This is a genomic window from Pandoraea cepalis, from assembly GCF_902459625.1.
Lineage (GTDB): Bacteria > Pseudomonadota > Gammaproteobacteria > Burkholderiales > Burkholderiaceae > Pandoraea > Pandoraea cepalis.
This window is the reverse complement of record NZ_CABPRY010000012.1, coordinates 1-114359: the sequence shown is the minus strand read 5'-3', so window position 1 is coordinate 114359 and position 114359 is coordinate 1. Positions and strand designations below refer to the sequence as shown.

Annotated in this window: 106 protein-coding genes (1 of these 106 running past the window's edge); 51 read left to right on the top strand and 55 right to left on the bottom strand. The window is 64.0% G+C overall.

The window, feature by feature from the left end; translation table 11 throughout:
* A protein-coding gene (locus PCE31107_RS20105; protein ID WP_246181906.1) for an SDR family oxidoreductase crosses the window boundary here: on the bottom strand, positions 1-165 show its 5' portion. The gene continues 654 nt to the left of window position 1, outside the view; only the first 165 of its 819 coding nucleotides appear in the window; it begins with the start codon at positions 163-165; the stop codon falls past the left edge of the window.
* On the opposite strand from PCE31107_RS20105, the gene PCE31107_RS20100 reads away from it, so the two are divergent.
* Positions 164-1126, top strand: a complete 963-nt coding sequence (locus PCE31107_RS20100; protein WP_150610424.1) for a LysR family transcriptional regulator — start codon at positions 164-166, stop codon at positions 1124-1126. The two genes, PCE31107_RS20105 and PCE31107_RS20100, sit on opposite strands and share 2 nt — an antisense overlap.
* Positions 1127-1460: 334 nt before the next feature.
* Here the strand turns inward: PCE31107_RS20100 and PCE31107_RS20095 are convergent, their stop codons facing one another.
* Positions 1461-2366: an NAD(P)/FAD-dependent oxidoreductase gene (locus PCE31107_RS20095; protein WP_150610423.1), complete on the bottom strand. Its 906-nt coding sequence runs from the start codon at positions 2364-2366 to the stop codon at positions 1461-1463.
* A 101-nt stretch (positions 2367-2467) separates the two neighbouring features.
* Here PCE31107_RS20095 and PCE31107_RS20090 point away from each other — a divergent pair, with 101 nt between their 5' ends.
* Positions 2468-2920, top strand: a complete 453-nt coding sequence (locus tag PCE31107_RS20090; protein WP_130026328.1) for an Rrf2 family transcriptional regulator — start codon at positions 2468-2470, stop codon at positions 2918-2920.
* Between the two features lie 328 nt (positions 2921-3248).
* Here the strand turns inward: PCE31107_RS20090 and PCE31107_RS20085 are convergent, their stop codons facing one another.
* Positions 3249-3932: a TetR/AcrR family transcriptional regulator gene (locus PCE31107_RS20085; RefSeq protein ID WP_150610422.1), complete on the bottom strand. Its 684-nt coding sequence runs from the start codon at positions 3930-3932 to the stop codon at positions 3249-3251.
* Between the two features lie 184 nt (positions 3933-4116).
* On the opposite strand from PCE31107_RS20085, the gene PCE31107_RS20080 reads away from it, so the two are divergent.
* The 8 genes from PCE31107_RS20080 to PCE31107_RS20050 all read left to right on the top strand — a co-directional run bounded on the left by PCE31107_RS20080 (position 4117) and on the right by PCE31107_RS20050 (position 12024).
* Positions 4117-5403 carry an alpha/beta fold hydrolase gene (locus PCE31107_RS20080; RefSeq protein ID WP_150610421.1) on the top strand — a complete coding sequence of 429 codons (1287 nt, stop codon included), beginning with the start codon at positions 4117-4119 and terminating at the stop codon, positions 5401-5403.
* 52 nt (positions 5404-5455) lie between these two features.
* A complete protein-coding gene (locus PCE31107_RS20075; RefSeq protein ID WP_343032355.1) occupies positions 5456-6103 on the top strand; it encodes a VOC family protein in 648 nt (215 codons plus the stop codon).
* A complete protein-coding gene (locus PCE31107_RS23875) occupies positions 6100-6378 on the top strand; it encodes a hypothetical protein (RefSeq protein WP_130026331.1) in 279 nt (92 codons plus the stop codon). Before PCE31107_RS20075 ends, PCE31107_RS23875 begins: the two co-directional genes overlap by 4 nt.
* Before the next feature lie 29 nt (positions 6379-6407).
* Positions 6408-8117: an AMP-binding protein gene (locus PCE31107_RS20070; protein WP_150610420.1), complete on the top strand. Its 1710-nt coding sequence runs from the start codon at positions 6408-6410 to the stop codon at positions 8115-8117.
* Entirely contained in the window at positions 8114-8602 is a 489-nt protein-coding gene (locus PCE31107_RS20065) for an acyl-CoA thioesterase (protein ID WP_150610419.1), read from the top strand. The genes PCE31107_RS20070 and PCE31107_RS20065 overlap by 4 nt, the downstream gene beginning before the upstream one ends.
* A complete protein-coding gene (locus PCE31107_RS20060; protein ID WP_150610418.1) occupies positions 8599-9378 on the top strand; it encodes a maleate cis-trans isomerase family protein in 780 nt (259 codons plus the stop codon). The genes PCE31107_RS20065 and PCE31107_RS20060 overlap by 4 nt, the downstream gene beginning before the upstream one ends.
* A 42-nt stretch (positions 9379-9420) precedes the next feature.
* On the top strand, positions 9421-10572 hold the full coding sequence (locus PCE31107_RS20055; RefSeq protein WP_150610417.1) for an FAD-dependent monooxygenase: 1152 nt from the start codon (positions 9421-9423) through the stop codon (positions 10570-10572).
* A 72-nt stretch (positions 10573-10644) separates the two neighbouring features.
* Positions 10645-12024, top strand: coding sequence for an MFS transporter (locus PCE31107_RS20050; RefSeq protein ID WP_150610416.1), 1380 nt, complete (start codon positions 10645-10647; stop codon positions 12022-12024).
* A gap of 200 nt (positions 12025-12224) precedes the next feature.
* Here PCE31107_RS20050 and PCE31107_RS20045 read toward each other — a convergent pair whose 3' ends face one another.
* Positions 12225-13562 carry a DEAD/DEAH box helicase gene (locus PCE31107_RS20045; protein WP_150610452.1) on the bottom strand — a complete coding sequence of 446 codons (1338 nt, stop codon included), beginning with the start codon at positions 13560-13562 and terminating at the stop codon, positions 12225-12227.
* A gap of 209 nt (positions 13563-13771) precedes the next feature.
* Between PCE31107_RS20045 and PCE31107_RS20040 the strand changes: the two genes are divergently transcribed.
* From PCE31107_RS20040 to PCE31107_RS20025, 4 genes are all read left to right on the top strand, one after another.
* Complete coding sequence (locus PCE31107_RS20040) at positions 13772-14599, top strand: AraC family transcriptional regulator (protein WP_150610415.1); 828 nt, start codon at positions 13772-13774, stop codon at positions 14597-14599.
* 77 nt (positions 14600-14676) lie between these two features.
* Positions 14677-15102: a cupin domain-containing protein gene (locus PCE31107_RS20035; RefSeq protein WP_150610414.1), complete on the top strand. Its 426-nt coding sequence runs from the start codon at positions 14677-14679 to the stop codon at positions 15100-15102.
* Positions 15103-15283: 181 nt separating this feature from the next.
* Positions 15284-16021, top strand: a complete 738-nt coding sequence (locus PCE31107_RS20030) for a class I SAM-dependent methyltransferase (protein WP_150610413.1) — start codon at positions 15284-15286, stop codon at positions 16019-16021.
* Positions 16022-16024: 3 nt separating this feature from the next.
* Positions 16025-16399, top strand: coding sequence for a GtrA family protein (locus tag PCE31107_RS20025; RefSeq protein WP_150610412.1), 375 nt, complete (start codon positions 16025-16027; stop codon positions 16397-16399).
* 4 nt (positions 16400-16403) lie between these two features.
* On the opposite strand, the gene PCE31107_RS20020 is transcribed toward PCE31107_RS20025, so the two are convergent.
* The 3 genes from PCE31107_RS20020 to PCE31107_RS20010 are packed head-to-tail and all read right to left on the bottom strand — an operon-like array spanning position 16404 to position 19685.
* Positions 16404-17465 (bottom strand): glycosyltransferase family 2 protein, encoded by a 1062-nt coding sequence (locus PCE31107_RS20020; protein WP_130026351.1) that lies wholly within the window; start codon positions 17463-17465, stop codon positions 16404-16406.
* Entirely contained in the window at positions 17446-18360 is a 915-nt protein-coding gene (locus tag PCE31107_RS20015) for a phosphatase PAP2 family protein (protein ID WP_174966736.1), read from the bottom strand. The genes PCE31107_RS20020 and PCE31107_RS20015 overlap by 20 nt, the downstream gene beginning before the upstream one ends.
* Positions 18361-18389: 29 nt before the next feature.
* A complete protein-coding gene (locus PCE31107_RS20010; protein WP_246181900.1) occupies positions 18390-19685 on the bottom strand; it encodes a glycosyltransferase family 87 protein in 1296 nt (431 codons plus the stop codon).
* A 1214-nt stretch (positions 19686-20899) separates the two neighbouring features.
* Between PCE31107_RS20010 and PCE31107_RS20005 the strand changes: the two genes are divergently transcribed.
* From PCE31107_RS20005 to PCE31107_RS19940, 14 genes are all read left to right on the top strand, one after another.
* A complete protein-coding gene (locus PCE31107_RS20005) occupies positions 20900-21085 on the top strand; it encodes a Flp family type IVb pilin (RefSeq protein ID WP_130026354.1) in 186 nt (61 codons plus the stop codon).
* A 117-nt stretch (positions 21086-21202) separates the two neighbouring features.
* On the top strand, positions 21203-21742 hold the full coding sequence (locus tag PCE31107_RS20000) for an A24 family peptidase (RefSeq protein ID WP_150610409.1): 540 nt from the start codon (positions 21203-21205) through the stop codon (positions 21740-21742).
* 31 nt (positions 21743-21773) lie between these two features.
* Positions 21774-23207, top strand: coding sequence for an ATP-binding protein (locus tag PCE31107_RS19995; RefSeq protein WP_150610408.1), 1434 nt, complete (start codon positions 21774-21776; stop codon positions 23205-23207).
* A 12-nt stretch (positions 23208-23219) separates the two neighbouring features.
* Positions 23220-24059: a Flp pilus assembly protein CpaB gene (gene cpaB, locus PCE31107_RS19990; RefSeq protein WP_150610407.1), complete on the top strand. Its 840-nt coding sequence runs from the start codon at positions 23220-23222 to the stop codon at positions 24057-24059.
* A gap of 82 nt (positions 24060-24141) precedes the next feature.
* Positions 24142-25917 (top strand): type II and III secretion system protein family protein, encoded by a 1776-nt coding sequence (locus tag PCE31107_RS19985; RefSeq protein ID WP_150610406.1) that lies wholly within the window; start codon positions 24142-24144, stop codon positions 25915-25917.
* 24 nt (positions 25918-25941) lie between these two features.
* Positions 25942-26274: a hypothetical protein gene (locus tag PCE31107_RS19980; RefSeq protein WP_246181899.1), complete on the top strand. Its 333-nt coding sequence runs from the start codon at positions 25942-25944 to the stop codon at positions 26272-26274.
* Positions 26275-26419: 145 nt separating this feature from the next.
* The gene (locus tag PCE31107_RS19975) at positions 26420-27652 is read left to right on the top strand and encodes a pilus assembly protein TadG-related protein (protein WP_150610405.1); all 1233 of its coding nucleotides are present in this window, start codon (positions 26420-26422) and stop codon (positions 27650-27652) included.
* Between the two features lie 9 nt (positions 27653-27661).
* Positions 27662-28183, top strand: coding sequence for a TadE/TadG family type IV pilus assembly protein (locus PCE31107_RS19970; protein ID WP_150610404.1), 522 nt, complete (start codon positions 27662-27664; stop codon positions 28181-28183).
* The gene (locus PCE31107_RS19965) at positions 28180-28620 is read left to right on the top strand and encodes a TadE family protein (protein ID WP_130026361.1); all 441 of its coding nucleotides are present in this window, start codon (positions 28180-28182) and stop codon (positions 28618-28620) included. Before PCE31107_RS19970 ends, PCE31107_RS19965 begins: the two co-directional genes overlap by 4 nt.
* A gap of 28 nt (positions 28621-28648) precedes the next feature.
* On the top strand, positions 28649-29857 hold the full coding sequence (locus PCE31107_RS19960; protein WP_150610403.1) for a CpaE/TadZ family protein: 1209 nt from the start codon (positions 28649-28651) through the stop codon (positions 29855-29857).
* 87 nt (positions 29858-29944) lie between these two features.
* Entirely contained in the window at positions 29945-31255 is a 1311-nt protein-coding gene (locus PCE31107_RS19955) for a TadA family conjugal transfer-associated ATPase (RefSeq protein ID WP_240756316.1), read from the top strand.
* Positions 31256-31297: 42 nt separating this feature from the next.
* Positions 31298-32275, top strand: a complete 978-nt coding sequence (locus PCE31107_RS19950; protein WP_150610402.1) for a type II secretion system F family protein — start codon at positions 31298-31300, stop codon at positions 32273-32275.
* Positions 32276-32298: 23 nt separating this feature from the next.
* Positions 32299-33270: a type II secretion system F family protein gene (locus PCE31107_RS19945; protein ID WP_150610401.1), complete on the top strand. Its 972-nt coding sequence runs from the start codon at positions 32299-32301 to the stop codon at positions 33268-33270.
* A gap of 213 nt (positions 33271-33483) precedes the next feature.
* A complete protein-coding gene (locus PCE31107_RS19940) occupies positions 33484-34113 on the top strand; it encodes a methyltransferase family protein (RefSeq protein WP_174966740.1) in 630 nt (209 codons plus the stop codon).
* On the opposite strand, the gene cynR is transcribed toward PCE31107_RS19940, so the two are convergent.
* Positions 34094-35050: a transcriptional regulator CynR gene (cynR, locus tag PCE31107_RS19935; RefSeq protein ID WP_150610400.1), complete on the bottom strand. Its 957-nt coding sequence runs from the start codon at positions 35048-35050 to the stop codon at positions 34094-34096. The two genes, PCE31107_RS19940 and cynR, sit on opposite strands and share 20 nt — an antisense overlap.
* A 155-nt stretch (positions 35051-35205) precedes the next feature.
* Between cynR and PCE31107_RS19930 the strand changes: the two genes are divergently transcribed.
* Positions 35206-36375 carry an HPP family protein gene (locus PCE31107_RS19930; protein ID WP_150610399.1) on the top strand — a complete coding sequence of 390 codons (1170 nt, stop codon included), beginning with the start codon at positions 35206-35208 and terminating at the stop codon, positions 36373-36375.
* Between the two features lie 29 nt (positions 36376-36404).
* Positions 36405-36683, top strand: a complete 279-nt coding sequence (locus PCE31107_RS19925) for a hypothetical protein (protein ID WP_130026366.1) — start codon at positions 36405-36407, stop codon at positions 36681-36683.
* Between the two features lie 140 nt (positions 36684-36823).
* Here PCE31107_RS19925 and PCE31107_RS19920 read toward each other — a convergent pair whose 3' ends face one another.
* Together PCE31107_RS19920 and PCE31107_RS19915 are read right to left on the bottom strand one after the other, a co-directional pair.
* Positions 36824-38326, bottom strand: a complete 1503-nt coding sequence (locus PCE31107_RS19920; RefSeq protein ID WP_246181898.1) for a M81 family metallopeptidase — start codon at positions 38324-38326, stop codon at positions 36824-36826.
* Positions 38327-38390: 64 nt separating this feature from the next.
* Positions 38391-39677: an MFS transporter gene (locus PCE31107_RS19915; RefSeq protein ID WP_150610398.1), complete on the bottom strand. Its 1287-nt coding sequence runs from the start codon at positions 39675-39677 to the stop codon at positions 38391-38393.
* 119 nt (positions 39678-39796) lie between these two features.
* Between PCE31107_RS19915 and PCE31107_RS19910 the strand changes: the two genes are divergently transcribed.
* Positions 39797-40714 (top strand): LysR family transcriptional regulator, encoded by a 918-nt coding sequence (locus PCE31107_RS19910; protein ID WP_150610397.1) that lies wholly within the window; start codon positions 39797-39799, stop codon positions 40712-40714.
* A gap of 94 nt (positions 40715-40808) precedes the next feature.
* Here PCE31107_RS19910 and PCE31107_RS19905 read toward each other — a convergent pair whose 3' ends face one another.
* The 10 genes from PCE31107_RS19905 to PCE31107_RS19860 all read right to left on the bottom strand — a co-directional run bounded on the left by PCE31107_RS19905 (position 40809) and on the right by PCE31107_RS19860 (position 51342).
* Positions 40809-41618, bottom strand: coding sequence for an HpcH/HpaI aldolase/citrate lyase family protein (locus PCE31107_RS19905; protein ID WP_150610396.1), 810 nt, complete (start codon positions 41616-41618; stop codon positions 40809-40811).
* A gap of 46 nt (positions 41619-41664) precedes the next feature.
* Positions 41665-42414 (bottom strand): GntR family transcriptional regulator, encoded by a 750-nt coding sequence (locus PCE31107_RS19900; RefSeq protein ID WP_150610395.1) that lies wholly within the window; start codon positions 42412-42414, stop codon positions 41665-41667.
* Between the two features lie 36 nt (positions 42415-42450).
* Positions 42451-43641, bottom strand: coding sequence for a CaiB/BaiF CoA transferase family protein (locus tag PCE31107_RS19895; protein ID WP_150610394.1), 1191 nt, complete (start codon positions 43639-43641; stop codon positions 42451-42453).
* Positions 43638-44810, bottom strand: coding sequence for an acyl-CoA dehydrogenase family protein (locus PCE31107_RS19890; protein ID WP_150564055.1), 1173 nt, complete (start codon positions 44808-44810; stop codon positions 43638-43640). The genes PCE31107_RS19895 and PCE31107_RS19890 overlap by 4 nt, the downstream gene beginning before the upstream one ends.
* Positions 44811-44839: 29 nt before the next feature.
* The gene (locus PCE31107_RS19885) at positions 44840-46273 is read right to left on the bottom strand and encodes an MmgE/PrpD family protein (protein ID WP_150610393.1); all 1434 of its coding nucleotides are present in this window, start codon (positions 46271-46273) and stop codon (positions 44840-44842) included.
* A gap of 36 nt (positions 46274-46309) precedes the next feature.
* Positions 46310-47707, bottom strand: coding sequence for an MFS transporter (locus PCE31107_RS19880; protein WP_150610392.1), 1398 nt, complete (start codon positions 47705-47707; stop codon positions 46310-46312).
* 105 nt (positions 47708-47812) lie between these two features.
* Complete coding sequence (locus PCE31107_RS19875; protein WP_150610391.1) at positions 47813-49336, bottom strand: amidase; 1524 nt, start codon at positions 49334-49336, stop codon at positions 47813-47815.
* Positions 49317-49640, bottom strand: a complete 324-nt coding sequence (locus PCE31107_RS19870) for a hypothetical protein (protein ID WP_150610390.1) — start codon at positions 49638-49640, stop codon at positions 49317-49319. Before PCE31107_RS19870 ends, PCE31107_RS19875 begins: the two co-directional genes overlap by 20 nt.
* A 112-nt stretch (positions 49641-49752) precedes the next feature.
* Positions 49753-50262, bottom strand: coding sequence for a MaoC family dehydratase (locus PCE31107_RS19865; protein WP_130026376.1), 510 nt, complete (start codon positions 50260-50262; stop codon positions 49753-49755).
* Between the two features lie 186 nt (positions 50263-50448).
* A complete protein-coding gene (locus tag PCE31107_RS19860) occupies positions 50449-51342 on the bottom strand; it encodes a LysR family transcriptional regulator (RefSeq protein ID WP_150610389.1) in 894 nt (297 codons plus the stop codon).
* Positions 51343-51484: 142 nt separating this feature from the next.
* Between PCE31107_RS19860 and PCE31107_RS19855 the strand changes: the two genes are divergently transcribed.
* The 3 genes from PCE31107_RS19855 to PCE31107_RS19845 all read left to right on the top strand — a co-directional run bounded on the left by PCE31107_RS19855 (position 51485) and on the right by PCE31107_RS19845 (position 55836).
* Positions 51485-53239: an acyl-CoA dehydrogenase family protein gene (locus PCE31107_RS19855; protein WP_130026378.1), complete on the top strand. Its 1755-nt coding sequence runs from the start codon at positions 51485-51487 to the stop codon at positions 53237-53239.
* Positions 53236-54426, top strand: a complete 1191-nt coding sequence (locus PCE31107_RS19850; RefSeq protein ID WP_150610388.1) for a CaiB/BaiF CoA transferase family protein — start codon at positions 53236-53238, stop codon at positions 54424-54426. The genes PCE31107_RS19855 and PCE31107_RS19850 overlap by 4 nt, the downstream gene beginning before the upstream one ends.
* 93 nt (positions 54427-54519) lie before the next feature.
* Positions 54520-55836, top strand: a complete 1317-nt coding sequence (locus tag PCE31107_RS19845) for an MFS transporter (RefSeq protein WP_130026379.1) — start codon at positions 54520-54522, stop codon at positions 55834-55836.
* A 65-nt stretch (positions 55837-55901) separates the two neighbouring features.
* Here PCE31107_RS19845 and PCE31107_RS19840 read toward each other — a convergent pair whose 3' ends face one another.
* From PCE31107_RS19840 to PCE31107_RS19810, 7 genes are all read right to left on the bottom strand, one after another.
* The gene (locus PCE31107_RS19840) at positions 55902-57140 is read right to left on the bottom strand and encodes a phenylacetate--CoA ligase family protein (RefSeq protein WP_130026380.1); all 1239 of its coding nucleotides are present in this window, start codon (positions 57138-57140) and stop codon (positions 55902-55904) included.
* A gap of 74 nt (positions 57141-57214) precedes the next feature.
* Positions 57215-58027 (bottom strand): ABC transporter ATP-binding protein, encoded by an 813-nt coding sequence (locus PCE31107_RS19835; RefSeq protein ID WP_150610387.1) that lies wholly within the window; start codon positions 58025-58027, stop codon positions 57215-57217.
* Between the two features lie 80 nt (positions 58028-58107).
* Positions 58108-59400, bottom strand: a complete 1293-nt coding sequence (locus PCE31107_RS19830; protein ID WP_240756317.1) for an ABC transporter substrate-binding protein — start codon at positions 59398-59400, stop codon at positions 58108-58110.
* Positions 59401-59515: 115 nt separating this feature from the next.
* A complete protein-coding gene (locus PCE31107_RS19825) occupies positions 59516-60592 on the bottom strand; it encodes a branched-chain amino acid ABC transporter permease (RefSeq protein ID WP_130026382.1) in 1077 nt (358 codons plus the stop codon).
* A 55-nt stretch (positions 60593-60647) separates the two neighbouring features.
* Positions 60648-61562 (bottom strand): branched-chain amino acid ABC transporter permease, encoded by a 915-nt coding sequence (locus PCE31107_RS19820; RefSeq protein ID WP_130026383.1) that lies wholly within the window; start codon positions 61560-61562, stop codon positions 60648-60650.
* Positions 61563-61614: 52 nt separating this feature from the next.
* Complete coding sequence (locus PCE31107_RS19815) at positions 61615-62421, bottom strand: ABC transporter ATP-binding protein (RefSeq protein ID WP_130026384.1); 807 nt, start codon at positions 62419-62421, stop codon at positions 61615-61617.
* Positions 62422-62487: 66 nt separating this feature from the next.
* Positions 62488-64461, bottom strand: coding sequence for an AMP-dependent synthetase/ligase (locus PCE31107_RS19810; protein WP_150610386.1), 1974 nt, complete (start codon positions 64459-64461; stop codon positions 62488-62490).
* A gap of 334 nt (positions 64462-64795) precedes the next feature.
* Here PCE31107_RS19810 and PCE31107_RS19805 point away from each other — a divergent pair, with 334 nt between their 5' ends.
* On the top strand, positions 64796-65467 hold the full coding sequence (locus PCE31107_RS19805) for a Crp/Fnr family transcriptional regulator (protein ID WP_130026386.1): 672 nt from the start codon (positions 64796-64798) through the stop codon (positions 65465-65467).
* Between the two features lie 107 nt (positions 65468-65574).
* Here the strand turns inward: PCE31107_RS19805 and PCE31107_RS19800 are convergent, their stop codons facing one another.
* From PCE31107_RS19800 to PCE31107_RS19765, 8 genes are read right to left on the bottom strand one after another with little or no spacing between them, the layout of a single operon-like run.
* Positions 65575-65931 (bottom strand): RidA family protein, encoded by a 357-nt coding sequence (locus tag PCE31107_RS19800; RefSeq protein ID WP_017233420.1) that lies wholly within the window; start codon positions 65929-65931, stop codon positions 65575-65577.
* 58 nt (positions 65932-65989) lie between these two features.
* Positions 65990-67423, bottom strand: coding sequence for an FAD/NAD(P)-dependent oxidoreductase (locus PCE31107_RS19795; protein ID WP_150610385.1), 1434 nt, complete (start codon positions 67421-67423; stop codon positions 65990-65992).
* Positions 67420-67728, bottom strand: a complete 309-nt coding sequence (locus tag PCE31107_RS19790) for a (2Fe-2S)-binding protein (RefSeq protein WP_130026388.1) — start codon at positions 67726-67728, stop codon at positions 67420-67422. Before PCE31107_RS19790 ends, PCE31107_RS19795 begins: the two co-directional genes overlap by 4 nt.
* A complete protein-coding gene (locus PCE31107_RS19785; protein WP_425494739.1) occupies positions 67706-68809 on the bottom strand; it encodes an NAD(P)/FAD-dependent oxidoreductase in 1104 nt (367 codons plus the stop codon). The genes PCE31107_RS19790 and PCE31107_RS19785 overlap by 23 nt, the downstream gene beginning before the upstream one ends.
* Positions 68810-69625 (bottom strand): ABC transporter permease, encoded by an 816-nt coding sequence (locus PCE31107_RS19780; protein WP_039830192.1) that lies wholly within the window; start codon positions 69623-69625, stop codon positions 68810-68812.
* Positions 69626-69636: 11 nt separating this feature from the next.
* Positions 69637-70575 (bottom strand): ABC transporter permease, encoded by a 939-nt coding sequence (locus tag PCE31107_RS19775; RefSeq protein ID WP_246181897.1) that lies wholly within the window; start codon positions 70573-70575, stop codon positions 69637-69639.
* Entirely contained in the window at positions 70572-71651 is a 1080-nt protein-coding gene (locus tag PCE31107_RS19770; RefSeq protein ID WP_150610383.1) for an ABC transporter ATP-binding protein, read from the bottom strand. The genes PCE31107_RS19775 and PCE31107_RS19770 overlap by 4 nt, the downstream gene beginning before the upstream one ends.
* 23 nt (positions 71652-71674) lie before the next feature.
* A complete protein-coding gene (locus PCE31107_RS19765; protein ID WP_017233413.1) occupies positions 71675-72742 on the bottom strand; it encodes an ABC transporter substrate-binding protein in 1068 nt (355 codons plus the stop codon).
* 173 nt (positions 72743-72915) lie between these two features.
* On the opposite strand from PCE31107_RS19765, the gene PCE31107_RS19760 reads away from it, so the two are divergent.
* A complete protein-coding gene (locus PCE31107_RS19760) occupies positions 72916-73806 on the top strand; it encodes a LysR substrate-binding domain-containing protein (RefSeq protein WP_150610382.1) in 891 nt (296 codons plus the stop codon).
* Positions 73807-73950: 144 nt separating this feature from the next.
* On the opposite strand, the gene mnmH is transcribed toward PCE31107_RS19760, so the two are convergent.
* From mnmH to PCE31107_RS19740, 4 genes are read right to left on the bottom strand one after another with little or no spacing between them, the layout of a single operon-like run.
* Positions 73951-75006, bottom strand: a complete 1056-nt coding sequence (mnmH, locus tag PCE31107_RS19755; RefSeq protein ID WP_150610381.1) for a tRNA 2-selenouridine(34) synthase MnmH — start codon at positions 75004-75006, stop codon at positions 73951-73953.
* Positions 75003-75647, bottom strand: coding sequence for a tetratricopeptide repeat protein (locus PCE31107_RS19750; protein ID WP_150610380.1), 645 nt, complete (start codon positions 75645-75647; stop codon positions 75003-75005). The genes mnmH and PCE31107_RS19750 overlap by 4 nt, the downstream gene beginning before the upstream one ends.
* Positions 75648-75670: 23 nt before the next feature.
* Positions 75671-77176 (bottom strand): glycosyltransferase family 2 protein, encoded by a 1506-nt coding sequence (locus PCE31107_RS19745; RefSeq protein ID WP_174966735.1) that lies wholly within the window; start codon positions 77174-77176, stop codon positions 75671-75673.
* Positions 77173-77805 (bottom strand): cytochrome b, encoded by a 633-nt coding sequence (locus PCE31107_RS19740; RefSeq protein ID WP_150610379.1) that lies wholly within the window; start codon positions 77803-77805, stop codon positions 77173-77175. Before PCE31107_RS19740 ends, PCE31107_RS19745 begins: the two co-directional genes overlap by 4 nt.
* Positions 77806-78060: 255 nt before the next feature.
* Between PCE31107_RS19740 and PCE31107_RS19735 the strand changes: the two genes are divergently transcribed.
* Positions 78061-78885 (top strand): isocitrate lyase/PEP mutase family protein, encoded by an 825-nt coding sequence (locus PCE31107_RS19735; protein ID WP_130026393.1) that lies wholly within the window; start codon positions 78061-78063, stop codon positions 78883-78885.
* 166 nt (positions 78886-79051) lie between these two features.
* Here the strand turns inward: PCE31107_RS19735 and PCE31107_RS19730 are convergent, their stop codons facing one another.
* Positions 79052-80440: an MFS transporter gene (locus tag PCE31107_RS19730; RefSeq protein WP_150610378.1), complete on the bottom strand. Its 1389-nt coding sequence runs from the start codon at positions 80438-80440 to the stop codon at positions 79052-79054.
* A 471-nt stretch (positions 80441-80911) separates the two neighbouring features.
* Here PCE31107_RS19730 and PCE31107_RS19725 point away from each other — a divergent pair, with 471 nt between their 5' ends.
* The 5 genes from PCE31107_RS19725 to PCE31107_RS19705 all read left to right on the top strand — a co-directional run bounded on the left by PCE31107_RS19725 (position 80912) and on the right by PCE31107_RS19705 (position 85057).
* The gene (locus tag PCE31107_RS19725) at positions 80912-81583 is read left to right on the top strand and encodes a DUF1345 domain-containing protein (RefSeq protein ID WP_130026395.1); all 672 of its coding nucleotides are present in this window, start codon (positions 80912-80914) and stop codon (positions 81581-81583) included.
* 230 nt (positions 81584-81813) lie between these two features.
* A complete protein-coding gene (locus PCE31107_RS19720; protein WP_150610377.1) occupies positions 81814-83259 on the top strand; it encodes a cytochrome ubiquinol oxidase subunit I in 1446 nt (481 codons plus the stop codon).
* Positions 83260-83299: 40 nt separating this feature from the next.
* Positions 83300-84298: a cytochrome d ubiquinol oxidase subunit II gene (gene cydB / locus PCE31107_RS19715; RefSeq protein WP_130026397.1), complete on the top strand. Its 999-nt coding sequence runs from the start codon at positions 83300-83302 to the stop codon at positions 84296-84298.
* Complete coding sequence (locus PCE31107_RS19710) at positions 84282-84467, top strand: hypothetical protein (protein ID WP_150610376.1); 186 nt, start codon at positions 84282-84284, stop codon at positions 84465-84467. Before cydB ends, PCE31107_RS19710 begins: the two co-directional genes overlap by 17 nt.
* An 11-nt stretch (positions 84468-84478) precedes the next feature.
* Positions 84479-85057 carry a YbhB/YbcL family Raf kinase inhibitor-like protein gene (locus PCE31107_RS19705; RefSeq protein ID WP_246181896.1) on the top strand — a complete coding sequence of 193 codons (579 nt, stop codon included), beginning with the start codon at positions 84479-84481 and terminating at the stop codon, positions 85055-85057.
* 75 nt (positions 85058-85132) lie between these two features.
* Here the strand turns inward: PCE31107_RS19705 and folE are convergent, their stop codons facing one another.
* Positions 85133-85699, bottom strand: coding sequence for a GTP cyclohydrolase I FolE (gene folE, locus PCE31107_RS19700; protein WP_130026399.1), 567 nt, complete (start codon positions 85697-85699; stop codon positions 85133-85135).
* Positions 85700-85881: 182 nt separating this feature from the next.
* Here folE and PCE31107_RS19695 point away from each other — a divergent pair, with 182 nt between their 5' ends.
* Genes PCE31107_RS19695 through PCE31107_RS19680 form a run of 4 tightly spaced genes read left to right on the top strand, consistent with a single transcriptional unit; the run spans position 85882 to position 90482 of the window.
* Positions 85882-86847 carry an HlyD family secretion protein gene (locus PCE31107_RS19695; RefSeq protein ID WP_246181895.1) on the top strand — a complete coding sequence of 322 codons (966 nt, stop codon included), beginning with the start codon at positions 85882-85884 and terminating at the stop codon, positions 86845-86847.
* A complete protein-coding gene (locus PCE31107_RS19690; RefSeq protein WP_150610375.1) occupies positions 86844-87827 on the top strand; it encodes an ABC transporter ATP-binding protein in 984 nt (327 codons plus the stop codon). The genes PCE31107_RS19695 and PCE31107_RS19690 overlap by 4 nt, the downstream gene beginning before the upstream one ends.
* Positions 87824-88966 (top strand): ABC transporter permease, encoded by a 1143-nt coding sequence (locus tag PCE31107_RS19685; protein ID WP_150610374.1) that lies wholly within the window; start codon positions 87824-87826, stop codon positions 88964-88966. The genes PCE31107_RS19690 and PCE31107_RS19685 overlap by 4 nt, the downstream gene beginning before the upstream one ends.
* A 7-nt stretch (positions 88967-88973) precedes the next feature.
* Positions 88974-90482 (top strand): efflux transporter outer membrane subunit, encoded by a 1509-nt coding sequence (locus PCE31107_RS19680; RefSeq protein WP_150610373.1) that lies wholly within the window; start codon positions 88974-88976, stop codon positions 90480-90482.
* On the opposite strand, the gene PCE31107_RS19675 is transcribed toward PCE31107_RS19680, so the two are convergent.
* Positions 90479-91396 (bottom strand): LysR family transcriptional regulator, encoded by a 918-nt coding sequence (locus tag PCE31107_RS19675; protein ID WP_150610372.1) that lies wholly within the window; start codon positions 91394-91396, stop codon positions 90479-90481. The two genes, PCE31107_RS19680 and PCE31107_RS19675, sit on opposite strands and share 4 nt — an antisense overlap.
* Before the next feature lie 179 nt (positions 91397-91575).
* Between PCE31107_RS19675 and PCE31107_RS19670 the strand changes: the two genes are divergently transcribed.
* Together PCE31107_RS19670 and PCE31107_RS19665 are read left to right on the top strand one after the other, a co-directional pair.
* On the top strand, positions 91576-91995 hold the full coding sequence (locus PCE31107_RS19670; protein ID WP_130026404.1) for a VOC family protein: 420 nt from the start codon (positions 91576-91578) through the stop codon (positions 91993-91995).
* A gap of 110 nt (positions 91996-92105) precedes the next feature.
* Positions 92106-92810: a fumarylacetoacetate hydrolase family protein gene (locus tag PCE31107_RS19665; RefSeq protein ID WP_150564027.1), complete on the top strand. Its 705-nt coding sequence runs from the start codon at positions 92106-92108 to the stop codon at positions 92808-92810.
* Between the two features lie 747 nt (positions 92811-93557).
* Here the strand turns inward: PCE31107_RS19665 and glpK are convergent.
* The 4 genes from glpK to PCE31107_RS19645 all read right to left on the bottom strand — a co-directional run bounded on the left by glpK (position 93558) and on the right by PCE31107_RS19645 (position 98282).
* Positions 93558-95069 (bottom strand): glycerol kinase GlpK, encoded by a 1512-nt coding sequence (glpK, locus tag PCE31107_RS19660; RefSeq protein WP_150610371.1) that lies wholly within the window; start codon positions 95067-95069, stop codon positions 93558-93560.
* A gap of 30 nt (positions 95070-95099) precedes the next feature.
* Positions 95100-96638, bottom strand: a complete 1539-nt coding sequence (gene glpD / locus PCE31107_RS19655; RefSeq protein ID WP_150610370.1) for a glycerol-3-phosphate dehydrogenase — start codon at positions 96636-96638, stop codon at positions 95100-95102.
* A gap of 176 nt (positions 96639-96814) precedes the next feature.
* Entirely contained in the window at positions 96815-97639 is an 825-nt protein-coding gene (locus PCE31107_RS19650; protein ID WP_150610369.1) for a DeoR/GlpR family DNA-binding transcription regulator, read from the bottom strand.
* A gap of 130 nt (positions 97640-97769) precedes the next feature.
* Positions 97770-98282, bottom strand: coding sequence for a hypothetical protein (locus PCE31107_RS19645; protein WP_130026407.1), 513 nt, complete (start codon positions 98280-98282; stop codon positions 97770-97772).
* A gap of 536 nt (positions 98283-98818) precedes the next feature.
* Here PCE31107_RS19645 and PCE31107_RS19640 point away from each other — a divergent pair.
* Positions 98819-99970 (top strand): glycerate kinase, encoded by a 1152-nt coding sequence (locus PCE31107_RS19640; protein WP_150610368.1) that lies wholly within the window; start codon positions 98819-98821, stop codon positions 99968-99970.
* Between the two features lie 99 nt (positions 99971-100069).
* On the opposite strand, the gene PCE31107_RS19635 is transcribed toward PCE31107_RS19640, so the two are convergent.
* A complete protein-coding gene (locus PCE31107_RS19635; RefSeq protein ID WP_246181894.1) occupies positions 100070-100957 on the bottom strand; it encodes a LysR family transcriptional regulator in 888 nt (295 codons plus the stop codon).
* Between the two features lie 172 nt (positions 100958-101129).
* Between PCE31107_RS19635 and PCE31107_RS19630 the strand changes: the two genes are divergently transcribed.
* The gene (locus tag PCE31107_RS19630) at positions 101130-102374 is read left to right on the top strand and encodes an MFS transporter (RefSeq protein ID WP_246181893.1); all 1245 of its coding nucleotides are present in this window, start codon (positions 101130-101132) and stop codon (positions 102372-102374) included.
* 49 nt (positions 102375-102423) lie between these two features.
* Here PCE31107_RS19630 and PCE31107_RS19625 read toward each other — a convergent pair whose 3' ends face one another.
* From PCE31107_RS19625 to prpB, 5 genes are all read right to left on the bottom strand, one after another.
* Positions 102424-103872 carry a bifunctional 2-methylcitrate dehydratase/aconitate hydratase gene (locus tag PCE31107_RS19625; RefSeq protein ID WP_150610366.1) on the bottom strand — a complete coding sequence of 483 codons (1449 nt, stop codon included), beginning with the start codon at positions 103870-103872 and terminating at the stop codon, positions 102424-102426.
* A 156-nt stretch (positions 103873-104028) separates the two neighbouring features.
* Positions 104029-105219, bottom strand: coding sequence for a 2-methylaconitate cis-trans isomerase PrpF (gene prpF / locus PCE31107_RS19620; RefSeq protein WP_130026410.1), 1191 nt, complete (start codon positions 105217-105219; stop codon positions 104029-104031).
* 20 nt (positions 105220-105239) lie between these two features.
* Complete coding sequence (gene acnD / locus PCE31107_RS19615) at positions 105240-107849, bottom strand: Fe/S-dependent 2-methylisocitrate dehydratase AcnD (protein WP_150610443.1); 2610 nt, start codon at positions 107847-107849, stop codon at positions 105240-105242.
* Positions 107850-108034: 185 nt separating this feature from the next.
* Positions 108035-109186 (bottom strand): bifunctional 2-methylcitrate synthase/citrate synthase, encoded by a 1152-nt coding sequence (gene prpC, locus PCE31107_RS19610; protein ID WP_150589298.1) that lies wholly within the window; start codon positions 109184-109186, stop codon positions 108035-108037.
* Positions 109187-109214: 28 nt separating this feature from the next.
* The gene (gene prpB / locus PCE31107_RS19605; RefSeq protein WP_130026412.1) at positions 109215-110105 is read right to left on the bottom strand and encodes a methylisocitrate lyase; all 891 of its coding nucleotides are present in this window, start codon (positions 110103-110105) and stop codon (positions 109215-109217) included.
* Between the two features lie 351 nt (positions 110106-110456).
* Here prpB and prpR point away from each other — a divergent pair, with 351 nt between their 5' ends.
* Positions 110457-112592, top strand: a complete 2136-nt coding sequence (gene prpR / locus PCE31107_RS19600) for a propionate catabolism operon regulatory protein PrpR (RefSeq protein ID WP_246181892.1) — start codon at positions 110457-110459, stop codon at positions 112590-112592.
* A 28-nt stretch (positions 112593-112620) separates the two neighbouring features.
* Here the strand turns inward: prpR and PCE31107_RS23450 are convergent, their stop codons facing one another.
* The 3 genes from PCE31107_RS23450 to PCE31107_RS23545 all read right to left on the bottom strand — a co-directional run.
* Positions 112621-112782, bottom strand: coding sequence for a hypothetical protein (locus tag PCE31107_RS23450; protein ID WP_165385323.1), 162 nt, complete (start codon positions 112780-112782; stop codon positions 112621-112623).
* Between the two features lie 122 nt (positions 112783-112904).
* A complete protein-coding gene (locus tag PCE31107_RS19595) occupies positions 112905-113714 on the bottom strand; it encodes a MetQ/NlpA family ABC transporter substrate-binding protein (RefSeq protein WP_150610365.1) in 810 nt (269 codons plus the stop codon).
* A 418-nt stretch (positions 113715-114132) separates the two neighbouring features.
* Positions 114133-114359, bottom strand: a 227-nt coding sequence (locus PCE31107_RS23545; RefSeq protein WP_217425215.1) for a hypothetical protein, incomplete at its 5' end; no start/stop codon positions are given.

Genomic DNA, 114359 nt, shown 5'->3' with positions numbered 1-114359 from the left:
ACCGAGTTGTCGAGCCGTTTCGTAGCCGATGCCCTTGTTAGCGCCTGTGATCAAAACAGTCTTAGTGGTATCCATGTTTTCGTCCTCAAGAATGAGCTTGCGGTCACTATATTTCGTTCGTCTATTTTTGATAATGATGTAAAAATCGAATAGACTGATCGCCATGCCGAACAATAATGATGATGACTCCAATCTGGATCTGCTCGCGGTATTCCTCGCTGTGCTAGATACCGGAGGTTTTCGGGCCGCTGCCCAACGGCTGCGCCTGTCGCCTTCGACAGTAAGCGAGCGGATCGCACAACTTGAGGCGCAATTGGGCGTCCCGTTGCTGATCCGCACCACACGCAGCGTCATGCCCACGGAAACGGGGCGCACACTTGCCACCCGTATTTCGCCGCTAATGGCAGAAACGCGTGCCGCGTTGCGTGACGCCGCCAGTTCGCAGAGCGTCGTACGTGGGCTTCTGAAGATCAATGTGACGGGCGCGGTTATGGTCGATATCCTGCCGCCGATCATCGACCGCTTCATGGAAGCGCATCCGCAAGTTCGCGTTGAAATCATGGTGGATGACCGACTCGTCGATATCGTGGCAGCTGGTTGCGACGCTGGGATCCGATACGGAGAGCATTTGGCACAAGACACCATAGCGGTGCCAATTGGACCGCGTCATCAGCGAATCGCATGGGCCGCTGCACCCGGATACCTCGCTGCGCGCGATATTCCCAAACACCCGAGCGACCTGCTGAATCACGAATGTATCCGGTTGCGTTTTTCGAGCGGTGCTCTCGTCGAGTGGCTATTCGAGCGTGGACAGGAAACAGTCAGGGTCGATCCGCCAGGCCGCCTCATCGTCGGCGTGGATGGTGCTTCGGCAGCAATTAGATTCGCGCGCGACGGACGCGGCGTCATCGGCACCTTCGAAAACTGGCTAACTCCATATCTGGAAAGCGGTGAGCTACTCCCTGTCTTGCATGACTGGTGGCGTGAATTCGAAGGGCCGCAACTGTACTTCTCGAGCCGATTTACGTCCGCTCCACTAAGGGCATTCATCGAACTGATTAAAGAGGAGCAGAACGCTACACGGCGCTGGCCTGTGGCAGCAGAGGACTCCTCGAAAATTGCTTAACGTTCGATACAACTTTGTTCAGCATCCGCCTCACAGCATTCGGGCTCAGTCCTACCATGTAACGGCAATGCGAGCCGCCCCGAATCCTGGAGGTTCTTTTAAACGAAGCGTATCGTTGTTGACTTGCCCAAACCCAGGATGCCCACGACGGCAATTGGCCGAAGGGTTTCCGGCTCAATGGCCTTTACCTGCTCGTGGGAAGAACCAAGGCGTAGGAATGATCGATCGGACTGCCCCGTGGCAACCTCGGACGAATGCGAGCCTCGCGGATAGCCGTTTGATGCACTCGACGCGTTAGAGCCCGCTGCCAGGGCGCGGCCACTTCCACGATCGATTACAAGCCAAAAATGAGCGAGCGATGTGCTGCAACGCCCGCTGCAACGCCGGCCGCCGAGGCGAACGTCGCGTTGGACCATGCGCTCGCCGCATCGCCAGCGGCAAACACTCCCGGAACGGTGGTCTGCTTCCAGTCGTCCACGCGGATAACGGGACCCATCGGACCTTCGTCGAACTCGCATCCGAGCTGCTTTGCGAGCGGACTTGCCATCTGGGTGCGCGACCCCACAAACAGTGCATCGATTTCGATGGCGCGGCCGTCGGCGAGACGCAACCCTGTCATGTTGGGTGCGTCGCCAAGCACTTCCACGACTGGCGCCCGTTCGATCCGCACATTGCGAGCTTCGAGCAACGCAGTCTCTTCGGGCGATGGCTGGACTATTCCTTGCGTAAACCAGGTTGTCGGTCCCCAGTCAGGAACGAGCATTGCCTGATGAATCGATAGTGAATGCGTTGCCAGGACGCCGAGCCGTTTGTCCGCAACTTCGTAACCGTGACAATACGGACAATGCAGCGCGCTGATACCCCACCGTTCATCCAAGCCGGGGAGCGAAGGCAGTTCGTCTCGAACGCCCGTCGCAAGGATCAATCGGTCCGCGCTTGCGTTGCTCCCGCTGCTTTGCGTGACGATGAAGCAATCATCAACACGCTCCGCCGTGCGTGCTTCTCCAGTCGCGACGTGCGCCGTCGGATACGCCGAGAGTTGCGCCGTCGCCTCATCGATAATCTCGCCGGGCGCCTTGCCATCCTGCCCGAGAAAACCATGAGCGTGCGATGCGAATCGATTGCGTGGCCTTCTACTATCGAGCACAAGCACACGCCGTCGCGCGCGCGCCAGCTGCATTGCGGCTGAAAGACCGGCGAAGCTGCCGCCGATCACGATGACATCGTAGTGCTCGTCCATACGTTCCCTCTCCAGATCATCACGTAACATCGTAAGTTGCATGATAGCGCCATGTTAAACTCTTATGCAACTTGAAAAGTTTCTTGAGATGGGCGCCCACGATGAAGACCGATAGCCGCATGTCTCGCGTCTTGCACGCGTTGATTCACATGAAGCATGCGGATGGTCCGCTCACCTCCGAAGCGCTCGGTGAAATGCTGTGCACGAACGCCGTCGTCGTGAGGCGTTTGTTCAGCGGTCTGCGCGATATTGGATACGTCACTTCGGAGAAAGGGCACGGAGGCGGCTGGGTGCTGGCCGAACCCCTCGAAAACATCACGCTACTGGACGTCTACCGTGCGGTCGGTGAACCTTCGCTTTTCTCACATCTTGTTTCGGAGGATCATCCGCAATGTCGTGTCGAACAAGCTGTGAATGCCCATCTTTCGGCGACGCTTCTCGAAGCCGAGGCTGTCCTGCTGAAAAAATTCGAGAGGGTCACCATTGCGATGCTTGCAGGCGACGTTGAAACTTCGGCGTTGCGGTCGAAATCGTCTCGCGCAGGGAATAAATAGCGGTCGTCGTATGCGGCCCGTCCGGTTCCGCGATGCACACGAAGGCGATTGGCAGGTTTGGGATGCGAACCCGCCGTTTAAATGGCAGTTTTGCGGGACGGGCTAGTGACGGCAACTGGCTGTGGATTCAACCGGTCAATCCTCGACCGGTATTGGTGATGACCTCCCCCCGCTTAACCGAGCACATTAGTCTGGAGATTTTCGGGGGGACGTCAGGGACGTCAGTTGGATCGATATCCCGAACCATCGCAACCGTCATTTCGAGGTTCATGAATCGAACCAGTTTCGTGCGGCGACATGACCTATGTGCGCGAGCACTACAACGCGCTCACGGCTTGACATGTCGCTCGAGCAAATCAATATCGTCACGCAACAGCTTCAACACGCCCGCCACACTTTGCTCGCTGAGCTGCCGCCCCGCATCTTGCTCGACCGAGCGCAGCGCCATGTCGGCGATCTGCTCCGCGATCTCGTCAACCTTACGCGGGCCGGACGGCGCGAACCACCAGGCTGTCCAGTTGCACATGCCGATGATCGAAAACGCGGCGACCTTGGCATCCATCATGCGAAACTGACCGCGTTCGATACCCAACTCAATTGCCTGCCGAAACTGTTCAAGCACCGCGCGCCGCGATTGCTCGGCGAGCTTCCTCTGCTTGAGCGGCAGGTTGTCCTCATTGCGCTCCACCACACGAAATTGCAACGGATGTGTGAGGATCAGATGGGCATGCCGCAACACTAGATGCCGCAACATCGCGGCCGGTTGCCGCAAATCCTCCGGTAACGCCTCGGAGGCCAACTCCCCCGCCGCGCGAGTGACTACCGTGGTCAACACTTCGAGAATCGCTTCCTTGCTCTTGAAGTAGTAGTACAGCGCTGGACGACTCACGCCCACGACATCCGCAATGTCGTTGAAGCTCGTCCCGTCGAAACCCCGCTCGATAAATAGCCGCGTCGCGACCTCCAGAATGTTCTCCCGCAACGCGTCGCTCTTTGTCTGTGTTTTGCTCATGACGACCCTCAGTTTCTCTTTTGACGCAGGCGTCAGAAAACCCCAACGATAACCAAATTCCCTTGTAGCGCAAAGCCCCGCAAGCACTTCGTCCCAGACTTTTTTACATCCCCGTCAAATTTTCACACGAATGTTTACTCATTCGTAAAAAACTGGACTAATATGTAAAAAAGGAGGTGAGGAGATGAGTCAACAACTGCAAAGTCGTAACGTCGGTCACGGCGCGACGGCGGGATTTCTCAACACGGACTGGAATCCGCGAGACCTGCCATTGGGCGCGACGACACGTAATGTCGTCCTTCGCACCGCGGACGGCGCGGCAACGAGCGGCGCCCTGTATTCCGCAGGTTCACCCGATACTGTTGTCTGCATCATGCATCCGCGTGAATTCATGGCGTGTCATTACCTGATCCCGGATATCGTGAATGCAGGCTATGCGGCGTGGACACAGGCACCGCGCTCGGTCGGCAACGACATGCGGCTGGAACACGAGTTCGCACTCTATGACGTCGCCGCCGGCATGCGATTCCTGCGCGAGGCGGGGTTCAAACGCGTCATCCTGCTTGGTAACTCGGGCGGCAGTGGCCTCTACGCCCTTTACGCGCAGCAATCCGGGCTGGCCCCGGAAACGCGAATCGAGCGCACCCCGGGCGGACGTCCGACGAAACTGGCCTCGCTCGACATGCCGGCCGTCGACGGTGTGGTCTTCGTCGCCCCGCACCCGGGACAAGGTGCCTTGCTGCAAACCTGCATCGATCCGTCGGTGACCAACGAGCAAGATGCCCTGTCCGTCGACCCGACGCTCGACCCGTTCGACCCAGCCAACGGGTTCTCGCCGCGACCGTCGGGGACCGCCCCCGCGACGCGTTACGACGCCGACTTCGTGGCACGCTATCGTGCCGCTCAAGCCGCTCGTGTGGCGCGTCTCGACGCCATGGCGCGCGATCTGATTGCGGCGCGACAAGGTGCACGCGAGCGCCTCAAACGCGACTCGGACCCGGCCGACGCCCGCCTGCGCCGCATGGCAGCGCACACGCCCGTGATGACCATCTGGCGAACCGATGCCGACCTGCGCTGCTTCGACCTGACCCTGGACCCGTCCGACCGGCGTTACGGCTCACTCTGGGGCAGCGATCCGTTCACCTCGAACTACGGTTCGGTCGGTTTCGGCCGCGTTTGCTCTCCCGAGGCCTGGCTCTCCACATGGTCGGGGTTGTCCTCGAACGCCTTGCTGTCGAAAACCGCACCGGCCATCGTGCAGCCTACGCTGCTCATCGAGTACACGGGCGATCAGGCCTGCTTTCCCAGCGTCGTCGCCGACATCTACGCCAGTCTCGGCTCGACGCAGAAGTCGCACCGGCGTGTACGCGGCGACCACCACGGCCGCGCGCTGGCCGATGGCGAAGAAGCCGGACGCTACATCGCCGGTCGCCTGCTGCAGGACTGGCTGCGCGAGACCTTCCCGCAATGACACGCCCTGCCCTTACCCCCCAAATGCACTACCGAACTTCGGGAGACCCGACATGAAGTTGAATGACATCCCCGCAGCCGATCTCGCCTTGCGTCTGCACGGCGTGGATCACACGGCGCGGCCGACCTGGCGACTGCGGCAAACGGTCGAGTTCTATCGCGACATTCTCGGCCTGCCGCTGATTCACACGATTTCCGCCCGCGGCTGGGGGCCGGCAACACACCCCGACTTCCTGCACTTCTTCTTCGATAGCGGCCACGGCAGCACGATCGCCTTCTTCTACTATCTCGGCAGTGAGGAACCAGTGTCCCTTGCCAATCGTCCTGGCCGGGCACCGTTGCCCGACGACCACGTATTCGACGCCACGCACACCGCATGGTCGGTCGACAGCCCAGCGGCCCTGCGGGCCTGGAAGACCCGGTTAGAAGCGCGGGGCGTCGAAGTCTCGACCGAGACGGCGCACGAGGTAATCGAGTCGATCTATTTTCGCGACCCGAATGGCTACTTCATCGAGATCACCCGCAAGCTGCGCGCGCTGGAAGGCATCGATGCGCGCGACGCGTCGGCCACGCTCGCGGCCGCCATGGAAATCGAAGACGAGGCCCGCGCGGGAGGCGCCCGCTTCACCTGCATCGATACCGTGTGGCAGCGCAAGGCTCAGCGGCTCGGCCAACGGCTTAACGGGGAGCGTCAGTCATGAAAACTCAAACGCCTCAGCCTCGCCAGCCGCTGCGGATTTTCGTCCTTAATGTGCCGGAATTTGCGTCGTTGACCGACGCCGCACGACAGTTGCCGTCGTGCCGCGTCGAAGCCCACGGCGACTACACCGTGATTTCCAGCGACGTACCGATTGCGTTCGAGCGTCGCGCACTGGGCCTGAAGCCGGCGGTCTGGTACGGATTGTTCACGGGTGGCCTAGACGGCCGAATCGAAAGCTATGAACGCGACATCGTGCGGATCGCCCCGCGCGCATAACGTCGCCACCGGAACGTGCAGGAGACACTATGAGCGGTATCTATCACCGTATCGACGGCGTGACGTACTGTCCGCCGGACCTGGCGCAGCGCTATTTTGCGTCGAACGCCTGGGTCGACACCACCCTCGGCGACGCGTTGCGGGCGACCGCCACGCGTGTGCCGGCACGCTCGGCCTACGTCAGTGACGAGGCCACTCTGACTTTCGTCGAGCTCGACTCGCGCAGCGAACGGCTTGGCGCGGCGCTCATCGAACTGGGCCTGCGCCCGGGCGACCGGGCAGTCTTCCAAATGGGCACCACTGTCGACACTGTCGTCGCACTGATGGGGGCCTACAAGGCAGGCGTCGTCCCCGTATGTGCCGTGCCGCAATACCGCGAAGTGGAAGTCAGCCAATTGGTTTCACAGTCCGAGGCGCGCGGCTACTTCGTACAAGCCGATTTCTCTGCGTTCGATCTCGTCGGGTTTGCGCGTCAGATGATGGCGCGGCACGCGTCGCTGGAGCATCTGCTGGTGGCGCGCGGGAAGCAGGATGATCGCGCCGGCACCGGCCATCACGCCATCGAGCGTCTCATCGACGCGATGCCACTCGCGCGCGCGCGCGAGGTGCTGGGTAAACTTCGCATCGGCAGCGAGGACGTGCTGAGCTTCCAACTCTCGGGCGGCACAACCGGCGTGCCGAAGATCATCCCACGCTTTCATGCGGAGTACATCGGTCACTCATTGACATGGATGCGCCATATCGGCATGTCCGAACACAGCCGCATGATCTGGTCACTGCCATTGCTGCACAACGCCGGTCAGCTCTACGCGCTGGCGTCCACCGTGGCAACCGGCATGACGACCGTGCTGATGCCGCGTGTCGACATCGCCCGCATGCTCACACTTATCGAGATGCACCGCGTCACGCATGGCCTCTCCATCGGGCCAGTCGCACCGCAAATGATCGCGTACAAGGATGTTGGCAAACACGATCTTTCGTCGCTGCAACTCTTCGGCACGATGAGTCGTGCCGACTCGCTCGAAGCCCACCTCGGCGTGCCCTGCTTCAACCTCTATGGCACGACCGAAGGCCTGCTCATGGGGGCTGGCGCGCATCTGCCAGCGGCCGTGCGTCACCACACGCAAGGGCTGTCAGGGTGCGAGCACGACGATATTCGTGTGCTGCTTCCGGGCTCGGATTCGCCCGCTGAGGAAGGCTCCGCAGGCGAACTCTGCTTTCGTGGACCGTCGAGCCTGCGCGGCTACTACAAGGCGCACGACGCAACGGCGCAGACGCTGACACCGGACGGCTTCGTGCGCACCGGCGACATGGTCACGGAAAAGGTCATCGACGGCGTGCGCTGCTTCGCCTTCGAAGGGCGTCTGCGTGACAACATCAATCGCGGTGGCGAAAAGATCGGCTGTGAAGAGGTCGAAGCATTCGTCAGCCATCACCCGGCCGTTGCCGACGCCAAGCTGGTCGCCATGCCCGATCCAATTTACGGCGAGCGGGGTTGTGTCTATCTCATCTTGCGCCCCGGGCATGTCACCCCCTCCGTCACCGAACTTGCCGCTTTCCTCGTCGGCCAAGGGTTGGCGAAGTTCAAGTGCCCGGAACGTATCGAGACGATCGACGAATTTCCGGTGACCCGCGTCGGCAAGGTAGACAAGGCATCGCTGCGGGCGGCCATCGCCGAACGCCTTGCCGCCGAAACCGCGCGTACCACTACCGCCCAGACGGCAAAGGCGGACGCATGATCAGCACCGAATACGTGGTGAGCGAGCAGCCCTTTGTTGTGCGCCGTCAGGTGCGTTGGGGCGAGTGCGACCCCGCTGGCGTCGTCTACACCGCAACCTTTTCCGACTATGTCATCTCCATCGCCGAATTGTTCTATGGATCGCTCTTCGGCGGCACACCACAGGCCGTCAAGAACCGACACGGATTCGGCACCCCCACGCGCGCGCTGACATTCGACTTTCGCCGCTCGCTCTGGCCGGACGACGCGTTCGACGTCACCGTGGAAGTCGCCGAAGTTCGCACCAGAACCTTCACCTTGTTGATGACGGCGCGCAAAGCCCACAACGACATCGCCTTCATTGCACGACTCACGCCAATCTGCATCCAGCGCGGCGCGCGCGAGTCGATCGAGATGCCATCGATATTGCGCGCGGCGCTTGAACAATACCGAACTCGCAGCGAGCACGCCGCCGCCCCCTCACTCGCCGGAGATATCACCCTATGACGCCTACCCCATTTCGCATCGGGCAGATCGTGCCCAGCTCCAACACCACGATGGAGACCGAGATTCCCGCCATGCTGCGCGCGCGTGAGCAGGTCCTGCCCGAGCGCTTCACCTTCCATTCGAGTCGCATGCGCATGCATCGCGTGGTCAAGGAAGAACTCGAGGCGATGAACGCCGAGGGCCTGCGCTGTGCCGCCGAACTCGCCGACGCACGCGTGGATGTCATGAGTACCGCTTGCCTCGTTGCCATCATGGCGATGGGCCCGGGCTACCACCGACAGGTCGAGGAAGACCTGCGCCGCGTCGCCCGCGAGAACCACTGCGCAGCCGCCGTCATGACGTCGGCCGGTGCACTCGTCGCGGGGTTGAAGACGCTGGGCGCGCGAAAGATCGCGCTGATGGCACCGTATATGAAGCCGCTGACGCAAGCCGTGGTCGAGTATATCGAGCACGAGGGCATCGAGGTGCTCGACGCCCTGTCGTTCGAAATTCCCGACAACCTCGAGGTCGGACGCCGCGACCCCATGCAGTTGCTCGACGACGTCAAGCGGCTCAATACGGCCAATGCCGACGTCGTAGTGCTTTCCGCCTGCGTGCAGATGCCGTCGCTGCCTGCGATCCAGATCGCGCAGGACCGGCTCGGCTTGCCCGTGACGTCGACCGCCGTGAGCACCGTGCGCCAGATGCTCGATCACCTCAATCTGGCCCCCGTGGTGCCCGACGCCGGCGCCCTGCTGGCCGCACCGAACACACGACCGCTAACACGGTTCGCCTGACGCCCCCGCCATCCTCGCCAGCCAACAATCAAGGAGCCCATCATGAGAATCGCCGTCATCGGTGGCGGGCCTGCCGGCCTGTACTTCTCGCTGTTGATGAAACAACGTCATCCGCAAGACGAGATCGTCGTGCACGAGCGCAACGCCGCCAATGCCACATATGGCTGGGGTGTTGTCTTCTCCAACATTGCACTTGCGTTCCTGAAAGAGGCGGACGAAGCATTCTTCCGCAAGTTCACGGCGCACCATACCCGCTGCGATTACATGGAGATCGTGCATCAAAGTGTGCCGGTCCGCCTGAGCAACAATCACTTTTCGCGCACGGCCCGCATCGATATGCTGCGCGTACTTCAGCAAGCCTGTGCCGAAGCAGGTGTCGATGTTCGCTATCAGAGCCACGTCACCGATCCGGCCCAACTACCGGACGCCGACGTAATAGTCGCCGCCGACGGCGTGAACAGCGAAGTGCGCACCCATCTGGCCGAACACTTCATGCCGAGCTTCGACGAGCGTCGCAACAAGTTCGCGTGGTACGGCACGGCACAACTTTTCCACCCGGTTTCGTTGATCTTCCGTCAGACGCCGCACGGCGTGTTCATGGCGCACGCGTATCAATACAGTCCCGATCGCTCAACGTTCCTCGTGGAGGTCGATCCCGAGACATGGCAGCGCTGCGGCCTCGACACCGCCGCCGAGGACGAGAGCCGCGCGTTCTGCGAGCAGATCTTTGCCGACGACCTGCAAGGTCATTCGCTGCTGACCAACCGGTCGAACTGGTTTCAGGCACGGGTGGTCAGCAATGCGCGCTGGTCGCACGGCAACGTGGTTCTGCTTGGCGACGCCCTGCGCAGTGTGCACTTCTCCCTCGGCTCGGGCACGCGCATGGCCATGCAGGATGCCATCGCCTTGTTCGAGGCGCTCTCGGCCCATCGGAACGACGTGCCGGCAGCGTTCGCTTCGTTCGAGCAAAGCCGCCGCAGTGCCTCGGACCGTTTTCAGGACGCCGCCAGACGGAGCCTCGACTGGTACGAGTCTGTCGGCCAGCGCATGCACCTCGATCCCGTGAGCTTCGCATACGACTACATGCTGCGCACGGGACGCGTCTGTCACGACGACCTTCGTGAGCGAGATCCAGCGTTCATCGCACAAGTGGAGGCCAATGCCGCCGCCCCGTTGCACGGACACGCCGCATAGCCGCCAGTATCATCCAGCGCATCCACATAAAGGGCGACATCGTATCGCCGCATCGAGACAGGAGACACTCTCATGGACAAGCACGCCCCCCGGCACACATCAATCGACGTGCGGGACTTCATCAACGCGAACCCAGTGTCGCGCTTCCAGGTCATGATCAGCGCAATGTGCTTCCTGATCGTGGCGCTGGACGGGTTCGACATCGCGATCATCGGCTTCATCGCCCCCCACATCCGCGCAGAATGGCAGTTGTCGATGGTCTCGCTCGGCCCCCTGTTCAGCGCCGGATTGCTGGGGCTGATGGTGGGTGCGTTCTGTAGTGGGCCGATGGCAGACCGTATCGGACGCCGCCGAGTCTTGATCCTGTCTGTCGCAGGGTTCGGTGCGGCAAGTGTAGGGGCTGCGTTTGCGCCGAACGTCCAATGGCTGATCGCGCTTCGCTTCCTGACCGGCCTCGGATTGGGCGGTGCCATGCCCAACGCCATCACGCTGACATCGGAATTCAGTCCCGAGCGACGTCGCGGCACTCTGCTCACGCTGATGTTTTGCGGCTTCTCCCTCGGCTCGGCGCTCGGCGGCGTAGTGACGGCCTACCTCGTGGCGGGGATCGGCTGGCGCGGCTTGCTCGCCGTTGGCGGCCTGCTGCCGCTGGCGCTCGTGCCGGTGCTGTGGTTCACGCTACCGGAGTCGGTGCGCTATTTGGCAATCCGAGGCGGCACGCAAACGCAGATCGTCTCGATTCTGGCGCGCGTCGCACCGCAACGGGTTGTTGTCGGTCAGGCGTACACCGCGGCCGACGATCGCCTCCCGTCCTCGCCCGTCGTGCAACTTTTCCATCGCGACTACCGGCGCGGTACGCTGCTGCTCTGGCTCGCATTCTTCATGAGCCTGCTGTTGCTGTACCTGCTCATCAACTGGCTGCCGATCCTGGCCGAGCGCAGCGGGCTGACGCTCAAGCAGGCGTCGATGTTTGCCGGACTGTTGCAAGGCGGCGGCGTGCTCGGTGCGCTTGTGCTGGGCGTGCTGATCGACCGGTTCCATCCTTACAAAGTGGTCGCCGCCGCCTATGTCCTGGGTGCGCTCGCGCTGGCCTCTCTGGCGATGGCCGACAATGCGATATGGCTGGCGCTGGGCATCTTCGTGACGGGATTCTGTGTGAGCGGATCGCAGGTCTGCGCGAACGTGATCGCGTCCGCCTATTACCCGACATCCAATCGCGCGACCGGCGTGGCGTGGGCGCTCGGCATCGGCCGCATCGGGGCGGTGGCAGGATCGCTCGGGGGCGCCGTGCTGCTCGCGGCGGGTTGGAGCAATGCCGGACTGTTCATGATTCTCGCGATACCGGCAGTGCTGGCCGCGCTGGGGATTCTGCTCGCGGGTGCAAAGCATACGACGGCGGTGGAACGTGAGGCCATCGCCACGCAGTCGCCTGACTCGTTTTCGAAGATTTGACGATGGCGAACCAGCCGTCGGTGGCGACGGACGCCGTTAGCTTCCTCCTGGGCAGTTTGCGAATACGGGACAACGGGCCGCGCTGAATGTCATGCTCGCGGGGCCGGATATTAGTCCGCCCGCAGGGGCCTGTACCCGCCTCCACTGCCTTTCCACGGCAGTAGTCGCCCCCTGTTAATGGTGTTCCGATGAAGCAGAAATCAGGGCTTGCGTTTGCCGCGACCACCCGCGAGTTTGCCGGTGGGTTTGCGCGAACCCGTAGCAGGTTTGCTGGCGGGCTTGGTGCGCGGCTTTTTGCTGAGCGCCTGCACCGTAACCGGCGCGGCCAACGGCACTTTGGGCTTCTTGGGCTTTTTGGGCTTCTTGATGATCTGGCCCGTCGCACTGGTTTGCGGCACACGGTGTTCGGCTTCAAAACCCGGCGCTTCTTCACGGCGCAGGGTTTGCCGGATCAGTGCTTCAATCGCGGCCAATTGCGGCGCTTCATCGGCACACACGAGGGACACCGCCACGCCGCTCGCGCCCGCGCGACCGGTACGGCCGATACGATGCACGTAGTCTTGCGCAACGATCGGCAGATCGACGTTGATCACCAGCGGCAGGTCGTCGATATCCAGCCCACGTGCCGCCACATCGGTCGCTACCAGCATTTGAACGTCGCCCGTCTTGAAGCGCTCCAGCGCACGCAAGCGCGCGGGTTGGGGTTTGTCACCGTGGATGGTGTCGACCGCATAGCCCGCTTCATCCAGCATGGCCGCCAGATAATCCACCCCATTGCGAGTTTTAACAAACACCAGCGCATGCTCCCAGTGGTTCTCCGCCACAAGATGCATGAAGAGGTCCGGCTTGTTCTTTTTATCCACCGTCACCACCCACTGCTTGATCTTGCTGGCCGTGGCGTTGGGCGGGCTGACGCTGATATTGATCGGGCCGCGCAGAACGCTCGCCGCCATGGCGCGGATGTCATCGGTAAACGTGGCGGAAAACAGCAGTGTCTGGCGCTGAGCGGGCAAGGCCGCAAAGACGGCGTTGAGTTCGCGCGCAAAGCCCAGATCCAGCATGCGATCGGCTTCATCGAGCACCAGCGTTTGTACTTGATCAAGCTGCACCGCGTTCTGGCGATTGAGATCGAGCAAACGGCCAGGCGTGGCGACGAGCACATCGACGCCTTTGCGCAATTTCATCATCTGCGGGTTGAGGCTCACACCGCCATAGGCAGCCAGAAATCGTAAGTCGAGGCCTTTGCCGTAAGCGATGAAGCTTTGCAGCAGTTGCTCAGCCAATTCACGCGTGGGCACCAGAACAAGAACACGCGCACGGTTGCTCGACACCACCGGGCCGTGTTGCACCAGTCGTTGCAACAGCGGCAGCGCAAAAGCAGCGGTTTTGCCAGTGCCGGTCTGTGCTTCAGCCATGACGTCCTTGCCACTGAGTACAGCGGGAATTGCCTTGACCTGCACCGGTGTAGGGGTCTCGTAATGGAGGCCCTGCACATTACGCAGCAGCGGATCGATCAGACCAAGCGAGGCAAAAGACATGGACGTATTCCGGGCTAAAACCGTAATTCTAGCGGTTACCGCGCGGGTTGCATCTCGCAGGTCCGTGGTCATATGGATCGGCGTCGACCATAGCGTGTCGTCGCGCGTGTGCTGTCTCATGCGACAATTCAGGGAGCGGCTGAACACCGTACCGCGCCTGAGCGCCCGCACCGCCTCGCGACACCTCAGGCTATCCAAGGCCATACATCATGAACCGATCATCATCGCGCTCACACCCCGACTGGGTGAGGCGCGCCGAGCCGACAGATGGCGTCGAGCGCATCGAAGCACGGTTTCACGGCAATGCGTATGCCATGCACCGCCACGACACTTATGCGATTGGCCGCACCCTCGCCGGTGTTCAGCGTTTCAACTATCGGCGCGACCAGCGAAACAGCCTGCCCGGCAACACGATGGTGTTGCATCCCGACGAGGCCCACGATGGCCAGGCGGGCACCGACGAAGGATTCCATTACCGGATGATCTACGTCGAGCCTGCGTTCTTTCAGGCCGTACTCGGCGGACGCGCGCTGCCGTTCATCGAAGGCGGCGTGACGACCGATCCGCGCCTTGCTGCGGCAACCACAACGTTGCTGCAGCACGTCGGCGCGACGCTCGAACCGCTCGAACAGAGCGATGCGCTCGCCGAACTGGCACACGCACTTTCCGCCGTTGCGCGCATGCCCGCGCAACGCGTGAAAGGCGACTTCCTCGCAGCGCGGCGCGCACGCGACTACCTGCACACAAACTGCCTGCGCGTCGTCACGCTGGATGAACTCGAAGTGGCGACGGGCCGTGATCGCTGGAGCCTGTCGCACGACTTTCGCGCGTTCTACGGTACGAGCCCTTATCGTTATCTGACAATGCGGCGCCTCGATATGGTGCGCCGCTTGCTGCTTGCCGGCACCTCGCTTGCTCACGCCGCTGTGGCCGCAGGTTTTGCAGACCAGAGCCACATGACGCGACATTTCGCGAAGACGTTCGGGCTCACGCCGGGGCGCTGGCTCCAGATCGCGGGTGGTGTCGTGCACGGTTGACGACATCCACGATCGTTCAATACGGCCGCAAGGAACATGCGTACCCTCGGCGCATTGACCCATGAATGGAGAGAACGATGTCCCAATCTTCGAACCACATCGCCGCGCCCGCCGAGCGCGGCCAGTGCCAGACCATCGACCTGATCGGCAAGATTGCGCAGATCGACGGTCACTGGCAACCGCGCGTCGTCGCTGAAATGAACGACTATCAGTTCAAAGTCGTAAAGGTTGAAGGCGAGTTCCTCTGGCACCGGCATGCCGATACCGACGAAACGTTTATTGTGCTCGAAGGCGAGTTGCGTATCGATTTTCGTACCGGGCCTTCGGGCGACGGTTCGATCGTGCTGCATGCCGGTCAAATGGCGGTGGTGCCCAAAGGCGTCGAGCACAAGCCCAGTGCAAATGCAGAAGTGAAACTGCTGCTGATCGAACCACGAGGTGTGGTGAACACAGGCGAGGGCGCGACGGGCGAGCGTACCGTCGAGAACGATCAATGGATTTAAAGCGGCCTCCGGCGCACTGGTCAGATCAAGAAATTTGAACTTCTGTGCATCAAGCCTGCCGGCATCGACTCAGGATTACCCGATACCGTCTGGCTTCGATCGCGCCGCCTGCCTATACTGAACGCACACTGCCGTCGATCCTGCGGCGCAGTGGTGACTACGGGGGGGGGAGAATAACGCCATGTCGCCTGAAGCCTATCTCGATATGGCCGGCACCGAAGACCATCACTGGTGGTTCCAGGGGCGCAGACGCATTCTCGGCGATGTCATCCGTCGCTTGTCGTTGCCCACGGATGCCGCAATTCTGGAAATCGGTTCCGGCACCGGCGGCAACCTCGACATGCTTGCCGCCCACGGCCGTGTTCATGCCGTCGAGATGGATACCGACGCCTGTGCCATCGCCCGCCAAAAAACCGGCGGACGTTTCGACATTCGACAAGGGCACTGCCCCGACGATATGCCTTTCGACGGCTCCCGCTACGATCTGGTCTGCCTCTTCGACTGTCTGGAACACATCGGACCCGATGTCGCTTCGCTACGCTGTGTTCGCGATCGACTCGCGCCGGGCGGCGCCGTACTGGTGTCCGTGCCGGCGAATGCGTGGATGTGGAGCCAGCACGACGTGATGCTGCACCACCATCGGCGCTATAGCCGGCAGACGTTGACGAAGACCGTCGAGTCCGCCGGGCTCGCCATCGAGCGCCTAACTTACTTCAACACGGCGCTGTTCCCCCTGGCTGTCGTCGCGCGCATGAAAGACCGACTGCTTCACGCATCGGTCGCCTCCGGCACCACCCTCCCCCCATCGTGGCTCAACACCTCGCTCTATCGGATCTTCAGCGCGGAGCGTTGGGTCCTGCCCCATGTCGACCTGCCGTTCGGCGTGTCGCTGCTGGCGGTGCTCCGCGCGAAGCCCTAGCCCATGGCCTCGCGGACGCAGGGACGTTTCGTTCGTTTCGGCGTGTCGGGCGTGGCATCCACCGGCGTGCATGTGGCTGCGGCAACGACGTTGCTGGCGACGACACCGGTCGGACCGACGTTCGCAAACGCCGCCGCGTTTTGCATCGCAACGATCTGCTCCTATTTGCTCAACACCTTGTGGAGCTTCTCATCGCGCATCGATCACGCCAACGTCGTCCGCTTCGCGTTGGTGTCACTGGTCGGGCTGAGCATGACCACGGCGATTGCGCACGCCGTGGCCGCAATGGGGGGGGCCGCATGGCTCGGCATTGCCACGGTCGTCGCGACAGTGCCGCCCGTCACGTACCTGATGCATCGCCACTGGACGTATCGCTAAACGCTCAGTGCGCGCCCCAGTGCCTCGCCGCGACCGTGTGCGACCGATGTTCACGCAAACGTGTCGTCGCTTGGCGAGCGCGCGGCAGCGCCTGCGTGGGAAGCTGACTCACCTTGCCGCTGCCCTGATACCGGTGCCGCACCAGATACACCGGCCGCCCTTTGGATTCGTCGTAAATGCGGCCCACGTATTCGCCCACGACACCGATGCCGATCAGTTGGATGCCGCCCATGAACAGGAGCACGCTCAGTAACGACGCATAGCCTGGCACATCGATACCGAGAATGAACGTGCGAAGGATGATGAACGATCCATACAAAAAGGCGACGAGGGCAATCGAAAGCCCCGCGTAGGTCCAGCTTCGCAGTGGCCAGGTGCTGAAGCTCGTGATGCCCTCAAGCGCGAAGTTCCACAAACGCCATCCGGAAAACTTTGATTGGCCCGCGCTGCGAGGCAGCCGTTCATACTCGATGACGGCAGTGCGATATCCGACCCATGCAAACAATCCCTTCATGAACCGGCGTCGCTCGGGCAAACGTTTGAGCGCGTTCACCACACGACGGTCCATCAAACGATAGTCACCCACGTTCTCCGGCAACTTCACGTCGGAAAGCCAGTTGTGGACACGGTAGTACATGCCCGCCGTGACCCGTTTGAGGTAGGGGTCGCATGCGCGGTTCGCCCGTTTGGCGAGGACCACGTCGGCGCCCTCCCGCCACAACGCCACCATCCGCACCATCAACTCCGGCGGGTCCTGCAGATCGACGTCGATCGGGATGACCGCATCGCCGGTCGCTTCGCTGATGCCCGCGGTGAGCGCGGCTTCCTTGCCGAAGTTTCTCGTCAGGTCGATGACGCGTATCCGAGCGTCGCGTCTACGATAGGCCAGGAGTCGCTCCAGCGTGTCGTCGTGGCTGCCGTCGTTGACGAAAACGATCTCGAACGTAATCGATGTCATGCGCTCCAGAATCGGCACAATGCTTCGGAAGAACGGGTCGATGGCTTCGCTCTCGTTGAAGCACGGCACGACGAGCGATATCCGCTTTTTATCCGTGGATTTGGACATGAGGGACTCCCTGTTCCGAAGAGGCGATGGGCGGCACGGCGCCGCTTGAGCCCGCGAGGACATGACGCGTCGCCATCGTGGTTTCCGGCACGACGCCAAGGAGACGACGCGCGACGAGGATGGCAAGGACAGCGACGCCAATGCCGGCAAGAATATCGACCAGATAGTGACCGCCCTCGCTGATGGCAGACACAATCACCAGCAGGTTCAAGGGCAGGAACACCCGAGCGAGCCGCCGAGATCCACGGGCTGCCTGGATGAGCAGGACCGACAGCACCGCGTGATAGGACGGTATTGAAATCAGCCCCTGAAGTTGCCCGAGATCGACGACCGCGAGTCGATGCTGTCGAAGCGCGTCGAAATGGGTCAGATCGGCGAGCTTCGCCGGGTCCCCGCCGAAATGCACGAAGGCGCCGGCCGCCGGCACAATGCCCGAGACGGCGATCGTTACCAGACAAGACAACACCATGGCCGTCGAGAACACGCGCACCTCGACCAAACGTCCGGTCAGCGACAGGAACACCACCACGAAAGCAATCTGCAGCATGCCGCTGGCATAAGCGAGCGCGAATGCCAGTGACAGCGGCCGATGGGCACGCACAAACGCATGCCAGGTCGGCCAGTCGAAATGCAGCCAGGCATCCATTCTCACGAGGGTGACATCGACAAGCGGGGCATCGGTCGCGACCACTACATAGCTGAGCAGTGCCGCGACATGACTGAAGACAATCAGGAGGATGACCTGGGAACACGCGGTGCGGATCCGTTCGTCCGGGCGATAACGCGTGTAGACAATCCACACGCCGGCAAGCGTGACGCAGGCCAGTGCCGGCATGACAAGGCTAACGGGGGCGATACCGATCCGCAGCACGGCCAATCCGATGGCGGCGGCCAAGGCAATGCCGACGTTGATCCACAGCCAGTTCATGTTGCCGCCTCGCAGATCGGTTGTGTAAGGACTGCGCGTGTTTCGAAACGGATCTTGCGATGGATGCCGACGAGGGTCGTCAATGTGACGAACGGCAGGAACTGGAAGCCGACAAAATCCACCACAACAAGGCCCAGCAAGGGCGTAAGCCAGAGCAGCACCAGCCACTCGCGTTCGCCGGCGCGCCAGCCGCGCGCCACACCATGAACACATAGCCATGCAATCACGAGCCCCAGCCACACCATGTCGTAGTCATAGAGATAGGGACTGATCAGCAGGCTGGCGGTCACGAGCGCGGCGGCGCGCAACGGATAGGCGCACGGCTTGCGCCAGGCGTTCGCGACGACCACAGCCGCCGCTAGCGCCGCCATGGCATGCAAGGCATAAGCGACTAATATCGGCGCATGCATCATGCGGGCCATGATAAAAACAGTAGGCATCCTGAACAAATGCGCTTGGCCCTCGGCAACGGTGCCCTGTGCCGCCTGCGCGCCGTGCAGGAACGCCAGCAGGGTTTCCGGACCGAACGCAACGAGACTGAGCAGCCAGGACGTCAGCGCGGTTGCGAGGCATGCCGCGAGCGCGCGCCAGGCGCGACAGCAAAGAAATGCCAGCGGAAAAAGAATCGCGAGATGTGGCTTCACGAACAGCAGGCCCGCACAGACCCCAGCCCACCCGGCGTGTCTACGCAGCAGCCAGAGCGAAAGCCCGGCGAGCCCGGCGGTGAGACAGGCGGCTTGCCCCGCGACGAGTACCAACGCAATGCCGGGGAACCCGAGGATTGGCCAAATCGCCTGCGGCCATGGCGCGATCATGCGCACGACGCGCACGAACAGCAGCAGCGCGCCAAACGCGAAGACCCCATACGCCACCCAGAATGGCAGCAACGCGAGCGGCAGCACGAACAGCAGCATCGTCGGCGGATACAACCACGGCATGATGCCGTTCAGGTCGCGCATGTACGGCTCGACCAGGATCTCAACCCGCGTCAGTTTGATCACGTCGTAGGCGTCGAGCGCGTGCCCGTTCAGCCCGAGATAGGAAGCACTCCAGAACGGCAGAAAGTCGAGGGCGAGCGGCGGCACCTCCGGTTGGTGCAGGACGGTGCGACGAACAACCCATCCGATCGCCAGGATGACATAACAAATCAGGGCAGCGAGGGGGTACAGCCGCAAGCGTCGTACATCGAGCCAGTGAGGCGGCGCATCGCCGCCGCCACGTGCGGACGTCCGGATGCCGGTCCGCATGAGCGAGCGCGCACGATGAACGTCCGTCCGGCGTCTGGCCTTCATGGTGTATCCCCGAAAGATCACATCAACGCAACGGTTGCGTGAAACCCTTGCCGCCTCAATTTTCATCTGACAGTGCGTCGTCACAGTGCATGTTGTGACGCGTGTCGTTGCTGACGGCTCGGGATATCGTGCGCTTTGTGAAAACCATTGTTTGCGGTTTCCTAACTAAATTTCAAGTCAGTGTTTCTCCTAAACAATCCGGCACTTAGGTCAAACAAAGACCCGACGTTTCAAATTTGCTTCATTTTTCCGTGACTTCTTACCTTCCACATTATTGGCGAAGAAGCGAAGCTCCTCGACATCACACGAATAGCGAATCACAGCATTTAATCAAGATTTTCGCTAAACATTCGATGTGGTGAAGATTGGCTTGCGCATTGGCTTTCGCAGATTTTTTCAGAACTATTCGCTCGGCTCATTAGCATCTTTTTTTGTTAGTGATACCCCTTATCCATGGCACGCATCGGTGAATATATTTAATTGGTTTCCCGATTCGTGATCCCCCTTACTTTTGGGATGCGAACAAAGGGTTTTCACCAGTGAAAAATTAAAAGATGACGTTTCTCCGGGTTAGCGGAAAAGGCGTGACGAGGGCAGGGTTTGCGCTTGCACGTTTCAGTTCTGAAACGTTTTTCGCGAAACATTCCTAGGCTGGCAGCCCGGCGCCAACGCGAGGTGGCCGTGAGAAGGCCGCCCGATCAGCGTTCGGGGGGAAGCTGGCCCGTCTCTTGCACAGTCCCTGGCGTGCCGCTCAATCACGGGGCGGACCGGTTGAAGATCGTAGCCGTACGCGGCAGATCTCGGCGGTCCGAGCGAGATGAGGATCTCGCAGGATGGGGCGGCGCCGGCGAATAGCCGCAGGCGAAGTCATCAAGCCATGCGGTCGCCCGATAGGGGTATAAAAAAATGTGTGGACCAGATCCATGCTTCTCAGCAGATCGCCGAGGGCGCCCGCTCGGGCACGCAAGCCCCGCGCCTTCGGCGAGCCTGCCTTGTTGCGTACGGCGGCATGCGTGCCGCGCCACGCGACCCGCCACGCTCCCAGCTCCCGTCACCCGTCAAGTCACGACGTCGTCCATCGCTCGCATGGGTCGATGCCGTGCCGACACGTACCCCCTTTCGAAGGGCGGCCGCAAAACATCGAGCCGTTCTTCCTCCCCCATCCGTCGTGCCAACGAAGGATATTTCGCCACCTCAAGTGCAAGGAGATTGTCATGAAAACCATCGTCAAGTTTGGCCAACGTTTCATCCAGGACGAAAGCGGTGTCACCGCCGTGGAGTACGGACTCATCGCCGCGTTGATCGCCGTCGTGATCCTCGCTTCGGTGACGATCGTCGGCACGCAGCTCAACTCGACGTTCAGCAAGATCGGTTCCGCGCTGACGTCGGCGAACGGTTGAGCGAACGATGCCAAAGCGGGTGGCCTCAAGGAGCGAACCCCGCTCCCCCCCGGCCACCCGCACTCTCCCCCCGCGAGTGCGAGACGCGAATTCCGAACGATAGGCGAGGTAACGATCATGCATGAAGCAACCATCATGGCACCGAACCTGAGCGCATTCGGCACGGTGACCCTGGTCGTCGCGGCCGCCGCCTGCGACTTGCAATCCCGACGCATTCCCAATCGCCTGGTCGGAAGCGCATGGCTTACCGCGCTGGCGATGCAGATTTGGGTCCACGGTTGGCTTGACGGGAGCGCCGCATGGGCGCTGGGCTGGCTGACCGGTTTGGCGATGTTCCTGCCGTTCTATCTGCTGCGCGGCATGGCCGCCGGCGATGTGAAGCTGATGATGGCCGTCGGCGCATGGATCGGCGCACATCAGGCCTTCGACGTGGCAATCGCCACCTTCATGCTCGGCGGCATCTGGAGCGTCGGTTTGTCGCTCTTGCGCGGAAACGTCGCGCAACTTTTCACCAACACGCGCGCCATCGTCCGCCAATGGGGCCCCCGCATGCATGGTGCGCCCGCCTCTGGCAGCGCTACGGCATCGGTTGGCGCCATTCCTTACGGACTGGCGATCGCGCTGGGCACGATTGGCGTCCTGTTCGCGCAGGCCTGAACTCCACGGAAACAGTCACGGGGTACGCATCATGGATCAACACAGCGTAACCGATTCGACGACGCCGCAAGGCAAAGACGGCATGTCGCCATTGAAGCCATCGCATCTTGCGAACGGCCACGAGGCAGGCGCCAACACAGCGCCAGCGCTCCGGTCGGTGGCGGACACGGGACTCGACATGTCGTTTCTCGTCGATCTCGTCAGCAAATCCTGCTTCGTCAGCGGCAAGACAACGCTGCTGGCACTGATGGACGGTCTCAAGCTACCGCTGAGCGTGCTCGACGAGCTGATCGCCTTCACCGTGCGCGAACATCTGATGGAGATCACCCACCGGGGCGCCCTGGACGCGGACGTCCATGTCCGGCTGACCGATGCGGGACATACGCGAGCGCGCGAAGCGATGAACCTGTGCAGCTATGTCGGACCGGCCCCGGTGACGCTCGACGCCTATGTAACGTCGGTCAAGGCCCACTCCGTGCGCAAGTTGCAGGTCAAGAGAACATTTGTCAAACAAGCTTTCAAGGGCACGACGCTGGATTCTCGCTTGCTCGATGAGATCGCGTCGTCGCTCAACGCCGCACGCCCTCTGATGCTGTTCGGCCCGGCAGGCAGCGGCAAGACCTACCTGGCCGAGCGCCTGGGCACGCTGCTTCAGGGCGCGGCGCCGATCCCCTTCGCCATCTCGGTGTCGGGCGAGGTCATCCAGGTGTTCGATCCGCTCGTGCACGTGCCGGTGGCCGACGCGAGTGTTGCCGGCCAGCCGCACCTGCGGGACCGCCGCTGGCTTTGGTGCGAGCGCCCGCTCGTGATTTCGGGCGGCGAGCTGACGCTCGACATGCTGGAGGTCTGCTACGACGCCTCCACCGGCTTCTATCAAGCGCCCCCGCACATGAAGGCGAATGGCGGCATCTACATCATCGACGACTTCGGCCGTCAGATGGCGCCGCCCCAGGCGCTCGCCAATCGCTGGATCGTGCCGCTGGATCGCAACATCGATGTCCACACGCTCCACACCGGACGCCGCTTCATCGTGCCATTCGACGTATGGCCGGTGTTCTCGTCGAACCTCAATCCGTGGGAGCTTTGCGACGAACCCTTCCTGCGCAGGCTGGGTTGCAAGCTATACGTGGGCGCGATGGAGCCCGACGCCTATCGCCGCATCTTCGATGCCGAATGCCGGCGCCTTGGGCTCGTCGCAGGAGACGACGCCTTCGACTACCTGACGCAAAAGCTTCATGGCATGTCCGCTACGCCGCTGATGGCCTGCTACCCGCGCGACTTGCTGCTGCAGGTCGAAGCTGAGTGTCGCTATATGGAAAGCGCGATGACGGTGACCGCGGACCTGCTCGACGATGCATGGCGCCGTTACTTCGACATGAATCACCGGGGACGTCGAAGTTGGCAGGACGATGGCATGCGCTCGCTTGGCGACGCCCCTTTCGCCACACCGTTCGATCATCACTGAGGAGCAACGATCATGAAAAACCCGAAGGCGTTATCGATGTTGCTGATCGCCATCGTGGCCGGGTTGGCCTCGGTGGTGTTTGCCGCCCAATGGCTGTCGCGTCAGTCCGCGGCTTCGGTGACCTCCGTTGCCGTGGCCGCCGGCGATGTCAGCCTCGGCCAGCCCCTCAATACCGAACTCATCAGGATGACCAACTGGCCCGCCGACAGCATCCCGCAAGGGGCGTTCCACGATCCGAAGCTGCTCGACGGCCGCGTCGCGCGCGTCGGCATGCAGCGCGGCGAGCCGATTCTCGAATCGAAGCTCGCACCGCTGGGGACCAAGGGCGGTCTGTCGGCGGTCATCGGGGAGGGCAAGCGAGCCATCACGGTGAGAGTCAACGACGTGGTCGGCGTGGCCGGCTTCGCGCTGCCCGGCAACTACGTCGACGTCATCGTCAACACCAGCGAGACCGAGCGCAAAGGGCCGACCGATCAGAGCATTTCCAAGATCGTGCTGGAGAAGATCCTGGTGCTCGCCGTGGCGCAGCAAGTCAGCCGCGACGATACCGCGCCGAAGGTGGTCAACGCCGTAACGCTCGAAGTCACGCCCGAGCAAGCCGAAAAGCTCGACCTCGCGCGAAGTGTCGGCACATTGTCGCTGGTACTGCGCAACCAGGTCGACGGCGCGGCATTGGCGACCACAGGCGCGACCAAGATGACGCTGCTGAACGAACCGGCGGCACCGCCCGTCGCCGCCCGTGAGCCCGTGCGTGCCGCGGTGATACGCAAGCCTTCGCGGCCCGCGCCGGCACGCTTGGGCGACTGCGTGGGCGTGCTGTCGGGCGCGCACGGCGGCGTGGAGTGCTTCTAATTACAACAGGCCTGTCAACGCTGTCACGAGTCACACGGCAATGCCGAACTGCGCGCCAAGGCGTGCTACCCCGGGGAACATCATGAAAAACATTCGCAAAACCTGTCAGGCACGCCCCATGGCGATCGCTGCGCTCGCTTGTTGCGCGCTCGTCGCGATGTCGCACGCCGGGGCGCAGACCGCTGCGGAGTACGGTGTCATTGCCAACGGCACTTCGTCGCCGGGCAAACGGGTCGCCGCCGGCGGGCCGGTGCAGATGACGATCAGCATGGCGCCGACTGCCCCGGTACAACCGGCCGTGAACGTGCGCGGCCCCAACTGCACGGGAAATCTGCGGAGCACACGCGACGTCACCGTACCGATCGGGAAGTCGACGATACTTCAGCTCGACGAGCCGGTGCGCAACCGCACGCTCGGCGATCCGACGGTAGTACAGGCCGCGATGGTGGCGCCCAAGACCATGTACCTGCTCGGTCTCGCGGTCGGCACGACCAACATGATCGTGCAGGGACGCAGCGGCGGCTGCGACGTGATCAATGTCGCCGTCAACAGCGATGCCGGCGGCCTGCAGTCGTCGATTTCGCAGTTGATGCCCGACGAACGGAACGTGCGCGTGACAAGCGCGGGCGGTGACCTGGTCCTGGCCGGACGCGTCTCGAGTGCGGCGTCCGCCCAGCAGGTGGTCGAGATCGCACAGGCGTATGCCAAGCGCGGCAAGACGGAAGGGCATGTCCTGAACATGATGGCGGTCGACGCGCCGCAACAGGTCATGCTGGAGGTGAAGGTCGCGGAGGTCTCCAAGACCCTCATCAACCAGATGGGGTCGGCACTGAACCTGCAGGGCGGCTTCGGAAGTTGGACCGGTGGGATCGTGAGCAGCCTGCTCTCGGGCGCGGGGACGCTCCTGTCAGCGTCCAAATCGAACCGGCTCCCGCTGAGTATGCAACTGGATGCCCAGAAGACGGACAACCTCGTGAAGATTCTCGCGGAACCGAATCTGGTGACGCTGTCTGGACAAGAAGCCAGCTTCCTGTCCGGCGGGAAGATTTTCATTCCGGTGCCACAGAGCAGTTCCAACGGCACCACCACGATCACGCTTCAGCAAGAAGAGTTCGGTGTGGCCCTGCGGTTCCTGCCGACCGTGCTTGACGGCGACCGCATCAACCTGAAGGTGGCGCCGGAAGTCTCCGAGCTGTCGCCGACGGGCGTGACGCTCACGTCCACCAATGTCAGCGGCGTGAACATCCTGCCGCTGATCACGACACGCCGCGCATCCACGACCGTGCAGATGCGCGACGGCGAGACATTCGCCATCGGCGGTCTGCTGCAAAACAACGTGAGCGGTGCGCTCAAAGCGTTCCCCGGTCTCGGCGAAGTCCCCGTGCTCGGCGCGCTGATGCGCAGCACGTCGTTCCAGAACGACCTGACCGAACTGGTGTTCATCATCACGCCGCATCTCGTGAAACCCCTGCGCACGGCGGCAACTCCGCCATTGCCGACGGACAGCTTCACCACGCCCAGCGCCATCGACGTCTACGCGACCGGCAATATGGAAGGACGTCGCAAAGTGGCGCCCGTCCAGGCCCCTGCCCCGGCGCAATCCCCGGCACAAGACACGCCCGCCGCACCGCCGCCGCAACCGGGCGTGCCGCCGTCGAGCCTGCAACCGACGCCCGTCACCCGGCCCGCCGATGGCGTCAGTCCGTCGGTGAACGCGGCGCGCGATGCTTCGTTGTCGAGTGTCCCGGCCAAGCCGGCGCCGAACACCGTGCGCAGTGACGTGAGCGTCGCGCCCGAGGCCGGCACGCCCCAACGCACCGCGTCGATCGATCCGATGCGCCAGCTTTACACCCATTGAGACCCGTGATCCTGGGGAACCATCATGAAAACAGTCACCACGATGATGTTGCGCTGCGCCGCCATCGGCGCGAGCACTGCGGTTTGCCTCACGCTTGCCGGCTGCATGAGTTCATCGCCGATATGGGATGCGCATATGGGCGAGTCGGTGAGAAATGTCATGCACGCCCAGATCATTCATCCCGGGCCGCCGACGGATGACGACGTGCGCGGCACAGACGGTCGTGCCGCCGTGGCCGCGATGAAAAACTACGACAAGTCGCTGCGCTCGCCAACGCCGACGGCCAGCCCGTTCGTCATCGGCGTAAGCAGCGGCGGCTCGCCCATGTCGGCGCCGTCCGGGGATACCGGTCAGTAGCGCGTCCGAAACACGTTCCCGACGCACTCGTAACGCTGCGTGTGCGGCGGGCGCGACAGGCGCCCGCCACTCCATCACCCTGACGCTCAAGCGAGGCATGCTCATCATGCGAACCCTCCACACTCGACGCCGTGCCCGAGGTCGGATGCCGCGACGCGAAGGCGGCGCCATCGCGATTGTCGTGGGGCTGATGCTGGCGGTCCTGATCGGTTTCGCCGGTCTCGCGCTTGATCTCGGCAAGCTCTATGTCACGCGCAGCGAACTGCAAAACAGCGCCGATGCCTGCGCGCTGTCGGCCGCGCGAGACCTGACCGGCGCAACCCCGCTGTCAGTATCCGAAGCCGCCGGCATCGCCGCCGGGCATATCAATACCGCCCTGTTCCAGTCGACCCCCGTGACCATGACGGTGGATAGCAGCGTGACGTACAGCACGACGGCGACCGGCGCCTATGTCGACAAGGGCAGCGTGACCGGATCGTTGGCCAGCATCAAATACGTGCAGTGCACCACCGCGATGAGCGGCATCGCCAACTGGCTCATCGAGGTACTCAACGTGCTGCCGGGTGTCAGCATCGGCCCCGGTTCTGTGTCGGCACGCGCGGTGGCGACCACGACCTCGGCGCAGACGACATGTGCGATCCCCGTCTTCGTTTGCGATCCATCGAAATTCTCGCCGGCAAGCAGCTACAGCATCGGCCAATGGCTGGTTGGCAAGGGCGACAGCTCCACGGGGACTTATGCGGGCGGGGATTTCGGATGGGCGAACCTCACCGGCAGCGGCAACAGCGGCACGCCATCGCTTTCGGGCGAGCTCACAGGGTCGGGGCAATGCAACCTGCCCGTTGTAGGCACCACCGTCGGCACGGCGGGCAACAAAGCGTCGCTCGATACCGCCTACAACACGCGCTTCGGCATTTACCCGGGAGGGACACCGCCCAATGACGGCACGTCGATCACGGACTTCACCGGCTTCGCGTATGACGCCACGACATGGAGCGCGCAGGCCAACGCCTACAACGATTTCGTGACGCAGCGCAAAAACAACGCGCCGTATCAGGGCGATACGGCCACGGGCCTGAAGACCAAAGGGACCGCGGCGGCGAAGTCGGTGTATCAGGCGGGGGCGGACCGGCGGCTGCCGATTGCGCCAATGGTCGACTGCTCGAACCCCGGCAAAGGCAGCGGCGGGGCTATCTTCACCCTCACGGGCTGGGTGTGCGTGCTGATGCTCGATCCGATGCAACAGGGCGGCAATATCGATTCGGTTCATCTCGAGTATCGCGGAAAAGCGAGCGATGTCGGCAGCCCGTGCGCGACGCAAGGCACGCCTGGGTCGGTCGGCGCCGTCGGGCCGCTGGTACCGGTCCTCGTGCAATAGGAGGCGACCATGACACCCCTGCGTTATCGTCACGGAAATCAGCGCGGTGTGGTCGCGGTGGAGTTCGGTCTCGTGCTGCCCGTGCTGCTCGGGCTGTTCGGCGGGATGGTCGAGATGGGACACGCCATCTACCAGTACGACACCCTGACGAAATCGGTTCGCAACGCCACGCGCTATCTGTCCGAATTCTCGCCGATAGACCCGAACTACCCCCTCGCAGGGGCCAAATGCCTGGCCGTGTACGGCAATACCGGCTGTACCGGAACGCCGCTGATCGGCAATCTGACGACATCGAACGTGGTGGTCTGCGATCGCAGCAGCACCACCGCGCCAAGCTGCCAGGACCTGACATACGCCAATTACATGGTGTACGACGCCACCAACAACAGCAACGCGGGCACATCGGTCGGCACCATCAATCTGGTGTCGGTCAAAATTTCGGGATATCAGTACTCGCCGATCCAGGCGATCCTGAACTTCTCCGGTCTGACGTTCGGCGATATCAAGACCGTCATGAGGCAAGTGCTATGAAGCCCCCTCGCCTATCCTGTCGGCGCGCCGCCCAGCGCGGCGCGGCCGCCGTCGAATTCGCCATTGTCTCGGCCTTGTTCATTACCTTGCTGATCGGCCTGATGGAGTTTGCGCGCATTCTCTTCTATTGGAATACCGCAGCGGAAGCGGCGCGATTGGGGGCACGCGTAGCGGTCGTCTGCGACGTGGGCGCGAGCGCGGTGCAGAGCAAGATGATCAGCCTCATGCCACAACTCGCCACGGCCAATATCCAGGTGGCGTACACGCCGCCGGGTTGCGACACGAGCAGTTGCTCGCTCGTCACGGTCAGCTACACAGGGCTAACCGTCAACACCTTCATTCCCTTTGTCCCGATTTCGGTCACGTTGCCTCCATTCACCACGACGTTGCCGCGCGAAAGCCTGAGCAGCGCGTCCGGTGGGAACGTATGCAGTTGAACATCGCAAAAAGACAGACGAGGCCATCATGCTGAAAGTATTGCTCGTTTCGCAAGCATCGGACCGTTTGGCGTTGATCGCCCGCCTCGCGCGCGACCGCCCCGAGTACGATTGCTCGACGCTGCTCGCCACGCCGGCCCAATTGCTCACGTCGGCCGCACGGCTGAGCGAACACGATGTCGCGGTGATCGATTTGCCAGGCATGCAACAGGGCGAACTGCACGACATTCAAATGCTCTGCCAGCAGTTGCCGAAACTGATTTGCATCCTCGTGTCGGCCGAATCGTCGCCCGCCTTGCTGATTTCGGCGATGCGCGCCGGCGCCCGCGACGTGCTGCCCTGGCCGGTCGATCAACACGCGCTGACCGACGCCCTCGCCCGGGCGTCGATGCAGCACGGGCACGATGCGCCGCACCCGATGCGCGCCGTCTCGTTCATGTCGTGCAAGGGCGGCGCCGGCACCAGCTTCGTGGCGAGCAATGCGTCCTATCAATTTGCGGTGCAGACCGGCAGCCGCGTGCTGCTGATTGATCTCGCCCAGGAGTTCGGCGACGCGGCGTTCCTGATAAGCGACAAGACGCCGCCAACGACCCTGCCGGACGTTTGCGCGCAAGCCGATCGCATCGACGCCTCGTTCCTCGAAGGGTGCGTGACGCACGTCGACGACGGCTTCGATGTCCTGGCCGGCGCCGGCGATCCGGTCGCCGCGCTCGGTGTGACGGAAGCCAGCCTGAAGCGCATTCTCACGGCAGCCGCAAGCCGCTACGACCTGGTGGTGTTCGACATCGGCCAGATCCTCAACCCGCTCTCCCTCTATGCATTGCAGCGCAGCGATCACATCTACGTAGTCCTGCGGGCGAACATGCCATTCCTGCGGGCGAGTCGTCGGCTGTTCGACGTGCTGCGCCGCCAGGGGGTCGCCATGGACACGGTCCACTACGTGCTCAATCGGGCCGGGCGGCACGACGCTGTCGCGGTCAAGGAGGTGGCGAAGGTCATCGGCAAGCCGGCGTTGGCAGTCTTGCCCGACGAGGACGCGGTCGCTGCCGCCGCCACCAGCCAAGGCGTACCGGTGCTCACGTTGTTCAAGCGCAGTGCCCTGACCCGGGCGCTGGGCGGTCTGGCATCGAGCATGGTGGGCGCCCACGCGAGCGCAGGCATCGCGCCGGCGAACCACGGTTCGTTCATCGGCAAGCTCTTCCGCAAGGCGTCGGCCGGGCGGCCCACCCTCGTTTGATCGTCGAAACTTTGCCTCTGGGAGATCATCATGTCGCCAATCCTCGATGCCCCGTCTTTGCTGAGTCCGGCCACGTCGTCGGAGCGCATGGCTGCACCGCTCCAGGTCGCCTCCGGTATCGGCCCGCATTACGGTGAGCTCAAGCGCAAGATGCACGAGATGGTGCTGGCACGCGTCGAGCTGGAAAAACTCGCACGCCTGTCGGACACGCAAGTCAAACACGAACTCGTACAGTTGATCGATCGTGTCGTGGGCGAGCAGAACGTGCTCGTCAACGACGCGGAGCGCCGGCAGCTCGCCGGCGACATCTACGACGAGATGTTCGGCCTGGGGCCGCTCGAAGCGCTGTTGCGCGATCCGACCATCTCCGACATTCTCGTCAACACGCACAAGCGCACGTATGTCGAGCGCTTCGGCAAGCTCGAATCGACGGCCGTGACGTTCTACGACGACGCGCACCTGATGAAGATCATCGAGAAGATCGTCTCGCGCGTGGGGCGCCGCATCGACGAGTCGAGTCCGATGGTCGATGCCCGCCTGCCGGACGGCTCGCGTATCAACGCCATCATTCCCCCGTCGGCGATTGACGGTCCGCTGCTGTCGATTCGCCGCTTCGGCACCACCGCATTGCAGATGGCCGACCTCGTCCGGCTCGGCACACTCACGGAGCCGATGGCCGAAGTACTGTCCGCGCTGACTCACGCCAAGGTCAACATGCTGATCTCAGGCGGCACGGGCAGCGGCAAGACAACCTTGCTCAATATCCTCTCGAGCTTCATCCCGGACAACGAACGCATCGTGACCATCGAAGATGCCGCGGAACTACAGTTGCACCAGCTGCATGTGCTGCGGCTCGAAACGCGTCCGCCGAACATCGAGGGCAAGGGCGAAATCACGCAGCGCACGCTGGTCCGCAACGCGTTGCGGATGCGCCCCGACCGCATCATCCTTGGCGAAGTGCGCGGCGCGGAAGCGCTCGACATGCTCAATGCCATGAATACCGGTCACGAGGGGTCGCTCGCCACGATCCACGCGAATACCCCGCGCGATGCCCTGACCCGCATGGAAAACATGATCAGCATGTCGGGCCTGCAACTGCCGCCCAAGGCGATGCGTCAGCAGATCGCTTCTGCCATCACCGTGATCGTGCAGACGGCGCGCCTCACGGATGGACGTCGTCGGCTGGTCAGCCTGCAGGAAATCACGGGGATGGAAGGCGACATCATCTCCATGCAGGAGATTTTCACGTTCAAGCGGACCGGGGTCGGCGGCAATGGCGAAGTGAAAGGTCATTTCGTCGCCAGCGGTGTACGTCCGAAGTTCTCCGAGCGCCTTCAGGCATTCGGCGTCGCTTTGCCGGATGCCATCTACGATCCGTCGCGCCGGTTGGAAGTGTGACGATACCCCCGCCCGACGGGCGTCCCGCAGTGGGAGGAAACGATGAGTCCGTACTTCTACATTTTCGCGATTCTGCTCTTCGCGGCCGTGGTACTGGCCATCGAAGCCGTCTATCAGTGGTGGAGCAACCAGCACAGCGCAGCCGCCAAACGGATCGAGTCGCGCATTCGTTCGCTCTCGGCCGGCGGCCATGTCGACCGGGAGCACACGTCGATCCTGAAGACGCGGATGCTGAGCGATTCGCCGAGACTGGAACAGCTTCTGATGCGCATGCCCCGTGTGCACAGCCTCGATCTGTTCATCCTGCAGTCGGGGCTATCGTGGTCGGTGAGCCGCCTGCTGACGTTCATCCTGCTACTGGGCGCCGGGGCAGTGATCCTGGTGCTGATGTTGCCGCTGCCGTGGCGCCTGGCGCTGATCGCAGGGCCGCTGGCGGCATGCTTGCCGGTCCTGTATGTGATGCGTCGTCGCAGACGTCGACTTGCGCAGCTCGAACGCCAGTTGCCGGAAGCGGCCGACATGATCGCCCGCGCGTTGCGCGCAGGGCATGCGTTCACGGGGGCGATCGAGATGGTCGGCGATGAAATGTCGGCCCCTATCGGTGGCGAGTTCCACATCATGTTCGACGAAATCAACTACGGCGTCAGCCTCAACGACGCCCTGCTGAACCTCGCGACACGCGTGCCGGTTGCCGATCTACGCTACTTCATCATTGCGGTGATGATTCAGCGCGAGAGCGGCGGCAATCTCGCCGAGATCATGGGCAACATCGCCGAGCTCACGCGAGAGCGGCTCAAGCTGTATGAAAAGGTCAAGGTGCTGTCGGCCGAAGGACGTCTGTCCGCCAATATTCTGGAGGTGCTGCCGTTCGGCGCCGCCGGCATCATCATGGTGGTCAACCCGGCGTTTCTTGAAATTCTCTGGCACGACCCCGCCGGCATCAAGCTGGCCGTGGTGGCGCTGGTGCTGATGGCGTTGGGAATGGTGTGGATGCGCATGATTATTCGTATCCGCGTGTGAACGGCGACGGCGGGGGAACTGTCATGCCACAACTCAATCAAGGCCAAATGGTCCTGCTGGTCGGCGTCTTCGTGATCTCGTTCAGCATTGCGCTGGTCGCAGCGATCTGGTTCTGGCCCCAGAAAGCGAAAGCGCGCGCTCGCGTGGGGGCCCTCGGCGCCGGCGCGTCGGCGGACGCGCCCGGCGAGCCGACCGGTACACGCGAGTGGATTGAGCGCCTCGCCGAATGGTCGCAACCGATCTCGAAACTCTCGTTGCCCAAAGAGGGATGGGAGCATTCCGTCCTGCGGGTGCAGTTCATGAACGCCGGCTGGCGCGATGCGTCGGCGCCCGCGCTCTACTTTGCGGCCAAGACATTGCTGGCGCTGGTGCTGCCGTTGATCGGCTACTACGTTGCGAGCACGCACTACACGACGATCAACCGCACGCTGCTCCTGAGCGTTCTGTTGTTGCTCGGTGCGATCGGCTACTATTTGCCGAACGGCATTCTGACGCGCCGAATCGCCTGGCGCCAACGCGTGATTTTCGAGGATTTTCCGGACGCACTCGATCTGTTGACCGTGTGTGTCGAAGCGGGGTTGAGCCTCGATGCGGCGCTGGCCCGTGTCGCGAAGGAAATTCACGTTCGCAGCGCGGTGCTCGCGCACGAATTCGACTTGATGTTGCTCGAACTCCGGTCGGGCTATTCCAAGGAGCGTGCCTTGCGCAATCTGAGCCTGCGAACGGGCGTCGAGGATATCGATACGTTCGTGTCGATGCTGATCCAGGCCGAGCGCTTCGGGACCAGCATCGGGGCGTCGTTGCGGGTGTTGTCGGAGACCTTGCGAATGAAGCGGCGGCTGCGAGCCGAGGAGCGCGCGGCCAAAATCGCGCTGAAACTGCTGTTCCCGCTGATCTTCTTCATCTTCCCGACATTGCTGCTGGTGCTGCTTGGCCCGGCGTTCCTTCAGATCTACCGGGTGTTGTTGCCTTCGCTTTCCGGTTCGATCCATTAGCGCCGGCATGGCATTACCACGATGGCGCCTGCGCCGGCACTACACCGGCATCGCTTGACGGCAACACCCGGCGTTGTTCGCGGCGCGGGGACAGAGCAAAAACGACCGGCACGCGAGGTGCCGACGTGACCAGCATCAAGGACCTGGATCATGGAAAGCAAAAACTACGTGGATCTGCCCCTGGACGGTGCGTTGTCCCGTGACGAACCGGGCATGCAGTCTCGACCCCACTGGCGTGAAATGGCGGTGGAGATATCGGTGCGCGTGTGCTCGGCGCTGCTGCTGAGCATCTTTGCGTATTCGGCCATCCTGCAATGGCGCCTGGACCCGGCCCGTCTGACGGTGCTGCTGCTTGCGCTTGCGTCGTCGTTGACCGTCGGTCTGTCGCTGTTTGCCCGCATTCCCGAGAAGCGCGACTGGCGACCGCTGAGCATTGCGCTGTCGGTCGGCGGCACGTTCTACTTCCTGGCTATCGAGCTGGCGCCAGGGATCCGGCTTATCCCGGAGCAGGTGGGTGCAACCCTGTGTTGTGCGGGCATTCTGTGGCAACTGCTCGCCAAGGCGTCGTTGCGCCGGTCGTTCGGCATCTTGCCGGCAAACCGGGGCATCGTGACCCGCGGCGCCTATCGTCTTGTCCGGCATCCGATCTATCTCGGCTACTTCATCACGGACATGGGCTTTCTGTCGACGAACTTCGGTTGGCGCAATCTCCTCGTCTATGCCGGCTTGTACGTCCTTCAGATTGGACGTCTGCTTCGGGAAGAACGGCTCTTGTCCCACGACCCGGAATATCGCGCTTATCGAGCCAACGTGCGTTACCGCGTCATCCCCGGGGTGTTCTGACGACAGTGCCGTCGGGCCGACGAAGGTCGTCGTCGATGAATGACGACGCAAGCCCAAGCTGACGCGTCGACGACATCACGATGTTCGCAAAGGCCTTTGCGGCGGCGGTTCGGTGGACCCGCTGCCGCTCGAGAATGGCCACGGTACGGCTCGTGATGGGCTCCGGCAAATCGAGATGCGAGAGCCCTGTCGGCACGTCCCCGCTGACCTGGGGCAATACGGTGGCCATCCCCCCAAGCTGGACAATTCTCAGTACCGCGCTGATCGAGTTGGCCTCGATCTCGATGTTCGGCGCGATTTTGTGCGCTCGGAAGTACGCATCCGCATACGTCCTAGCGGCAAAACCTTCGACGAGCATCACAAGCGGCAGGCTCGCAAATTGCGCCGATGTGATGGCACCCCCCGCGCAGCGCAGTGGATGCGCCGAACTGACGACAAGCGTTGCCCGCTCCTCGAATAGGGGCGTCACCTGGATGCCTTCGGTTCGAACATCGGTGAATCCAACGCCAATGTCGCTTTCATCCGCGCACAACGCGTCTTCGATGGCGTCGAGCGACATTTCCGACAAATACACGTGGACGTTCGGATAGTGCTCGTGAAACGAGTGCACCCATTTCGGCATCAGCGATTCGGTAAATGAAGGCGTACACGCCACGCGAAGCACCCCGCGCGACAAATCCTCCACCTCCTGCAACGCTCGCCACCCGGCTTCAAGCTCGAACAGCGCCTTGCGCGCATGCGCAACGTATGTCTCACCGGCATCGGTGAGTCGGATCGACCGTCCGGATCGATCAAACAACGTCGTGCCGAGGTAGTCCTCGAGCTGCTTGATCTGCTGCGACAACCCAGGCTGGGAAACACCTAACGCGTCGGCAGCACGCGTGAAGTTCTTGTGCTCTGCAACAGCGAGCAAATATCGAATCTGACGTGGAACCACGGCGCGGCTCTCCATAACTTGAACTTATCGGGACCATTGCAACCACGTCTTGGACTCAATCGACGCGCAGAGGCAGAATCATGGACGGCCCGCCGATCAAAGTCACTCGTGCGGCGAGTCGCTTTTTCTTTTACACCATAACAATTCGAAAGGTTATGTTGACTCAAAAGCAGTTGCAAGCGTGGTTAGGCGCGTTCCTGCCGAACGCCACAGGCCTGCGTACACGGGAACGCCTGCGTTCTGGCCTGGGCGCAGCAACAGCGCTGACGATCGCCGGACTGATCATCCATCGACTCCCCGGGTTCTCCAGCCGCTTTCCGTTGCTGATCGCCCCGATGGGAGCCTCTTCGGTGCTGCTCTTTGCCGTACCCGCGAGCCCACTCGCTCAACCGTGGTCGGTGATTGGCGGCAACGTCATCGCCGCCATCGTCGGCGTCACGTGCGGCATCGTCATTACGAATGTGCCGATTGCCGGCGCGATCGCCGTTTCCGTGGCCATTCTGGCGATGTTTGCGGCGCGTTGCGTGCATCCGCCCGCCGGTGCCGTGGCACTGACCGCCGTGTTCGGCGGGGCCGGCATCCATGAAATGGGCTATGCCTTCGCCATTGCCCCCGTTGCCCTGCAGTCGACGGTGCTGGTGTCGCTCGCCATCATTTATCACTCGCTCACGGGGCACCGCTATCCGCATCGCGTGGTAAAGGTCAAGGCGACGGAGTCGGCGGATGCTTCGATACAAGCCGGCGGCGGATTCACGCGTAAAGATCTGGAAGCCGTGCTGGCGCGCCGAAATGAATTCATCGACGTGGACATCGACGACCTGGAGGCGCTCCTGCGAGAAACCCAGCTCGCCGCCTGCCGCCGAACATTTCACGGCCTGACGTGCGAGGACATCATGACGAAGTCGCCATTGACGGTGCTCAAGGAGACGGATTGCTCGGTGGCGCTCAAGTTGCTGGAGCGTCACGCCATCAAGGCCCTTCCGGTACGCGACGCCGATCATCAGATCGTCGGCATCGTGACGCGGTATGACATCCATCGCGAGCTTGGACGTGCGGCAGGACCGCAAAGCATTGGCAACGCGCTCGGTTGGCTTCTCCCCGGGAAGGACAACACCCGATCGGTCGGCTCGGTGATGACGACCAAGGTGTGCACCGCAAAGGGCTCAGATTCCATTCTCGACCTGCTGCCCACGTTCTCCGCGACCGGGCACCACCATATTCCAGTGGTTGATGACGGCAATCGTGTCATCGGAATGATTACGGAGAGCGACTTGATTGCGGGACTTCACGCGGGAACGCAACTTCACCAGCTCGAAGCCGCGTAGATCTTCCCGGCATTTACCAGGAGGGGGGCATGAACCTGAGAACCATCGAAACCTATCGGTCCGTCCACATCGAGGCTGCGCTCGAGCTTGAGCATCACGGGTACATCGCGTGGATACGCTATCGCGATAGGCGCAGGATGATTGCCCACCGGCAAGTGGCTCCCTCGGTCGGAAAATGCTTTGAGGCGGTAGATGTCCTCGTCAGGCAGTTGCGCGCCGAGATTGACGAGATGATTCGGCGCGGCGACGCCACCGAAGATCCAAGACGGGTTCACTGGGCGCCGGGGCCGTCGCCCCGGATGCCGTAGGGCGAGCGGTAGTCCGGGACGGGCGACGATCCCTCTTCCCTATGCCTCGCGCCTATTTCTCCGTCAGGCTGGCCTAACGACGGTGTCGTGCATGGCGCCGTCCGCCCAGCCGTCCTGGTATTCGATGTGCAGCACCGACGCTACCCGCGAAAAGGCTCACCGCCGGGCCGGGTGCGCATGCCGGGTGCGAGACGCGTCCAGGGCAAATCGGCGGGATCGGCGGTCATGGGGCCTGGCGCCTTCGCCACCAACACCGCCTCGGCGATTGGCTCGAAGTCCGCGCGAAAATGAACCGAGCTCTTGTTCACGAGGATGCGCATCTCCTCCGGCTGGATTCCCGCCACGCGATACAGATTGCGGTCCAGCATCTGCGCCTTGCTGGAACTGATTGCAATCAACACATCGTCGATGCGCAAGCACGCGACCTGGCCAAGTTCCGCTTGCATGCCGTTCATCATGGGGCCGTCATAGCGGCACCGCCCCTCGGAGAGGAACGTGACTTCGAACTTGCCGACGAACGGTTGGTCGCCAGGCACGCCCGACTGCCCGCCCAACGACGTCTCGATCTGCACGCCTATGCCCGCGCGATGCGCTAACGCCGCAGCCTCCGGATCGTATATCAGGCCGATAGCAGCACGCTTCGCCCCATGACGAACAAGGGCTCGCAGCATCTCCATCGTGTTGGCATCGCCACCGGCCCCGGGATTGTCCTGCGTATCGGCAATGACGACCGGACGACTCGCCCCTTCGGATAATCGCATCGCTTCTTGCACTGCGGCATCGGGGGACAGGAACGTGACGCGCCACGCAGACTCCTCGTCGATCATGCGCCGGTAAAGCGCATCGACGGCCGCTTGCGTGGCGTCGGCCGCATGTCCGTACGCCCAAATCACCGGACCGCATTCAGGAAAATCCGCTGCCGGAAACCCAGGTGCGAACGATGCCGATACGACATCGCCCACTTCCGCCTCGCCGACGCGATGGTACATCCCGCGCGATGGTTCGAGCAGCGTACACATGCCATTGATCGGAATGAGAAAGGGCAATCGCCGCGACGCGCGATGCAGCCCTTCCCCCGATATCAACCGTGCAAGCAGCTCGGCGGCACGCGCCCCCGTCTCGGCCATATCCACGTGCGGATACGTGCGATACGCGACGAGTGCATTCGCGCTGCCCAACATTCGTTTGGTGACGTTCGCGTGCAGGTCGAGCGACGCGACAATGGGCACGCTCGGGCCGACGACCTCGCGTACGCGCGCAAGCAGCTCGCCTTCCCCATCGTCGACATGTTCGGCAACCATCGCCCCATGCAGGTCGAGATACACCGCATCGAACCGCTGCGTGCGCGCCGCCTCCAAGATCTCGCCCGCGATCCGCTCGAATGCGTCGCGCGTCACGTGCGCCGACGGACTCGCGCCTGCCCAGATAACCGGCGAGAGCACATATCCGGCAGCCTCCGCCGCTCGAATGAAGCCGCCGGCGGGAATGTTGACGTCGCGCAGCGCGAGTACGTCGCTGCCGCGCGACATCGACGGAAAGCCTTCGCCACGCTCGAAGTTCTCGTAAGCGGCTTTCGACGGCGCAAAGGTATTGGTTTCGTGTTGGAAACCGGCGATCAAAATGGTCGGAGGAGTACGGGACAAAATCAGACCTCTGGTGAGATTGTGTGGGGGGGGGCGGGATCGGGCGTCACCGGCATCGCAGACGTCAAGCGGTGCGTGCCGGACGCATCGCGATCAATACGATTGCGCCGATGGCCAGCAGCGCGACCATCACGTACAGCCCGGCGTGCAGACTGCCGGTCGCACCCTGCGCCCAGCCGATGATCGTCGGACTCAGGAAACCGCCCATCAGCCCGATGGTGTTAATAAGCGCAATGCCGCCCGATGCGGCGTCGCCCTTGAGGTACTCGGACGGCATTGCCCAGAACACGGTATAGGCGACCCACATCATGGCGGTCGCAATCGTCATGCAGGTCAGCGAGAGCGCGAGATCGCTGCTGAAGAGCGTGGCGAGCGCCAGCGTCGCCGAACCGATGAGTGCGGGCACTGCGCTGTGATAGCGGCGCTCGCCGCGCCGGTCGGAACTGCGGCCGACGAGCAGCATCGCGACGGCCGCCGCGACGTAAGGTATCGCCGAGTAAAAGCCAATCTGCAGGGTGTCTCGCACGCCGGCCGCCTTGATGATCGACGGCAGCCAGAAGCTCACTGCGTAGATTCCGCAGATAAAGCAGAAGTATGGCAACGCGAGCCAATAGACCCGCGGATCCTTCGCGACCTCCGCGAACGAATGATGTGAGCCGCCCCGGGCATCGAGTTCCGACGCGAGCAGGCGCTTCTCGTCGGCGCTCAGCCAACGTGCGTCGGCAGGCCGGTCGTCGAGCACAAACAGCGCGAGCACGCCGAACACCACGCACGGCAATCCCTCGATCAAGAACATCCACTGCCAGCCGTCAAGGCCGTGCGCGCCGGAGAACGCCGTCATGATCCACGTCGACAGGGGGCCACCCAACATGCCCCCAATCGGACCGGCCAGCATGACGATCGCCATGACCTGCGCCATGCGCGCGCGACCGTACCAATAGGTCAGGTAGAAGATCATGCCGGGTGCGAATCCCGCCTCGAAGACGCCGAGCAGGAACCTCATCGTGTAGAACATCGGCTCCGAACGCACGAACACCATCGCCGCCGACGTCACCCCCCACAACACCATGATCCGGCTGATGGTTTTGCGCGCGCCAACCTTCGGCAAGAGGAGATTGCTGGGGACTTCGAACAACACATAGCCGAGGAAGAAAATACCCGCGCCGAGACCGTACACGGCGTCGGAGAAGCCCAGATCGCTTTGCATCTGAAGCTTCGCGAAGCCAATATTCACCCGATCGAGGTACGCGAACGTGTAGCAAAGCAGCAGAAACGGAAGCAGCCGCCAGTTCAGCTTGCGATAAAGCGCCGCGTGCCGTTCAGTGAGAGGCGTGGAAGGAATAGCGGACAAGAGCGTTCTCCGGTGTGCGTAGGATGAATTCATCATTAACAGCCAAAAACCGAAGAGCAAGAGCAACCTAAGTCGGTTATCGTTGCTCATTTGGCAACACTTAACCGAGGACGGAAACGGTGCGTGAACTGAATCAACGGCGTTTGCGGTATTTTCACGAAGTGCTTACGCACGGCTCGATCCGCGCGGCAGCCGACAGCCTCAATACGGCGGCGTCGGTGATCACTCGGCAAATCCGGCTGCTCGAGGACGAGATTGGCGCACCGCTTTTCGAGCGGCGTGCGCGGGGTGTCCGGCCGACCGAAGCGGCCATGCACCTCCTCGAATATTGGCGGGGATGCCAGTCTCAACAGGAGCAGTTCGAAGATCGGCTTGAGGCGCTGCGCGGGTTGAAGCGGGGTAATGTCCGGCTCGCGATCAGCGAGGGTTACATCGACGGCCTGATGGAAGAGGTGCTCAACGACTTCTGCATGCAGTTCCCCGGACTCGACGTGATCGTCGATATCCTGCCGGTCAACAACGTGCTGGAGGAGGTGGCGCAGAGCCGCGCGCACATCGGTCTGGCCTATAACCCGCCCGCCCACCCGGAGATTGAATTCCGCGCAACGTCGTCACAGCCGATCGTGCTGCTCGTCAATACCCGGCATCCGCTCGCACTGCGAGGCGGAACCGTCACCATCGACGAAATGCTGCAATTTCCGTTGGCGTTGATGCCGCCCGCATTCGGGCTTGGACAGGTTGTCGAGATGCTGGCTTACACGGAAAACGTCGACATCCGCCGAACGCTGACCACAAACTCGCTTCAGGTACTACGCCACTTCGTCACTCGCGGAGAAGGCGCGACGCTGATCGGCGCCTTCTCCGTATACCGCGAAATCGATGCCGGCGAACTCGTTGCACTGCCCATTGCACATCCCCTCTTCGAAGCAGCGAAGGCTCGGGTGCTGGTGAAGTCTGGTCGTCCGCTTTCTCCGGCGGCGGAAACGTTGCTGACGTGGATTCTGAAGCGCATGACGATGTTTTCGCAGAGCCATTGAACCTGAGAGCAAGTGGCGCCGTTGGCGCGACCCGTGCTCAATGGAACGAAAGTCCGGCGAATACGCGGAGCACCACATCTCCGCCGGAGTGCCCCTAAACAAGCTGTCCCACGATCGCCTTGGCCCGCTCCACGACTGGCCGATCAACGAGTTTGCCGTCCACGGCGATCGCGCCTGCGCCTCCCGTGGCGACCGCATCGAGCACCCGCGTCGCCCACTCGGCTTCCTGTTGCGTCGGCAGGAAACCGTCGCGCACGATCCCGACCTGCCTCGGGTGAATACAAAGCTTTGCCCCGAAACCGAATGCGCGCGAATGGCGCACGTCGGCACGCAACGCATCGTCGTCGCCGATTGCGACGGTCACCCCGTCGATGGGCGCCGGCAACCGCGCATAGCGTGACTCGATCACGAACTGCGTGCGAATCGCATCGAGCGCGGCACCGTCGTCGCCGATGCCGGCGTCCGCGCAGAAGTCGACCGTACCGAATGCCAGGCGGGTCACCCCCGGCGCCCCCGCGATTTCGCGCAAATTCACCACCGCATCGACCGTCTCGATCAGCGCGTAAAGCGTCTGAGCCTCGCGCAAGTGGGCGCGCAACGACCGCATCTCGTCAGCCCGCTCCGTCTTTGGCAACATGATCCCCGCGACGCCCGGCATTTCGGTCAATCGCAGATCGTCGGCATGCCAGGGCGTATGCACGCCGTTGATGCGCACCAACACGCGCGAGTCTTCGCCGTGCTGCGCCAGCCATTGAAAAAGCGCGTCGCGCGCCGTCTGTTTGTTATCGGGAGAAACGGCGTCCTCGAGATCGAGGATCACGCGTGCCGCGTCGGTGGCGAGCGCCTTGTCGAAGCGATCCGGACGGTCGCCGGGAACGAACAAATACGTGGATACAGCGTTCATGGGTGCCCCTTTGCGCGGGCGCCCTTCCCGACGCTTTGACGGGGTGTCAGGAGGCGGCGCGCCAGTCGCGTTGAAATGTTTCCGAATAACTGAAGCGGTCGGCCGGGTGAATGCTGATCGCCGCCTCGACGATTTCCTCGCGGCGATTCAGATACCGCCGGCAAATCCACAAGGCCGCCGACTTCGGCTTCACGTTGAGCCTGCGCGCCTGCGCCGGCGTGATAAGCGTGGCCCGAATCTCCTGCTGCACCGCCGCGATCTTCTCACCGAACTGCTCTTCGATCAGCGTGTAGATCGGCACGTGCGAACTGTCCGCGATCCCCTCCAGCGAACGAAACGCCGGATGGATATAGATGTCGCTGACACAAATGGGGTCCGGCTCGCCGCCACTGCGCCGCAGCGCCGACAGATGCAGCCACGACTCACCATTACCGGCGCGCAGCACCGGCGCCAGTGTCTCGTCGACTTCGACCAGATCGCGCGCCAGGATCTCCAGCTCGGTGTCGGCCGTGTATTGCTGCAAGTCGCCCAGTTGCCGCATCACCTGCTGGTAGCCGCTGACCGCCTCGCGCGCCAACACGCGCGTGCCGACACCGGGCTGGCGATCCACCAGCCCCATCTGCACCAGGCGCTTGACCGCCTCGCGCACCGTGAAGCGGCTGGCACCGAACTGCTCGCACAGATCGAATTCGGTCGGCAGGAAGTCACCGACCGCGTACCGGCCGTCGCGGATCTCATGGATCAGCGTCTGCGCGAGCTGAAGATAGCGTGGCTGCTGGTTAAGCAATGGGGTCATGCGCGTGATCGGCGTTGCCGGTGAGGAGTAATGGTGTCATTGCACCACAGCTTGTTCGCGCAGCCAAGCGATCGCGTCGTCGCCGAACCCGGCTTCGCGCAGCACCTCGTCCGTATGCTCGCCCATGCGCGGCGCCGCGCGTGCCGGCAGCGGCGTGTCGATGCGCACCGGCGACGCCACGCCCTTGATCGGGCCATGCTCCGGGTGCTCGAAGTCCATCACACGCGCCTGCTCGGCCACGAATGGATTGTCGAGCGCCTGCGCAACATCGTGCACCGGCGCCGCCGGCACCTTGCCCGCGAAGCGCTGCATCCACGTCGCCGTGTCCTCGGTCATCAACACGTCGTCGAGTTCGCGGCGCACACGGTTGCGATGCTTGAGGCGCGCCGCATAGTTGCAAAGCTCGGGGTCGGTGATCCATTCCGGCTTGCCGATCTCCTGCGCCAGCACGCCCCAGAACTTCTCCTTGTTGCACATCAGGAAGATCCAGCCGTCGCGCGTGCGGTACAACTCGCTGGGCGTGAGCGACGGATGGCTCGAACGCGGTTCGCGCCGCGTCATGTGTCCGCCGTTCAGGTACCACGTGGCCACATAGGCCAGGTTATGCAGCGCCACGTCGAACAGACTGACATCGAGGTCGCGCCCCGTGCCCGTCTTGCGCGCTTCGAGCACCCCGGCGAGCAACGCCATCGAGGCGGTCGTGCCGGTCATCAAGTCGATGATCGACAGGCCGAAGCGCGCGGGCGGACCGTCCGGCTCGCCGGTGAGCGACAGATAGCCGGCCTCGGCCTGCATCAGGTAGTCGTAGCCGGGCCACGCCTTGCGCGAACCGGTGCGGCCGTAAGCCGACAAGTGCACGCATACGAGCGCGGGGTTCGCGCGCGCCAGCGACGCATAGTCGAGGCCGAGCTTGACGGGGAGGTCGCCGCGCAGATTGTCGAACACGGCGTCCGCGGACTCGACCAGCTTGAGCAGGATCTCCCGGCCTTCCGCGCTCTTGAGGTCGAGCGCCATGCTGCGCTTGTTGCGATTGAACGCTTCGTAGAAATGACTGTCGCCCTCGCCGAAGAAGTGCGGGCCGACCGCGCGGCCGACGTCGCCGCCGTCCTTCGCGTTCTCGATCTTGATGATGTCGGCGCCGAGATCGGCCAGATGCTGCGTGGCGAACGGACCGGCACCGTATTGCTCGACTGCGATCACCCGCAGTCCGGACAGTGGCAGGCTCATACCGGATTCCTCTCGATCAATTGCTTTGCGATGATGATGCGTTGCAGCTCGTTGGTCCCCTCGCCGATCACGAGCAGCGGCGCATCGCGATACAGACGCTCGATGTCGAATTCCTTCGAATAACCGTAGGCGCCGTGGATGCGCATCGCCTCGGTGCTGTTCTCGACGCCGGCCTCGGTGGCGAAGTACTTCGCCATGCCCGCTTCCATGTCGCAGCGCTCGCCGCGGTCATACGCTTGCGCCGCCGCATCGACGAGCAACCGCGAGGCATGCACGCGTGTCGCCATCTCGCCGAGCTTGAGCTGAATCGCCTGATGCTCGCAGATCGGCTTGCCGAAGGTCTTGCGTTGCTGACTGTAGGCCACCGACGCGTCGAGTGCCGCCACCGCGATGCCCAGACCGCGTGCCGCGACGTTGATGCGACCCAGCTCCAGCCCGCTCAGGATCTGCTTCAGGCCGCGCCCCTCCTCGCCGCCGATCAGGCGGTCGACCGGCACGCGGTAGTTGTCGAAGTTGAGTTCGCAAGTATCGATGCCCTTGTAACCGAGCTTTTCCAGCTTGCGGCTCACTTCGAAGCCCGGCCCCTTCTCCGCTATGAGCAGGCTCATGCCGCGATGTCGCGGCTGTGCCGTCGTATCGGTCTTGACCAGCAGCACCAGGCAATTGCCGTACAAGCTGTTGGTAATCCAGGTCTTCGCGCCATTGACCACGTAATGATCGCCGTCGCGCGTGGCGGTCGTGCGGATCGCCTGCAGATCGGTGCCACAATCCGGCTCGGTCAGGCCGATGCCGCCGCGCAACTCGCCGGTCGCGAAGCGCGGCAGGAAGGCCGCCTTCTGGTCCGGTGTGCCGTTGCGCTGCACCGTCATCGCCATGATCAGATGCGAATTGACGATGCCGCTGAGCGACATCCACACCGCCGACATGCGCTCGATCATGCGCGCGTAGGTGCGGGTCGAGAGCCCCAATCCGCCGTACTCGGGCGCGATCAGGCAGCCGAACAGCCCCATCTCCTTCATTTGCTCGACGATCTCGGCGGGATACTCGTCGGCTTTCTCCAGGGCATGCACATAGGGCTTGACCTCCACCTTGAGGAAGCGGTCGAGCATGTCGAGGATCAGGGTATCGTCCTCGCCTTGCCCTGCGGTGTTGTTTTCCACTTGCGTCATCTCACTTTCTCCAGACATTCAATCGCGGCCTAGACCGCCTCGCCGAGCACGGCGTGCAGGGCGCCCGCCGGCAGGCGGTCGAGAGCGAGCACGGTCTCGCGCACCTTGTCAACGCGTGCCTGCGGCAGTACACGCGCGGCATTGGCGACGTATTTCTCCACGATTTCCTCATTGCTGAGCGGACGATCCGCGCTACCGCGATTGATCGCCTCGCGATGCGCGAGCGTGCTGCCGTCGCGCAGTTCCAGCACGACTTCCCCCGTATAGTGGCGCGGGAAGGTGCTGGCCGGGTCGATCTCGTGCTCGACCTTCGCGGCCAGCGCGAGTACCGCGTCGTTGCGCAGCGCCGCCGGTTCGAGTTCGTCGAGCGTGAAGTGGCCTTTGATCAAGGCACTCGATACCACATAAGGTACGCTGAACTGCGCGTCGTAGCTGTTGGCCGGACGGCGCTTGTTGGCCACCGGCTCGCACACCGTTTTGACGACCGCCTCGGGCACCTTCACGCGAATGCGCTCGACCTGATCGCCCAGTTCGTTGATCTTTGCGCCTCGTTGCTGCCATACCTTGTGCAACGCCGTGCCAGCGTCGGCGAATGCGTGCGTGAAATGGCAGGCCGGCACCGGCTTGATCGCGACTTCCTCGATCTGCCATTGCTCGCCAAGGCCTTCCGTCGCGAGCGCCAGATCGGCATTGCCGCGCTGTTCGCCGAGGTAGCTCGAAAACAGGCCGAAGCGCCCTTCATACGGTGCGGATGCGCCGATGTAGCCGTGCGCGGCCATGGTCGCCGCGGTGAACGCCGACTGCGCTGCCCAGCCCGGATGCAAGCGTTTGGTCCAGGCCCCGTCTTGCAGGAATTCGAGGCTGCCGCTGGCCATCGACAGCGCAATGCCCTGCGCCATTGCAGTCTGTTGCGCGTTCAGGCCCAGCAGGCGAGAGGCCGCCAGCGTGCAGCCGAAGATCCCCACGACTCCGGTCGGATGAAATCCCACCTGATGGAATCCCCCCTTCGCCACCGAGCCGATGCGCGTTGCCGCTTCCATGCCGGCGATGTAGGCCGCCAGCGTCTGCGCGCCATCGACACCGCGCAGTTCCGACACGCCGAACACGCACGGCAGCACGCTCGCGGTGGCATGGATCACGCCGCGCGAATGCGTGTCGTCGAAGTCGAGGCCGTGCACGAGCACGCCGTTCATGACCATCGCGTCGCGTGTGTTGAGGCGATGGCCACGGCCGATCACCGTCGCGCCCGGTTTGTCTCCGGCGCTCAGGGCCGTGAGACCTTCGAGCGCAACCCGGGTGAAGTCGGCCGGCTGCGACGCGTAGGCCAGGCCGATCGCGTCGAGCAGCAAATGCTTGGCGCGTTCGCGCACAACCATCGGCACCGCGTCGAGCGAAAGGCCCAGAGCGAACGAGGCCAGCGTCGCCGAGATCCCCTGGGGCGTGTGGTTCACTTCTGAAGTCATGCTGTCTCCTTCCTGAACGAATGCAAGGTGTTGGGGCTAGTGCTCTACATGCATGGCGCGGGTTGTCGCGGTGCCACCGAGACCGACGTCGTTGGGCACGCTGATATCTTCGAGCGACTGTTGATTGGTTTCCACGCGCAGCACCAGCAGCGCGACGATCAGCAGGCCCAGCACGCCGCTCACCATCGCCAATACACCGGAGATGCCGAAGTGCTGGAACAGGGCGACAGCCAGATACGGCGTGCTCATCGACGCCGCACGGCCACACACACCGGCAAAGCCTGTGCCACGCAACCGGAACGCCGTCGGGAACAACTCGGGGATATAGCCATACAGACCGAGCGTGACGACCGTATAGATCGATGTGACCAGGCAGAAGCCGACCACCGAGATCGACACCGCATCACGCATTTGCGGATACAGGAAGCCGAGCACGATCGTGGCCGCCGAGAACAGAATGAGGCCGCGCTGACGTCCAAGGCGATCACCCAGCAGGTAACCGACCAACGCACCGCCCGGGGCGCCAAAGGCCATCAGCGTGGTAAATCCGAGCGACTGCACCACCGTCAGTCCCTGCTTGACGAAGAAGGTCGGCAGCCAGGCCACGAAGCCATACACGGCCACATTGATCGCGATACAGGTGAGCGCGGCGGTGAGCGTGCGGCCGATCACGGGCTTGGAGAACAGCACCGACAGGGGCACGTTGCGCGCCATCACCGGCTGCGCGGGCGGCACCGGCGGCAGCGCGCCGAACTGACGCTTCACCTGGCCCTCGATCTCGGCGAGCGTGGCTTCCGCTTCCTGGGTGCGACCCACCGATTCGAGCCAGCGCGGCGATTCCGGCATGCGCTTGCGCATGATCCAGATGGCGAGTGCCCCCGCGCCTGCGATGGCGAACATCCAGCGCCAGCCGAGGTTCGGGATCACGATGTACCCGACACTCGTGGCGATCAGCAGACCCGAGTTGATGATGAGCCCCATCAACGAGATCCAGCGTCCTCGGTAGGCCGGCGGCACGAACTCGCACAGCGTGCCGGCGGCCACGACAAGCTCCGCACCGAGGCCCAGGCCCATGATGAAACGCAGCACGATCAACGTGGCCATGTTCGGCGCGAAGCACGCGAACAGCGACGCGATGCCGAATACGGCGAGGTTGATCTGGTAGGAATAGCGTCGACCGAAGCGATCGCCGACATAGCCGGCCAGCGCAGAGCCGATCAGCATGCCGAAGAAGGTGGCCGAGATGAAGGCCGCGTTGAGCTGCAGCGTCGAGAAGCCGCTCTTGACCAGCGCCGCGAGCACGCCGGCGGCGAGGTAGACATCGAAGGCGTCGAGTAGCGCGCCACCACTGATGAGTCCGAGAATCTTCCAGTGAAACCTCGCCAGGGGAAGCCGGTCGAGCCGGGCCCCAGCGTTGACGGAGGTTGCGTTCATACGGTTGTCTCCTGAACGTTGGCGGCATCCGTTCGTCTGAAGCGAACGTGATGCGAGCAAAAATTGACCTGCGGAGAACGATGGCGTCATCGTTCTCGGCTTGCGTTACCTCTTCCTGTCCATCGCTGACTGCGACGCTAACGATCTCGTCGTATCAAGACACGCCGGCCTTGCTGCTCGGTCGAGCGGCCCGATACGGTCCACCGACGGCAGGTGCCAGTCTGTATGTTGCTGTAACTGATGTGCGAGACGCAGCAACACATCTTCGCGCCAGGCGCGACCGATCAGCTGCACCCCGGTCGGCAATCCGTTCTGCGTGCGTCCGGCCGGCACGGCAACCGCCGGCAGGCCCAAGTAGTTGATGCCACGTGTCCAGTAGGAGAAGTCGCCGAAGCGCCGTTCGATCTCGTCGGCATCGCCGTCGAGCGTCTCGGCGATGGTCGGCACCGAATACGGCAACGTGGGCAGCAGCAGCGCCTGCGCCCCTGCCAGATAGCGCTCGACGAACGACTGCGTGTAGCCGGTTCGCAGGCGCAGCGCGTCGACGTAGCGTGTGGCCGGATACAGCAGGCCGCGCTCCAGCCGGCGCAACACCTGCTCGCCGTACGCGTCGCGGCGCTCACGCAGCCACGGACCGTGAATCGACGCGGCCTCGGCGCCGAGCATCAGCGTGGCAAGCGCGCCGGCTTCGCGCAGATCGGGCAGCGGGACTTTGCGAACGGTCGCGCCGCAGGCTTCGAGCGCTTGCGTCACCCGTGCAACGGCAGCACGGATTTCGTCGGAGATCAGGGCCGTGGCGTCGAATTCGGGCACCGCGACAACATCGTGCTCGCCCAACGGCCGTGCCAACTCGCTATTGAAATCGCGGGCTTGGCTGACCAGGCAATGGGGATCGTTGGTGTCCGCCCCCCAGACGGTTTCGAGCACCGCCGCCGCGTCGGCCGCGGTACGCGCCAGCACGCCGACACAATCGAGGCTCGGCGACAGCGGCATCACGCCGTACGTGGAGACCGCGTGCTGGGTCGGCTTGATGCCGGTGACGCCATTGACGGCGGCGGGAATACGGACGGAGCCCCCGGTATCGGAACCGAGGGCGGCGAACGCAAGACCCCGCGCGACGGCCACGCCGCTGCCGCTGGACGACCCGCCACTGACGTGCTCCGGCGACCAGGCGTTGCGGCCATGCCCGAGGTGCGCGTTGAAGCCTGTCGGGCTCATGGCGAACTCCGCCATGTGCAGGGCACCAAGATCCACGGCGCCTGCGGCATCGAGGCGCGCGAGCACCGTGGCCGTCTGTGACGGCCGATGCCCGGCGAGGATGCGGCTACCACATTCGGTCAGTTCACCGGCGCGGAAAAACATGTCCTTGTGCGCGAGGGTCGCGCCCAACACGCGGCTGTTGGGCAGCGTGACATCGTCGCGGATCGCGTGGTCGACGGCACGTGCCTGTTCGAGCGCGGCATCGCCGCGTAGACGCACGAAGCCGCCCGCAAGGCCGACGGCCCCCGCTGCGTCGAGCGCGACGGCCGTGCGTTCGACGCACGTGGCGCCGAACATGTCGCGCCCCGGAGCTGCGTCCGTTGCCGAGCCTTTTGCCGAGTCGTTTGTCTCAGCGTGCAGGGTTCGCATCGCTTATCTCCTGCTGGCGCAGCGTAACGTTGAAGGCATCGGGCGTGAGCCAGTCGAGCGCGCGCGCAGCCACGGCGGCGGCCTCGGTGATGCCGTGTGCGGCGTTGGCGAGCGCGACTGCATGCACCGGGCTCAGCGGTGCCGAGCCGAACTGATCGACCCAGCGCGCGGCGCTGGTGGCGTCGACATGCCGGGATCCCTCGGCGGGGGGGACGGAATGGCTTGCGGTCGGGCTGACGTCTCGGGGATGACCGAGCGAGTCGGGTATCGCTGCTGCACCGCCTTGCCGGATGTTGCCTTGCATCCTTGCCTCCATCGCCGTGCCATCACGGCGAGCCGTACCGCGGGTGCAGAGCGTCTCGGCGCAGCCCGCGTGATGTCGATTGGAACGTACCGTGTGAGCCGAGCTGCCCGGCTCAGTCGCCGACGCCGTGGCCGCGTTTCGGAATCAGTGCACTGCGCACGAATTCCATGACCTGAACGCCGTTCTGGTTAAAGGCGCGGGTGTGCACGGTGACAATGCCTTGCGTGGGACGCGAGCGCGATTCGCGCTTCTCCAGGACCTGCGATTCGGCGTAAAGCGTGTCGCCGCAGAACACCGGGGCGGTGAGCTTGATCTCTTTCCAGCCGAGATTGGCGATGGCCTTGCCGCTCACGTCGTTGACGGTCATGCCGAGGACGATGGCGACCGTCAGTCCGCTATTGACGAGCAGTTGACCGAATTCGCTCTTGGCCGCGTGGGCGGCATCGCAATGCATCGGATGGAAGTTCATCGTCAGCAGCGAGAAGTGAATGTTGTCGGCCTCGGTGATGGTGCGCCCGGGGCGGTGCTCATAGATATCGCCAACCTCGAACTCCTCGAGATAGCGCCCGTAGCTCGCACGAATGCGGCGCGTGGTCTCCGTCTGGGGTTGCAGTGCGTCCATGTCTCCCTCCTCCTGAATTCGATCACTTCGCTGGGTACGCCGACTTTGTTCGGTGTTTATTACTTTGTACGGACAAAGTATTGGCGAAAGAAAAGCCGAAGTCAAGATGATGGGAAACCCTTAGAGGTGGGGGGCCTATAACCGATCCAACGGGCTGGCCGTCGCCTATCCGTTGGGGGTGCAGATTCAGCGCGCCCTTGCTCGATCGTCCGTCGTGAGCGCGGCGAGAAAGCGTTCGGTCAGATCCAGTTGGCTGCCGGCGCGCGTCAACCGCAGAATTTGCGAGGAGAACGTGTTTCGTGCGAGCGGAATGAAGACGGCCCGCTGAGACCGGGTGCGCGCCAAGGCTTCCGGCACCAGCGCGACCCCCATCTGAAATTCGACCATCGTCACGACCGTTTGCCATAGCCGTGCTTCGTGTCGGATCTGGGGACTGAACCCCGCCTCGACACATGTGGCAATGATCTGGTCGTGGTAATGCGGAGACACCGTGCGCGGGAACAGGATGAACGGCTCGTCCGAAAGTTGACGCAAGTCGATGCGCCGCCGCTTCGCCAGCTTGTGATCGTCGGGCAGGCAACAAAGCAACGCCTCCGACATCCACACCTGCGTCTCGACTTCAGCCGGAAAGTGCCCCCAGTGGGCAAAGCCCAGGTCGATCTGCAACTGCTGCAACGCTCGCACCTGCTCCGCCGTGTTCATCTCCTTGAGCACAATCTCCACCGACGAATGCGCCGATTCGAACTGTTGCACGGCTTCGGGTAGCCCCCGGTAGAGCATCGAGTTGACGAACCCAATGCGCAGGCGTCCCGCGAGCCCGTGCGCGGACTGCAGCGTGACCTTGGCCACGTCCTCCGCCTGCTCCAACAGCCGCCGGGCTTCGCCCAGGAGCACTTGCCCCGCATTGGTCAGCGCCACCGACTTGTTGCTCCGCTCAAGCAGCTTGACCCCGAGTTGTTCCTCAAAGCGGCGAATGTCGAAGCTCAGTGCGGGTTGCGAAATGAAGAGCCGACGCGCCGCCCGGCCGAAATGCAATTCCTCCGCGACGGCGACGAAGTATCTGAGTTGCCTCAGTTCCATGAAAGCGCTCCCCCGGATAACGATAAATAGATCTTATCGTACGTGCCATCAATTGTATTGGACGATTATCGGACCGAAACGTACGCTGGTCTCCAAGAAGGTACGGTGCCGAGGCGCCGCACGATAATCCAGGAGACAGTGAATGCTCGAACTTCGGCAAACGCCCGAGACGTCTAACATCCCCGATAGCCGCGGCATCAATTTCTTCCTTAGCGACCCATCGTTCGGCGCGCTGCTCAAGAGCTACCTGGGCGAGACGGTGTTCCATGGGGTCCACGACAGACTCGTCGCACTGGGACAACGCGCGTCCGACGAACTCGACGCATGGGCGACGACCGCCGACCACCATCCGCCCATGCTTCGCCCGCGCACGCGCCGCGGCGAGGCGATCCAGTACATCGAGAAACACCCGGATTACGTCTCGCTCGAACGCGTGGCATACAGCGAACTCGGCCTCGCCTCGATGAGTCATCGCAGCGACGCGCCGCCACCGCTCGTCAAGTACGCGCTCACGTTCCTGTTCGTCCAGGCCGAATTCGGCCTCTGCTGCCCGGTCAGCATGACCGATTCGCTCACGCGCACGCTGCGCAAGTTCGGGTCGAAGGCGCTCGTGGACCGCTATCTGCCGAGGCTCGTGTCGCAGGACTTCGACACGCTCTTCCAGGGCGCGATGTTCATGACTGAGCAGGCGGCAGGCTCCGATACCGGACGCACTGTGACGCGCGCGACGCGCGGCGTCGATGCCGACGGCAACGAGGTCTGGAAGCTGACCGGCGACAAGTGGTTCTGCTCGAACGCCGATGCCGATTTGGCCATGGTCCTCGCCCGTCCGGACGACGCGCCCGAAGGCATGAAGGGACTGGCGCTGTTCCTGCTCCCGAAGGTGCTTGAAGACGGCACGCGCAACCGTTATGAGATCGTTCGGCTGAAAGACAAACTCGGCAGCCGCTCGATGGCAAGCGGCGAAATCGTGCTCGACGGCGCCGAGGCCTATCTCATCGGCGAAGTGGGCCGTGGCTTCCAGCAGATGGCGGACATGATCAACATGTCGCGGCTGTCCAATGGCGTACGTGCGGCCGGCCTGATGCGCCGCGCCCTCACCGAAGCGCTTCATGTGGCGAGACATCGTTCGGCCTTCGGTCGAAAGCTCATCGAGATGCCGCTGATGCAGCGCCAGTTGATGAAGATCATGTTGCCGGCGGAACAGGCGCGATCGATGTTCATGCAAATCGCGACGCTCCTTCCCCGCGCCGACCGCGGCGAAGCGCTGGCGGCCAAATGCGTGCGTATCCTCACGCCGCTCGTGAAGCTGCGCGCGTGCCGAGACGCTCGCAAGGCAACGGGCGATGCGATGGAAGTGCGGGGTGGCGTGGGTTATATCGAGGAGTGGGCCGACCCGCGACTCGTGCGCGATGCGCATCTGGGCTCCATCTGGGAAGGCACGAGCAACATCGTTGCGCTGGACGTGGCACGGGCAACACGACGCGAAGGCGCGCTGGCATCGCTCGGCCAGTACGTTCATACGCTGCTCGACGATGCGGCATTGCCGCCGGCCACCGTCGCGTTGCTGCGCGGCGTATTCGAGCGCGCCAGCGCCGCGCTCGACAGCGTGGCGGAGTGCGGTCGCGACGAAAACGTGCGCGAGGTGGCAAGCGCCGTGTACAACGCGACCACGGCAGTGTTCATGGCGACGGAAGCGGCGCGCCTCGCCCCCGACTTTCGCCGGCTTGCCCTTGCCCTCCTCATCGTCGAACACAAGCTGCTGCCGCGCGACCCGCTCGCGCCGAAGGATGTCCGTGACGATGCGCCGTTGCTTCGTCAGTTGGTCGATGAGACGCCGGTCTCCCTCGACGCCGCGATGTCGCTCATGCCCACGCATGAAGGCGGTGCGCGATGAGCGCCGCTCGTGTGACCGGCGCCCTTCAGGGACTTCGCGTCATCGACCTGAGCCGGGTGCTGGGCGGCCCGTACTGCACGCAGGCGCTCGCTGACCACGGCGCCCAAGTGATCAAGCTCGAACCCCCGGGCGGCGACGAAACGCGCGGCTGGGGCCCGCCCTTCGTCGGCGAGACGGCCTCGTACTTCGTGGGCGTCAACCGGAATAAACAAGGGATTTGCGTCGACCTGTCCCGCGAGGAAGGTCGCGAAGTGCTGTGGCAGCTACTCGACGGCGCCGACGTGCTCGTGGAGAACTTCAAACCCGGCACGCTCGAGCGTTGGGGGATGGAATACGCCAGGCTCGCCGAGCGCTATCCGCGCTTGATTCACTGCGCGATCTCGGGCTTCGGGCCGGACGGCACCTTCGGCGGCCTGCCCGGCTACGACGCGGCCATTCAGGCGATGGCGGGGTTGATGAGCGTGAATGGCGAAAGTGAAGGACCCGCGCTGCGCGTCGGTCTTCCGGTGGTGGACATGGTCACCGGGCTCAATGCGCTGTCGGGCATTCTGCTGGCGCTCGCGGAACGCGAAAAGAGCGGTCGGGGTCAGTCGCTCGATATCGCGCTGTACGACTGTGCCGTCTCGTTGTTGCATCCGCACTTGCCCAACTACTTCGGCAACGGCCGCACGCCGCAACGCAGCGGCAATGCGCATCCGAACATCACGCCGTACGACAGCTACCGAACCGCGACCGAGCCCATCTTTCTCGCTGTCGGCAACGACCGGCAATTCGCGAAGCTGGTGTCGCATCTGAACGCGCCCGAACTCGCCGACGACGCGCGTTTCGCGGACAACCGCAGTCGTTGCGAACATCGCCGCGAGCTGAAGGAAATCCTGGAAACGCTTCTGCAAGCCCATGCATGCGAGCCGCTCGCGGCCGAGCTGATTCGTGGCGGCGTGCCGTGCGGGCCCGTGCAAACCGTCGATGCCGTCGCCCGGCACCCGCATACGCGCCACCGCCAACTGATCGTCGAAATCGGCGCGTACCGCGGCACCGGCACTCCGATCAAGCTCTCGCGAACGCCAGCGACGTATCGCACGCCCCCGCCCTCCCTCGGCGGCGATACCCGCGCCGTGCTTGACGCGCTCGGTGTGGACGCAACAACGCAGCAGCGGTTGTTCGACGCCGGGGTGCTCAAAGGCTGAACGCGCTTACCGATCATCCGAAACACGCAGTCGAAGCCCCCATTCGAAACAAGCCGGCGATCGAGACCGGCCATCCTCACCTGGAGACATTTCATGCAGAACCACGCTCAGGGCAGCCCGGCGCGTCAGCCGGGCCGTGCCGCCTTCGCCGCTTTCGTCGGCACCACCATCGAATGGTATGACTTCTATATCTATGCGATGGCGTCGGCGCTCATTTTCAACAAGCTTTTCTTCCCGCAAGGCGATCCGTTCTACGCCACGCTGGCATCGTTCGGCACGTTTGCGGTCGGGTTCTTCGCGCGTCCGTTCGGGGGCTTGATCTTCGGTCACATCGGCGACCGGATCGGCCGAAAGAAAGCCTTGGTCGCCACGCTGGCGATCATGGGGATCGGCACCGTCGGCATTGGCTTCCTGCCGACTTATGCGAGCGTCGGGGTACTGGCGCCCACGCTCCTCGTCGTGCTGCGCATCGCCCAGGGCATTGCGATCGGCGGCGAATGGGGCGGCGCGGTGCTGATGGCGGGCGAGCATGCGCCGCAACGCAAGCGCACCTTCCTTGCGTCATTCGCCCAGCTCGGCAGCCCAGCCGGATTGATTCTCGCGCTGCTCGCCTTCAAGACGGTGGGACATCTTCCGCGCGAAACGCTAATGGGCTGGGGCTGGCGCTTGCCCTTCCTGGCCAGCGCGGTGCTGCTCGTCATTGGTGTATTCATCCGCGCGAGCGTATCGGAGTCCCCGGAGTTCACGGCAGCGATCGAACGCGAGAAGCCTGCGCGCCTTCCGATCGTCGACGTGCTGCGCAACGCATGGGGCACCGTACTGCTTTGCCTCGGCGCGAACGTGATCGGCGTGGCCGGCGCATGGTTCCTCAACACGTTCATGCTCAGCTTCACCACCCAGACGCTTGGGCTGAGCCGCGAGATGATCCTGGACTGCCTGTTCGTGGTGGCGTTCGTTCACTTCTTCAACCAGCTCTTTTCCGGGTGGATCGCGCAGCGTGTCGGGCCGGTCAAGTTTCTCGCGTGGGCCGCCGGGCTCGCGATGCTCTCGCCGTACCCCATGTTCGCCCTGGTGTCGACGGGGCGGCCCGTGGCCATCGTCATCGGCATCGGGATTGCGGTGGTGTGCATGTCGGGTTCGTATGCCGTGATGGCTGGGCTCATGACCGAAGCGTTTGACGTACGCTATCGCTACTCCGCCATTTCGCTGTCGTACCAGTGCTGCGCGGCGATCGCCGGCGGTCTGACGCCATTGATCGGCACCGTGCTGGCCCACGCGTGGCCGGGACAGTGGTGGCCGCTGGCACTGTTCTATAGCGCCCTCGCCGCCGTGTCGCTGGTTTGCCTGATCGGGCTGCAATGGAAGAAGTCCATCTATCGCGCACCGGCGTCGATGGCGGTGCCGGAATAAGCCCTCGGCAGATTCGGGCGGCAACGTCGGTCGGTGTGACGATCGGCGTTGCCGCGGCACGACACTCAATCGTAAGCTCTCGCATCTTCGACCCACGTCCCATCGGCCGGCAGTGTTCCGGCGGCGACGAAATCGACGTCCCCGCGCAGTCGCGTCACGTCGCGCAACGTTTGCTGCACCCGTGCGGCCAAGCCTTCCGGCGGCGCAGTGTTCGTCTCGCAAATCAGGCGCATCCGATCCTCGCCGACACGCCCCTCTACCCTTAGCCTCAGGCGCACCAATTCCGGATAGCGCTTGGCAATCTCGCCAATCTGCCCCGGATGAACGAACATACCGCGCACCTTCACCGTCTGGTCGGCGCGTCCGAGCCAGCCCTTGAGCCGCATATTGGTGCGCCCGCAAGGGCTGATCCCCGCCTCCACGGCGGACAAATCCCCCGTCGCAAACCGAATCAGCGGATAGTCCGGATTGAAATTCGTGACAACCACTTCGCCAATTTCGCCCTCGGGCACCGGCTTCGTGCCGCCCGGCTCCACCAGCTCGACGAGCACGTTTTCGTCAACGATCAAGCCCGCCTGCGCGTCGCTCTCGAACGCAATCAATCCTAAATCCGCCGTGCCATACGACTGCCGTGCCGTCACGCCACGCGCACGGAACCACTCGCGCAACGAAGGCGGCAGCGACTCGCCGGACACGGTAGCGCGTCGAATACTGCCGACATCCGCACCGACCGATTCGCTCTTCTCCATCAGGATCTTCAGGAATGACGGCGTGCCTGCATAGGCGACCGGTCGCAAATGTCGAATCGCCTCGAGCTGCAATTCGGTCTGCCCGACGCCCGCGGGAAAAACGCAGCAGCCCAACCGCGCCGCACCGGTCTCGATCATCATCCCGGCCGGCGTGAAGTGATACGAGTAGGTGTTGTAGACCAGATCACCGGCGCGCAGTCCCGCCGCAAACATCGCGCGCGCAAACCGCCACCAGTCGCTGCCGCGCCCGTCCGGCTCATAGATCGGCCCGGGCGATTGATAGACGTGCGCCAGGGCGCCGACAGGCGTGGCATTCAAGCCCCCCAGCGGCGGATGGCGCACCTGGAACGCCGTCAGGTCGGACTTGCGCGTCACCGGCAGACCCGCCAGTGCATCGCGCGAAACGATCTCGCGCGCGTCCACCGCCCCGAGCGCCTGCGCAAAGTACGCCGTGTGCGCCCGAGCGTGTCCGACCTGCGTCGGCAACGCCGCTAACAGCGCCTTTTCGCGAACCTCCGGCGCGCGGGTTTCCAGCTTGTCGAAGTAATCGTTCATAGTGACGGAAATACGTTGAGGATTAACGATCGGTGCACAGTCGTCCACACGGGCAAGCGCGAGCGCTCAAGCGCTCACGCAATCCAGCGCTTGCGTCGTCGATAGCTCTTGACGTTGCGGAAGCTCCCCACACTGTTGTCCCCGTCCTTGGCGATGCCAAGATAGAACTCCTTGACGTCCTCGTTATCGCGCAGCGATGCCGCGTCACCGTCCATCACCACGCGCCCGTTCTCAAGGATGTAGCCGTAGTCCGCATAGCGCAGCGCCACCATCGTGTTCTGCTCTGCCAGCAGAAAACTGACGTTCTCGCGCTGATTCAAATCACGCACGATCGCAAAGATCTCTTCGACGATCTGCGGTGCAAGCCCCATCGACGGCTCATCGAGCAGCACCATCGACGGCTGCGCCATCATCGCGCGCCCGATCGCGCACATCTGTTGCTCGCCCCCCGAGGTGTAGCCCGCCTGTGATTTGCGTCGCGTCTTCAAGCGCGGAAAATAGGCGTAGATGCGCTCCAGCGCATGTTGTTGCGCGCTACGTGACGCGTGACGCACATAGCCTCCCGTCAGCAGATTTTCTTCAATGGTCAGGTGCGCGAAGCAATGGCGTCCCTCCATCACCTGGATCACGCCCCGTGTGACGAGGCCGTTCGGCGTAAGCTTCTCGACGCGCTCGCCGCGATAGTCGATCGTGCCTTTCGTCACTTCGCCGCGCTCGGCCTGCAGCAGATTCGAAATCGCCTTGAGCGTCGTACTCTTGCCAGCCCCATTGGCCCCGAGCAGTGCAACGATCTTGCCCTCGGGCACCGTCAGCGACACGCCCTTGAGCACGAGAATGACGTGGTCGTAGATGACTTCGATATTGTTGACGCTCAAACTCGCTTCCATGCGTGACTCCAGAATCGATGCGACTGTGGGTCGTCGACCGTCGTCCGCACTGCACTTCGCCATGCGGACGACGGCGTCGATCACATCTTGTAGCAGGCGGGTGTCATCCCCTTTTCTTTCGCATACTGCTTGGCCGACGCTTCGAACAGCGGGTGAATCAGACGCCGATTGCCTTCGATCCAGTCGGATACCATCACCCACTTGGCCCCATCCCATTGCTGGATGCGCACCTTGCCTGAGCCCTCGTGATCCTCACAGCTCGTCTTGATGTCGGGCAGCAGTCCCGTGGCGCCCAGGGTCTTCAGGCGGGCCGCGTCGATATTCAGATTCTCGAGCGCCCAACGCACCTGCTCCGGCGTCATGACCCGGCCCTTGCCGAACTTGTTCTGGGCGGTATTGAGCGCCTCGACCGTGGCGACCGCCGCAGACACGCCGCGGTTGTAGAGCACGGAGCCAACCTTCGACGAATCTTGCAGATTGCCCTTGCCTGCGCCATAGACCACCTTCTCGATGTCGGCGATCAGCGGCACCTGCTTGCCCGCCACGTTCCAGGTAGCGCTCATGTACCCCTTGGCCGCCGGGCCCGCCGGAATCGTGTCTTCCTCGGAGCCGGCCCACCAGCTGCCGACGATCCTGTCGCGCGGATAACCGACCTTTTGCGCCGCCTTGAGCGCGGTCTGGTTCATCACGCCCCAGCCCCAGAACACGACGTAGTCGGGGTTTTCCTGCCGGATTCGCAACCATTGCGCGCCCTGCTCGTTCCCCGGATGCGCCACCGGAATCTCGACCAGGTTGAATTTGTGGATCTTCGATTCGGCCTGCAAGGCGACAATCGGCTCCTTGCCATACGCCGAGTCGTGATACAGGTAGACGATCTTCTTCCCGTTCAACGAGCCATGGTTCTTGTCGGCCAGGAACTTGATAATGGCCGACGCTTGCATCTGGTACGTCGTGACCAGCGGGAACGCCCACGGGAATACCGAACCATCCACCGCATCGGTACGGCCGTAACCCATCATCACGAGCGGCACCTTGTCCGTCGCTGTCTTGTCGATCAGCGCGTACGAAATGCCCGTCGCCATCACGTGGTACGCCGTGCCCTTGGTGACCAGGTTCTTTCCCTTGAGACGCTCGTAGCACTCCACGCCCTTGGCGTTGTTGTACTCGGTCTCGCACTCCTCCCATGTCAACTTCACGCCGTTGACACCGCCATGCTTGAGATTCACGTATTGCAGATAGTCGATAAAGCCGCCATAGAAGGACTGTCCGTTCGCCCCGTACGGGCCGACCCGGTAGTCGGCAAGTGCGATGAACTGATCGTTCGACTGCGCAAACGACGCGCCGGTGATCCCCATGCCAAGCACGAGCGCCATGCCTAACGATGCCGTCAATTGTTTCGTGTTCATACTGTGTCTCCGTCTGTGGTTTTTTTCATGGCAAACGCTGCCGCGGCACCGCACGACGCACCGTGCGCCACCGTGTCCAACCTCAATGCGGGAAGGGCCAGATGCGCAACTTCTCCTTGGCGATTTGCCAAAGCCGCGCCAGCCCATGCGGCTCGACAATCAGGAAGAAGATGATGAGCCCGCCAAACACCATCAACTGAATGTGCGAAACGGTCGCATTGGTGAACGGCAGGTGCATAAGCGTGGCCATCGCCGGCAACACGCTATCGAGCAGAATCGGCAACAGCAGAATGAATGCAGCGCCCAGAAAGCTCCCCAGAACGCTGCCGACGCCGCCGATAATGATCATGAACAGGATGCGAAAGGATAGATCGAGCGAAAAGCCGTCCGGCTCGACGGAACCTAGGTAACAGTAGGCATACAGCGCGCCAGCCACACCGCAATAGAAAGAGCTGACCGCGAAGGCGAGCAATTTGACGCGCATCAGCGGAATACCGATCACCTCGGCAGCGACGTCCATGTCGCGTACCGCCATCCACGCGCGACCGATGTGTGATCGCACCAGGTTCTTCGCCACGAACGCCATCACCGTGACGACGCCGAGCACGAACAGGTATTTGCGTACCGGCGTGTCAACGTCGACACCGAGCATCGAGATCTTCTGCGCGGTGATCACCCCGGACGAACTGTGGTTCGAGAGCCATGGAAACTTCGTCAGCACCCAGAGCACAAAGAACTGCGCTGCCAGCGTGGCGACCGCCAGGTAGAAGCCCTTGATGCGAAGCGATGGCAAGCCGAACGCGACGCCCACGAGCGCGGCGCAAACGCCGCCCAGCGCGAACGAAGCAAGAATCGGCATGCCTTCGATGCGCAACTGGAAGTTGTACGACGCGTAGGCGCCCACCGCCATGAACGCCGCCGTTCCCAGAGACAACTGCCCCGCATAGCCCGTCAGGATGTTGAGGCCCAGCGCCGCGAGCGAAAACACGAGAAACGGCACGAGAATCGCCGTAAGCCAGTATTCGGAGGCCACCCACGGCAGCACGCCGAACGCGACGGCAAGCAAAGCGCAGACGGCGAACCGATCCTGGCGGATCGGGAAGATCTGGCTATCGGCTTCGTAAGAGGTCTTGAACTGCCCGGCTTCGCGATAGAACATGGATGGCCTCTGCGGTAAATGCTTGTACGTTCGTTTCGAGTTGACAGCCGTCGGCTCAGACCCGATCGATATGCCGCTCGCCAAACAGTCCTTCCGGGCGAACCAGCAGGAACAGCAGGGCAAAGACATAAGGGAACCAGCCCTCGATGCCCCCGAAATTGCCACTGAACTGACTTTCCAGCAGTTGCGGCACGTAGATCTCTGCGAGCTTTTCCGCCGCGCCGATGATCAATCCCCCGACAATCGCCCCCGGAATCGACGTGAAGCCTCCCAGGATCAGCACCGGCAGCGCCTTGAGCGCGGTCATCGTCAGCGCGAACTGCACGCCGTTGCGCGATCCCCAGAGCATGCCGGCAACGAGCGCAACGAACCCCGAGACGCTCCACACCACGACCCAGATGCGCTGCAACGGAATACCCAGCGAGAGCGCCGCCTGGTGATCGTCGGCCACGGCACGAAGCGCGCGGCCGATGCGCGTGGCCTTGAAGAACAACGCCAGCAATGCCACCAGCACGGCGGCAATGCCGGCCGCGGCCAGATCGAAGCGGCTTACGAGCACGCCCGTCGAGTCCATGATCGATGCGATGGGTTCGTCGACGATGCCCAGCGACAGCGGACGCACCTCATTGCCCCACAACAAAGGCGCGAGGCCTTCGAGGAAGAACGACAGCCCGATCGTCGCCATGAACAACGTGATAGGCGACTGATTCACCAGCTTTCGCAGCACGAAGCGCTCCGTCGCCAGGCTCATCAACACCATGACGCCGAATGCGCCAATCGCGGCCAGCCACAGCGGCAAGCCGTGCTCCATCAGGCCGACCACCGACAGCGCCGCAAAATACACCATCGCACCCTGGGCAAAGTTGAAAACGCCGGATGCCTTGAAGATCAGCACGAAGCCGAGCGCGACGAGGGAATACATCACCCCGGAGAGCAGCCCGCCGATCAGGATTTCCATAAAGAACTGCATCGATGTCTCCCAGTTGCCAACGCGTTGCCGGCAATCGTCTATCGCCAGGCCGTCATTCGGCGGCGGGCATTCCGTGCGCTACTCCCAGATAGGCACGTATGACCTCGGGGTCCGCCCTGACTTCAGCGGGGGTTCCGTCACCGATCTTCTTGCCGTAATCGAGCACCACGACCCGATCGGAGATATCCATCACAACGCCCATGTCGTGTTCGATCAACACAATCGTCGTGCCGAACGCTTCGTTGACGTCCAGGATGAAGCGGCACATGTCGCGCTTCTCTTCGAGATTCATGCCGGCCATCGGCTCGTCGAGCAACAGCAGCCCCGGTTCGGCGGCAAGCGCGCGCGCCAACTCGACACGCTTTTGCAGACCGTAAGGCAGACGTCCGACCGGCGTCTTCCGGATGTGCTGAATTTCGAGAAAGTCGATGATCTCTTCAACCTTGACGCGATTCGCCATTTCCTCTTCCCGCGCGCGGCCCCACCAAAGCGCGCTGGCCAGCAGGCCCGAGCGCATTCGGGTGTTACGGCCCGTCATGATGTTGTCGAGCACCGTCATGCCCTTGAACAGCGCGATGTTCTGGAACGTGCGCGCCACGCCCTGGCGCGCCGCCGACGTCGGATGCATTCGCTGTCGCAACTGCCCACGGAAGACAATCGCGCCCTGCTGCGGGTGGTAGACGCCGTTGATCACGTTGAGCATGGAACTTTTGCCCGCGCCATTGGGGCCGATGATCGCGCGGATCTCGTGCTCGCGAACGTCGAACGAGATATCCGTCAATGCCTTCACGCCGCCAAACGACAGGCTGATGTGCTGCAAATCGAGCAGGACTTCGCCAAATGTCCGGTTGTCGTGCATGCCTTCTCCCGCTGAGTGCCTGGCTGAGTGCCAATGTTGAGGTCGATGCGCTGGTCGATGCGACGCTCAGGCGGCGCAGCGCAATGCCGCAGGCGCAGGGTCGTCTGCCGATTCGCGCGCACCGATCACACGCGCCGGATGTATCGTGAGCGTGGCACTCACGCTGCCTTCGCGTCCGTCCTCGAACTTCACGCGCGTTTCGATGAATTGCACCGTCTTGCCTGAATAGAAGGCATCGACCAGCACCTCGTATTTCTGCGCGATGAACGTGCGGCGCACCTTGCGCGTGCGCGTCAGTTCGTCGTCATCCGGATCCAGCTCCTTGTGCAGAATGACGAAGCGCTGAATCTGCGCGGCTGAAAAGGCGCTCTCCTTGGCGAGATCCGCATTCACGGTCTCCACGCAACCCAGAATCAGTTCGGCGACGCGCGGATGGCAGGCCAGGTCCACATACCCGGCGTATGCGAGGTTCTGCCGCTCCGCCCAGTTCCCCACGGCATCCATGTCGATGTTGATGAAGGCACACACCCCGTCGCGACCGTCGCCGAATGCCACCGCCTCCTTGATGTACGCGAAGAACTTGAGCTTGTTCTCGATGAACTTCGGCGCGAACAACGACCCACAGGCCAGTTTGCCGACATCCTTGGCCCGATCGATGATGCGCAGATGACCATCGGCATCGATGATGCCGGCGTCGCCCGTGCGGAAATAGCCAGCCTCGTCGAGGGCTTCGCGCGTGGCATCGGGCCGCTTGTAGTACGCCTTGAGCAAGCCCACCCCGCGCACCAGCACTTCCCCGTTGTCGGCGATCTTGATGTCCATTCCGGGCGCGACCGGCCCCACGCTGTCGAATCGCACCTCGCGATCCGGTTGCAGGCAGACATATGCGCACGTCTCCGTCTGCCCGTAGAACTGCTTCAGATTGATACCGATTGCGCGATAGAACCGGAACAGATCCGGGCCAATCGCCTCGCCAGCGGTGTATGCCGTGCGAATCCGGCTCATGCCGAGCGTGTTGCGCAGCGGACCGTACACACAAAGATTCCCGAGCGCGTACTGCACCCGATCGAGCCACGACACCGCACGACCGTCGAGCACCGCCGCGCCGCACCGGTTCGCCACGTTCATGAAGTGCGCGAACATTACGCGCTTGACCCGACTCGCATCTTCCATGCGAATCATCACTTGCGTGAGCACATTCTCGTAGACGCGAGGCGGCGCAAAGTAATAGGTGGGCCCGATCTCGCGCATATCGGTGGCGATGGTTTCGGGCGACTCCGGACAGTTGACGGTGAATCCCGCCACCAGTGCCTGCGCGTAAGAAAACAGATGATCACCCACCCAAGCCATCGGCAGGTATGACAGCACTTCGTCGCCGGGGCCGAGGCGATCGAAGGCACTTCCGTGAAAGGCTGCGCCAATCAGCCCCGCGTGCGAATGGCATACGCCCTTGGGCTTGCCCGTCGTGCCGGAGGTATAAAGGATGGTCGCCGTATCGTCGGGCTCGCCGGCAGCCACGGCATCGTCAAAGTAGCGCGGATGCCTGGCGTCGAACTCGCGCCCCTGCTCGATGGCCGACGCATATGACTGCAGTCCTGCGGCGTCGTAGCCCCGCAGGCCTCGCGAATCTTCGTAAATGATGTGGGATAGCCGCGGCACCTGGGCGCGCAACGCCAACAGCTTGTCGACCTGCTCCTGATCTTCGACGATGGCGAAATCGATTTCGGCCTCGTCGAGCACATGCGCCATTTCCGCTGCCACGGCGTCCTGATAGAGCGGCACGGCGACGCCGCCAAGCGCTTGCGCGGCCGTCATTGCCCAGTACAGGCGAACGCGGTTATTACCGACAATGGCGAGGTTATCTCCACGCTTGAAGCCCGCGGCGGCCAGCGCGCACGCCAGCATCCGGACTTCTTGCGCGGCAGCCTGCCAGCTCCAGCATTGCCAGATCCCCAGATCTTTTTCCCGATATGCCGTGCGGGTGCCGCGTGTGGCCGCGTGGGCCAACAACAAACGCGGGAAAGTGGTCCGCTCCTGCATGCCTGTCTCCTGTGTCTCGCCACGATTCGACTTGTGTCGAGGGGCGTGGCGTGGCTCGGTCGGCGCGCGTGCGTGTGGCACGCTCTCTACAGCTAGCAACGTCTCTGACGGACGTCATTTTCAGTGGCACTGCGTCATTCGCGATGGCTTTCGATCGTCGGCACCATGGAGCGGCGACGACTATCGCTGGCAACAGGCAGCTTCTATACTGGCACTTCGGCGTCGTGCACGAATCGCCGTGAAGACTTGTCGCGCCGTTCTCAGGCAAGGCGACGATACCTCATGGATCACGACGGATTTGTCACCCGGATGACAATCAAGGGAAAGTCCCTATATGTCGCTCGAAACCCTGTTGCAACGCAGCGTATGGGCGCAAGGACTAACGCCAGCGCAACGCGAACGTGTCGCGGCCGACATTCAGGTGCGGCCGGTCGAGAACGGTGGCTACGTGTGCCGCAAGGGAGACCCGTCGCACGCCTGGTTTGGCGTCATCGACGGACTGGTGAAGATCGCGACGGCATCGGCCAGCGGGAAGTCCGTCACGTTCACGGGCGTGCCTGCGGGGGCATGGTTCGGGGAAGGTTCGGTGCTCAAGCGCGAGAACCGAAAATACGATGTGATGGCACTGCGCGATTCCGTCCTTGCCCATATGCCGATTGCCACGTTCGACTGGTTGCTCGACACGAGCATTCCCTTCAATCGCTTTCTCACGCTTCAGCTCAATGAGCGGCTGGGCCAGTTCATCGCGGCGGTCGAGCACGAACGATTACTCGACACCGACGCGCGCGTTGCGCGCTCCCTGTCGTCGATGTTCAACCCGACGCTCTATCCGTCCGTCGACACCACCGTACAGATTTCACAGGAAGAGCTGAGCTATCTCGCCGGCGTTTCACGGCAGCGCGTCAACCTGGCGCTCAAGGTGCTGGAGCAGGCCAGGCTCGTCAAGGTCGACTACGGCGTGTTGACGATCCTCGACCTCGAAGGGCTACGCGAATTCGGGATGTAAGCGGCGCCGACATGGCATCACGGCGCCGCGCATCGACCACTGACGATGAAGAAGAAGCCCGCGCACATTCGCGGGCCCTCGATTCGTACACCTTAAGGTTGCGCCGATTACTTGGCAGCGGCGATCACGGCAATTTCGACGAGCAGATCGGGGGCTGCCAGACGCGCCTCCACCGTCGCGCGCGTCGGGGTATTGCCCGGGCTCGTCCACGCATCCCACACGGCGTTCATGCCGGCGAAGTCGGCCTCGATGTCCTTCACCCAGACCTGCGCCGAGAGCAGGCGCGACTTGTCGATACCGGCGTCCTTGAGATAGCCATCGATCTTTGCGAGCACTTGTTGCGTCTGCCCGGTGATGTCCTGACTGCGATCGTCCGCCGTCTGGCCGCCGATGTAGACCGTCCCGTTATGCACCACGACACGGCTCATCCGTGCGTTCGTGTGATGGCGTTGAATATCGCTCATTAACCACATCTCCAAAAGATTCAAAAAAGTAGCGGGCGGGAGGCGCGAGTCCCCTCACCTACTTGGGAAAGCCTGCACGTTCGCTCAGGACGTCGGCGCCGTCGACCGCGGTGGCCAACTCGCCCAACGTCACCGGCTTGATCGGAGGACGGATGCGATAGTACCCGACCTCCGGCACCGCACAGCCCTGCGATTGGGCCAGCAGTTCGGCCACGGTCAAGCCGCAGAACCGGCCTTGACATGGCCCCATGCCGCAACGCGAAAAACTCTTCGTCTGATTCGGACCGACACAGCCCAAGCCCGCCATGCGCCGCACGTCGCCCGCCGTCACCTCCTCGCAGCGGCACACGATGGTGCTGTCGTCGGCCGGTATGCGAAACGCCTCAGCCGGCCGGTACAGCGCATCGAGGAACGGGCGGATCGCCGTATGGGCCGCCAGCTCACGGCGCAGAGACAGCGCGCGCGAGTCGCGCTTCGCGGCGTCGAGCTTGCCGAGCTTCACCGCGGCCTGCACGGCAGCGAGTCGTCCCGACGGTTCGGCGGCAAGCGCACCGGCGATACCCGCACCGTCCCCCGCGACGAAAATGCCCGGCAGGCTCGTCTCGCCCCAGGCGTCCGTCTTCGGATGCCAACACAGTTGCGCGTCGTCCCATGCATGCTCGCACCCGATCGAGCGCGTGACCTGCGTGTTCGGAATCACCCCTTGATGCAGCAACACCAGCGACGTGTCGATGCGCTCGGTACGCCCGCCCACGACATACTCGATGCCCTCGGCGTGCGTGGTTCCAAGCACGCGCAGCGCTTCGACATGTTTGACGTGCCGCACGCCCGCCGCACGAATGGCCCGCAGCAGCTTGAAGCCCTTCATCAGATACGACGGCGCACGCAACGCCCCACCCGCGTGACGCAACGCCTCGCGACGCCCGCTGGCCTCGGCCGTGTCGAGAATGGCACGTACCGGCACGCCGGCTTTGATGAGCTGCCAGGCAAACAGATAGAGCAACGGGCCGCAGCCGGCGAGCACCGCCGGGGAGTCGGGCACCAGCGCCGACGCCTTGAGCAACGTTTGCGCCGCCCCCACGCCCATCACGCCGGGCACCGTCCAGCCGGGAATCGGGAACGGTCGTTCTTGCGCGCCGCCAGCGAGCACGATGGCGCCGGCTTCGATCTGCAGCGTTCCGCCGCCCGCGCCCTGGCGCGTGACCGACACGCGTCTGTCCGCGCCGATCTGCCACGCGAGCGTCTGCGGCCAATAGGCGATGCCGGCCGACGTAAAGGCTTCGACGAGCCCGCGCCCACGAAGATAGTCCGGCCCGAGCACGCCCGGGTCGGCCAGCGGCGAGCGGCTCACGCTGCGATAAATCTGTCCGCCGGGCAAACCGTTCTCATCGACGACGAGCGGCTCGAGCCCATGACGCTTCGCTTCGAGCGCCGCCGCCAATCCCGCAGGCCCAGCCCCGACGACCAACAAATCCACGACTTTCGTGCTCATGCCACACTCCTCGCACCGTTCATTCGACGCACCTGCATGCCTTCGCGCACCGGTGTCATGCACCCCTGCCGGTTGGGCACGCCGTCGATCTCGACGAGACAATCGAAGCACACCCCCATCATGCAGAACGGCGCGCGATCGCTGCCGGTGACCGGTGTGGTCCGACACGCTGTCACGCCAGCGAAGAGCAGCGCGGCCGCCACATTCATGTCGCTCGGCACGTCGACCGGCGTGCCCTCGATAAAGACTTTCACCGTCGCGCCATCCTTGCGCGCCAGCGACTTAAGCAGCGAAACGTTTGGCATAGAAATGATCCAGAAGCGCAGGACGCGGCGCGCCGAGAATCCACGGCGCGAGGGTTTCACAATGCGCAGCGGCGAGCGTCACGCCGCTGTGACAGGTCGCGAGGAACGCGCCCGGGCAGGCCTCGGAGGCCTCGTAAATCGGCAGACCGTCGTCCGTCATCACCCGCAACGCCCCCCACGCACGCACCACGCGCACGTTCTTGAGCAGCGGGAACGGTGCAATACCGCGCCGGGCGATGTCGGCGAGCACGTCGGGCGTCACACCGTCGTTGAAGCCCACGTCTTCGGCCGAGTCGCCGAGCATGACCGAGCCCTCGACGGTCTGACGCACGTAGATCGTCGGATAGTCGAGAAACGGCTTGACGCGCTCGGTCACGATGATCTGGCCGCGCAACGGTTTGACTGGCGCGCGTAGACCTACCATCGGCGCGAGATCGCGATTGCCCAGACCGGCCGCGAGCACGACGCGGCCGGCCTCCAGCGACACATCGCCCATGCTCACGCGAAACGCGCTGCCGGTCTGACGAATATCGGTCACACGCAGGTTCGGTGCATACTCGCCGCCCGCCTGCTCGAACGCGGCAAACAGTGCACGCAGCGTATACAGCGGGCTGACGTGACCGTCGTTCGGAGAATAGATGGCCCCCACCACGTCGGGGCCGATGGCCGGCAGACGCTCGGCAAGCGCCTTGTGATCGAGCACTTCGTACCCGAGGGTCGGTTCGGCCTCCTGCAGCTTGCGCATGTTCTCGACCTTGCTCGCCAGCTCCTCCGGTGTCTGGGCGATGTTGAACCCGCCGGGACGTTGAAAGCCGATGGAAACGCCGGTGCGTGCGAACAGCTCGTCAGCCAGGTTCTGCCACAGGTTGGCGGAGTGCAGCGACCAGCGGGCATAGTTCGTGCAGGTGCCGCCTTTGCCTTGGACCCAGACCAGCCCGAAGTTGCCGCGAGCGGCACGCAGCGAGTTGTCTTCGCCATCGCACACGACGACGCGTTGCCCGCGCTTGGCAAGCCCGTAGGCAATCGCCATGCCGACCAGGCCGCCGCCGATGACGGCGATATCGTATGTTTTTTGCATGATTTAGTGATTTCCGATCAGAACCTTGTTCAGCCCGTAGACGCGATCGAGGATCAGCATCACCGCCAACGTCAGCCCGATGAGCAGCGTGGAGATGGCGGCCACACTCGGGTCCACTGTCTCGCTCATGTTCATGTAGATGCGCACCGGCAACGTGATCGTGGTGGGCGCCGTCACGAAGATCGTGGCCGTCAGTTCGTCGAAACTGTTGATGAAAGCGAGCACCCATCCGCCCGCCAGCCCCGGCAGGATCGCCGGTAGCGTGATGCGGCGAAACGTCGTCCAGCGTCCGGCGCCGAGCGAGCGCGCCGCACGTTCGCTTTCGTCGGCCTGCCCCACGAGCGCCGCCATGATCAGACGCAGGGCATACGGGAAGATCAGCAGCGCGTGGCAAGCGACGAGGCTCACGAACGAGCCGCCCATGTTCATCAGCGTGAACAGTCGCAGGAACGCAATGCCGAGCACCACCGGCGGAATCATCAGCGGCGAGAGCAGGAACGAGTTGATCGCGGCGCGCCCCGGAAAGCGGTAGCGCGCCAGCCCCATCGCCGCCGGGACTGCCAACACCGTCGACACGGTGGCCGACGTCACCCCCAGCCACAAACTCGTGCGCAGCGCCGACAGAAAGTCTTCATCGTTCATGAGCGACGCGAACCAGCGCAACGAAAAGTGCCGCGTCGGAATGGACAGGAAGTCGTCCGGCGTGAAGGCGACCAGACACACCACGACCAGCGGCGCGAGGATGAAGACGAGAAACACGACGTGAAACGCGATCGCCCCCACGCCATTGCGGTCGTACCGAGAGTCTTGTTGATTCATCTGCTTTCCCCTCAGCCCAGACGGCGCGTGATGCGCCGCTCGATGGCGCGGTTGTACCCGGTGATGATGGCCACATTCACGACCAGCAGGACGATGGCAATCGCGGCCCCCAGCGGCCAGTTCAGCGAACCGAGGAACTCGTCGTAAGCCGTGGTCGCGACCACTTTGAGGCGACGGCCACCGATCAGCGCCGGCGTTGCAAAGGCGCTTGCCGTCAACGCAAAGACGATCAGACTGCCGGAGAGAATGCCCGGCGTGATCTGCGGCAACACCACGCGCCACATCACCGTCGCACGCCCTGCCCCGAGCGAGCGCGCCGCATGTGCGACCGCCGGATCGAGCCGGGTGAGCGATGTCCACACCGAGAGCACCATGAGCGGCACCAGCACATGCACCAGCGCCACCGTCACCGCGCCCATCGTGAAGAGCATCTGCAAGGGATGTCCGATCAACCCGAGCTTCACGAGCACCGTGTTCACCAGCCCCTCGCGGCCCAGCAGGATCGACCAACCCAGCGTTCGCACAACGACCGAGATGAGCAGCGGCCCGAGCACGAGCACCAGGCAGAGCGAGCGCCACGGATCGCGCATGCGGAACAGGAAGTACGCTTCGGGCACACCCACCAGCACGCAGAGGAGCGTCACGCCGACCGAGAGCAGCAAGGTGCGCAGGAAGATCTCGTAGAAATAACTGTCCGTGAGAATGTCGGCATAGTGCTGCAGCGAGATCGTCGGCAGCACGCCGCCCAGGTTCGCGTCGAAGCCATGCAGGCTCAACACGAACGTCAGGACGAGCGGCACCGCGAGCAGCACGAGGAAGTACAGCGTCGCCGGCATGACGAGCGCCCAGGCCGCGCGGCGCTGGCTGGCGATCTCCGGCGAGATTGCCACCGTCGCTTTCATTTCCGGCATGGCCGATGCCTCCGGCGGCGTAGACGTCGCAGCATTCATGCCCCCTCCTGCACGAGACGCAACGCATCGTCGGCCCAGTCGAGCCCCACCGCCTCGCCGTCGTTGGCTGCCACCACGCCATCGTTGGACACGAGCACACGCAGCTCGCCCAGGGCCGTCGATACGGTCAGCACCCAATGGTTGCCGTGGAAGCTGCGCTGGCCCACTCGGCCCGCGAGCCGCCCCGCCGTCGCCGACGTCAGGCGAATGCGTTCGGGCCGCAGACTGAATGTCGCGGGGCCATTCCCCCCCGCCGCCGGCGCCTGTCCCGCATGCGCGGGCGACACGGCGAGCCGGTGCCCTTGTGCGTCGAGCACCGCCACGCCGCCGCGCACATCGAGTTGACCGGAGATGAGATTGGTCTGCCCGATGAAATGCGCGGCGAACGTGGCGCGCGGGTCTTCATAGACCTCATGTGGCGTATCGATGCGCACCACACGCCCAGCGTTGAGCAACACCACGCGATCGCTGATCGCAAGCGCCTCGGCCTGATCGTGCGTCACCATGACGGTGGTCGTGCCGACCTTGCGTTGAATCGCGCGCAACTCGTCCTGCATCTGCTCACGCAGCTTGGCGTCGAGATTCGAGAGCGGTTCGTCGAGCAACAGCACGGGCGGTGCGATCACCAGCGCCCGGGCCAACGCCACGCGCTGACGCTGGCCGCCCGAGAGTTCGCGCGGATAACGCTGCGCGTGCTGGCCGAGATGCACCAGCTCCAGCGCGTCCTGCACGCGGCGCTGCTTCTGCCCGGGGTCCACGCGGCGCATGTCCAGACCGAACGCAACGTTCTGCGCCACGGTCATGTGGGGGAACAGCGCGTAACTCTGGAACACGATCCCGAGTCCGCGCTTTTCCGGCGGCACCGGCGTGAGGTCGCGGCCCTCCAGCAGAATACGGCCGCTGCTGGGGGCGACGAATCCGGCGATCATCTGCAACGTGGTGGTCTTGCCGCAGCCGGACGGGCCCAACAGGGAGATGAATTCGCCCTGTTCAATCGAAAGATCGACGCCCTCGACCGCGACGGTCTCACCGAAGCGCTTGCCGAGTTGCTCGAGACGCAAATATGGAGTGCTCATGGCGCTTAGGGTCTCCGTGCGACTTAACGCTCGATCTGACGGTTCCAGCGCTGCGTCCATTCAGCACGCTTCGCATTGACGACATCCCAGTCGACACGGATGAGCTTGTCGATCTGTGCGGGCGACGGCACGCGCGCAGCCACCGCCATGGAGAGTTGCGTCTTCTTGTTCGACGGCGCGACACCTGCACTTTCGGCAAGAATGGCCTGGGCTTGCGGCGAGAGAATCATTTGGACGAACTTCTGCGCCAGCGCTTCGTTGGCGGACTTGTCTACCACGCACATGCCCATGGCAAGCGCCACCGCCCCTTCCTTCGGATACACGAACTCGGCCGGAATGCCCTGTTGGCGCAACGCCTGAACGCGGCCGTTGCCCCACACGGCGATGGCGACCTCATCCGATTGGAACAGCTCGGCGATCTTGCCCGGCGACGGATCGAACGACAGCACGTTCGGTGCGATCTTCTCCATCGCGCGGAAGCCCGGTTCGATGTTGCTGTCGCTGCCGCCGTTGATCTTCGATTCGACCAGCAGCCCGTGCAGGCCATACGTGTTCTTGATGCTCGGCATCACGAGCCTGCCCTTGTACTTCGGATCCGACAGGTCCTGCCACGACGTCGGCGCGGGCCAGCCCTTCGCCTGGAACACTCGTGTGTTGTAGGCGATGCCTGTGGCGATCAGGCCGGCCGCCACGGCGTTGCCGCCCTTGAACTTCGCGATGTCGTACAGATCGTGATAGACGGGCGCGTCGGCGAGCTTGCCGCAAAAGCCCATCTGGAGGGCCTGGTACATGGGGCCGTCATCGAGGAAGACGACATCCATGCCGGCCTTGCCTTTTTGCGCCTGCAACTTCGCGAGGTTGGTCGTCGAATCGCCGGGCACGATCACCACCTTCGTGCCGGGGTTCGCCTGCTCGAAACTGGGAATGACGTCCTTCTTGAGCATCTGTTCAAACGAACCACCGTAAGCGCCGACGTACAACGTGGTGTCGGCGTAGGCAGCGCTGGCGCCGAATACCGTTCCGGCGACACCGACCGAAATGGCCGCGGCGCGGGCAAGCTTGCGAAGCGTTTGGGGAACGACAGTCTTCATCGATAAGCTCCTTGCGTGAAGTAGGGTTATGTGATGTTATGGCCCGGCAATTTCAAAAAACCCACAACCTGCTGCGTGGTTTGCGTAGGTTCATTTTCGACGCAAGCACCGTCAAATCACATTTTTTCGCCCGCCCATACATAAATGTTATGGCGTGAGGGGATGAGGTTTCCATGAAGATCCGGCAGTTGGAGGCATTTCGCGCGCTGATCCTGCGCCAGACGGTCACTCGGGCTGCGGACATGCTTCACGTTTCGCAACCGGCGGTCACCCGTCTGATCAACGATCTCGAGGCGGATATAGGGTTTTCCTTATTCGACCGGAGCAACGGCCGACTGAACCCGACGCCCGAAGCGATGGTGCTGTTCGAGGAGGTTGAGCGCTCGTTTGCGGGCATCGATCGCATTGCGCAGACGGCCGAGCAGATCAAGTCGCTACGGCGCGGCTCGCTACATGTCGCTGGCGCTCCCGCGCTCGCGCTGGAGTTCCTGCCCACCACGATGACGGGGTTCATGCGCGAGCATCCGGGCATCAGTACGACGTTGCTGATTCACGCGTCGAGCACCGTTATCGATATGGTGGTCGGGCGGCGTTGCGATGTCGGGTTCATCGCGCACCCGATCACGCATGCCGGCGTGAACATTGAAACGCTGCACCGCGCCCCCATGCGCTGCATCCTGCCGCACGGACATCGACTCGCGGATCGCGACGTGATCCATCCTGAGGATTTGCGCGGCGAATCGTTCGTGTCGTACCCGAAGGAGTTCGATGGGCGGATGTATATCGACCAGATCTTTGCCGAGCGACGGATCGATCGGGTGATGAGCGCGGAGTCGCAACTGTCCGCGGCGATTTGCGTGCTTGTGCAGCACGGCGCGGGCGTGTCGATCATCGACCAGGTGACGGCCCGGTACGCGGCGGGACGCGTCATCGTCAAGCCGTTCGAGCCATCGGTCGTGTCGGGCTTCTCGCTGGTCACGTCGAACCAGCACCCGCCCTCGCAACTCGCGAAGGCTTTCGTCGAGTTCACGAAACAGCGCATGATCGAAGCGTTCGGGGATTGAGCGATCCTCGCCCCGGGAGACACTGCAAAGCCTGATTCGCAACGCGAGACTCACCCATGCGCAATGCCCTCCGGCCGAATGGCACGCTCTATGCCAAACTGGGCCTCGGTTGCCAAGGCTTATCACGAATTCGATACGGTGGGGTCAAGCCATCCCGCACTGCGTAAGCAACGCCCGCGCCTGCTCGCCCAGATCTTGCGCCGTCGGATGAAACGGAAACGGGAGGGTGTTGCGCACTCCCTGCAACATCTTGCGCGAGCTTCGCGAATACGCCGGATCGTAGTGCCGCGTAATGAGCACCTCCGAGAGTTCGCGTTGCCGCCCCTCGTCGAGCAACGTCAGCCATTGGTCGATGACCGCCCGTCCATGCAGCGGCACCAGCCGGAGAAGCTGCGTGCGAAAGTCCTCCGGCCGCGCCAGCAAATGGCCGTACTCCTGCATCAACAGGTCGACCCGTGCGTCGAGCGCCACGCGAACCTCGACACACTTCGTGGCCCCGCGCAGCGACGACATCAACGACTCGGGCAGCGTAATCAGTCCGATCCGGCGGCTCTCCGCTTCGACAAACACCGGCCGCGTCGGATCGAGCCCGCGCAACGCGCCGATCAGCGAAGTATCGAACGACTTCTGCGACGGCTGCGCGACGCCCGGCATTGCCCCAAGCAGTGACCCGCGATGCTTCGCCAGCGCCTCGAGATCGAGCGTTTGAGCACCCACGCCGGCCAGCGCGTGCAGCAGACGGGTCTTGCCGCTGCCCGTGTGCCCGGCCAGCACGATGTAATCGAGCGTCGAGGGCAGTGTGCCGAGCGACGCCACAACGTCGCGCCGGTAAGCCTTGTACCCGCCGTCGAGCTGGCGCGCACGCCAGCCGATCATGTTCATGATGAGCGTCATCGACTCGGATCGCTTGCCGCCCCGCCAACAATAGATGAGCGGCCGCCAATTGCGCGGCCGGTCGGCGAACGTCGTATCGAGATGGGCGGCGATGTTGCGCGCGACCATGGCGGCCCCCACGCGCGAGGCATCGAATGGCGATACCTGCTTGTACATCGTACCGACGATGACGCGCTCTTCATTGCTGAGCACCGGCGCGTTGATCGCCCCGGGAATGTGGTCGTCGGCAAATTCGAGCGGTGTGCGAACGTCAATGATGTCGTCAAAGTCGCCCGCGCTTTCCAGGCAAACGCGCATCGGGTTCATCGTGTCCCCGCCGCCAGTTGTCCGCAGTGCTTACCGTACGGGGTGCGCGATGTCGCCTGCGCACGCACGGCCTCGTCCAGGCCGGCGCGCACTTTCGCGGCGCGATCGATGATGTGTGTGGCGGCGTCGGCATCGCCCGCGCCCCCCAGGGCCAGCGCGTAGTCGTCGAGCACCTCGGCGTAGGCGAACGGCACCTTGCGGGCCGCCTCCATGCGATCGAGCGCGTCCAGCGCCCGGCCGAAGTACTTCACCGACGCCGCGTACTGCCGCTGAACCAGCGACAGTCGCGCCAACTCGATCAACGCCGGATACCGGACGTGCCCGGTGAGGATATCGAGATCGTACGCGAGGCTCAGCTCGCGTTCGGCTTCGGGGTAGTAGCAGGTCACCCCCAGCGCCCGGCCATAGTCGAAGTGCATGGCCGCGCGATGCGACGCCGGCCAGCCCGACTGGTCCGCCACAAGCACCGCCTGCCCGAAGGCCCGGCGTGCGCCGTCCCAGTCGCCGCGCACCTCGGCCGCGCCCCCCAGCGCAGCGTAGTCGGGACCGGACGGCTTGCGCTCGGGGACACTACACCCGGCCACGCTCAACAGGCCGCTGAGCGCGCATCCCATCACCCACCACGTTGAAAATCGAATCATTTGATGAAAACACTGCCGGAAAATCATTCGTCGCGGGACACCCCCGTCCCACGCTCGCCCGACAGGATACCGCGTCGCACCTGAACGCCCCAACGCTGGCGCCCGGTCAGGAAGTGCCCCCAGCCCAGCGCGGCGCCCGTGTGCCGCATCAGTTGGAACGAAAACGGCTCCAATACTGCCGCGACAAGCGCCCATCCGAAGCTCGTACCGGTGTTGTGTCCAGTCCAGCGCCGGTACGCATGCACCGACCAGAGATGAAAGCCGAGATCGATGCCGATCTTGCCAAGAATGATGCCCGAGACCGGCAGCAGCACGCCGACATGACCGTCGAAGGCGAACGAGACGAGCAGCGCGAACGCGGTGAGCCCGTAGATCGGCTGAAGCGTATCGAATGCCTTTACCGGCAACATCCAGCGTCCGAGATTGCCATAGCGGCCGTTGCCGACCATATCGCGATACCAGTATTGCGTCTGGAGAAACCCCGCAAACCAGCGGCGACGCTGACGCAGGAAGCTCGTGAGCGTGCTCGGCGCATCGGTGATGGCTTGCGCACCGCCCACCACGCGCACCTCCCACCCAAGCCCATGCGTGGCCGAATAGCGACGCAGGCGATGGATCAGTTCGTAGTCCTCGACAAGACAAGCCGGATCGAATCCGCCAACGGCCAGCACCGCCTCGCGCCGGAAACACGCGAACGCGCCCGAAATCAGCAGCAGGCCGTCGGCATGCATCCAGGCATAGCGCGAAATGAAGTTTCGGATGTACTCGTACGTCTGGAAAAGCTGCAACACGCGCGCGCTCGCCGTGCGGCCGCACACCGGCGTGAGCACGCCAGTCGCGGCCACGAGCCCGGGTCGACGCGCAAACGCGGCGTGCATCGCGGCGCACGCCTCGGCATCGAGCAACGTGTCGGCGTCGACCGTCATCACGATGTCCGTATCGATATCCACGAGCGCCGCGTTGAGCGCACGCGCCTTGCCCCCGTGCGGCACACGCAGCCATTGCAGATTCGGATAGCGCGCACTCGGTGCGCTCAGCCCGCCTTCGCCGGGGTCGATGAGCCCATACTCGCCCGTGAGCAATGCGAACGTGCCATCGCGCGAGCCGTCGTCGGCGATGACAATGGCGTCCGGAACCCGTCGCCCCGCCATCAGCGCGCGCAACGTGACCGGCAACGCCGCCGCCTCGTTGTGCGCCGCGACCACCACGCCGAGCGTCAATCGAACGGCGGCGCCTTCATGACCTGCGTCGGAGGAAGTCTCGTCGGGGTCGGGGCGCATCAGGCGCCACGCTTGCCAGAATACGAATGCCAGCAGCACCGTGTCGTACGCGACATAGGCGACCCCGGTGCCCCACGCGAACACGCCCTTGAGAAAGAATGCCTGCGCGAACAACAGACACCACAGCGCCGCCACGCCCGTATGCACCAGCCAACTGGCCAGCGGCGTCGGCGGTCGCGTGAAGCGCGGTGAGTGACGCTCGCGGGCCACTTCGAGTCGCGACGCCTTCCCCGTTGTTTCCGCGCTCACGGCAGCATCCGGCCAAGCACCGGGTGGCGGTCGATCCACTGATGCTTGAGCGCCCCGCCAATGTGCAACGCCAGCAGCACGTACAAGACATAAGCACAGTAGGTATGGACGTTACCCAGCAAGGTGTGCCAGTAGTCCTTGCTCGCATCGCTCAACGCCATCAGAAAGCCCATGCGCGGGAACGGCACGATACCGAACAGCACCAGCGGATGGGTCGAGGCGGCGACCCACGCCGAATCGTGCGCCCAGCCCGTGAGCGGCAGCACGACGATCAAGACATAAAGCAGCCAATGCGCGAGATGCGCCGCCGTGCGCTCCCATGATGCAAACACGTGCGAGAGCGCGGGCGGACGATGTGTCGCGCGCCACAGCACGCGCAGAATCGCGAGCCCCAGCACGGTAATGCCGATGGACTTGTGCAGATCGATCCAGAAGCGCACGTCGATTTTTTCGAGCGTGGCGTCGGACAGCAAGGCAATCGTCTGGCCGATCGCGATGTTGCCGAGCATCAGCAAGGCGACCGCCCAGTGCAACACCATCGCCACACGGGTGTACTTGGCGTCGTCGTGCAAGGCCACGCCGCGCGGGGGGGCCGACGCGGACGTCGCGGAGGGGGGCTGAGAATTCACGTCGGTGATCCTGAAAATACAGAAGAGGATGATTACATAACGCCAATGGAATCGCGCTTATTCCTGAAGTTCCCCCGAAAAACGTGTTACACGGGATTACACGCTGCGCGCGGGTGCATGAGATAAAAACATCTGGCGGTCGATATTACGCCTTGAATCGCCTCGGGGCTGCCTTGCGAGGCCAGCGCAAAACCGCGATGATCGGGCTTGCGTGCGCAGCGTGAGCGGAGCTGCGCCCCCTACAGGAGACACACCATGTCACGTAGTACCGCCGAAAAACGCGTCGCCTTTCGCGAACTCCACCTCGCCGGCTGCTTTGTCATCCCGAACCCCTGGGACGCGGGCAGCGCGAGGTATCTCGAACACGCGGGCTTCAAGGCGATTGCCTCGACCAGCTCGGGCTTCGCCTGGTCGACCGGGCAACCCGACAATGGCGTGACACGCGATACCGTCCTCGCGCATTTGCGCACGCTCGTTGACGCCACCGATCTGCCCGTCAATGCCGACTTCGAAAGCGGCTTCGGCAGCACGCCCGAAGAAGTCGCGCACAGCGTCAAGATGGCCGTGGCAACAGGCGTGGCCGGCTTGTCCATCGAAGACTCGACGGGCGACGTCAACGCGCCGCTCTTCCCGCTCGACGAGGCTGTCGCGCGCATGAAAGCCGCGCGCCGAGCGATCGACGCGACCGGCGGCGACACCCTCCTCATCGGTCGTGCAGAGAATTTCTTCGCGGGCGTGCCCGATCTCGACGACGCCATTGCACGCCTCCAAGCCTATGCGGAGGCGGGTGCCGACTGCCTCTACGCACCGGGTATTCAATCGGTCGAGCAAATCCAGGCCGTCGTCACGGCCGTGGCGCCCAAACCGGTGAACGTGCTGATTGGCGCGTCGTCACCGATGACACTGCAGGCGCTTGCCGAGCTTGGCGTGCGGCGCGTGAGCGTGGGCGGTGCACTGGCTCGCGCGGCATGGGGAGGCTTCATGCACGCCACGCAGGCGCTCGCCCAAGGGCGCTTCGACGGGTTCGACGGCGCCGCCAGCGGCGCCACGCTCAACGGACTGTTCCGGCAGGGCGTGTGATGCTTCTGGCGCACAGCCGCGGTGCCATTGAGCTACGGGTCCCGATGCATGGGGAAACGCACCGGCCGGTTCGGATTGAGACATGGAGCACGAAGCTGCGCCAGAAAGCCAAACGGCCCGTCGTGCCGAAGCATCGACGGGCCGCGAGTGCGCGAACGCGTTTCGCTTACTCGACGTGCGCCACGCCGCCTGCGAGGACCGCGCCGCCGACCATCTCCGCGGGCAGTGCCCACGACATCCAGCGCGTGCGCAGGGCGACAACCAGCAAGAACGCCAGCGCCGCCAGTGCGCCGAACGTGGCGAAGCCCATCTGGTAGCTGCCCGTCGATTCCTTGGCTATGCCCATGATGACCGGCAGGTAGAAGCCGCCAATGCCACCGGCCGCGCCGATGATGCCCGACATCAGCCCCGTCTTGCCTTGCCAGCGTTGCGGCACGAGCTGGAACGTGGCGCCGTTACCGAGACCGAAGCACAGGTAGATCAGCACCAGCAGAGCGACACCGGCACCTTGCGGGGGCATCCACGCGGCAAAGACAAAATCGATGACCGAAATCGCCGCGAGCAGCAGCACCAGCGCGCGCACGCCAGAGATCCGGTCGGCCACCATTCCGCCGATGGGACGCACCAGCGCACCGAGGAACGCGAGCAGCGACATGAACAGCCCCGCCTCGATGCGCGGCATGCTGTACAGCGAGATGAGCAGCGTGGTCACATACGACGACATGCCGACAAAACCTCCGAACGTGATGCTGTAGACCAGCATGATGACCCACGTGTCCCGTTCGCCGAGCACGCCGCGATAGTGACGCGGCAACACGGCAATCGCCAGCAACGCGCCCAGCACCGGCAGCAGCAACACACCGGCCTTGCCTTCGCCGAATGCGCCGGCATGCACGCACAACACGAGCGCGATAAGACCGAACACGGTAATGAAGAAGCTCGTGAACGCGCGCGGCGCGCTGCCCGACTTAACACCCTGATCCTTTGCCCAGAACACCAGCGCCAGCGCGGCAAGCGCGAGCAGCGGCAGGGCGGCACCGGCCGCACGTGCCCAGCCGTAGTGCTCGGCCAGTCCCGGGAACATGAAGCCATCGAGCACGGCGCCAATGTTGCCCGCCGCGGCGAGACCCAACACCAGCCCCTGTACCTTCGGGGGATAGTTGCTGCCTGCCATCGGCAACGCCACGGCGAAACTCGCGCCGCCGATGCCGAGGAGCACACCGAGTACGAGCAGCAGCGTGTACGACGGCGCACCCGGCATCAGCAGCAGCACGACTGACGGAATCGCCGACAAGGTGATCCCCATCAACGCGATCTTGCGACCGTCGTAGGCCTGGTACAGATTGCCCAGCGTGACGCGCAGAATCGCCGCGCCCAGCACCGGCACCGCCACGAGAAAGCCCGTTTGTGCGGGCGTCATCGCAATGTCCTTGCTGATGAACGGCGCCAGAGGGCCGAGCATCACCCAGACGGTGAAACCCGTGTCGAAGTAGAGAAAACACGCAACCAGCGCGCGCCAGTTGCCACTTTTCAACGATTGCGTGAGCGTGCTCATGGATACCCTCGTGTTCATATGCCAAAAAAAAAGCGTCCCGAAGCCGTACGCCTGTGAACAGGCCTATGGCTTCGGGACGCCGTTGCCCCGAAGTCCGCGCTCGCGCGGAAGTCATGCATGCGGTGCAGAAAATTCGCTTGTCTTCGCTCGGCCGTCGTTGGCCTTGCCTACTGCTTAGCAAGTGGCGTGCCATGTGCTTGCAAGAATTGGCTCGCGACTGGGCAGAGCCCCGCGGGACAAGGCGAGGCAGGATGTCGAGGTCATCAGGAAAATCGCGCAATCGGCCGCGCGGCGTTGTGCGCGCGACGCCCCCGGTGACACCGCAACGGGCACGATGCCGCATCGCGATGCGGCGGCGCACCACAACTGTGCCGCCGGCCTGCCGAGAAGGCCGCATTTCCGCCCACGACCGGTGAATGACCGGGTTGGTGGATAATCGAACCGCCTATCGCCACCGTCCAGACATTGCTCATGAACGCCAAGCTTTTCCCGCATCTGCTTCGCTTCCATCCGCGACTGCTCATCGCCATCGTTCTCGGCGTGCTTGCCGGACTCTTCGTCCAGGTCTTCGTGAGCGGGGAGTTCAGCACGGTGACGCGCATATTGATCGGCTGGAACACGGGCGCCTGGTCCTATCTCGCGATGATCTGGCTCATGATGGTCACCGCCCCCAAGCGCAGCATCGAGCGCTTTGCCGAGCAGGAAGACCAGAGCGCGGCCATTGTGCTCACCGTGGTCAGCCTGTCGGCCATCGCCAGTGTGGCCGCCATCATCCACGTGCTGGCGAGCGCAAAGACCGGCGCCCCACATCAGGCCTCGGAGCATGTGCTGTTCGCGGCCGCCACGCTGATCGCCGGATGGTTCCTCGTGCCGACGATCTACACGCTGCATTACGCGCGGCTGTACTTCACCGATACGGAATCGCCCTTCGCGCTGGCCTGGCCCGAGCGCGACTGCGATCCGGATTACTGGGATTTCCTGTATTTCTCGTTCACCATCGCCGTCGCCTCGCAAACCGCGGACATCGCGCTGACATCGCGCCGCATGCGGCGCACCGCGCTTGCGCAGGCCGTCCTCTCGTTCTTCTTCAATCTCGCCGTGCTCGGCCTGTCGATCAATATCGGTGCCGGATTGCTCGCGTAGCGCCCGCCTGCGTGTGACATGAAGTCGCACCCGGCAAGGACGCGAATCCCCACAAAAACAGGCCACTAGCGCAAATCGACGCGGCGATTGATGCCGCGTCAATGCGCCGCATGTGACGTCTTGTCACGCGTGCTGCGGTGCAGCACGCCCTACCATGCAGGCAAACAAGGGGCGATCGGCAGTGAGGGTCGCCCTATAGACAGGGTTGGTTTGCCTACATTGATCACGACATGACTGCCGCTCCAGAAGCTGTTGACCTCGCGCGCCTGCAATTCGCGTTCACGGTCTCGTTTCACATCGTATTTCCCGCCGTCTCCATTGGTCTGGCGAGCTTCATCGCCGTGCTGGAAGGTCTCTGGCTCAAAACACGTCAGCCGCACTATCTCGATCTGTGTCGCTTCTGGTCGAAGGCCTTCGCGGTGTGCTTCGGCATGGGCGTCGTCTCCGGCGTGGTGATGGCCTATCAGTTCGGCACCAACTGGTCGGGCTTTTCGAGTTTCGCCGGCGCGGTCACCGGCCCGCTGCTCACTTACGAGGTGATGACCGCGTTCTTCCTCGAAGCGGGCTTCCTCGGCATCATGCTGTTCGGTTGGAACCGCGTCAGCGAGCGTGCGCACTTCGCCGCGACCTTGTGCGTGGCCGTCGGCACGTTGATTTCAACGTTCTGGATTCTCGCGTCGAATAGCTGGATGCAAACGCCGCAGGGTGTCGAGATCGTCGACGGCCGCGTGGTCGTGCTGTCGTGGTGGGACGTGATCTTCAACCCGTCCTTCCCGTATCGGCTGGCGCACATGAGCATCGCGGCGTTCGTCGTGGCCGCGCTCGTCGTGGCGGGCACCGGCGCATGGCACCTGCTGCGCGGGCGCCGCGACCCGGCCGTCAAGACCATGTTTTCCATGGCCATGTGGCTGCTGCTGATCTTCGCGCCGCTGCAGGCCGTCGTTGGCGATCTTCATGGTCTGAACACGCGTGAGTACCAACCGGCCAAGCTCGCCGCCATCGAAGGGCTTTGGGAGACGAAGACCGGCGGCACGCCGCTCAACCTGTTCGGCTGGCCCGACATGGCCGCCGAGACCACGCGTTATGCGCTTGAAGTACCGCACCTGGGTAGCCTCATCCTCACGCATCGCTGGGACGGCGAGATTCGTGGTCTGAAGGAATTCCCGAAAGACGAACGCCCCAACGTGCCGCTCGTGTTCTGGAGTTTTCGCATCATGGTCGGCCTCGGCCTCGCGATGATCGCCGCCGCGCTGGCCGCCATATGGCTGCGCCGTCGCGGCACGCTCTTCACGTCGCGCCGCTTTGCCCGCGCCATGCTCGTCCTCTCGCCGACCGGCTTCGTTGCGTTGCTGGCAGGTTGGGTCACCACCGAAGCCGGACGCCAGCCGTGGGTCGTCTACGGGGTGATGCGCACCGCGCACGCCGTGTCGCCGGTGAGCGCCCAACAGGTGCAGGTCTCGCTGCTGGTGCTCGTGCTCACCTACTGCCTCGTGTTCGGCACGGGCATCTATTACCTGCTCAAGTGGCTGCGCGTCGGTCCGGTGTTGCCCGGCGAGCCGTCGGCGGCGTCCGGCAGCGATCACTCGTCGCCACGCGGCCACCTCGCGGCGCAAACCGCCCCCGCCCTGTCCGGGCTATCCGGACGAATGGACACCGACGGCGCACACGCGACCTGATCGGCGCCCCATCACGACTTCGACGTTACCGAGATTTATCATGGATCTGACTTTGGCGTGGGCCGCCATCATCGCGCTCGGCCTGTTTCTCTACGTGGTGCTCGACGGCTTCGACCTCGGCATCGGCATTCTTTTTCCGTTCTTCCCCGACGCGCGCGAACGCGACACGATGATGCACTCCGTCGCCCCCGTCTGGGACGGCAACGAAACATGGCTCGTACTCGGGGGCGCCGGATTGCTCGCCGCGTTCCCAATGGTGTATTCGGTACTCCTCTCGGCGCTGTATCTTCCGCTCGTGCTCATGCTCGTGTGCCTGATCTTCCGAGGCGTGGCGTTCGAGATTCGCGGCAAGTCGCATCGCACCCGGCCGTGGTGGGATCTCGCATTCATCGGTGGCTCGGCCGGCGCAACGTTCTTTCAGGGCGTCTCGCTCGGCGCGTATCTCTCGGGCATTCCGGTCGAGAACGGTCAGTTCGCGGGCGACGCCTTCGCCTGGGTCACCGCGTTCAACCTGTTCACCGGGCTGGGCCTGGTCGTGACGTACGCACTGCTCGGCGCCTGCTGGCTGATCGGCAAGACCGAGGGCGATCTGCAGCGCCGCTTGCGTGTGCTCGCCTGGCCGCTGACGCTGGCGCTCGTGGCCACGATGGCCGTCGTGTCGCTGTGGACGCCGCTGCGCGTGCCGCTCGTGGCCGATCGCTGGTTCGCCGACCAGTGGTTCTGGCGCTGCCTGCCGGTGCCGTTCCTCGTGGCGGGCGCCACGCTCGTCATGCGCCGCGTGCTGCGCCGCTCGCACGATGCCACGCCCTTCTGGCTCGCCATCGGACTCGTGTTTCTGGGGTACAGTGGGTTGCTGATCAGCGCGTATCCGTACGCGATTCTCCCAGGCATCACGCTGTGGGACGCCGCCGCCCCGCAGTCGAGTCTGTCGTTCACGCTATGGGGCGCGGCCTTCATTATTCCGGTGATCCTCGGCTATACGATGCTGGCCTACTGGGTATTTCGCGGCAAGGTGGCTCACGATGCGCACTATCACTGACCTCGTGCGGCCCGCCGTGCGCCAGCGGCGCGAGCGAGCCGCCGCCCACCCCGCCTGGCAGGTGCGCTTGATTGGCTGGGGATGGTTCGTCGCGCTCTGGTGCGCCGGTGTGGCCGGCACCGCCCTGCTTGCACTACCATTCAAGCTCATCATTGCATCTGCCAAATAGGAGGCGTGCTTATGAATCGACTTTCATCCGCTGCGGGAAAGCAATCGTTGCGAATCGCCGGCGCGGCAGCCGTGGCCGTGACGCTCGCCACCGGCGCCGGGGTGGCCTGTGCCGAAGGCATGAGCGTGTCGTCGAGCGCGTTCGCTGACGGCGGCATGCTGCCCGCGATCCACGCCGGGCTGGGCGAGTGCGGCGGCAAGAATGTGAGCCCGCCGCTCGCGTGGCAGCATCTGCCGCAAGCCACGCGCAGCGTGGTCATCACGATGAAGGACCCGGACGGCGCGAAAGGCGGCGGCGTGGTGCATTGGCTCGCCTACAACATTCCGGCAACCGTCTCGTCGCTCGCGGCCGGGGCGGGCAATGAAACGAACGAGCACGTCACGCTGGGCAAGAACGTCAGCGGTGCAATGGCCTATCGCGGCGCGTGTCCGCCGGTCGGCGATTCGCCGCACCACTACATCATTACGGTGACGGCCACCGATCTGGAACCGGGCCGTCTGCCGCCGGGGCTCGACGCCAACGGCCTGACGACCGCGTTGGCCGGCCACACGCTGAACGGCTCGACCCTCGTGGCGCGATACGGCCGATAAGCGCTCGTCGTGCAGCAAAAAAAGCGCTGGAGGGACTTCCCCGCCAGCGCTTTTCGTTGGTACGCCGTCCTGCGACTATTTGTCGCGAGCGAGCGCGAGAAACTCCGTGCGCAACGCCAGGTTCGGCTGCAACTCACCGAGCATCGCCGACGTCACGGTCTCTTCCCCGGCCGTGCGAATACCACGGCTTTCCATGCACATGTGACGACACGACACCACCACCCCGACGGCCTTCGGTTGCAGATGCGTCATCAGCGCTTCGGCGATCTGCGTGGTCAGACGCTCCTGGACTTGCAGGCGGCGCGCAAAACAGTCGACCAGACGCGTGAGCTTCGACAATCCGACGATCTTGCCGTTGGGCAGGTAGCCGATGGTCGCCTTGCCGAAGAACGGGGCGAGATGGTGCTCGCAATGGCTGTAGACGGGAATCCCTCGTACGACGATCAGTTCGTTGTATTGCTCGGCGCCGTCTTCGAAGACCTTGAGCACTTCGGCCGGATCCTGGCCGTAGCCGGACGTCCATTGACGCCAGGCCTTTTGAACGCGCGACGGCGTTTCGTGTAGACCGGGGCGGTTCGGGTCTTCGCCGATGTGTTCCAGGAATCGCTTCCAGTCGTTTTCGTCGAACGTGTCGTGAGACATATCAATCAAGCTCCTTGCATGAGGTCCGGTGCGCTGCGCTGTTAAGGTTCGCGCGCCCCGTGCGCCGCCGGACATGTGCGCACAATAGCAGAGAGTCCCTGCCCGCGCATGGCGACGGATTGCCCGTTGCCCCGCTTTTGCGCTAAGGTGGCAGCGAACAACCGCAACGCACGAGGCGCGTCATGCCGGCAAGCCCCCGCATGTGCACTAACGCGATCACCCTTGCCGCCATGGCCGCGCTGGCTGGCTGCGGCGACCACTCCGCCCGGCCGTGGCAAGGCTATGTGGAGGGCGAATTCGTCTATGTTGCCTCGTCGCAGGCCGGAACCCTGACTACGCTGTCGGTAACCCGCGGCCAGGAGGTCAAGGCGGGAGATGCCCTCTTCGATCTCGACTCCACTTACGAACTGGCCGCACAGGCCCACGCGCGCGAGACACTCGCCAGCGCCGAGGCCCAGTTGCGCGATCTCGAAACCGGCAAGCGCCCCGACGAGATCGCCGTCGCTGCCGCCCAACTCAAGCAAGCCATCGCCGTGCGCGACAAGTCGCTTGCGCAGTTCGACCGCGATCAGGCGCAATATGCCGCCGGCGGAATTTCCCGCGAACAACTCGACGCCAGCCGCGCCGACGCCCGCAGCAGCAGCGCCCGCGTGCAGGAGTTGCAGAGCAGTCTGGCGGTCGCGCGACTGCCGGGCCGCGACGCCCAACGACAGGCGCAGGCCGCTCAGGTCGATGTGGCGCGCGCGGCGCTTGCGCAGGCCGACTGGCAACTCGCTCAGAAGCATCCCGTCGCGAGCGCCGCGGGGCGCGTGTACGACACGATGTACCGCATCGGCGAATGGGTCGCGGCGGGCAGCCCCGTCGTGCGACTGCTGCCGCCGGGCAACATCAAGGTGCGCTTCTTCGTGCCGGAGACCGCCTTGGGCAGCCTGAGCGCGGGGCAGACCGTGCACATCGCCTGCGACGGATGTGGCGCAGGCGTACCCGCCCGCATCACGTACGTCGCCCATCAGGCCGAGTACACGCCGCCCGTTATCTACAGCAACGACACGCGCGACAAGCTCGTCTACATGATCGAAGCGCATCCCGCCGCGGCAGACGCCGTCACACTCAATCCCGGGCAGCCGGTGCAGGTGACGCGACCATGAACGGCCGCGATGCGCGCCCGCGTGAGATCGTCGCCCCCCCGGCCGACGAGGGCCGTCTCGCGATCGATGTGAAGGGTCTGAACAAACGCTTCGGCGACAAGCACGTTGTCAAGGATGTGTCGCTGCAAGTGCAGCGCGGCGAAATCTTCGGCTTTCTCGGGCCGAACGGCAGCGGCAAGACAACCTGCATCCGCATGATGTGCGGCTTGCTCACCCCCGACTCGGGCAGCGGCACGTGCCTCGGTTTCGATATCGTGCGCGAGAGCGCGCAGATCAAGCGTCACGTGGGCTACATGACGCAACGCTTCTCGTACTGGGAAGACCTGACCATTCGCGAGAACCTCGACTTCGTGGCACGCGTGTATGGCATGCCGAACCGGCGAGACGCCGTCGAGCGGGCCATCGAGCGGCTCGGCCTGACGGGCCGCGCAAAGCAACTGACCGGGTCGCTCTCCGGCGGCTGGAAGCAGCGCCTGGCGCTCGCGGCGTGCATGCTGCACGAGCCGCAGGTGCTGCTGCTCGACGAGCCGACCGCCGGCGTCGACCCGACCGCCCGGCGCGACTTCTGGGAGGAATTGCACGAGTTGGCCTCGCGCGGCATCTCGGTTCTCGTGAGCACGCATTACATGGACGAGGCCGAGCGCTGTCACAAGCTCGCCTACATCTCGTATGGCGAACTGCTCGCGCAAGGCACGGCCGCCGAGGTCACCGCTCGCCAGCATCTGTCGACGTGGCGGGTGCACGGCGAGAACCTCATCGATCTGGCGCGCGAACTGCGCGCGCAACCCGTCGTGGCACAGACGGTCGCCTTTGGCGATACGCTGCATGTCAGCGGGCGGGATGCCACCGCCCTGGACAAGTTGCTGCATGATCTGGCCAGCGAACGCGGGCTGCGGGTCGCGCCCATCGACACGAGCCTGGAAGACGTATTCATTTACCTGATGAGCCACGCGAAAGACAACTTCGGAGACAAGGCATGAGCGCGCCGCTCGGGTTCTCGATCGCCCGGTGGTGGAGCATTGTGTGCAAGGAGTTCCTGCAACTGCGCCGCGACCGCGTGACGTTTGCGATGATCGTGGGTGTGCCGCTTGTGCAACTGGCGCTCTTCGGCTTCGCCATCAACTCCGATCCCAAGCATATGCCGACCGCGACGCTCGTGGCCGACGACAGCGAGTTCACGCGCAGCTTCATGGCCGCGATGGAGCATTCGGGATACTTTCGCTTTACCGAGGCGTTGACCAGCGAAGATGCCGGACGCGCCGCTCTCGCGCAGGGACGCGCGCAGTTCGTGCTGAACATTCCTGCCGATTTCACTCGCCGGCTGTTGCGCGGCGAGCGGCCCGCCGTGCTCATCGAGGCCGATGCGACGGATCCGATGGCAATGGCCTCCGCGCTCGGCGCCTTGCCAGCCATCGCCCAGTCCGCCGCGCAAAAGGACCTGACGGGGCCGCTTGCGAATCTGGCCGGCTCGCAAGCGGCGTTCGACGTGCAGGTGCATCGTCTCTATAACGCGGAGGGCATCACGCAATACAACATCATTCCCGGCCTGATGGGGGTGATTCTGACGATGACACTTGCGATGATGACCGGCATTGCCATCGTGCGCGAGCGCGAGCGCGGCACGATGGAGAACCTGCTCGCCACGCCGGTATTGCCCATCGAAGTCATGACCGGCAAGATCGTGCCGTACGTCGCCATTGGGTTGCTTCAGGCGACCATCATCCTGATCGCCGCGCGCTTCGCCTTTCATGTGCCGTTCGAAGGCAGTGTCGTCGCGATCTATCTCGCCGCGCTGGTGTTTATCGCGGCCAACCTGATCGTCGGGATCGCGTTATCGTCGTTTGCACAGAACCAGTTGCAGGCCATGCAGCTCACCGTGTTCTACTTTCTGCCGAGCATGCTGCTCTCGGGCTTCATGTTCCCGTTTGGCGGCATGCCCGCGTGGGCACAGGCCATCGGCAACCTGCTGCCGCTGACGTATTTCAACCGGCTCATTCGCGGCATTCTGCTCAAGGGCAACGGCTGGGCCGATGCGTGGCACGATCTGTGGCCGCTGCTGGCCTTCTCCGCCATTCTCATGATGGTGGCCGTGAAGTTCTACAAACGTACCCTCGACTGAGGCGCTCATGCGACTTGCCCAACTTGCGCATCGCCGCCGCCTCGCCTACGGGTCGCGGTGGCTGGCGCTCGGGCTGAGCGCGATGCTCGCCGCCTGCGCGCTCGGTCCGGACTGGCGCGCCCCCGACGCTACGCATGTCGCGCAATACACCACGGGCACACAACCCTCGACGACGGCCGGGGCAGCAGGCGCGCAAAGCGCCGCGCAGACCTTCGTCGCCGGCGAGGACGTGCCGTCCGCCTGGTGGACCCGCTTCGGCTCGCCCGCGCTCAACGCCCTCGTCGCGCAGGCGTTGACCGACAGTCCAACGCTACGCCAGGCCGAGGCGAAACTGCGTCAGGCGCAGGAAGACTTTCGTGCTCAGGACGGCGCGCGCTCCCTGCCCTCGGCGAATCTGAAGCTCTCCGGTACGCGCGAACGGGTCGATCCGGCGTCGTTCGGCATCACCAGCTTGCCGAGTCCCGGGCCGTTCACCTTGTATAACGCCAGCGTCGACGTGTCCTACACGCTCGACGTGTTCGGCGCCAATCGCCGCGCGCTGGAAGGGCTCGCCGCTCAGATCGACTATCAACACTTCACGCTGGACGCGGCCAGGCTCTCGCTCGCGGGCAACGTAGTGACAGCCGCCCTGCGCCAGGCCAGTGCCCGGGCGCAACTCTCAGCACTCGAAGGTATCGTGACGGCTCAACGGGCGCAGCTCGATATCACACGCTCACGCGAGCGCTTGGGGGGCGTATCGACGCTCGACGTCGAGAATCAGGCGGCGCTCGTCGCCCAGACCGAAGCCCAGCTGCCCGCGTTGCGCACGCAAATTGCGCAATACGATCACCAGTTGGCGCGCTTGACCGGTCAGCCGCCGGGCGCGTTCGCGTCGCCCGTCATCGATCTCGATACCCTGCGATTACCGCGGACGGTTCCCGTCTCGCTGCCGTCGACGCTGGCCCGGCGCCGACCGGATATCCGCGCCGCCGAAGCGTTGTTGCACAAGGCAAGTGCCGATGTCGGCGTCGCCACGGCGAACCTCTACCCCCAGTTCACACTTTCCGGCAGCTTCGGCACGCAGCGCATGCGACTGGCCGATCTTGGCGATGGCATCAATATCTGGAACCTCGGGATGAACCTGCTGCAGCCGCTGTTTCGCGGCGGCGCGTTGCAGGCGCAACGGCGCTCGGCCATCGCGGCATACGACGCCGCACTGGCGTCGTATCAGGACACCGTGCTGCTCGGTCTCGCACAGGTCGCCGATGCCATGCGCGCGCTGGCCTCCGATGCCGACACCCTGGCCGCACGTGCCGACGCGGCCCGGCGAGCGGAAACCGCGCTCCGGATCGCAAGCGAACGATATCGGGTGGGCGGCATCAGTCATCTCGCTTGGCTCGACGTGCAGCGTCAGGCGCTCGACGCCACACGCGCGCGACTCGACGCGCAAGGCGCTCGCCTGACGGACACGGCCGCATTGTGGCAAGCGTTGGGCGGGGCGATGGTCGAGCCATCCCGTGTTCAGGCGACGCCCTAGCCGCGCGACTGCGCCTCGTCCGCCAGACACTTCATCAGCGTGGCGACCGGTGGGCGGCCAAGCGCTGGCTGACGCACCAACACCCCCAACTCGCGCGTGAGCGGCGCGCCGCTGAGTGGAAGAACCTGCACGCCCGTTGCGCCGCCCTTGGCAAGCTTCGCCCCCACGTTGCCGCCAACCGGCAAGCCGATGAGCGTCGCAGGCACGATCGACCATCCCAGCCGCGCCCGAACCATGCGCAAGATGACTTCGGGCTCGTCAAGCTCCACGCCCTCGCGCACCCAGAGCCGGTGACGTCGCAGGTAACGCTCGACGAGGTCGCCACCATACGAGCGCCGGTTGTAACGCACGAACGGCAGGGCTTGCGCCCAGTCGGCCACGGTTCCGCCCGTGCCTTTGGGCGCGATCGCCACGTACGGCTCCTGCATGAGGGTGAGCCATTTCATATCGGCCGGCACACCGATACGCGGGCGGATCATCACCGCCAGATCGAGTTCCTTGGCATCGAGTTGCGCGAGCAGCTGCACGGACATGCCCGGCACGATGTTCAGATGCGGCATCGCGCCGAGCGCGGTCCAGCGCGACATTGCGCCGGGCAGGAGACCGAGTTGCGCCGTGAGGATCGCGCCCACGTGGATCGGCGCGAGCGCCGCCTGCCCGCCGTATCCGCCCGCCTCGCCGCGCATGGCCTGATAGCCGGCAATCACTCCCTGCGCCTGAGCGAGCAATCGACGGCCATCGTCGGACAAGGTCACGGCGCGGGCAGTGCGCTCGAAGAGTCGCACACCGAGATCGTCCTCAAGTCGCTGAATCTGCGCACTCACGGCCGACTGGGTCAATCCGAGTCGCGCCCCCGCCGCCGAGAACGATGCGGTTTCGGCGGCCGTAACGAAGGTTTTGAGATAGCGGATCATGGATCGAAAATTTTCTGCCTGAGCGTTCGAATTATTCGTTTTGGATTGTTTTTATCGATGGATAGAATTTACCGCAAATCAGTGACGCCGTTCACGCCACCGATGACCCAGGACAGCATTTCCGATAGCACTCGCCGGATTCGGTGCTCGCTTCTCACCGCATGGCATTGGAGTTTCCTATGGCAACACCACTCTTTCATCTCGCGTTCCCTGTCGACAATCTCGATGCGGCCCGCCGCTTCTATGGCGACGTGATGGGCTGTACCGAAGGCCGCAGTTCGGATCACTGGATCGACTTCGACTTCTTCGGTCATCAACTGGTGGCCCATCTCTCGCCGGAAGACGCCGGCCGGCGGATCACGAACCCGGTCGACGGCGATGAGGTTCCCGTGCCGCATTTCGGCGTTATCCTTGACATGCCGGCATGGCACGCGCTGGCCGATCGCCTGCGTGCCGCGGGCACCCGCTTCGTGATCGAACCGCATATTCGTTTCGCCGGGCAGGTGGGCGAGCAAGCGACGCTCTTCTTCTACGACCCGGCCGGCAACGCGCTGGAGTTCAAGGCGTTCGCAGATATGTCGCAGGTCTTTGCCAAGTAATACTGTTGCGCCGTCGCTCGCGCAGTCAGACGCGACGGCATGCAAGGCGCCGCCTCGTGTCGGCGCCTGTGTTTATCCGTCATTGTTTCGTATCAGCCGAGAGTCTTCTCATGAGCCAATTCGTTATTTCGGCGCCGCCCCAGGCGTCGGTCGCCGTGGCGGGCAGCGATGCCCGTTTCCCCGTGCGTCGCGTGTTCTGCGTCGGCCGCAACTATGCTGCGCACGCGCGCGAGATGGGCAGCAATCCGGATCGCGAGCCGCCGTTCTTTTTCATGAAGCCGGCCGACGCTGTCGTGGCCGCCAACGGCACGCTGCCCTACCCGCCGCTCACGAGCGAACTGCACCACGAAATTGAACTGGTGGTCGCCATCGGCGCCGATGGCGAGAACGTCGATGCGGATCAGGCGCTCTCGCTGGTGTGGGGGTATGGCGTTGGCGTCGATCTGACCCGTCGCGACCTGCAACAGCAAGCCAAGGACACGCGCCGTCCGTGGGACTGGGGCAAGGCGTTCGATGCGTCGGCCCCATGCGGCCCGCTGCACGCCGTGGCCGAGGTCGGCCATCCGAAGGAAGGCCGCGTGTGGCTTGACGTGAACGGCGAGAACCGCCAGACCGGTGATCTCAACGAACTGATCTGGTCGGTCCCCGATCTGATTGCCGAGATCTCGCGCAGCGTGAAGCTCGCCGCGGGCGACCTGATCTTTACCGGCACCCCCGCCGGTGTCGGGCCGCTCGAACCCGGCGACAAGGTTAGCGCCGGTGTGGCCGGTGTGGGCGAGATTGCCTTCGCCATCGGCCAGAAGCCCGCCGCCTGACGCAAGTCGTTCGATCGATTCGCACGCTGCGCCGGTGCGTCGCTGCGCCGGTGCGTCGGCCGGGATACGTCTGCCGGGATATCCACAGCAACTGTTGATAACCCTCTGCATAAGTGTCCCGCCGACGTCGCAAACGCCCGCCGGCATTAGGTGTCAAGTGCATTGCCTAATTTGCCGTCACCGCTGCGGCGCCGGGCCTCCCAACGGGTACCCGCCCGCCGGTGCAACATTCAGCACGCCCTCCCCGCCCTGCCGTTCATTCCTGAAACGTTTTTCATCGGACGACGACATGTGCCCCGCGTCGAGCGATCAACTTCCCTTTTGATTCAAGGCTTTGTTACCACTGGCACGCTTCTCGCATCAACGACAGGGCAAGCCGTCCGCCCTCGGGGAAGCCTCATCGCCAGGGCCAACTGCCTCGGGAATCACGCCATGCACGCCACATGGCCCCGGCACGCCCGATGCCTATCCCTCGCCGGGAGCGCCCCGAGCGCGGGCGGATTGCACCGATGATCGATTCGGTTCAGACGATGGGAAATAGTCAGGGAGGGGATCATGCAAATGCGCCGTACGGGGCCTTGCGCCCTAAGTCCCTGCGTCAGATCGCTCGCGCCCGCGAGTCCTGCCAAATCGGCCCGCCGTCATCCGCGCGAGCGCTGTGCGAGCTGGCGGCATCGGCGACACGACGCCGCCGGAGATCGCCGCCACGTTGCGCCCGGGCGGGCATTGCGCTGAGGCCCGCCCTCGTCAGGGGGCCTCGCCGTCTTCCGCCCAGAACTTCGCCGCGCGCACCGCGCGTTGCCAGCCGCTCACGGCACGACTGACGTCTTGCGGCGACAGCTTGCGGGAAAAACTTTGCTGCAATTCCCATTGGTGCGCCAACGTGTCGATGTCCGGCCAAAAGCCGACGGCCAGCCCTGCCAGATAAGCGGCGCCGGCCGCCGTCGTTTCGATGACCTTGGGGCGCACCACGTTCGCGCCCAACAAATCCGCTTGCCATTGCATCAGCAGATCGTTGGCCGCGGCACCGCCGTCGACACGCAGCTCCGACACATGCAGCCCCGCGTCGGCCTCCATCGCACGCAAGACATCGAGCGTCTGGAATCCGATACTGTCCAGCGCGGCACGGGCCACGTGCGCCGCCGTCGTGCCACGCGTTGCGCCGAACAGCGTGCCACGCGCTCGCGGTTGCCAGTGCGGCGCGCCCAATCCGGCGAACGCGGGCACCAGCACGACACCATCGGCGTCGGGCACGCGCGTCGCGAGCGCCTCGACATCGCGTGAATGGCGAATGATGCCCAGCCCGTCGCGCAACCACTGCACGACCGCGCCACCGATGAAGATGCTGCCCTCGAGTGCATAGTCGACGCGGTCTCCGATCTTCCAGGCCACCGTCGTGAGCAGGTTATGGCGCGACGCGTGCGGCTTGTCGCCGGTGTTCATCACCATGAAGCAACCCGTGCCATATGTGTTCTTCACCATACCGGGCGAGAGGCACATCTGCCCGAAGAGCGCCGCCTGCTGATCGCCCGCGATGCCCGCGATCGGCACCGGCACGGAGAACAGCGACGTGGCCGTGTGGCCGTACACCTCACTCGATGAGCGAACCTCCGGCAACAGGCTGCGCGGCACATCGAGCAGCGCGAGCAGTTCGTCGTCCCAGTCGAGCGTGTGGATGTTGAACAGCATCGTGCGCGACGCGTTCGACACGTCGGTCACATGCAACTTGCCACCGGTCAGATGCCACACGAGCCAGCTATCGACGGTGCCGAAGGCCAGGTGCCCGGCGTTGGCGGCGTCGCGCGCACCGGCCACGTTGTCGAGAATCCAGCGGATCTTGCTGCCCGAGAAATAGGCGTCGAGCCGAAGCCCGGTGCGGCTTGCGACAAGATCGTCGTGCCCTTGCACACGCAGCGCATCGCAGAAATCCGCCGTGCGGCGGTCCTGCCAGACGATGGCGTTGTACACCGGCTCGCCCGTACGACGGTCCCATACGAGCGTCGTCTCGCGCTGGTTCGTAATGCCGATGGCCGCAATGTCGCGCCCCCCGACACCGGCATGCGTCAGCGCCTCCGCCGCGACCCCGGCCTGCGTCGCCCAAATGTCGCGCGGGTCGTGCTCGACCCAGCCCGGATGCGGATAAATCTGACGGAATTCCTTCTGCGCGGTCGCCACGACGTGGCCATCGCGGTGGAACAGCAACGCTCGCGAGCTGGTCGTGCCCTGATCGAACGCGAGGATGTACGCGCCTCCTGACATTGCCGTTGTCTCCTGTTTTTTCAGCGGAACTCAGGCCGCCATTTCCGCCTGCTGGGCAAACCACTGTTGCACACTCGCTTCGCCGTCCTTCCCGAGATGCAGACCGAGTTTGGTCCGGCGCCACAGCACGTCTTGCGCCGTGCGCGCCCACTCGTATTGCGCAAGATAACGCAGCTCGGCCTCGTAGAGATCGCCGCAGATGCGCCGCCCCAGTCCGTCGAGCGAATTCGCCTCGCCAAGCAGCACATGCGTGCGCGTGCCGTAGGTGCGTGCGTATCGATGCGCGAGCGCCGGCGGCAACCACGGCGTCTGCGCACGCAGCGATGTTTCGAACGCACCGGCATCCGGCTCGGCCATATCGCCGCCCGGCAGCGGCGCGCCCGCCGTCCAATCGCCATGCGCGAAACCCAGCGGGCCGCGCAAATGCAGCATTGCCTCTTCCGCGAGACGGCGGTATGTCGTGATCTTGCCGCCGAACACGGACAACAGCGGAGCGCGCGTGCCGGGCGCGTCCAGTTCCAGCTTGTAATCGCGCGTGACCGCCGACGGGTTGGAGACTTCCTCCTCCATCAGTGGACGCACGCCCGCGTAAGTCCAGACGACGTCCGCAGGCACGATCTGTCGGGTGAAGTACTGGCTGGCGGACTGGCAAAGATAGGCAATCTCGTCATCGTTGATCGCGACGTTCGCCGGATCGCCGTGATATTCGATGTCAGTCGTGCCGATCAGGGTGAAGTCGCGTTCGTAGGGGATCGCGAAGATGATGCGCTTGTCGGGATTCTGGAAGATGTAGGCGTGATCGTGATCGAACAGCTTGCGTGTCACGATGTGGCTGCCCTTGACCATGCGCACGCGATGCGTGGCCTGCTGGCGCAACACGTCACCAAGCAAGTGACCGACCCACGGCCCGGCCGCGTTGACGATGGCGCGCGCAAGCACGGTCTGGCGCGCCCCTTCGGACGTCTCGAGTTGGGCCGTCCACAGGCGCTCGCCACGCTCGGCGCCTGTGAGCCGCGTGCGCGTGAGAATCGTCGCGCCGCGCTCGGCTGCGTCCTGCGCATTGAGCACGACCAGACGCGCGTCCTGCACCCAGCCGTCCGAGTAGACGAAGCCGCGCGTCAAATCGCGACGCAGCGGCGCGCCGGCCGGATGCTGGCGCAAATCGATACCGCGCGAGCCGGGCAGGATTTCACGCCGGGCGAGGTGATCGTAGAGAAACAACCCCGCGCGAATCATCCACGCCGGTCGCAGGTTCGGCATGTGTGGCATCACGAAGCGCAGCGGCCACATGATGTGCGGCGCAGCGCGCAGCAGCACCTCGCGCTCCTGCAACGCCTTGCGCACCAGGCCAAACTCGTAATACTCGAGATAGCGCAGCCCCCCGTGAATCAGCTTGGTACTCGCGGATGACGTGTGGGACGCCAGATCGTCCTGCTCGACGAGCAACACGCGCAGGCCGCGACCGGCCGCGTCGCGCGCAATCCCCGTTCCGTTGATCCCACCGCCCACGACCAGCAGGTCGTAGGGAGGCCGTGTGTTGTCCGATGGCGATTGAGCGGGTGTCTGCACGTCGTCACTCCGGGGGTTGAGCGTCAAATCAGGAAAAGTTCGAAAATGTTCGCTTTATATTCGTTTACGAACATCAATGTTCGAATTCTAACAGATTGGCCGCCTGGAGCTTCGAATTCGCGCATTCTGCGGTCCCGATGCGCGAATACGCGTCTGACGGAGTTGATGCCCCCTCGTCAGTCCGCGACGTGTACCAGCGTACCGGCCTCTGCGATCACGTCGGCCATGCCGGCGGGCACCGGGCGATCGGTAAACAGGGCATCAACCTGTGACAGGTGCCCCAGGCGAACGAGCGCCGGGCGCCCGAACTTGCTGTGATCGGCGGCCAGAAAGACGGTACGGGAGTGCGCGATGATTGCCTCGGCCACGCGCACTTCGCGGTAGTCGAAGTCGCGCAGCGTGCCGTCGGCGTCGATGGCGGAGATACCGACGATGCCGAAATCGACCGTGAACTGACGGATGAAATCGAGCGTCGCTTCGCCCGTCACGCCCTGGTCGCGTGCGCGCACCACGCCGCCGGTAATGATGACTTCGGCGTCCGCATAGCCGCTCATCATGGCAGCGACGTGCAGATTGTTGGTAATGACGCGCAACCCACGATGACGCGACAACGCGCGGGCCACGGCTTCCGTCGTGGTGCCCAGGTTGATGAAGAGCGAGGCGTGATCGGGAATTTGTTCGGCAAGACGTACGGCGATGCGGCGCTTCTCGTCGGCCAACTGGGTCTGACGGGCATCGTAGGCGTCGTTCTCGGCCCCGCCCGGCAACCCGACGCCGCCGTGATAGCGACGCACCCACTTGCGTTCGGCCAGGAAGTTGATGTCCCGCCGGATCGTCTGCGGCGTGACCTCGAAGCGTGCGGCGAGTTCATCGACCGTGAGAAAGCCATCGCGACGAACGGCGTCGAAAAGTGCCTGTTGGCGCGGATTCAGCGACGCCTGCTCGGCATCGCCGGCATTCGTTTGCGCCTCGGAGACGTCGATCGGTTCAGTATGAGACATCGGCACGCACGCAGTAAAAGCCTTCGCGCGGCCCGGCCGGCCACGCGTTCGCCGTCATGATACCCCGACGGGGTATGACGTTCTCGTGAGCGCCGCATGAGCGCCTGCCTCGACGCGTGGCGCGATGCCGTCAGAGGCACCGGCGCACGGCATCGGCGAGCGATTGGGAGCCGGTCGAACCGAGATACAACGTGCCTTCGCTACCCGGCTTGTGCGGCGCCAGATCAAGCACTGCGAGCACGCCGTCGTTGCTGGAGGAGAGTTCAAGTGTCTGGCCCGCGCCTGCTTTCGAGCGTTGCACCCGTGCATGGGGCATTTGACGCTTCCATAAACGCGCCGTGCAGGTACTCACGCGAACGGTGGTCTTCTTCGACGATCCTTGCCAGACGGCACCATTGCCACGGGCATCCGCGACGGTGTCGCGATAGGCGGGGAACGTCTCGACTTTTACATTTTCCGGTGCAACGTCGGCCACGCTGCCCACCGGCGGATCGTCTCGCGCGACGACCGGCGTCGTCTGCGCACACCCGGCCAGCAACACGGCGAGCCCGATACTCGCAGCGGCCGATGCGGCCGCCGCGCGCGCCACCCCACGCCGCGACACGCGCGACGTGCCCGAATTCCTGTCTTTGCCCCGGTTCATGCCCCCGCTCCACGCTCGCAAATGGCTGTCGCACACGCAACGTCATTCTTCTGCCGCAGCAAGCCGGGCATCGTCGTGGCGACTACTTGGTATCTGGTCCGGCGCTCGACGGCGGTTGGCCGCGCGACGACATCGTGCCTGCGTGTCGCACCACCGCTCGCGTCGTGATATTCGTTAATTCTGCGCCGGTCATGCCGACGCGCGCCCAAGCAATTCCCGCTTCGGCTCAGGCTTGCGCGGGCCGTGCGGCGGTTCGGGCGGCGCACCGTCAGTTGGCGCTCATCTTACCCGCGTTATTCATAGCATGGCAATTCGCGCAATGCGCGCTGGCCCGAATCGCGTATATTGCTGGTTTCTGTCACACTGCGTCGCATCGTCTCGCGCCCCACCCTGCTGCGAGCCGACGTGCCATCCCGTCTACCGGGCCCAGGATTAACCGTCCGGCCGGTACGCCATAAGCGATAACAACACGCGGGTATGACGCACACGTGAACCCTGCCAACCCGTAATCCCTTTTTGCGACTGTCCCGATTTCCATGTCCAGCAATGCGCAAGCCCCAATCATCGTCATCGCCCCCGATTCGTTCAAAGGTTCGCTGAGTGCCCCGGAAGTGGCGCGCGCCATCGCATCCGGCATTGCGCGGGTACTGCCGCAGGCCGACCTGCGCTTGCGTCCGATGGCAGATGGCGGCGAAGGCACGCTCGACGCCCTGCTCTCCGCGGGCGGACGCCGTGTGCCGCTCTCGGTGCGTGGCGCCGGACAGGCATCGGTCATGGCCGAGTACGGCCTCATGCCCGACGGCACGGGTGTGCTGGAAAGCGCCAACGTGGTGAGCATTACCGACCCGGTCGGAATGCAAACGCCCGTGGCCGAGCGCTCGACGGTCGGCCTGGGCGAACTGCTGCGCGCCTTGCTCGATACCGGCGCACGCCGCGTGCTCATCGGTCTGGGCGGCAGCAGCACCAACGACGGGGGTGCCGGCCTGCTCGTCGGCCTCGGTGCACGCTTGCTCGACGCGTCGGGCGAAGCGGTGCCGCCGGTGCCCGCCGCGCTGCATCGCGTGGCGTCGATCGATCTGAACGGCCTCGACGCCCGCCTGAAGGACTGCGAACTGATCGCCATGTCAGACGTGAACAATCCGCTCAACGGCCCGCAAGGCGCCACGGCGATTTTCGGGCCGCAGAAGGGTGTGAGCGACGCACAGGTCGAGCCGCTCGACCGTGCCATCGCGCATTTCGCCGGCCATGCACACCGCGCGTTCAACGCCAATGAAGCCGCCAGCCGCGCGGGCGCGGGGGCGGCAGGCGGTCTGGGTTTTGCGCTGCACCTGCTGGGCGCGAAGTTCCGTTCCGGCGCTGAGGTGGTGGCCGAGTGTGTCGGGCTGCCGCAAGCGGCGGAAGGCGCCGACTGGCTCATTACCGGCGAAGGCCGCAGCGACGGTCAGACGCTCTCCGGCAAGACCCCGATGATTGCCGCGCAGGTGGCGATCAAGGCCGGGGCGACCGCCTCGTTGCTCTCGGGCGCCATCGACCGCAGCGCGCTCGATAGCCTCTCGCGCGTGTTCTCGGGATGTTTCTCGCTGACGTTCGGCCCGACCACGCTGGAGAAGGCGATTGCCGACGCCGCTGGGCTGTTGGCCGACAGCGCGGAACAAATGACGCGCCTGCGTTACACGCACAAGCGCTGAGACGCACGCGAGATCCCATCACGGCGAGAGCGGCAAACGCCGCCTCGTCACGCGAGAGGTGCCATCGTTGCAGTGAGCGCTCGAACCTGTCCGTGCCCGTCAGTGCGCACCGTGGGAGATCCGCGCGCGCAGTCGCGGTGTGGCGAAATCGAGAAATGCGCGCAGCTTGAGCGGCAACGGCGCCTGTCCTTTGTGCACCAGATACACGGGCAATGGTGCCGCTTCGAAGTTGTCGAGCACAACGCGCAGGGTGTCGTCCTGCAACGCCTGCGCAACCTGATAGGACAGCACTCGCACCAGACCGACGCCTAGCACGGCCGCCGAAATCGCTGCCTCCGCCGTGTTGACGGTCAGCCGCGAGCGGATGGGCACCGATTGTTCGCCGCGTCCCGCACCGAAGACCCACGCACGCCGCGACGCCAGCACCTCGAAGGTAATGCATGCGTGCCCGGAAAGGTCGCCCGGCGTAGACGGAACACCATGCACGCCGAAATACCCGGGACTGCCGCAAATAACACGGCGCACCTCGCCGATGCCAGTCGCCACCAGGGTGCTGTCCGGCAAGTCGCCAATGCGCAGCGCCACATCCGCGTGCTCGTCCATCAAATGCACCACGCGATCGGTGAGCACGAGGTTGATGTCGATTTCCGGATACTGTGCGAGAAATTGCGCGACGACCGGCAAGACGTGCAGACGCCCGAACACCACCGGCGCCGTAAGCACCAGTTCTCCCTTCGGGGTCGCATATTCTCCCGTGGCTGCCCGCTCGGCCTCGCCAACCTCTTCGAGAATCCGTCGGCACGCGGCCACGTAGGAACTCCCGGCTTCGGTCAGCGACAGTTGCCGCGTCGTCCGGTGCAGCAAGCGCGTTTTCAGATGCGCCTCCAGATCCCCCACCTTCCGGCTGACCGTGGCCAACGGCATTCCCAGACGGCGCGCCGCCGCCGACAGGCTGCCAGCATCGACGACGGCAATCAGAATGGACATGGATTCGAGCCGATTCACGGACCCTACCAAATTTTGGAAAGATGATTCCTGATCTTGACGGATTCTCTACGTGGATGCAACCGCGTAATGTCGGTCACTAAGCGGCGAGCCCCCCCCCCAGCGGTGTCGTCGCCTCGCCGATCTTTCAATACCGACATCACTGGAGTCCATCGTGAGCACATCTCCCTCCACTCTCCCGCCTCAGCCCTCGCCGACAACGCATGACGTCGCATCTCGCGGCAAGATCGTCATGATGGCGATCATTGCGGGCGCGGTCGTCACCAACATTTATTGCACGCAGCCCATCCTGCCGCTGATTGCCGCGAGCCTGCACATCGACCTCGGGACCGTAGATCTCGTCGCCGCTGCGGCACTGTTGGGCTTCTCGACCGGCCTTGCGTTGCTGTTGCCGTTGGGCGACCGCTATGACCGTCGCAAGCTGGTGCTCACCCAGATCGCGCTGGCGTTCGCCTTTGCGATGGCCGCCGCGTTCGCGCCCGGCATCTGGGCACTGATTGCCGCGTCGTTCGGACTGGGGATTGTGAGTTGTGTGCCGCAACAACTGGTGCCCTTCGCCGCCGTGATGTCGCTGCCCAGTCAGCGCGGGCGCTCCGTCGGCACAGTGGTGAGCGGCATCATGGTCGGCATTTTGCTGGGACGGACGATTGCCGGTGTGGTTGGCGAGCACTTCGGTTGGCGCGCGGTGTACGGCATGGAGGCCGCCTTCATGGTGCCGATCTGGATTGCCGCGGCGTCGTTGCTGCCCAAGGGGCGGCCGAGCACCGACCTCTCGTACCCGCGCCTGCTCGCCTCGCTCTGGCCGCTCGCGCGCGACCATCGCCCGATCCGCGAATCGATGATGATTCAGGGGCTGCTGTGGGCCTGCTTCAATGCATTCTGGGTGAATCTGGCGGCGTTACTGGCGCAAGGCCCGTGGCATTTGGGGAGCGCATGGGCGGGAGGTTTCGGCATCATCGGCGCAGCGGGCGCCTTCGCCGCTTCGTTCGGCGGCCGCGCCACCGACCGACTCGGGCCGCGCGGCGTGATCGCGGCGAGTATCGGCGTCGTCACATTGGCCTACGTGCTACTGGCGGGCGCAGATACGTCGCTGGCACTGCTGGTGATCGGCGTGATCGTGCTCGATATTGGTGTGCAGGCGGGGCTCGTGGCGAATCAGACGCGAGCCTTCGCGGTCGACCCCAAAGCGCAGGGCCGGATTAATAGTCTCTACATGACCGCCACATTCTTCGGCGGCGCGGTGGGCGCCACGATAAGCGGCTGGCTGATGACGCGCTTCGGATGGTCGGGTATCGCGGGGTTCGGCATCGCCCTCGGCATGCTCGCATCGGCGCTTCACTGGCTGGGGACACCACGCAGCAATTCAGCCGCGCCGGGCGAAGGTAGCGCCGCTCGGTAATTTGCCGACATCCGGGCCGTTCGGCGGCGCCGGGTGCCGGAACGCCAGATCACACCATCAAGTCCACAAACTGGTGCACGGGCATCGCCTCAAGCCGCTGCTGATCGAGCGCAACGTCGAGAATGCGGGCCTGCGCGCGCGCCGCGAAGCGCCGCGCCAGATTCGTCTTGAATTTCTCCACGAGCAGCGGAATCCCCTCGTCACGGCGTCGCTTGTGGCCAATGGGGTATTCGACCAGCACTTCGTCGAGCGTCGTCCCGTCGCTCAGGGTGACGCTCAGCCCGTTGGCAATCGATCGCTTGTCGGGATCGTGATAATCCCGGGTGAATTGCGGGTCTTCCTCGCAGACGATCTTGGCACGCAGCGCGTCGATGCGAGGATCCGTCGCGACGGCATCCTCGTAGTCGCCCGCGGTCAGTCGCCCGAACAGCAACGGCACCGCCACCATGTACTGAATGCAATGATCGCGGTCCGCCGGATTGGCGAGCGGCCCCTGCTTGTCGATGATACGAATCGCCGCCGCGTGCGTGCGAATCTTCACCGACCGGATGTCCTGCGCGCCGCGCCCCATCGCCTGCAATTGCCCGTGCAACGTCATCGCCGCCTCTGCCGCCGTCTGCGCGTGGAACTCCGCAGGGAATGAAATCTTGAACAGCACGTTTTCCATCACGTATTCGCCATATGGTCGCTGGAACGCGAATGGCCTGCCTTTGAACGAGACGTCGTAGAAGCCCCATGCCTTGGCGGTGAGCACCGACGGGTAGCCCATCTCGCCCGAGCGTGCCATGAGGGCCAGTCGCACGGCACGGCTGGTGGCGTCGCCCGCCGCCCATGACTTGCGGCTGCCCGTGTTCGGCGCGTGACGATAGGTGCGCAGGCTCTGCCCGTCCACGAACGCGAGCGAGAGCGCGTTGATCAGCTCATCGCGCGAAAGCCCGAGCATTTCCCCAACGACCGCCGTCGACGCGACTTTCACCAGCACCACGTGATCGAGTCCGACCTGATTGAACGAGTTCTCCAGCGCCAGGCAGCCCTGAATCTCATGCGCCTTGATCATTGCGGCGAGCACATGGCGCATCGTCAGCGGCGACTGCCCCTGCGCCACCGCCGTGCGCGAGAGCCAGTCTGCCGTCATGAGAATACCGCCGAGATTATCGGATGGATGCCCCCATTCGGCCGCGAGCCACGTGTCGTTGAAGTCGAGCCAGCGAATCATCGCGCCCAGGCTGAACGCCGCCTGCACCGGGTCGAGCTGATACGGCGTGCCGGGAACCTTTGCCCCGTTCGGCACGACCGTACCCGGCACAATGGGGCCGAGCAGCTTGGTACACGCGGGATAGGACAGCGCCTCGAAGCCGCACCCGAGGGTGTCGATCAGACAGTGGCGAGCGGTTTCAAAGGCGAGATCGCTTTGGATCTCATAGGTGAGGACGTAGTCGACAATATCGGTCAGCACCTTGTCGGGCGCGGGACGCACATTCGAGATGCCTGCGGACATGGGCGGCCTCCTGTGACGTTGACGAAAGCCGCCATCACGCCAAGGCGAAGCGGCTCTCCGAGACCTCCAATGATAAGCGGCAGGAGAGCGCGATGCTCGCCGGCCGCCGGAATCGCCTCACCGCCCCGCCGTCATCGCGCGGCGAACGTCATGTGATCAGAACGCGTCGCCCGGAATGCGCACCCATCCTTCCATCAATACCCGGGCGCTTCGGCTCATGAGGGCCTTGGTGACCGTCCACTCGCCGCCCTCCTGCGTCGCTTGCGCGCCCACGCGCAACGTGCCCGACGGATGCCCGAAGCGCACGGCGTCGCGCACACCGCCGCCGGCCGCGAGATTGACGAGCGTGCCCGGTATCGCCGCGGCCGCACCAATGCAAACGGCTGCCGTGCCCATCATCGCGTGATGCAGCTTGCCCATCGACAGCGCGCGCACCAGCAGATCGACATCGGCCGCGTTCACCTGCTTGCCGCTCGAGGCCGTATAACCCGCCGGCTTCGCCACGAACGCGACCTTCGGCGTGTGCTGACGCGTCGCGGCTTCCGACACGTCCTTGATCAGTCCCATGCGGATCGCACCGTGCGCGCGGATCGTCTCGAACATCGCCAGCGCCTTCGGATCGCCGTTGATGGCGTCCTGCAACTCAGTGCCCCGGTAGCCGATGTCCTCGGCATTGAGGAAGATGGTGGGAATGCCGGCGTTGATCATCGTCGCCTTGAAGGTGCCCACGCCGGGGACTTCCAGGTCGTCGACGAGATTGCCGGTCGGGAACATGGCTCCCCCCTCACCGTCGTCCTCGGCGGCCGGATCGAGGAATTCGAGCTGGACTTCGGCGGCCGGGAACGTCACGCCGTCGAGTTCGAAATCCCCCGTCTCCTGCACCGCACCGTCGGTCATCGGCACGTGCGCAATGATCGTCTTGCCGATGTTGGCCTGCCAGATACGCACGACGGCCACGCCATCGCGCGGCACCCGCGCCGGATCGACCAGCCCGCCGCTGATCGCGAACGGGCCGACGGCCGCCGACAGATTGCCGCAGTTGCCGCTCCAGTCGACGAACGTCTGATCGATCGACACCTGCCCGAACAGATAATCCACATCGTGCTCCGGCCGCTCGCTCTTCGCGAGGATGACCGTCTTGCTCGTGCTCGACGTCGCCCCGCCCATGCCGTCGATCTGCTTGCCGTAGGGGTCCGGGCTGCCGATCACGCGCATGAGCAGCGCGTCGCGCGCCGCGCCTGCCACCTGTGCCGAAGCGGGCAGGTCTTGCAGGCGAAAGAACACGCCCTTGCTGGTGCCGCCACGCATGTAGGTGGCGGGAATTCGAATTTGTGGCTGATGCGCCATCACGTCTCTCCTCGGGCAGGTCAGGCAGCCGCCTGTGACGATTCCAGAAAGTCTTGCGCGAAGCGCTGCAGCACGCCACCCGCCTCGTAAATCGAGACTTCCTCGGCCGTGTCGAGACGGCAGGTCACCGGCACTTCCACGCGCTCGCTGCTTCCGTCCCGCTTATGACGATGGATGACCAGCGTGAGATCGGCGCGCGGCGTGCGCTCACCCATCACGTCGAAGGTTTCGCTGCCGTCGATGCCGAGCGTCTTGCGGTTCGTGCCCGGCTTGAATTCGAGCGGCAAGACGCCCATGCCGACCAGATTGGTGCGGTGAATGCGCTCGAATCCTTCGGCCACGATGGCTTCAGTGCCCGCCAGTCGCACCCCCTTGGCCGCCCAGTCGCGCGACGAACCCTGGCCGTAATCGGCCCCGGCAATGACGATGAGCGGCTGTTTGCGCGCCATGTACGTCTCGATCGCTTCCCACATGCGGGTGATCTTGCCTTCCGGCTCGATGCGCGCGAGCGACCCCGCCTTGACCTGCCCGTCGACCACGACCATCTCGTTCTTGAGCGTCGGGTTGGCAAACGTGGCGCGCTGCGCCGTCAGGTGATCGCCGCGGTGCGTGGCGTAGGAATTGAAGTCCTCTTCCGGCAGGCCCATCTTCGCGAGGTATTCGCCGGCCGCGCTGTCGGCCATGATCGCGTTCGACGGCGAGAGGTGGTCGGTCGTGATGTTGTCGCCCAGCACCGCCAACGCGCGCATGCCGCGCAACGTACGCTCACCCGCGAGCGCGCCTTCCCAATAGGGCGGACGACGGATATAGGTGCTCATCTCGCGCCAGTCGTACAGCGGATCGGCCGTCTCCCCCGCGTGGACCGACGCGGCAAACATCGGCTCGTACACGCGACGGAATTGCTCCGGCTTGACGCTGCGCTCGATGATCGCGTCGATCTCTTCGTCGCTCGGCCAAAGGTCGGCCAAGCGCACCGGCTTGCCGCTGGCATCGACCCCGAGCACATCCTTCTCGATGTCGAAACGGATCGTCCCGGCGATGGCATAGGCCACCACCAGCGGCGGCGACGCGAGAAACGCCTGCTTCGCGTACGGATGAATGCGACCGTCGAAGTTACGGTTACCCGAGAGCACGGCCGTGGCATAGAGGTCGCGCTCGATGATCTCCTGCTGGATGACCGGATCGAGCGCGCCCGACATGCCGTTGCATGACGTACACGCATAGGCCACCACGCCGAAGCCGAGGGCCTCCAGTTCCGGCAGCAACCCGGCGGCCTCCAGATACAGCGTGACGGCCTTCGACCCGGGGGCGAGCGAACTCTTCACCCACGGCTTGCGCGTGAGGCCCGCGCGATTGGCGTTGCGCGCGAACAATCCCGCCGCAATCATGTTGCGCGGGTTGTTGGTATTTGTGCAGCTCGTGATCGCGGCGATGATGACCGCGCCGTCGGGCATCCGGCCCGGCTCGTTCTCGACCTTGCCGCTGATGCCGCGCGCGGCCAGCTCACTCGTCGGCACACGCTTGTGCGGATTCGACGGGCCGGCGATGTTGCGCACCACGCTCGACAGGTCGAACGTGAGCACGCGCTCGTATTGCGCGTGCGTCAGCGTGTCGGCCCAGAGGCCGGTCTGCTTCGCATAGGTCTCGACCAGCGCGACCTGGGCATCCTCACGACCGGTGAGCTTCAGATACTTGATCGTTTGCGCGTCGATGTAGAACATCGCCGCCGTGGCGCCGAACTCGGGCGCCATGTTCGAGATCGTGGCGCGGTCGCCCAGCGTGAGGTTCGCCGCCCCGTCGCCATAGAACTCCAGATAGGCGGACACCACTTTCTCCTTGCGCAGGAATTCGGTGAGCGCCAACACGATATCCGTCGCCGTGATCCCCGGCTGCGGCTTGCCCGTCAGTGCCACGCCGACGATATCCGGCAGACGCATCCACGACGCGCGCCCGAGCATCACGCTCTCGGCTTCCAGACCGCCCACACCGACGGCGATCACGCCCAGCGCATCGACCATCGGCGTATGCGAGTCGGTGCCCACGAGCGTGTCCGGATAAGCCACGCCGTCCGAGACCTGGACCACCGGACTCATACGCTCAAGATTGATCTGGTGCAGGATGCCATTGCCCGGCGGAATCACATCGACGTTGCGAAACGCCTGCTTCGTCCAGTTGATGAAGTCGAAACGGTCTTCATTGCGACGATCTTCGATGGCGCGGTTCTTGGCGAACGCGTCGGGATCGAAGCCGCCGCACTCGACGGCGAGCGAGTGATCGACGACGAGTTGCGTCGGCACGACCGGATTGACGAGCGCGGGGTCGCCGCCTTGCGCCGCGATGGCGTCGCGCAGCCCGGCGAGATCGACCAGCGCGGTCTGGCCGAGAATATCGTGACACACCACGCGGGCAGGAAACCAGGGGAAATCGAGGTCGCGGCGTCGCTCGATCAGTTGCCTGAGGGAATCGGTCAGCGCCGCCGGGTCGCAGCGGCGCACGAGGTTCTCGGCCAGCACGCGCGACGTGTAGGGCAGCGTGTCGTAGGCGCCCGGCGCAATGGCCTCGACAGCGGCGCGGGCGTCGAAGTAATCGAGCGACGTCCCGGGCAGGGATTTGCGGTATTCGGTATTCATCATGTGAGGAGAGTGTCGGCCCGGTGGATGGCAGCGTGAAGCGTGTGCAGAAGACATCTTGGGATGCCGGATGCCGGATGCCGGGGGCGGCAGCGGCGGCAATGCCACTGCCGCTGCCCCGTGCCTTCCCGGCAAGGTCGCCTGGCTTGGCCTGCCTCAGTCGAACCGGGGCAGGCTCAGCCAGATCAGCGCTTCTCGATCGGCACGAACTGCTGATCTTCCGGACCGGTGTAATTGGCGCTCGGACGAATGATCTTGTTGTCGATGCGCTGCTCGATGACGTGGGCGCTCCAGCCCGACGTGCGCGCAATCACGAACAGCGGCGTGAACATCGCGGTCGGCACGCCCATCATGTGGTAGCTCACGGCGCTGAACCAGTCCAGGTTCGGGAACATCTTCTTGACGTCCCACATCACCGATTCCAGACGCTCGGCAATGTCGTACATCTTCGTATTCTGTTGATCCTTCGACAATTCGTGCGCGACTTCCTTGATGACCTTGTTGCGCGGATCGCTCACGGTGTAGACCGGGTGACCGAAGCCGATGATCACTTCCTTGTTCTCGACGCGGCGGCGGATATCGGCTTCGGCGTCGTCGGGCGAGTCATAGCGCTTCTGGATCTCGAACGCCACTTCGTTCGCGCCGCCGTGCTTCGGGCCGCGCAGGGCGCCGATGGCGCCGGTGATCGCGGAGTGCATGTCCGAGCCCGTGCCCGCGATCACGCGCGCGGTGAACGTGGACGCATTGAATTCGTGCTCCGCGTACAGGATCAGCGACGTATGCATGGCGCGCACCCACAGGTCCGACGGCTTTTCGCCGTGCAGCAGGTGCAGGAAGTGGCCGCCAATGCTGTCGTCGTCGGTCTCCACATCGATGCGCACGCCGTTGTGGCTGAAGTGGTACCAGTACAGCAGCATCGAGCCGAAGCTGGCCATCAGACGGTCGGCGATGTCGCGCGCGCCCGGCACGTTGTGGTCGTCCTTCTCCGGCAACACGGTGCCCAGCACCGACACGCCCGTGCGCATCACATCCATCGGGTGAGCGGCGGCCGGTACGGTCTCGAGCGCGTCCTTGACGGCGGCCGGCAGGCCGCGCAGCGCCTTGAGCTTGGCCTTGTAGCCGCGCAGCTCCGCCACGCTCGGCAGCTTGCCGTAGACGAGCAGGTACGCGATTTCCTCGAACTCCGAGGTCTGGGCCAGATCCAGAATATCGTAGCCGCGGTAGTGCAGATCGTTGCCCGAACGGCCCACCGTACACAGCGCGGTGTTGCCCGCGGTCACCCCCGACAGGGCGACGGATTTCTTTGGCTTGAAGCCGGTGGCAGTCGTCTCGCTCATGCTCATTCCTCCAGGATCAGGGATTCAGTTATTTCTGTTGGGCGAACAGCGCGTCGAGCTTCTGTTCGTAAGCGTGGTAGCCGATGCTCTCATAGAGTTCGGCGCGGGTTTGCATCGTGTCGAGCACGGCCTTTTGCGTGCCGTCGCGGCGAATCGTCTGATAGACGTTCTGCGCCGCCTTGTTCATGGCACGGAAGGCCGAGAGCGGATACAGCACGAGCCCGACCTGCGCGCTCTTGAGTTCTTCCACAGTGAACAGCGGCGTCGCGCCGAACTCGGTGATGTTCGCGAGCACCGGCACTTTCACGGCATCGGAGAACTGGCGGTACATCGGCAACTCGGTCATCGCTTCCGGGAAGATCATGTCGGCACCGGCTTCGACGCAGGCGCAGGCCCGGTCGATGGCGCCCTGCAGACCTTCCACGGCCAGCGCATCGGTGCGCGCCATGATGACGAAGTTCTCGTCGGTGCGGGCGTCGACCGCCGCCTTGATGCGATCGACCATTTCCTGCTGACTCACAATGGCCTTGCCCGGACGATGGCCGCAACGTTTCGCGCCGACCTGATCCTCGATGTGCATGGCGCCTGCGCCAAACTTGATGAGCGACTGCACCGTGCGCGCGATGTTGAACGCCGACGGCCCGAAGCCGGTATCGACGTCGACGAGCAACGGCAGGTCGCATACGTCGGTGATGCGGCGCACGTCGGTGAGCACGTCGTCGAGCGTGGAGATGCCCAGATCGGGCAGGCCAAGCGACCCCGCAGCGACACCGCCGCCGGAGAGATAGATCGCCTTGAAACCCGCCGCCTTGGCCAGCAAGGCGTGGTTCGCGTTAATGGCGCCGACAACCTGCAAGGGTTGCTCGGTCTTGACGGCCTCGCGAAAAGCGGCGCCGGCCGAACGATGGGTTTGCGTCACGTGAGTGCCTCGATCGTGTCGTGTGCGGCCGGCGGTGGAAGCTGCCAAATCGCACATGGGTTGAGTGATGGCAAGGTACTTAGCAATGGCCGTGCCAGCCCGCTATCCCGACGCGCGCCAACGGCACCGTCGCGTCGCTAAGACGTTCATTTCGCAGCGGAAATTCTTCTCGGATGTGACGCGCACGTCAAGTCGAACGCGTCGCTTTGCGCCGGGCGTTCGTTTCACGATGTTTCATGTTGAAACAAACAATGAAACATATCATTGCAATATGCTACGATTCGAGTCAGTCTCCTGCGGGGGCGCGTGCGTGCGCTGCGCCCCCGCCCGCATCTATCGATGAGCCCGGTCATGCCCAATCTCTCCCCCGCGTTACCCCCTCGCCTGTCGACGGCGGCGCCGAGCGCCGTGCGCGCGGCGTTTGCACAACCGGTCACCGCCGTTCGAAAACCGGTGATCTGGGCCGTGGGCATCAGCAAGCTCGGCGAGTTGTACCGCGACATCGTGCCGGATTACGCCGCGCAAGCCGAGGTGCAGATCATCGATAAAGGCTATGAAGCCGTCATCGAAGCGTTGGAGCGCCTGCCCGCGGGCAGTGTTGACGGCATTGTCGCCGCCGGCTCGAACGGTGCCTTCCTGCGCGAGCGCCTTGCCCTGCCCGTGGTGCTCGTGAAAGTGACGGGCTTCGACGTGATGCATGCGCTGGCACGGGCGCGCCGCGCGCGGCCTGCCCCCTCGCCCGCGTCGTGTATCGCGCTAGTGTCGTATGCCCGCCCCGCGCCAGAATTCGAGCGCTTCAAAAGCGCGTTCCACCTCGACATCTCGCAACACGCCTATTTCGACCGCCAAGACGCGGAAGACCTTGTGCACCGGCTGCGCGACGAAGGCATCGAGGTCATCGTCGGCCCCGGGCTGGTGACTGAACTGGCCGAGCGAGCCGGGCTCGCGGGCGTTTTTCTCTATTCGCAGGATTCGGTGCGCGCCGCGTTCGACACGGCACTCGACGTCGCGCGCTTCGGGCGCATCGAAGCGCAACGCCGCGAGCGGCTTGATACCGTGCTACGACACTTGCATGAAGGGGTCGCGGCTGTCGATCTGAACGGGCGCATCGAGGCGATCAACGCCCCGATGGCGGGCATGCTGGGGGTGAGCGTTGCCGATGCGGTCGGCCGTCCGCTCGATGCCATCGCCCCGGCGCTCGACATCGCGCGCACGCTGGAGAGCGCGAGCGCCGAACTCGAGGCCATTGTCTCGATGGCCGGCAAGACGTGGGTCATCAATCGCATTCCCTTGCTCGACCAGGGCACGCTCACAGGCGCGCTGCTGACGTGCCAGGACTCGCAGTCGTTTGCGCGCGTCGATCGCTCGCTACGCTCGCGCCATCGCCCACGCCATCTCGTGGCACGCTATCGCCTCGACGATCTGATCGGCGATTCCGACGCGATGTCGCAGGTGCGTGCATTGGCACGCCGCTACGCCCAGACCGACTCGACCGTACTCGTCCACGGCGAGAGCGGCACCGGCAAGGAGCTGCTCGCACAAGGCATTCACAATGCCAGTCGACGGCGCGACTATCCGTTCGTCGCCATCAACTGCGCGGCGTTTCCGGAAACGCTGCTCGAGAGCGAACTGTTCGGCTATGAGGACGGCGCCTTCTCGGGCGCGCGGCGCGGCGGCAAGGCGGGGTTGTTCGAGACGGCGCACAACGGCACCATTTTTCTCGACGAAATCGGTGAAATGCCGATGCCGCTGCAAACGCGTCTATTGCGGGTGCTGCAGGAGCGCGAGGTGCTGCGACTTGGCGCGACCGAGCCCGTGCCCTGCGACGTGCGCGTGATTGCGGCCACTCACCGCGATCTTCGCCAGCGGGTGGGCGCCGGGGGGTTCCGCGAAGACTTGTACTACCGGCTCAACATCCTGCGCATGGTGCTGCCGGCACTGCGCGAACGCATGGAGGACTTGCCGCGCCTCACGCCCCTCTTTCTCGAACGCGCACTCGCCCGCGCGGGAGCGCGCATGAGCGTCGAGGCGTTGCAGGCGTCGCTCATGCCGCTGCTCGCGACCTATCGCTGGCCGGGCAATGTCCGCGAACTGGAAAACCTGCTGGAACGCATTGCCGTCGTATGCGCGGATGTCGTCGACGCGCACGAGATCAGCCGTGCAAGGTTGGTCGAGATTGCGCCGGAGTTGGGCGCGATGACCGATGGGCTGGACACGCCGATGCCGCCCGATGTCATCAACACGAACAACGGACGCGAATTTGGCGCGCACGAGACCCATCGCGCTCGCGCCCCCGGCGCGGGCGTCGAAACATCACACTCAGCGTCAGCGCCGCTGACAGGTCGTGCCCGTCGCGCAGCCGAAGACCTTGCCCGCATTCACGCCACGTTGGCGGCGTGCGGTGGCGACCGCGGCGCCGCTTGCGAGGCACTCGGCATCAGCCGCTCCACGCTCTGGCGCAAACTGCGCGACACAGTCGACGGCTGAGGCTTGCGCTTCAGATGCGGCCCGCTCGTCAGTGCTGGTGACGGATGCGGTCCCACATCTCGTGCCAGTCCAGGCGCCTGTGCTGGGAGGGCTCGTCGTGATGCGTTACCCAGAAATGGTCGAAGAACATGCCGATGGCGAAGCCGACAAGCAGCGCCACAAGCATCATCGAAAGGTTGAGCATGGACATGGCGACCTCCCGTCGGTCCGAATCTCACTTTCCATTCTAGTCAAACGATGTCATGCCTGCGTTGCCATTTGTCCGTCGCGACGAACGACGCGCGCAATGCGCATCGCACGGAACGCCGACGATTACCACGTCGGAATCAGCGCGCCCTTGAACTGCGTCTCGATGAATGCCTTCACTTCGTCGGAGTGGTAAGCGTCGACCAGTTGCTTGACCCACGGCTTGTTCAGGTCTCGTGCGCGCACGGCAATCAGGTTGGCGTAAGGCCCCTTCAGATCTTCGATGGCGATCGCGTCGCGCTTCGGCACGAGACCAGCTTGTGCTGCGAAGTTGGTGTTGATCGAGGCGGCGTCCAGATCCGGCAGCGCACGCGGTAGTTGCGCCGCTTCCAGCTCCACGATCTTCAGCTTCTTCGGGTTCTCGGCGATGTCCAGCGGGGTCGCGTTCTTGCCATTGACACCGGCACCGGCACGCAGCTTGATCAGGCCTTCCTTCTGCAGCAGGAGCAACGCACGGTTGCCGTTGGACGGGTCGTTCTGAATACCGACCTTGGCGCCATTCGGCAGATCCTTCAGCGATTTGTACTTCTTCGAGTAGTAGCCCAGCGGCGAGACGTACGTGAGACCGGCGCTTACGATCTTGTAGCCGCGATCCTTGACCTGACTGTCGAGGAACGGCTTGTGCTGGAAGCCGTTGGCGTCCAGGTCGCCGGCGTCGAGCGCGGCGTTCGGCTGTGCGTAGTCACTGAACTCGATGATCTTGATCTCGAGGCCGCGCTGATGGGCGACCTTCTTGACGACTTCGAAGATCTGCGCATCCGAGCCGGCCATGGTGCCGACCTTCAGGGGCTTGGCGGCCGTCTGGGCCGTGGCGCCGAGAGAGGCCAGCGCAAACGTGGCGCCGAGGAACGCGTGAATCAGTTGACGGGACAGCATGTGCGATTTCTCCTATTGCTCATTTGGCGCCTGTTGAGCGCCCGTTCGATGGGGCGGACTTGATGGGTCCACAACGGTCACACAGGGGACGGCAACGCCCTTGCACGGCCCAGACCCGGGATGCTGCCACAGATACGGGTTTACGCGAAATACACAATCGGCATTTCGATATCCCCCGCGCGTGTCGATTCATCGGTCGCATAAAAAAACGCCCCTTCGGTCATCCGAAGGGGCGTGTCGCCGGGAGAACTGCCTGATCACGGGCCGGGGGGGTGGCACGGCTGACGGCGAGGCCGTCGGCCGGTCGCATCAGGAACCGACGATAAACTTGCAACGCACGTTGGCAGGCAGGGGCAAATGCCGCAGGCAAGCGCCCGCCCGCGTTGTGCCGAACGCAGACGGCCCGCGCGTGACTGACTCAGGGGCACGTCTCCTCACCATTCAAGCCGTTCATCGAACATCCACCGCCACCGCCAAAACCGCTGGGGCCGCCGAACGCGGCAAGCCCGTTTCCGCCGGCCGCGCCACCGATGCCACGACCGCCCGGCCCGGAAGCCCCCACGCCTCCACCGCTGCTGGCGCCGGCACTGCCGCCGGGGGCGTTGCCACCACCACCACCGCCGCCACCACCACCACCGCCGCCAC

What these genes read in the sequence shown, in the direction of transcription:
- PCE31107_RS20100 (WP_150610424.1), top strand. Translation starts at nt 164, where the DNA reads ATGCCGAACAATAATGATGATGACTCCAATCTGGATCTGCTCGCGGTA.
- PCE31107_RS20095 (WP_150610423.1), bottom strand. Translation starts at nt 2,366, where the DNA reads ATGGACGAGCACTACGATGTCATCGTGATCGGCGGCAGCTTCGCCGGT.
- PCE31107_RS20090 (WP_130026328.1), top strand. Translation starts at nt 2,468, where the DNA reads ATGAAGACCGATAGCCGCATGTCTCGCGTCTTGCACGCGTTGATTCAC.
- PCE31107_RS20085 (WP_150610422.1), bottom strand. Translation starts at nt 3,932, where the DNA reads ATGAGCAAAACACAGACAAAGAGCGACGCGTTGCGGGAGAACATTCTG.
- PCE31107_RS20080 (WP_150610421.1), top strand. Translation starts at nt 4,117, where the DNA reads ATGAGTCAACAACTGCAAAGTCGTAACGTCGGTCACGGCGCGACGGCG.
- PCE31107_RS20075 (WP_343032355.1), top strand. Translation starts at nt 5,456, where the DNA reads ATGAAGTTGAATGACATCCCCGCAGCCGATCTCGCCTTGCGTCTGCAC.
- PCE31107_RS23875 (WP_130026331.1), top strand. Translation starts at nt 6,100, where the DNA reads ATGAAAACTCAAACGCCTCAGCCTCGCCAGCCGCTGCGGATTTTCGTC.
- PCE31107_RS20070 (WP_150610420.1), top strand. Translation starts at nt 6,408, where the DNA reads ATGAGCGGTATCTATCACCGTATCGACGGCGTGACGTACTGTCCGCCG.
- PCE31107_RS20065 (WP_150610419.1), top strand. Translation starts at nt 8,114, where the DNA reads ATGATCAGCACCGAATACGTGGTGAGCGAGCAGCCCTTTGTTGTGCGC.
- PCE31107_RS20060 (WP_150610418.1), top strand. Translation starts at nt 8,599, where the DNA reads ATGACGCCTACCCCATTTCGCATCGGGCAGATCGTGCCCAGCTCCAAC.
- PCE31107_RS20055 (WP_150610417.1), top strand. Translation starts at nt 9,421, where the DNA reads ATGAGAATCGCCGTCATCGGTGGCGGGCCTGCCGGCCTGTACTTCTCG.
- PCE31107_RS20050 (WP_150610416.1), top strand. Translation starts at nt 10,645, where the DNA reads ATGGACAAGCACGCCCCCCGGCACACATCAATCGACGTGCGGGACTTC.
- PCE31107_RS20045 (WP_150610452.1), bottom strand. Translation starts at nt 13,562, where the DNA reads ATGTCTTTTGCCTCGCTTGGTCTGATCGATCCGCTGCTGCGTAATGTG.
- PCE31107_RS20040 (WP_150610415.1), top strand. Translation starts at nt 13,772, where the DNA reads ATGAACCGATCATCATCGCGCTCACACCCCGACTGGGTGAGGCGCGCC.
- PCE31107_RS20035 (WP_150610414.1), top strand. Translation starts at nt 14,677, where the DNA reads ATGTCCCAATCTTCGAACCACATCGCCGCGCCCGCCGAGCGCGGCCAG.
- PCE31107_RS20030 (WP_150610413.1), top strand. Translation starts at nt 15,284, where the DNA reads ATGTCGCCTGAAGCCTATCTCGATATGGCCGGCACCGAAGACCATCAC.
- PCE31107_RS20025 (WP_150610412.1), top strand. Translation starts at nt 16,025, where the DNA reads ATGGCCTCGCGGACGCAGGGACGTTTCGTTCGTTTCGGCGTGTCGGGC.
- PCE31107_RS20020 (WP_130026351.1), bottom strand. Translation starts at nt 17,465, where the DNA reads ATGTCCAAATCCACGGATAAAAAGCGGATATCGCTCGTCGTGCCGTGC.
- PCE31107_RS20010 (WP_246181900.1), bottom strand. Translation starts at nt 19,685, where the DNA reads ATGAAGGCCAGACGCCGGACGGACGTTCATCGTGCGCGCTCGCTCATG.
- PCE31107_RS20005 (WP_130026354.1), top strand. Translation starts at nt 20,900, where the DNA reads ATGAAAACCATCGTCAAGTTTGGCCAACGTTTCATCCAGGACGAAAGC.
- PCE31107_RS20000 (WP_150610409.1), top strand. Translation starts at nt 21,203, where the DNA reads ATGCATGAAGCAACCATCATGGCACCGAACCTGAGCGCATTCGGCACG.
- PCE31107_RS19995 (WP_150610408.1), top strand. Translation starts at nt 21,774, where the DNA reads ATGGATCAACACAGCGTAACCGATTCGACGACGCCGCAAGGCAAAGAC.
- cpaB (WP_150610407.1), top strand. Translation starts at nt 23,220, where the DNA reads ATGAAAAACCCGAAGGCGTTATCGATGTTGCTGATCGCCATCGTGGCC.
- PCE31107_RS19985 (WP_150610406.1), top strand. Translation starts at nt 24,142, where the DNA reads ATGAAAAACATTCGCAAAACCTGTCAGGCACGCCCCATGGCGATCGCT.
- PCE31107_RS19980 (WP_246181899.1), top strand. Translation starts at nt 25,942, where the DNA reads ATGAAAACAGTCACCACGATGATGTTGCGCTGCGCCGCCATCGGCGCG.
- PCE31107_RS19975 (WP_150610405.1), top strand. Translation starts at nt 26,420, where the DNA reads ATGCCGCGACGCGAAGGCGGCGCCATCGCGATTGTCGTGGGGCTGATG.
- PCE31107_RS19970 (WP_150610404.1), top strand. Translation starts at nt 27,662, where the DNA reads ATGACACCCCTGCGTTATCGTCACGGAAATCAGCGCGGTGTGGTCGCG.
- PCE31107_RS19965 (WP_130026361.1), top strand. Translation starts at nt 28,180, where the DNA reads ATGAAGCCCCCTCGCCTATCCTGTCGGCGCGCCGCCCAGCGCGGCGCG.
- PCE31107_RS19960 (WP_150610403.1), top strand. Translation starts at nt 28,649, where the DNA reads ATGCTGAAAGTATTGCTCGTTTCGCAAGCATCGGACCGTTTGGCGTTG.
- PCE31107_RS19955 (WP_240756316.1), top strand. Translation starts at nt 29,945, where the DNA reads ATGGCTGCACCGCTCCAGGTCGCCTCCGGTATCGGCCCGCATTACGGT.
- PCE31107_RS19950 (WP_150610402.1), top strand. Translation starts at nt 31,298, where the DNA reads ATGAGTCCGTACTTCTACATTTTCGCGATTCTGCTCTTCGCGGCCGTG.
- PCE31107_RS19945 (WP_150610401.1), top strand. Translation starts at nt 32,299, where the DNA reads ATGCCACAACTCAATCAAGGCCAAATGGTCCTGCTGGTCGGCGTCTTC.
- PCE31107_RS19940 (WP_174966740.1), top strand. Translation starts at nt 33,484, where the DNA reads ATGCAGTCTCGACCCCACTGGCGTGAAATGGCGGTGGAGATATCGGTG.
- PCE31107_RS19930 (WP_150610399.1), top strand. Translation starts at nt 35,206, where the DNA reads ATGTTGACTCAAAAGCAGTTGCAAGCGTGGTTAGGCGCGTTCCTGCCG.
- PCE31107_RS19925 (WP_130026366.1), top strand. Translation starts at nt 36,405, where the DNA reads ATGAACCTGAGAACCATCGAAACCTATCGGTCCGTCCACATCGAGGCT.
- PCE31107_RS19905 (WP_150610396.1), bottom strand. Translation starts at nt 41,618, where the DNA reads ATGAACGCTGTATCCACGTATTTGTTCGTTCCCGGCGACCGTCCGGAT.
- PCE31107_RS19900 (WP_150610395.1), bottom strand. Translation starts at nt 42,414, where the DNA reads ATGACCCCATTGCTTAACCAGCAGCCACGCTATCTTCAGCTCGCGCAG.
- PCE31107_RS19895 (WP_150610394.1), bottom strand. Translation starts at nt 43,641, where the DNA reads ATGAGCCTGCCACTGTCCGGACTGCGGGTGATCGCAGTCGAGCAATAC.
- PCE31107_RS19890 (WP_150564055.1), bottom strand. Translation starts at nt 44,810, where the DNA reads ATGACGCAAGTGGAAAACAACACCGCAGGGCAAGGCGAGGACGATACC.
- PCE31107_RS19885 (WP_150610393.1), bottom strand. Translation starts at nt 46,273, where the DNA reads ATGACTTCAGAAGTGAACCACACGCCCCAGGGGATCTCGGCGACGCTG.
- PCE31107_RS19880 (WP_150610392.1), bottom strand. Translation starts at nt 47,707, where the DNA reads ATGAACGCAACCTCCGTCAACGCTGGGGCCCGGCTCGACCGGCTTCCC.
- PCE31107_RS19875 (WP_150610391.1), bottom strand. Translation starts at nt 49,336, where the DNA reads ATGCGAACCCTGCACGCTGAGACAAACGACTCGGCAAAAGGCTCGGCA.
- PCE31107_RS19870 (WP_150610390.1), bottom strand. Translation starts at nt 49,640, where the DNA reads ATGCAAGGCAACATCCGGCAAGGCGGTGCAGCAGCGATACCCGACTCG.
- PCE31107_RS19865 (WP_130026376.1), bottom strand. Translation starts at nt 50,262, where the DNA reads ATGGACGCACTGCAACCCCAGACGGAGACCACGCGCCGCATTCGTGCG.
- PCE31107_RS19860 (WP_150610389.1), bottom strand. Translation starts at nt 51,342, where the DNA reads ATGGAACTGAGGCAACTCAGATACTTCGTCGCCGTCGCGGAGGAATTG.
- PCE31107_RS19855 (WP_130026378.1), top strand. Translation starts at nt 51,485, where the DNA reads ATGCTCGAACTTCGGCAAACGCCCGAGACGTCTAACATCCCCGATAGC.
- PCE31107_RS19850 (WP_150610388.1), top strand. Translation starts at nt 53,236, where the DNA reads ATGAGCGCCGCTCGTGTGACCGGCGCCCTTCAGGGACTTCGCGTCATC.
- PCE31107_RS19845 (WP_130026379.1), top strand. Translation starts at nt 54,520, where the DNA reads ATGCAGAACCACGCTCAGGGCAGCCCGGCGCGTCAGCCGGGCCGTGCC.
- PCE31107_RS19840 (WP_130026380.1), bottom strand. Translation starts at nt 57,140, where the DNA reads ATGAACGATTACTTCGACAAGCTGGAAACCCGCGCGCCGGAGGTTCGC.
- PCE31107_RS19835 (WP_150610387.1), bottom strand. Translation starts at nt 58,027, where the DNA reads ATGGAAGCGAGTTTGAGCGTCAACAATATCGAAGTCATCTACGACCAC.
- PCE31107_RS19830 (WP_240756317.1), bottom strand. Translation starts at nt 59,400, where the DNA reads ATGGCGCTCGTGCTTGGCATGGGGATCACCGGCGCGTCGTTTGCGCAG.
- PCE31107_RS19825 (WP_130026382.1), bottom strand. Translation starts at nt 60,592, where the DNA reads ATGTTCTATCGCGAAGCCGGGCAGTTCAAGACCTCTTACGAAGCCGAT.
- PCE31107_RS19820 (WP_130026383.1), bottom strand. Translation starts at nt 61,562, where the DNA reads ATGCAGTTCTTTATGGAAATCCTGATCGGCGGGCTGCTCTCCGGGGTG.
- PCE31107_RS19815 (WP_130026384.1), bottom strand. Translation starts at nt 62,421, where the DNA reads ATGCACGACAACCGGACATTTGGCGAAGTCCTGCTCGATTTGCAGCAC.
- PCE31107_RS19810 (WP_150610386.1), bottom strand. Translation starts at nt 64,461, where the DNA reads ATGCAGGAGCGGACCACTTTCCCGCGTTTGTTGTTGGCCCACGCGGCC.
- PCE31107_RS19805 (WP_130026386.1), top strand. Translation starts at nt 64,796, where the DNA reads ATGTCGCTCGAAACCCTGTTGCAACGCAGCGTATGGGCGCAAGGACTA.
- PCE31107_RS19800 (WP_017233420.1), bottom strand. Translation starts at nt 65,931, where the DNA reads ATGAGCGATATTCAACGCCATCACACGAACGCACGGATGAGCCGTGTC.
- PCE31107_RS19795 (WP_150610385.1), bottom strand. Translation starts at nt 67,423, where the DNA reads ATGAGCACGAAAGTCGTGGATTTGTTGGTCGTCGGGGCTGGGCCTGCG.
- PCE31107_RS19790 (WP_130026388.1), bottom strand. Translation starts at nt 67,728, where the DNA reads ATGCCAAACGTTTCGCTGCTTAAGTCGCTGGCGCGCAAGGATGGCGCG.
- PCE31107_RS19780 (WP_039830192.1), bottom strand. Translation starts at nt 69,625, where the DNA reads ATGAATCAACAAGACTCTCGGTACGACCGCAATGGCGTGGGGGCGATC.
- PCE31107_RS19775 (WP_246181897.1), bottom strand. Translation starts at nt 70,575, where the DNA reads ATGAATGCTGCGACGTCTACGCCGCCGGAGGCATCGGCCATGCCGGAA.
- PCE31107_RS19770 (WP_150610383.1), bottom strand. Translation starts at nt 71,651, where the DNA reads ATGAGCACTCCATATTTGCGTCTCGAGCAACTCGGCAAGCGCTTCGGT.
- PCE31107_RS19765 (WP_017233413.1), bottom strand. Translation starts at nt 72,742, where the DNA reads ATGAAGACTGTCGTTCCCCAAACGCTTCGCAAGCTTGCCCGCGCCGCG.
- PCE31107_RS19760 (WP_150610382.1), top strand. Translation starts at nt 72,916, where the DNA reads ATGAAGATCCGGCAGTTGGAGGCATTTCGCGCGCTGATCCTGCGCCAG.
- mnmH (WP_150610381.1), bottom strand. Translation starts at nt 75,006, where the DNA reads ATGAACCCGATGCGCGTTTGCCTGGAAAGCGCGGGCGACTTTGACGAC.
- PCE31107_RS19750 (WP_150610380.1), bottom strand. Translation starts at nt 75,647, where the DNA reads ATGATTCGATTTTCAACGTGGTGGGTGATGGGATGCGCGCTCAGCGGC.
- PCE31107_RS19735 (WP_130026393.1), top strand. Translation starts at nt 78,061, where the DNA reads ATGTCACGTAGTACCGCCGAAAAACGCGTCGCCTTTCGCGAACTCCAC.
- PCE31107_RS19730 (WP_150610378.1), bottom strand. Translation starts at nt 80,440, where the DNA reads ATGAGCACGCTCACGCAATCGTTGAAAAGTGGCAACTGGCGCGCGCTG.
- PCE31107_RS19725 (WP_130026395.1), top strand. Translation starts at nt 80,912, where the DNA reads ATGAACGCCAAGCTTTTCCCGCATCTGCTTCGCTTCCATCCGCGACTG.
- PCE31107_RS19720 (WP_150610377.1), top strand. Translation starts at nt 81,814, where the DNA reads ATGACTGCCGCTCCAGAAGCTGTTGACCTCGCGCGCCTGCAATTCGCG.
- cydB (WP_130026397.1), top strand. Translation starts at nt 83,300, where the DNA reads ATGGATCTGACTTTGGCGTGGGCCGCCATCATCGCGCTCGGCCTGTTT.
- PCE31107_RS19710 (WP_150610376.1), top strand. Translation starts at nt 84,282, where the DNA reads ATGCGCACTATCACTGACCTCGTGCGGCCCGCCGTGCGCCAGCGGCGC.
- PCE31107_RS19705 (WP_246181896.1), top strand. Translation starts at nt 84,479, where the DNA reads ATGAATCGACTTTCATCCGCTGCGGGAAAGCAATCGTTGCGAATCGCC.
- folE (WP_130026399.1), bottom strand. Translation starts at nt 85,699, where the DNA reads ATGTCTCACGACACGTTCGACGAAAACGACTGGAAGCGATTCCTGGAA.
- PCE31107_RS19695 (WP_246181895.1), top strand. Translation starts at nt 85,882, where the DNA reads ATGCCGGCAAGCCCCCGCATGTGCACTAACGCGATCACCCTTGCCGCC.
- PCE31107_RS19690 (WP_150610375.1), top strand. Translation starts at nt 86,844, where the DNA reads ATGAACGGCCGCGATGCGCGCCCGCGTGAGATCGTCGCCCCCCCGGCC.
- PCE31107_RS19685 (WP_150610374.1), top strand. Translation starts at nt 87,824, where the DNA reads ATGAGCGCGCCGCTCGGGTTCTCGATCGCCCGGTGGTGGAGCATTGTG.
- PCE31107_RS19680 (WP_150610373.1), top strand. Translation starts at nt 88,974, where the DNA reads ATGCGACTTGCCCAACTTGCGCATCGCCGCCGCCTCGCCTACGGGTCG.
- PCE31107_RS19675 (WP_150610372.1), bottom strand. Translation starts at nt 91,396, where the DNA reads ATGATCCGCTATCTCAAAACCTTCGTTACGGCCGCCGAAACCGCATCG.
- PCE31107_RS19670 (WP_130026404.1), top strand. Translation starts at nt 91,576, where the DNA reads ATGGCAACACCACTCTTTCATCTCGCGTTCCCTGTCGACAATCTCGAT.
- PCE31107_RS19665 (WP_150564027.1), top strand. Translation starts at nt 92,106, where the DNA reads ATGAGCCAATTCGTTATTTCGGCGCCGCCCCAGGCGTCGGTCGCCGTG.
- glpK (WP_150610371.1), bottom strand. Translation starts at nt 95,069, where the DNA reads ATGTCAGGAGGCGCGTACATCCTCGCGTTCGATCAGGGCACGACCAGC.
- PCE31107_RS19650 (WP_150610369.1), bottom strand. Translation starts at nt 97,639, where the DNA reads ATGTCTCATACTGAACCGATCGACGTCTCCGAGGCGCAAACGAATGCC.
- PCE31107_RS19645 (WP_130026407.1), bottom strand. Translation starts at nt 98,282, where the DNA reads ATGAACCGGGGCAAAGACAGGAATTCGGGCACGTCGCGCGTGTCGCGG.
- PCE31107_RS19640 (WP_150610368.1), top strand. Translation starts at nt 98,819, where the DNA reads ATGTCCAGCAATGCGCAAGCCCCAATCATCGTCATCGCCCCCGATTCG.
- PCE31107_RS19635 (WP_246181894.1), bottom strand. Translation starts at nt 100,957, where the DNA reads ATGTCCATTCTGATTGCCGTCGTCGATGCTGGCAGCCTGTCGGCGGCG.
- PCE31107_RS19625 (WP_150610366.1), bottom strand. Translation starts at nt 103,872, where the DNA reads ATGTCCGCAGGCATCTCGAATGTGCGTCCCGCGCCCGACAAGGTGCTG.
- prpF (WP_130026410.1), bottom strand. Translation starts at nt 105,219, where the DNA reads ATGGCGCATCAGCCACAAATTCGAATTCCCGCCACCTACATGCGTGGC.
- acnD (WP_150610443.1), bottom strand. Translation starts at nt 107,849, where the DNA reads ATGAATACCGAATACCGCAAATCCCTGCCCGGGACGTCGCTCGATTAC.
- prpC (WP_150589298.1), bottom strand. Translation starts at nt 109,186, where the DNA reads ATGAGCGAGACGACTGCCACCGGCTTCAAGCCAAAGAAATCCGTCGCC.
- prpR (WP_246181892.1), top strand. Translation starts at nt 110,457, where the DNA reads ATGCCCAATCTCTCCCCCGCGTTACCCCCTCGCCTGTCGACGGCGGCG.
- PCE31107_RS23450 (WP_165385323.1), bottom strand. Translation starts at nt 112,782, where the DNA reads ATGTCCATGCTCAACCTTTCGATGATGCTTGTGGCGCTGCTTGTCGGC.
- PCE31107_RS19595 (WP_150610365.1), bottom strand. Translation starts at nt 113,714, where the DNA reads ATGCTGTCCCGTCAACTGATTCACGCGTTCCTCGGCGCCACGTTTGCG.